The following is a 115343-nucleotide window of genomic DNA, read 5'->3' as shown; positions in this document are numbered from 1 at the left end:
GCGTCGTCAGCGGGTAGTTCGTCGTCCCGGTGATCTTGGAGACGCGTTCGGCGGCGTCGATGTCGGGCGCGTCCGGCAGGCGTCGGACGAAGTCCAGGTAGCTCGCCTCCAGGTCGTCCCGGAAGGCGGGCAGTTGCTTCTTGTCGGGGATGACCGCGACCACGGTGATCCCCTCGTCGTTCGGCATGGCGTAGGCCACGTCCGGATCGAGGAACCAGCCCCGCGTGACGTCGCCGTCCGACTTCAGCCCGCGGAAGTAGGCGAAGTAGCTGAACCTGTTGTTCCGGTGCGTCTTCCCCCGCAGGTGCGCGAGCTTGGCGACCGTCGAGTCCTTGCCGTCCGCGCCGACGACGAGCCGGCCGCGTATCTCCCGCTCACCGTCGCTCGTGCGCGCCCGTACCCCGTCGACTCGGCCGTCGCCGTCCCTGAGCAGCTCGGTGACGCTGTGCCCGGTGAGGAGGTCGACGCCGTCCGTCTCCGCGGCGTGCGCGCGCAGGAGCGGGTCCAGGGTGCTGCGGCGGAGGTTGAAGCCGTGCGGCAGCGGATCAGCGCCCGGCTTCGGCTGAGGCCGGATCCAGCCCCAACGGGTGTACCAGTGCGCCTCGTTCGCGACGGCGCCCGCCTCGCGCAGGGCGGGGATGACCCCCAGCCGGTCGAGGACCCGGTAGGAGCAGGGCTGTAGGTAGTGCGTACACAGCACCTTGTGGGCGGTGGGGGAATGGTGCCGCTCCAGCAGCGCCACGCGGGCGCCCGCGCGGGCGAGGAGCGTTGCGGCGGTACAGCCGGCGAGGCTGGCGCCGCTGATGACCGCGTCGTAGCGGGCCGGTCGGGCGGAGGCGCGGTGCTGCGTGGGGTGTGACGAGGTCAAGGTCCCGTCAACTCCTCTCTTGGAGTGGTCAGTTGCAGTTCCGCGAGGAACCGGAGGAGGTGTTCGGCGATCCGGGCGGCCTCTTCGACATGGCAGAAGTGCCCGAGGTCCGGCTGCCGCCTGACGCGCACGTCGGGGAGCCGGGCGCGCAGGTCCGCCACCTCGTTCTCGGGCGCGGAGGGGTCGTCGTCACCGCCGAGGATCAGCAGTGGTACCGAGATGTGCTCCGGGCGAAGTCGCGCCAGGCGGGCGAGCTCCAGGTAGAAGTGGAGGACGCCCTCGGCGCCGACGCGTTCGAGCACCGTGTCCACCATGCGATCGAGCACTCCGGGCAGCAGGCGTGCACTCCGCGGCCCCAGCCGGACGGTCAGCCCCTCCCTGATGACCCCGCGGAACCTTCCGACGGCCCCTTCGAAGAACTTCGGGTCCAAGAACGGGTCTTGGCGTCGGAGCACCGGTGCGACGAGGGCCGCCGGGGTACGAAAGCTCCCGTTGAGACAGGCGAGGAGTTGGACCAGCGCGCAGGCCCCGAAGGAGTGGGCGACCACGAGGTCGGGCGCCACACGCAGCGCTCGCAGCCCGTGCTCCAACCAGCTCGCGGCGTCCCCCGCCCGGGCCCACACGTGGTCGGAGTTGTTGTGCCAGGGCAACTCCAGGGAGGAGACCCGGCAGTCGGAGGGCAGGTGTGCGGCGAGCGGACCCCAACAGTCCCAGCTCTCCTCGAAGCCGTGCACGAAGACCAGGTGCGGTCCTGCGGCGGTGCCGTCCGGCACGGAGCGCTCCCAGACCTGGACCGGCTCGCCTCCGACCACCACCTCGACGGTGGGAAGCCACTGCTCCGGCGGGTCCGGAGCGGACGTCACCGGTGTCCACCGGCCGCGATGGGAGCCGCGGCGGAGCCGTCCGTGCCGGTGCGGCGCCGTCGACCACACAGACGGAAGCAGCTACCGGGCAATCGGGCATCGATCCTCTCGGCGTGCGGGACAGCGGACCCCTCGACGAGGGGTCGCCCAGCCCCGTCGACGAGCCGCTGAGTATCCGAGCACCGCGAATTCACATTCATTGGTCCACCGGCTCCCTCTCCTCGAGCAGAAAGGCGTACGGAACGCGTGGCTCACAGAGCGCCGCATTCGACGAGCCCATGGTGCGCCGCGGTCGTTATCGTTCGGCTTGCCGGCGAATATCCGCGGAATATGCGCGGAGCGATATTCCAGTGATATGTCGATGGTGCAGCATTTCCGCTGTGCGTGCGGCGGATTCCGATGAGACAGCGGACGGTGACCGGCCGACGGGAGCCCGCCGGCACGGAAATGGACGAGAGGCGCCAGGCGGTCCGTGGGAGGAACTACGCGTGCCGCTCGCCGAATTGGGGCGCCCGCGGCCGTGGGACGGGCGGCACCACGCGGCGGCACGGTCTCCTGCGGCACCTCGCCTTCCCGGTTTCGGTGCGCCGTCGGCCGCCCGCCCCCTTTCAGTCGCTCCCGGCTCGCGACGCGGCCGCGCGAGGGGCCGAACCCGCGCGAAGGGGCGGGCACGGTGCCGACTCGACGGCGGCCAGGAACGGCCCCGGTGCGGTGCCGGAGGCGGTCCTACCGTGTCCGGGCGTCGCGAGACACTGAACAGGCGGGAGCGTGGCCGGCGGTCCGCAGCGCCGGCATTCGGTGCGCGGTGACCGGGCCGCCACGGCAGGTGAGACGGCGAAGAGGGAGCCAGCCCGGCTCATCGGGCGATACGGGACCCGTGCGCCGCGGTGACCGCGACCCCGCCCCGCCCGGGGCGGGGCGCCTGCCGCCCCGTACTGCGCTACGGCCACCGGGGCGAGGAGGGCCGGCGCTCGCCCGCGGAGCTCGTCTCAGGCGCCGTGTAACACCAAGTCCTGGGCGAGAACCGCCCGTTCGAGCTGACGGAGCCGCAGGCTCGGCTCTATGCCGAGCTCCTCGGCGAACCGTCTGCGCACCTGGCGGAAGAGATCGAGGGCTTCGGCCTGCCGGTCGTCGCGGTACAGAGCGATCATGAACTGTGCTGCGAACCGTTCCCTGAACGGGTGCTCCATGACCAGGTGTCGTAGCTCGGCGACCACGTGTCGGTGTCTCCCGAGCTCCAGGTCGAGGTCGATGCGGTCCCCCAGAGCGGCGATCCGCTCCTCGTGGAGGCCGGCCGCGATGTTCTCCAACACCGCGCTCTCCAAACCGGACGCGGCCGGGCCGTACCAGAGGTCGAGCGCCGTCCGCAGCGCTCGGAGGGCGGCGAACCGGTCGCCCTGCTCGCGTAGTTGCTCCGCCGTCGAGACCGTGTCCCTGAACAGGTGGAGGTCGACGGCGTACCGGGGCGGGTTGATGAGATAGCCGCCGGGGACCGTGCGCAGGATGCCGGGGTCCCCGCACTCCTTGAGCGCCCGCCGGATGCGGGACACGCAGATCCTGACCTGGGCGACGGCCGAGTCGGGCGGAGCCTCCCCCCACACGGCGTCCACGATGCGGGGCAGGGGGACCGTGTTGCCGGACTCCAGGAGGAGGAGGGTCAGCAGGGTGCGCTGCCGCGTCCCTCCCAGATCCGGGCGGGCGCCGGCGGCCGACACTTCCAGCGGTCCGAGGACGCGAAAGCGCGGTAGCCCGACCGGAAATAACTTGTCCATCTTCAAGCCCCCAGTTCCCCCGCTGCCCGGTTTCGGCGAACCGTCGCACCTGAAGTGCTTCCGGATCCACACCCTGGACGCAGGAGAGTACGTCTGAATCCCGCGCCTTTCGGTGCGCGCGAGAGGCTACTCGCCGATCGCGCCCGCCGCAGTGAGCAAAAACACCAAGAATCGTGCGTACGCGCGTAAACCGTGGTGGGGGTGATCGCAACGGGGTTCGAGACGTTGTCGGGAAATGTGTGCCGCCGCGGTAGGGGACCGTGTGGCACGTTTCCATCGAATGTTGGCAATCATGCCATGGCGAGCCGCGCACCGGGGCGGCAGGCTGACAGCATGGGTGCACATTTTGATGTGGTGGTGGTGGGCGCGGGTCCCGGCGGGTATGTCGCGGCCGTCCGAGCGGCCCAACTGGGGCTGAGCGTGGCGGTGGTGGAGCAGCAGTACTGGGGAGGCGTCTGTCTGAACGTGGGGTGCATCCCCTCCAAGGCCCTGCTCCGCAACGCGGAACTCGCCCACGTGGTGACTTCCGAGGCCGAGACCTTCGGGATGACGGTGGAGGGCGGCCGGGTCGGTTTCGACTACGGCGTCGCCTTCGACCGCAGTCGGAGGGTCGCCGCGGGGCGGAACAAGGGCGTGCACTACCTGATAAAGAAGAACGGGATCACCGAGTACCAAGGGCGGGGCACCTTCACCGACCCCCATACGCTCCGCGTGGACGGAGGGTCCGGCGCCGAAACGGTCACTTTCAGGCACTGCGTCCTCGCCACCGGCGCCACGGCGAAGCCGCTTCCCGGTGTCCGGTTCAGTGAGCGCGTCGTGGCCTACGAGGAACAGATCCTCACGCGGGAGCTGCCCTCCGAGATCGTCATCGTCGGCGCGGGGGCGATCGGCGTCGAGTTCGCCTACGTCCTGCAGGCGTACGGGGTGAAGGTCGGCCTCGTCGAGTTCTGCGATCGGATGGTGCCGGGCGAGGACGTGGAGGTCTCCAGGGAACTGGCCCGGGCCTACGCGAAGTTGGGCATCACGGTGCGGACGTCGACGCGGGTGGAGGACGTCGACGACTCGGCCGACCGCGTCCGGGTGACGGTGCGCCGACAGGGCCGGCGGGAGGTCCTCGAAGCGGATCGGGTGCTCCTCGCGACGGGGTTCCAGCCGCGTACCGAGGGGTACGGCCTGGAGGCCACCGGCGTCCGGATCACCGCCGGCGGAGCGATCGAGGTGGACGGGCGGTGCCGGACGAGCGAGCCGCACCTCTTCGCCGTCGGCGACGTCACGGGCAAGCTCATGCTTGCGCACGTTGCGGAGGCGATGGGCATGGTCGCAGCGGAGACCATCGCGGGCGTGGAGACCTCGCAGTTGGACTACGCGATGATGCCCCGCGCGACGTACTGCAAGCCGCAGATCGCCAGCTTCGGGCACACCGAGGAGCAGGCGCATGCGCGCGGCTTCGACGTCCGGGTGGCGAAGTTCCCGTTCTCCGCCAACGGCAAGGCATGCGGGCTGGGGGAGACGTCGGGCTTTGCCAAGGTCCTCTGTGACGCCGGCAGCGGCGAGCTGCTGGGAGCCCACCTCGTCGGACCTGAAGTCACCGAGCTGCTACCGGAGTTGACGGCCGCACAGCGGTGGGAGGCGACGGCGAGCGAGCTGGCGCGCAACGTGCACGCACACCCGACGCTGGGCGAGGCGGTCAAGGAGGCGGTGCACGACCTGGCCGGCCACATGGTCAACATGTAGCGGAGAAGCCGGGCGGTCTTCATGGAGGGTGCGTGGGCGGCGTGGATACGGTTGCGCCATGCATCAGGTCGTCGTGCTAGCGCTCGATGGGGTGTATCCGTTCGAACTCGGCATCCCGCACCGGGTGTTCGGCACCACCAGTTCCCGGTACACGGTGCTCACCTGTACCGTCGACGGGCTTCCCGTACGCACCGACAGCGACTTCCTCGTCGCTGCACAGCGCGGACCCGAGGAGCTCCGGAACGCGGACACCGTGGTGGTGCCGCCCTTCGATCTGACACTGGTCGCCGGGGCCGTCCCCGACCCGGTGACCGAAGCCGTTGCTTTGATCCCGCCGGACGCCCGGATCGTGTCGATCTGCACGGGCGCCTTCCTGCTCGCCGCGGTGGGCCTGCTCGACGGCCGTCCGGCCACGACGCACTGGGAGTTCGCCGGCAGGTTCCGATGCCTCTTTCCGAAGGTGGACCTCGACGCGGACGTGTTGTTCATCGACGACGGCGACATTCTCACCTCGGCCGGAGCCGCGGCCGGCCTGGACGTGTGTCTGCACATCGTGCGCAAGGACCACGGCAGCGACGTCGCGAACAGTGTGGCACGGCGCTGTGTGACGCCTCCGTGGCGCGAGGGCGGACAGGCCCAGTACATCGACGCCCCCGTGCCCTCCCTTCCGGCGCAGAGCACGGGTGACATCCGTGAGTGGGTGCTGGAGAACCTCCACCTGCCGTTGCGGGTGACCGATCTCTCCGAGCGGGCCAGGATGAGTGTGCGCACCTTCTCTCGCCGGTTCCGCGAGGAGGTGGGCGTCAGTCCCGGTCAGTGGCTCATCCAGCAACGGGTCTCGCGGGCCCGCCACTTGCTGGAGACGAGCGACCTGGGGGTGGAGGAGGTCGCCCAGCGGGTCGGCTTCGCCACGGGAACCTCCCTGCGGCAACACCTGCGCGCCGCGCTCGGTACGTCGCCGCTGCGGTACCGCCGTACGTTCCGGGCGCGGAGCTGAACCCGACCGACGAACGGCCCCTTTTCGGCGGCCTGCCTGATCGGTCCGTCGAGAGGAGGCGGCTCGCACGGGCGCGGTGGTGCGGAACGCGCCGGGGTTCCGTTGCCTCACCCAGGAGGCGAACGCCCCGCCGCCCCGTGGTCGGGTGACACGGGGTGCGGACGCTCGTCCAGGGCGCTCGCGGGAGTCCGGCCGCTCCGGCCCCGAGGAAGTGGAGTGCGGGGAGCCTCGGCCCGCACACGGTTCTGGGGCGTCAGTTGTTCCGCGGTTCCACCGTGAGTCGAAGACCGTCGAGACGATGACCGCCTTGAACGGCACACCTCCGAACGGCAGGCTGCCGGCCTCATCGACGCGTTCCCGGCTGGCGCGTGCGAGATCGCCGAGCTTCCCGACGGACTACGGCGACGGATGTTCGAAGCCTTCCGGCTCCAGATCCACTACGACAAGCGCACCAACCGCGTGCGTTGCCGCGTGACACTGGCTGATGGCCCTCGTCGGGGGCGCGAGTCGCCGAAGAGGCGGTGCGGGCGAGCATCTCGAACGAGGAGTCGTTGCCCTCTGTGTGGTGCCCCCGGCAGGACTCGAACCTGCGGCCAAGTGCTTAGAAGGCACCTGCTCTATCCACTGAGCTACGGGGGCCAGTCTCCCGGCGGGGCGGTGGCCCTGCCCCCGCGGCGACCATGGCGGGGTCAAGGATAGGGGGCGCAGTGGCTCGTCCCGCTCCCTCCACGTCCGCGCTGCGGTGTGGAGGTTCCGTGAAGCGGTCCCGATAATCGCAGGCTGGTGCGATTAATGCAGCGCTTTTCGCGCCGCGTGGTGCGGGTGTTGCGCAGTCGTTATGGCGACGGTGTGGCTGATGTGTGGGGGAGCGCGCCGACTGGGGCACCGATGGGCGAATGGCGCCAGTTTCGTGGCGCTGGGCAGCGATTGCGCTTCAGAAATCTCCTGAAATTGGGCATTCTGCCCCTGTGGCGATCTTGGATGTACAGCCAGAACTGCTCACCGCCCTGAAAACGTTGCGGGACCGTATCGCCGCAGCGCGTCTCCCGCTGCCCTTGGCGGGTGCCGAGCGCGCACGCAGGTCCAGGGACGAGCTACTGGCCCAACTCGACGACTACCTCCTCCCGCGCCTCACCTCCCCAGAGGCTCCCCTCCTCGCGGTCGTGGGCGGTTCGACGGGAGCCGGCAAGTCCACCCTGGTCAACTCACTCGTCGGTCGACGTGTAAGCGAAGCCGGCGTTCTGCGCCCCACCACCCGCACCCCCGTACTCGTCTGCCACCCCGACGACCATCACTGGTTCGCGGGCGCACGGGTCCTTCCCGACCTCAGACGCACCTTCCCGGCTCCTCAGAACATCCCTCGGCAGGAGCCACCCGACAACGAGGAGCCGACCGTCGAGGAGATCGACTACGACCCGGAGAGCACCGGCAACGATCTCCGTATCGAGACGGATGTTGCGCTACCGGCCGGACTGGCCCTCCTCGATGCACCCGACATCGACTCATTGGTCGTCTCCAACAGGGACTTGGCCGCCGAACTCGTCAGCGCGGCAGACGTCTGGATTCTGGTCACCACCGCCTCCCGCTACGGGGACGCCGTCCCCTGGCACTTGCTGCGCACAGCGCGTGAGTACGACGTCACCCTCGCCACCGTCTTGGACCGAACCCCTCATCAGATCGCCACGGAGGTCTCCCACCAGTACGGCCTCCTTCTGGACCGCGAGGGGATGGAGGAGGTCCCGCGCTTCACCATCCCCGAACTGCCGGAATCGGCAGGCGGGTCGGGCCTCCTTCCCGCGACCGCCGTCGCCGGCCTTCGGCAGTGGCTTTCCAGGCAGGCGCAGGACCCGGCGGCTCGCGAGGTCGCCGCGGCTCGCACCGCCACCGGCACACTCGCCTCGCTGCGTCCCCGTGTCGTCGCGCTCGCCGGCGCCGTCGCTGCGCAGCACGGGGCGGTCCAACGGCTCTGCGACGTCGTGGAAGCGTCCTTCGCGGACTCCGGTCGCCGGGCTCGCCGACGGCTCGGCAACGGGGAGTTGCTCGCGGGGGAAGTCGCCGCACGCCTGCAGTCCTTCCCGGCGGACTGTGGCGGAGACGAACTGCTGGACGCCTTCGAGGAAGGACTCACGGCACTGCTGGGTGGTGCCGTCACAGTCGCGGACCAGAACGTGGCAGACGCCTGGAGACGTGAACCCGGTGGGGGTTGCTGCCTGCCGATGGAGGAGGACGAGGCGGGAGCACGCCCCGGATTCCTCGTACGGAGATGGCGCCGATGCATTGAGGAGTCCGTGGAGGAAGAGGTACTCACTGCCGAGCTCGGCGCACTCGTCGACGCCGAGGAGATGGCGGCTGTGCTGACGGCGGCGATTCTCGGCGGGCCGAAGACCGAGGAGCTGGCGCTCGGTGTCCTCGCCGACGCATTGGGGCGCACGGTTTCCGAGCGCCTGCGCGCAAACGGCGTGGAGCTGCTCGACGCCTGCGTGGAACGCGCGCTGGCGGCACGCAGGGACCACTGGCTGGCGCCGCTCGAGGAGCTGGCGACGACGCCCGACTCGCAGGTCGACCTGGTGGCCGCGTACTCCGCATTGAGCAAAGCCCGGGCGGTGCTGGCATTTCCGGCCGCCCGCACGCATCGAGAGGTCCAGAGGGAGAGGTGACCACGGTGTCGGCGACGACCCGGGAAGAAGGAACGGCAAGCGAGAAGGAAGCAGCCCCGCCCCGAGAGGACCTTGGAGCCGCGGGCGACCAGGTTCCGGCTTCTTCCGCGCCCGTCAGCGAGATGGAACCCCGCACGACGGATGCGGCTGACGAAGCGAGGGCGAATCATGCGCGCGCACACGAGTACGTCGGGGAGCCCTCGGACGTCGAGTGCCGTGAGCGGCCCGTCGAGGAGGTGGCAGGGGAGAACGTGGCTCCGCCGCCTTGGGGAGACGGGCTGATCGCTCGACGTGCCTCCTCCTCCGGAGCCGTAGGCGACTCGCGCGGCGAAAGAGCCGGTTTCCAACACGGCGCGGAGCGACTGCCGACGGCACGCTCCGGCGGCGGGCAAGTGTCCGGCACGGAACCGGTGATCGGGAAGGAGCGCCTCGCCGCGACCTCGGAAGCTGAGACAAGTAGCAACGATCCCCGGGAGCACGGGGAGACCACGAGGTATGCCGCGACGTTGCCCAGGGCGTCGGCCCTCGTTTCCCCGAGCACTCCGGACCGGACGGAGGAGCAGCAGACACTGGCCCGAAGGCTGGGAGCGCTCGGAGAGTTGCTCGGCCTCTCCCGCGGACGCGTCGACCCGGAGTTGCTCGCCGAAGCAGCGCGAGTGTCCGAGGAGGCGGGTGCACGCCGGCGGCTCCCTGACGCCTACTCGGTCGTCGCGCTCGCCGGTGCCACGGGCAGCGGAAAGTCCTCCCTTTTCAACACGTTGGCAGGAGCGCAACTCTCCGAGGTGGGGATCTGCCGGCCCACCACCGCGGCCCCTGTCTCCTGCACATGGGAGGCCGCTCAGGGCGAGGGGGGAGCCGACGGCCTGCTCGACCGACTCTCCATCGCACCGAGCGCTCGTCGCTACTCCTGGGACGAGAACCTCAACGGACTGGTCCTCATCGACCTTCCTGACCACGACTCGGTCGCCCCCGACCATCGTCCCCAAGTCGACCGGCTCCTCGGCTTGGTGGACGCGGTGGTCTGGGTCGTCGACCCGGAGAAGTACGCGGACGCGCTGCTTCACGAGCGGTACCTGCGGCGGATGCCGCACCACGCCGATGTCACCTTCGTCGTGCTCAACCAGATCGACAGGCTCGGACGGGAAGCCGTCGGCGCGGTCCTCGACGATTTGCGGCGGTTGCTCGACAGCGACGGCGTCGCTCTCGGTGATTACGGCGAGCCGGGGGCCGCGGTCCTGGCCACCTCCGCTCACACCGGTGAGGGGATCGGCGAGCTCAGGACGGAGCTCGCCTCGCTCGCGGCAGCGCGGCGTGCTGCGGCTCTCCGCATCGGTGCGGACCTGGACTCCGTACTTCGCCGCCTTCGCCCGCTCTATGTCAATGTCGAAGCCGGTGAGTTGGGGCTGACCGAGCTGGTCCGGGAGCGGTTCGACGAGCGCCTTGCCGTCGCTCTCGGTGCGCGCGCCGCAGGAGAGGCCGCGGAGCGGGCCTGGCTCCGCGGTGCCGAGGAGGCGTCCGCAACGGTGTGGGCGCGGCTGCTGAAGCGCCGGATCGAGAAGAGGCGCACGGAGGTTGTCGGCAACGTCGAACGTGGCCTTCCGGCGGAGCGGCCCGGTGGCGCCCTCTCGCCGGCCTCGCGACCGGCAGTGGCACAGGCCGTGAGGGAGCTCGGCGAGAGCGCCGCGGCGGGATTGCCGGAGGCGTGGTCGCGGCGCGTGCGTGACGCCGCTTTCCGGGGCGCGGCCGGTCTTCCGGAAGCGCTCGACGAGGCGGCCCGTCGTCGGTACGGCCCAGGCGAAGCCGAAGACGCGGCGGACTTCTCGGCCGAGGGACTCCCAGCAGAGCTGCACGCGTCCTCCTCCTATGCCCCGGAAGCTCGGGACGCCGTCGGAACTGCCCAGAACGGCGGAGCCGTTGAGGAAAGGGCGGACGCGCCTCTTCACAACGGAGCCGAGAAGAAGAAGCGAGGAACCGCTCGCTTCCGATCTCGGAGCCGGGCGGGTGGCGCTTCCCTCCACGAACCGGGACCCGGACGTCCTCGTTGGCGGAAGAAGTCGGATGCCGCCGTCTCGGTGCCGCGGCCGGCCTGGGCGCCCGTCGCGCTCGTCGGGCAGGTACTGATGATGCTCCTGCAACTCGTGGGCGCCGTGTGGATGTTGGTTGCTTCCACCGCGCTCGGCGGAGAGACGGCGCCTCTCGGCGCGACGCTCCTCGGGGCGGGGGCTGTCGGTGCTCCGCTGCTCTCGTGGACGTGCCGGAGGGTTTCCCAGGGGCCCGCACGCGTCCACGGCAGTACAGAAGAGGCCAGGCTGCGACGTCTCGCTGCCGGTTGTGGTCGCTCGCGCGTCCTGGAGCCCGTTGCCGCCGAACTCGTGCGTTACCGGGAGGCTCGGGAGCAGTACGTGGTCGCCACTGGGGAGGTGTAGGGCGCGCAGCCGCTTTGCGAACCGCCCCGGTCGGGTTGTGGAGCGTGTGGAGTCCGCTCGCCGACACCAGTTGTCGGAGAGCGCCGGCTTCGGGCGAGACAGGGGGCGGGGCGCAGAGGTTCCGGCGCCCCGTCCGGTGACACCGGTCCGCAGCGTGCCGGTGTCCTTGCCGTCGTGCGGGCACGGGGCGCGTACGTCTGCGGTGTGCCTTGCGGGCTCGGTGAGGTGGCCTCGCTCAGGTCGCCTGTCCGTTCCGGACACGAGTCTTGCGAGGGTGAGTAGAAGCCCTCGTAGTTCGAGCATTTCGATCCCCCGTCTGCCGGTCGCCTTTCTCCCAGGACTCGTACGCCGTCGCCGAGGCGGGCCACGTGGTCCTGGGAGAAGCCTGCGGCATGTGGAGTCGAAATCGGGAGAATGGCCGCGTACTGCACCCCTACGGGTGGCGGAGTTATCCACAACTACTCGGTACTCCACAGAAATTGAAGGTTTTGAGCGGTACTTCCGCACTTGCTGCACGGTGGGGTTCGTCGGCGGCCGCAAAGGCTGCCGGCGGAGTTCTGATCCTTGACAGAGCGCACTGCGGGACGGCGAGCGTCCCGCTGAAGCGCGGAGAGGCGGATGTCGTGCATGAGACGCACATCACCGTGGTGGGAAACGTTGCGACGCCGGTCGACTATCGGGAGACGGCCAACGGCGATCGCGTGGCGAGGTTCCGGTTGGCGAGTACGGTGCGCCGCTTCGACCAGCGGCTCGGCGTGTGGGTGGACGGCCACACGAGCTTCTACACGGTCTGGGCGCGCCGCGGTCTGGCGGCCAACGTCGCCTCGTCCGTGTCGATCGGTGAACCCGTCATCGTCCAGGGTCAGTTGCGGATCAGCGAGAAGGACGGTGATACGCGGAAGTTCGTCGCAGCCGATCTCAGCGCGCATGCCGTCGGACATGACCTCTCCAGGGGGACTTCTGCCTTTGTGCGCGTGTCCCAGGCCAAACAGGTGCCCGTCGCTCCAGGTGAGCGATCGTCGGCCGGGCGGAGCGAGGTGGCTGACGGGCCGGCTGCGGAGTATGCGGAGGTCTCGATTCCGGGTCGTCGCGGGGCGTCTTGAACGTCCCGGTCCGTCGGGTTCAGTGATAACGATTCTGAGTCGGAACTGCCGGTGAGGTGTGAATACGGGCGGGCCGGCTCCCGGTGATCTTTAGCATCCCTCGCGTACCGATGGGGGGTTGAGTTCTTTGCAGACGGGGTGTCGGACCCACATGCGTCCGTTCCGTCCGGAGGGGAAGACGATGACTTCTGCACGCAGGCGACCGCTCGATCGCCGTGCCGCCGTAGCCGTGGTCTCCGGGGCGTTGTTCGTCTCCGGTGTAGCCGCTGCCAGCCCGGCAGCCGCAGGACAGGGGGAGGGAAACCCACGCGGTGCGACGGCATCCCTCGACGGCCTGAACACGTACGGCAAAGCAGTCGTGCAGGAGGAGGGCGGTGGCCGCGACATCAGCGCCGGCCTTTCCGAGATGACTGTCGAGGACGGTGGCAGCCTCCAGAGCTACAGCGTCGACATGCTCAACCCGACCAGGGAGCAGGCGGGTTACGAGGAAGCTTCCTGGGGGACGTCCTCCCTGCACCACAACAAGGAAGCGGGCAAGATCCGTTGGATCGTCGAGAACTCCTTCCCGCAGGTTAACGACTTGCAGGCACTCGCCAGGCAGGCCAAGGTCAAGCGGCTCACACCTGAACTCGCCGCGGCGGGAACGCAGGTGGCGATCTGGCGCCTCTCCGAGGAAAGCACCGGCGACGGCGCAAAGGTGAAGGCTGCCGAACCGGCGGCGAGGAAGCTCACGGACTACCTGGTGAACGCGGCGAAGCCGATGCCGGAACCGCGGCCTTCCCTCCAACTCGGACCGGCGGAGACGGCGGGGATGAGCGGGGACCGGCTCGGACCTGTCACGGTCCGCACCACCGCGCCCGTGGTCTCGATCGAGGCCGATCCGGACGCCGTCGCACGCGGAGTGCGGCTCGTCGACAAAAAGGGCGACGACGTCGAGACGGCCTCGAACGGCACGAAGGTCTACTTCGAGGTCCCCGAGGGGTCGGAGGGCGGCACGGCCTCGCTGTTGGCGCAGGCGTCGGCGAAGGTCCCGGTGGGGCGCGTCTTCACCGGGACGGGAGAACACGCACGTACGCAGACCCAGATACTCGCGGGAGCCAGTAGCTCCACCGTCTCCGGCTCTGCCTCGGTGAGTTGGGCCGAGGAAGGGCCCGTTGCCGCGGTCTCCAGCGCGAAGAACTGCGACGAGAGCGGCGTGGACATCACCGTGGCCAACGGTGGCGACGAGGAGTTCGACTTCACCGTCGGCGAGCATGAGTACGTACGGGAGCCGGGGGAGTCCAGAACGGAGACCGTCCCGGTCGAGGAGGACCAGCCCTACCGGATCGCGGTGAACGCGCCGGACGGGGCCGACCGTGTCTTCACCGGAGTGCTGGACTGCGCGACGGCGAGTGCCGTGCGCGCACAGGAGGACAAGGGACTTGCCGCTTCCGCCGCCACTCCGAGTCCGGCGACGGTCGGCGGGGGTGGTCTCAGCCCGGACGGTGCCTCTTCCGACCTCGCGGAGACAGGAAGCAGCGACACACCGCTGTTGGTCAGTATCGCGGTGGGCCTTGTCGTGGTCGGTGGTACTGCGCTGATGATCGTGCGACGGGCAAGGCAATAGGGCCGTCGACGGCCTGGCCGTCCGGCGGCTGCCGGTTTCTGCCCATCTGTGTGGGCTGTGTCGGGCGCGACCGTCCGTGTCGGCGCCGCGTCGGGGCCGGGACCTACGGGGCGCGGGCGCCCGCGTCGGTGCGGTGTCGAAGACGGCACCGTTCGCATGGGGAGCTCCGAGTCGGAGGCCCGGTGGTTGACCCGGAACCGGGCTCGGACGGCGGCTCCGGGCGCGTCGAAGCTCAACGACATCGGCGACGTACGCGAGAAAGGGGAGCGGGCATGCTGGTGTGAGCTGCCCCGTTTCGGCGGAGACGCTGTTGTGCGGCAAGATGGGGGGAGCTGAACCCCCGTGGTGACACCGCGGGCCGCACAGCGGCGGAGCCGCTGACGGTCACCGCGGCGGCCAAGGCGTGCCGACCGTAAGGGGGGAGGCGCCAGACCGACTCGCGGCGCAAGCCGCACGCTGATTGGGCGGCGCGAGCCGTACAGATATCCGCGCGGTACCACTGACCGTGCGCAGACACTTACAGATTGCCGGACGGTTCCTCTTGGCTGAGTACATCTACACCATGCGCAAGGCGCGCAAGGCACACGGCGACAAGGTGATCCTCGACGACGTCACCCTGGCCTTCCTGCCCGGTGCGAAGATCGGCGTCGTGGGCCCCAACGGTGCTGGTAAGTCCACGGTTCTGAAGATCATGGCCGGTCTTGAGCAACCGTCCAACGGCGACGCGATGCTCTCGCCCGGTTACAGCGTGGGCATCCTGCTCCAGGAGCCGCCGTTGGACGAGTCCAAGACGGTCCTGGAGAACGTCCAGGACGGTGTAGCGGAGACGAAGCAGAAGCTCGACCGCTTCAACGAGATCGCCGAACAGATGGCGACGGACTACACCGACCAGCTCATGGAGGAGATGGGCAAGCTCCAGGAGCAGCTCGACCACCTCAACGCCTGGGACCTCGACTCCCAGCTCGAGCAGGCGATGGACGCCCTCGGCTGCCCGCCCGGCGACTGGAGCGTCACCAAGCTCTCCGGCGGTGAGCGGCGCCGAGTCGCTCTCTGCAAGCTGCTGCTCGAGCAGCCCGATCTCCTCCTCCTCGACGAGCCCACCAACCACCTCGACGCCGAGTCGGTGCAGTGGCTGGAGCAGCACCTCGCGAAGTACCCCGGCACCGTTGTGGCGATCACCCACGACAGGTACTTCCTGGACAACGTGGCCGGTTGGATCATGGAGCTCGACCGCGGCCGTGCCATCGGCTACGAGGGCAACTACTCCACCTACCTGGAGAAGAAGCAGTCCCGGCTGAAGGTCGAGGGCCAGAAGGACGCCAAGAGGCAGAAGCGCCTCAAGGACGAGCTGGAGTGGGTCCGCTCCAACTCCAAGGGTCGGCAGGCGAAATCGCGTGCCCGTCTGGCGCGGTACGAGGAGATGGCCGCCGAGGCGGAGAAGACGCGGAAGCTCGACTTCGAGGAGATCCAGATCCCGCCGGGCCCCCGCCTGGGCAATGTCGTCGTCGAGGTGGAGCACCTCCACAAGGCTTTCGGGGAGAAGGTGCTCATCGACGACCTCTCCTTCTCGCTTCCGCGGAACGGCATCGTCGGGGTCATCGGTCCGAACGGCGCCGGTAAGACGACGCTCTTCAAGATGCTCCAGGGACTCGAGGAGCCGGACGCCGGGACGATCAAGGTCGGCGACTCGGTGAAGATCTCCTACGTCGACCAGAACCGCGCGAACATCGACGGAAAGAAGACGCTCTGGGAGGTTGTCTCCGACGGCCTGGACTACATCAATGTCGGCCAGGTCGAGATGCCGTCGCGCGCGTACGTCAGCGCGTTCGGCTTCAAGGGCCCGGACCAGCAGAAGCCCGCAGGCGTGCTCTCCGGCGGTGAACGCAACCGGCTGAACCTGGCGCTCACCCTGAAGCAGGGCGGCAACCTGCTGCTCCTCGACGAGCCGACCAACGACCTCGATGTCGAGACTCTCTCCTCGCTGGAGAACGCGCTCCTCGACTTCCCCGGTTGCGCCGTGGTCGTCTCCCACGACCGCTGGTTCCTCGACCGTGTCGCCACTCACATCCTCGCGTACGAGGGTGAGAGCAAGTGGTTCTGGTTCGAGGGCAACTTCGAGTCGTACGAGAAGAACAAGATCGAGCGCCTCGGTCCGGACGCCGCTCGTCCCCACCGAGCGACCTACCGGAAGCTCACGCGGAGCTGAGCGTGCGCCACATGTACGAGTGCCCGGTGCGCTGGTCGGACATGGATGCGTTCGGACACGTCAACAACGTCGTGTTCCTCCGGTACTTGGAGGAAGCCCGTATCGATTTCATGTTCCGACTGGCGCGACGGGAGGAGCCGTCCTCGTTCACGGGCGGCTCCGTGGTCGCGCGGCACGAGATCGACTACGTCAGGCCGCTCGTTCACCGGCATGAGCCGGTGACCGTGCAAACCTGGGTGACGAAGCTCGGCGCGGCCTCGGTCGACCTCGCGTACGAGGTGGGCGAGAACGATCCGGCGGTGCGTCCCTACGTGCGGGCGAGCAGCGTCGTGGTGCCGTACGACCTGGAAAACGAGCGGCCGAGGCGGCTGACACCACACGAGAAGTCGTTCCTTGAGGGGTACTTCGATGACAGCCACCTCGGTTAGTCGTCTCCGGCTCGCGGAGCCGGAAGAGGGCGCTGGGCTCGCGGCGTTCCTCGAGCGTCTGCTGCGCTGGGAGAAGAGCGCGGCCGTGCGAGTGCAGGCGGCCGGCGGTGTCGTAGGTGTCTTCGCGAAGCCGGCGCGGTTCGAGGTGCTTGCCTTGCGGACGGCGCGGCTGCGCGAGCCGGTCGAGACCGATGTGACCGTTTCCGCAGGAGAGCTGTTGGAGCGGATCGACGAGGAGCGCGGTGGCGTTTCCTTGCCCGACGAGGTGACGGGCCCGGCGTGGGCGGGTGTGCTGCCGCCTGACAGCGGATGGACGAAGTTCGCCGAGGTGCCCGCGGACGCGGTGCGGTCGGTCGCCGTCGCAGCGGTGGGGGAGTTCAAGGAGCGGGCCGAAAAGCTGGGCGAGAAGGAGCGCACGCGGCAGGCCCTCGACGCGTTGGCCGAGGAGATCTGGTCGCGCCCGCTCGGTCGGACCGGATTCCCGCTGCGGGCGGTTCACGCGGGGCACGCTCTCGGTCTCTTGCAGGGCGGCGAGTCGGTCTCGCTGTTGCGAGCGCGGGGGTGGTTGCGGCTGAGCAGTGCGCACGGGTCCGTCGTCCTGCGTGACACCGCGGAGGCGGGCACCGGGCTCGGCTTGAGCGTCACACCGGTGTGACTCGGCGGGGTGGTGATCGGGACCAGCCGTTTGATGCTCCCCGGTGGCGTGCGGGTGACGGGGCAGCGCTCGCCGCGACCAACTCCGGTGCTGAAGTGATGCGTTGGCTCGGAGACGGCACCGTTCGGGACGTGGTGCAGACGCAGCGGTCCGTCACGGCGATGGAACGCCAGTGGTAGGAGCACGGGTGCCGGCTTTTTGCCCTGGAGGTGCGCCCTAGCGGGACTTGTCGGCTTTACGGAGCTTCGTTCCCGAGGTCCTGGCGCGCTCCTGCTGGGGTCGGGTCGCCACGGAGGCCGCGCGGGCGGCTCTGCAATTCGCCTCCGCCAACCGCAGGACGACCGAGACCGTGGGCATCGCCCGGGCGGGGAACAAGCGCGTCATGACGAAGCTCGGCAGGCGACTGGTCGCCCGCACGGTGCAGCCGGCAGCGGACGCCCTGTATGTGTCCACGCGTTGTCGGGTACTGAGCAACGGGCCGTGTGACCGCGCGGAGGTGGGCTTCGCCGGGTCGGCGTGTCAGTCCGGTGAGTTGACCATGGACGCGGCCGCGTAGACCAGGTAGTCCCAGAGTTGCTGCTCCAGTTCGGCGGGGAGTTCCAGCTCCTCGACGGCGGTACGCATGTGGTGCAGCCAGGCGTCGTGCGCGGCGCGGTCGACCTTGAACGGGGCGTGCCGCATGCGCAGCCGCGGATGGCCGCGCTGGTCGCTGTATGTCCGGGGACCGCCCCAGTACTGCATGAGGAAGAGAACGAGCCGCTCCTCCGCGGGGCCGAGGTCCTCCTCCGGGTACATCGGCCTCAGCACAGGGTCTTCGGCGACGCCTGCGTAGAAGCGGCGTACGAGCCGACGGAAGGTCTCCTCTCCGCCGACCTGTTCGTAGAACGTCTGTGACTGCAGGCTCCCGCGCCGGATCTCCATACCTCCATGGTCGCAGACGAGGGACCGAGGACCAGAGTCCTCGGTCCCTCCGGCACCGGGAGGGCCGGACCCGTGCAGAGGGCGGGGGTTGGCTGCGTCGGGCCTCAACTCCGCTGCAAGGGTCCGTAGTCGGTCGCGGTCGAGTGGCTGTTGCCCGGCGGTGCATACTCTCGGGAATAGGCCGACGACTCATTGTGACCGCATCGTTGCCAGGAGCCGGCACGCTCCGCTCCGCCCTCGCGTCCGTGGCGTGGAGGGCGCACATTGGAAGGGTGAACGAGGCGTCCGAGCTGGTCCGCCGCATCGAAGCGGGCGGCGGACTCACCGACCCTGCCTGGCGTGCCGCCTTCGAGGCCGTACCCAGGGAACTCTTCGTGCCCTACTACTACCTGCCGGCGATCGGCGGGTACCGCAGACTGTGGCGGAACGACCCCGACCCGGGCGAGCGCCGCCGATGGCGTGAAGGCGTCTACGAGGACGCACCGCTCGCGATCCGTGTTCGCGACGGGGAACTCGTCTCTTCCAGCAGCCAGCCCTCCCTGATGGCACTCATGCTGGAGGCCCTCGACGTCCCCGACGGAGCGGACGTGCTGGAGATCGGCACCGGTTCGGGCTACAACGCGGGGCTGCTCAGTGAGAGGCTCGGCGATTCCCACGTCACCACTGTCGACCTCGACCCGGCGCTCACGGAGACGGCGGCGACGCACCTTGCGGAGGCGGGCTACCGGCCGCACGTCGTCACGGGCGACGGCGCGCAAGGCTGCACCACGTACGCGCCGTACGACCGCATCATCGCCACCTGCGCGGTGCAGACGGTGCCGTCCGCCTGGCTGAAGCAGTCCGCCGACGGGGCGCTCGTTCTCACCCCCTTCGCGACGGGCCTGCTCTCGCTGCGGATCGAGCGGGGCGACCAGGGTGAAGTCCGCGGCGAGGGACGGTTCTTGCAGACCCCTGCCTTTTTCGTCCCGCTGCGCGGGGGGCCTCCTCCGTGGGAGACGGGTCTGGAACGTCCGAAGGGGGTACCGCGCGGGGCCTGGGTGGACGACTCGTTCCGCTTCGCGCTCGCCCTCCTCGGCGGGGCTGCCGAGCCGGTCGAGATCTTCGACGTCTGGCGGCGTGCGGGACGGCCCGAACGGGAGCGGTACGGGGTGACGGTCAGTGGCGCACGGCAGTGGGCGTGGCTCGATTCGCCTACGGGAGGTCATGCGTGGGAGCTGCACTCGGAGGAGGCGTAACCGCGGCGCATCGACCGGCTCTTGCCGCGTGAACGGGGAAGCGGTGGCTCCGACTCCGTTGCTTGCGGGGGTAGTTGACACGATCGGGTGACGCACTTTCAGGCACGCTCGGTGCGAAGGGGAACCGGAGGTGTGGCCCAAGCGTGATGAAAGAACGGGAAGGGGCGCGCTAGTGTGCCCCTCCTGGCCGCGGTTCCGGGGCTTCGGCCGTCTCCGCGGGGAAGCGGGGGGCTGTCGGATTGCCTCTTACCGTCGGGCAGGGGTGCCGTACGCGAGTTGGAGCAGTGCTGTGCGGGTGTCGGTCCCTGCGGCCATACTGCGGGTTGTGTGCTCGTACCGAACGTTGGGGACGGGAACGCCGCCAGTGACCAAGGGGGAGGTCTCCAAGCCGTGACGCAACCGACCGCAGCGCCGCCTGCACCGCCCGCCCGACCCGCCGTTGCGGCTCCGGAACCGAGGGAAGCCGAGCCACGCGGCGGCCCTTCCTGGCGAGGTGCGAGCAGAAGGCTGCGCGCCGAGGCCACGACGGAGCCCGGCCGCCTCCGGCTGATCGGTGCCGTACTCGCCGCGCTTCTCGTCGTCTTCGGCGGGATCACTGCCCTGCAGGTCTCGGAGCGTACGAGCGCGGCCGGCGATGTCGTGGAGCGGAGCCAACCCCTCAGCGCCGACGCGGCGAAGATCTATCGTTCCCTCGCCGACGCCGACACCTCGGCCTCCAGCGGCTTCCTCGCCGGGGGCGACGAGCCGCGTAGCGTGCGCGCAAGGTACGAGAAGGACATCCGGGAGGCGTCGGAGCTGCTCGCGGGCGCCGCTTCCAGCAGCGACGGCTCCCGCCCGGCGGACCGTCAGATCGAGGTCCTCAACAAGGGGCTCCCTGTCTACACCGGTCTCGTCGAGTCGGCGCGTGCCAACAATCGGCAGGGACTTCCACTCGGCGGTGCTTACCTGCGGTACGCCAACGAGAAGATGCGCGGCGAACTCCTCCCCGCGGCAGAGACGTTGTACAAGGCGGAGACGTCCGAGCTGCGGAGGGACTACGACGCGGCGAAAGGCTGGCCGTGGGCGGCGGTCGGGCTCGGTGTGGTGACGCTGGTCGTGCTCGTCTGGGCGCAGCGCCGCAACTACCGCCGCACCAACCGGGTCTTCAACCCCGGCCTTCTCTCGGCGACCGCCGCCGCCGTGGTTCTCCTCCTCTGGCTCGGTGTCGGCCACACGCTTGCGCGTAGCAGCCTCACCGACTCGGACGAGCAGGGCGCCCGCTCCCTCCAGGCGCTCAACGAGGTGTGGATCGGCTCTCTGCAGGCGCGAGGCGACGAGAACATGACGCTCGTCGCGCGGGGTGCCGGCGCCGAGTACGAGAAGAGCTACAAGAAGCAGATGGGCGAACTCTTCGGCCGGCCCGACTCACCCGGCGGCCTCCAGCGCGCGCAGGCGCTCGCCGACGACAGCACAGGACGCCAATCGGTCCGGAACGCAACCAACTCGCTGAAACGCTGGCAGGAACGGCACGCCAACGCCCGTGCGAAGGACGACGACGGCGCCTACGACGACGCCGTCGAGATGGTCATCGGCAAGGAGAACAGTACGGGCGAGGCGTTCGACCGCGTCGATCGCAACCTCGCCAAGGCCAGCGCCCATGAGCAGCAGCAGTTCGAGGAAGCCGCCGACCGGGGCCGCGGATGGCTGGGTGGCCTCGGTATAGGGGCCGTAGTGCTCGCGGTGCTCGGGGCCGCGGCCGTGGTGTGGGGCCAGATGCGCCGGCTCGCGGAGTACCGGTGAGGGGGAGTACGGCTATGGGACGTGAAGTGACGGCAGCCCGGGGAATGTTGGGCATGGCGTGCCCTGGTTCCGGCCGGAGGGTGTCGGCCGTCGGCGACGTGGGCGAACCGGCAGGGCGCGACGGTGGCACACGTGCAAGGCGTCGGAGGGTCGGGGTCGTCGGTGCAGTGTCCGCTGTCCTCCTGGCGGTGCTCACCGGATGCGCCGCACCTTCCGGGAGCGGGGGCGGAACGGGCGAGCGTGGACGCGTCGGCTCTGTCGCGGCTCCGGCCGACGACCCCGTGCGGCCCTTTGCGGCGCCGGGAGAGGACCCCGAACCGGAGAAGTGCGAGGACGGTTCGGACCCGGCCGAAAGCCTCAAACCGAGCGGAGAAGCCGGCGAGGCCGTCGAACGCATCCAGGACCGCGGGCGCCTGGTCGTCGGTGTCGACCAGAACAGCTTCCTGTGGGGCTATCGGGACCCCACCACCGGCAAGTTGGGCGGATTCGACATCGATCTCGCCAAGGAGATCGGGAAGGACATCCTCGGCACCGACCCGGACATCACCTTCAAGACGATCCCGACCGATCAGCGCATCCGCGCGCTCGAGAAGGGCGACGTCGACATGGTCGTCCGGACGATGACGATCAGTTGCGAACGCATCGAGGAAGTCGCCTTCTCCACGGCGTACTTCGAGGCCGGGCAGCAGATGCTGGTGCCGAAGGACCACGCCCGGGTGAAGGGCTTCGACAAGTCTCTCGAAGGCCGCAGACTCTGCTACGCCTCCGGCTCGACGGCGGAAACCCTGATGAAGGAGGACGACTACCAGCAGCTCGGCGCCCGCACCCTCCGTGTGCCCAACCAACTCGACTGCCTGGTGCGCATGCAGCTCGGCGAGGCCGACGCCATCGTCACCGACAGCGCATTGGGAGCGGGCCAGGCGGCGCAGGACCCGTCGGTGCGGTTGATCGGCGAGCCCGTCACCGTCGAACCGTACGGCGTGGCGATGAACCTCGAGGACGAGGACCTCGTCCGTCGCGTCAACAAGGTGCTCGACGATTACCGCAAGGGTGGAGCGGGGAGCAAGTGGCGGGCTGCGTACGACGAGTGGCTCGCCGACGACATGAAAGGCACCGGGGAAGGCGGAGCCCCCAAACCACCCGAGCCCAAGTACCGCGACTGACGCGGGCGGTGGCCCCGGAGGCGGGCGACCGGGAGCGGTGACGAGGCAGCGACGAGAGCAGCGAGGTGATCGATGGGGCCCGCGGGACCCGCCGGAGCGGTGATGAGCCGGGAAGAGGTCGATCGTGCCTTGGAGCGGTTCGACGCCGAGCACGAGGCCGTCGAGTCGTCGCTCCTGGCGCTGCAAGACCACGCAGGGCGCCGCCTGTTGGAGGGGGCGGAGCTCACCGGCGTCACTGCGGACAGGTGGGCGCGGGCCGAACAGGCCGTCACGCTGCTGTGGAACGGTTTCGAGACCTACACCAGTCGGCTGGAGCTCGCCCGCGAGCTGCGGAGCAAACGTCGATGGCCCAGCCGGGACGACCTGACGGAGCTCACCCGGCTCCTCCGGGGGACGCTGACGGTCTCCGGGGCCGACCTCGCCGGCGCGGCGCCGGGTGCCGGGGGAACGCACCAGTTGGTCGAGGAGTTGACGCTCCCGCAGCTCGTCTCCCGCATGAACGATTGGTATGCGCAGGCCCTCGACGTCGTCGCCGCCGCCGACTCGGTCTGGTCCGCCCTTCCTGCGCGGATTGACATGCTCTCGGCCGAGCTCCGGCGTATCCGCTCGCTCGCCCACTCGGTCGGCGTCCGCCCCGGCGAGCATCCGGCAGGAGACGACCTGGAGCGGACGACGCAAGACCTCACCGACCTGCGTGCCGAGGTTCTCACCGACCCGCTCGCCTTCTGGTCCCGCACCGGCGGGAGCAGCGCCCCCGGCGGAGGCCGTCCCGACACGACGCGATACGACACCTCAGCTCGCGCATTGGAGGACGTGCGGCGGGAGATCGAGGCGGTGTTGACCGTCCGCCAGGACGCCGAGCAGCGCCTGATGAGGCTCCGCGACGTCCTCTCGCGCGCCGATCGCACCCTCGCCGAGGCGAGGTCGGCCCGAGGCGAGGTGCTCGCCAAGATCGCGGCCTCCGAGGTGCCGGCCGTGAGCGGCCCCCCGGCCGCCCTCCACGAGCAGTTGACCACGGCGGCCGAGCACCGCAGGCACTCGCGCTGGCACCTCCTCTCACCGCTCCTGGAGAACCTGGAACAGCGCTCGGAGGAGGAGTTGGAACGCGCCCGCGCCGAACTCACCGCGGTGACGGCCCCGTTGGCGGTGCGTGCCGAGCTCCGAGGCAGGCTCGACGCGTACAAGGCCAAGGCCGCGCAGCACGGCTTCGCCGAGGACCGCTTCCTCGCCGAGCGGTACGACGTGGCCCGGCGCCTGCTGTGGAGTGCGCCCTGCGACCTGCGGGCGGCGGACCACGCCGTCCAGCGGTACCAGCAGGCGGTGCAGGACTCCCTCGCGGCACGTCGCAGCGAGGGCACGCCCCTCGCCGAGGGCAGGGGAGAGAGATGAACGCGACGGGGGCACCCCGCGCGGGGAACGAAGCGCCGCGGTGGGGCGAAGCGGAGCCGGGCAGGGCGGCGGTGCGCCGCAGGGCCCGGTGCGGAAGCAGTACGGTACGGCGCTGCCGTACCGTGTCCGGCACGTCTGCGCCTGCCGGAGTGACGGGTGAGGGCACGGTCCGCGCCGAGCGCAGCGGGGGCACGGAACAGGGGGAGCGGTGAGCGAGCAGTCGACGGGACCGAACGAGTCCTGCCAGCGACCCGGCTGCGAGGGCAGCTACGAGGACATGGGCGGCGGCGAACTCTACTGCGACACCTGCGGTCTCGCTCCGGTCGTCGCCCCCGGGGGCGCGCTCGGCTCGGCACCGACGGGGATCACCAGCGCGCGCCGCGGCAGCAGTTCGGACTCCTCCTCGCGGTCGTCGCGTGCGTCGGCACGGTCGCAGTCCTCGCGCCGCTCGGTCTCCGGCCGCCTCTCCCGGTCGCTCTCGCAGCGGAGCTCCTCACGCTCCGTCTCGGTACGCAGCGCGCGCTCCGCGGCCTCCTCCTCGGGGCGCGGTCGACTCGGCGCGGGACTCGTGCACATGCCGCAGGTCCCGAGGGCCGATCCGTCGAGCGTGGTCCTGGAGAACCCGGAGGTCCCCGAGCGCAAGCGGTTCTGCAGCAGCAGCGACTGCGGAGCCCCCGTCGGCCGCGCCCGGGGCGAAAGACCGGGCCGCACCGAGGGGTTCTGCACCAAGTGCGGGCACCCCTACTCCTTCGTGCCCAAGCTCCGCCAGGGCGACATCGTGCACGGGCAGTACGAGGTGGCAGGCTGCCTCGCCCACGGCGGCCTGGGCTGGATCTACCTCGCCGTCGACCGGGCGGTCTCCGACCGCTGGGTGGTACTCAAGGGCCTCCTCGACACGGGGGACCAGGACGCCATGGACGCCGCCATCGCGGAGCGCCGGTTCCTCGCCGAGATCGAGCACTCCAACATCGTCCGCATCTACAACTTCGTTGAGCACCTCGACCAGCGGACGGGCAGCCTCGACGGGTACATCGTCATGGAGTACGTCGGAGGCAAGTCCCTCAAGGAGATCGCCAACGAGCGCCGCACACCGGAGGGCAAGCGCGACCCGCTCCCCGTCGAGCAGGCGTGCGCGTACGGCATCGAGGCGCTCGAGGCGCTCGGCCACCTCCACAGCCGCAATCTTCTCTACTGCGACTTCAAGGTCGACAACGCGATCCAGCAGCACGACCAGTTGAAGCTCATCGACATGGGCGCGGTCCGGCGGATGGACGACGACGACAGCGCCATCTACGGCACCGTCGGCTACCAGGCGCCCGAGGTGGCGGAGGAGGGCGCCTCCGTCGCCTCCGACCTCTACACGGTGGCGCGCACCCTCGCCGTCCTCACCTTCGACTTCCAGGGCTACACCAACGTCTTCGCCGACAGTCTTCCCGAGCCGTCGAGCATCGAGGTCTTCCAGCGGTACGAGTCCTTCTACCGCTTCCTCGTCCGCGCGACCGACCCGGACCCGCAGCGCCGGTTCGCCACGGCAGAGGAGATGTCCGAGCAACTGCTGGGCGTGCTGCGCGAGGTCGTGGCGCTCCAGAGCGGGCGGCCGCGGCCCTCGCTCTCCACCCTCTTCGGCTCCGAACTACGCGTTGTGGACACCGAGTTGCTGCCCCAGCTCAGCGGTGACACCTCCGCCCTCGGCGGAAGGGACACGAGTCGGCGCCGCCGGCGCGAAGGGCCCGCCGCACCGACCGCGCTCCCCAACGGGAGCGGCCCGCCGCACCCCGCCGTCGCAGGAGCCGCTTCGCTCCCGGCGCAGCAGGGGACGGCAGCCCCGGCGACGCTCATGGCGCAGAGCACGTCCGCCGGCGAGTACGGCATGACAGGTAGCACGCCGGCGCACGTCCGGCTGCCGGGACAGCCCGAACCGGCGCCGCAGCAGCGGGCGTCGGCAGCCGCCGCACCCGGTGGTCCGGTGGCCCTCGTACCGCTCCAGGCGCGTCCGACGGCGCTCGCGCTCCCCGTGCCGCGCGTCGACCCGGGGGATCCCAGCGCGGGCTTCCTCGCCGGACTGATGGCTGCCGCCCCGACGGAGATCCTCACGGCGCTCCAGGCCGCCCCCGCCGACTCCCTCGAGCTGCGCCTCCGGGAGCTGCGCGCCTGGTCGGAGATGCCGCCGGGGGAGCAGCCGCCGCCGACGCGCCGGAGCGCTCCGCCGTCGAGAGCGGCGGCCGAGGTGCTCGCCGAGCTGGAGGCGGAGCACGCCGACGACTGGCGGGTGGTGTGGTATCGCGGGCTCTCGGCGCTGGTCGAGGGGGATCGCGAGACGGCGGCGCTCTCCTTCGACGCGGTGTACGACGCCTTTCCCGGCGAACCCGCGCCGAAGCTGGCCCTGGCGATCTGCGCCGAGGTGCTCGGTCAGCTCGACAACGCCGCCGACTACTACCACCTCGTCTGGGCGACAGACCCCGCGTACGTCAGCGCCGCCTTCGGGCTGGCGCGTGTGCGGCTCGCCGCGGGCGACCGTCGCGGGGCCGTCGGGGCGCTGGAGTCGGTGCCCGAGTCGTCGATCCACTTCACGGCTGCGCGGGTGGCGGCCGTGCGGGCCCGGCTGCGCCAGCGCGCTGCGCACGAACCGCTGCTCGACGATCTCCAAGCCGCGGCAGGCCAGTTGGAGCGGCTGTCCGACGTCGGTCTCGACTCCCTGCGCCACGAGGCGCTCACCAACGAGGTGCTGGGTTGCGCCCTCGACTGGTTCCTCGCGGGAGCGAGAGGCGCTTCAAGAGGGGCCGACGGCGCGGTGCAGGGAGCCCCTCCGGGACCTGGTACCGCTACGCTGCTCGGCGTCCGGTTGGACGAGGAGGGGCTGCGCTTCGGTCTGGAGCGTTCCTACCGCCGCCTCGCCCGGCTGGCACAGACCGGTACCGAGAGGATTGAACTGGTGGAGCGGGCGAACCGTTTCCGCCCCAGGACGTGGGTGTGACCATGCCACAGCTCGACCAACTCTCCTGCCCTAGCTGCGCGGAGCCCCTGGAAGAGGAGGACCGCTTCTGCCAGGCCTGCGGCACGGACCTCAAGGCGGCCCTTGAGCACGCAGGCCGCCCGCAGGACTCAGCAGCCGGGGGCGCCGCTCCGCCGGCCGACTCGGCGCCGTGGTCCTCCGCGCCCGTGCCGGGCCCGGCTGCCGAAACGCCGGGGCACGCACGCAGCTCCGCGTCCGAAGAGGCGTCCGACTCCGCCGACTTCACGCTTCCGCCCGCCCGCGGAACCGCGGCGGCGGCCTCCTTCCCCGAGGCGGAAGCGACCCGCCCGCCCGGCCCCGACCCGCGTACGTCTGACCCGCGTACGGTCCCCGACCCGCGGGAGGGAGCCCCGTCCGGCGGGCTCCAGGCGCTCGTCGACCAGGCAGGGCCACCGCCCGCGGACGAGGAAACCGGCAGTGGCCCGGAGGCGCTGGGCCCGCGGTGCGTCGCCTGCGGCACGGGAGCCATCGACGCCGACGGTTACTGCGAGCACTGCGGCCACAAGCAGCCCCTCGAACGCGACCACATGGAGCAGGAGTTGCCGGCGCTCGCGGCGGCGAGCGACCGCGGCCTGCGCCACCACCGCAACGAGGACTTCTTCCACATCTCCGAGTCCTCGACCCCCGACGGCGGACGCGCCGCGATCGCCGTCGTCTGCGACGGTGTCTCCTCCGCCACGCGCCCCGACGAGGCGTCCGCCGCCGCAGCGCGCGCCGCGGGGAGCGCCCTGGAGGAGGCCGTCTCCGTCGGAACCCACCCGCAGCAGGCCATGCACGAGGCGCTCGTCACCGCGGCCGAGGCGGTGAACGTCCTCGCCGAGGACGGCCCGTTGGAGCCGTCGAAGAACGCGCCGGCGTGCACGATCGTCGCCGCGCTCACGCTCGACGGCATCCTCACCGTCGGCTGGGTCGGCGACAGCCGCGCGTACTGGGTCCCGGACGACCGTTCCGCGCCCGCAGCCCGGTTGACGGAGGACGACTCCTGGGCCGCGCAGATGGTCGCGGCCGGCCTCATGGCCGAGGCGGACGCGTACGCCGACCCGCGTGCGCACGCCATCACGGGTTGGCTCGGTGCCGATGCGTACGAACTCGACCCGCACACCGCAGCGTTCCGCCCGGAGACCGCGGGCGCCGTCGTCGTCTGCACCGACGGCCTGTGGAACTACGCCGAGTCCGCAGAGGAGCTGACCGCTGCCGTCCCCGCGGACGCCGTCGACAGACCGCTCCACTCGGCGCAGCACCTCGTCGGTTACGCCCTGGACGGCGGCGGGCACGACAACGTAACGGTGGCCGTGGTCCCGTTCCCGCCGGAGGAGGTCGGGGCAGGATCAGCCTGACCGGCCAACCCGTCGGCAGCGGAGGCGCGTTCGACGCCCCGCGTCGACGACGCCCGAGCCGAGAGCCACGGGGGGACGAGGGCGCTCGCTGCCGTCCACTCCCTTGCCCACTCGTCGTCAACATGCCGCCGCAGAGCGAGCAGGAGCGGAAGAGATGGCCAACTTCGCGAAGTCCAACGCGCCGAGCTTCTCCGTCGACGTCTACCAGAACGAGTTCCTGCCCGAGGGGGCCCGCGAGGTCAACGCCATCGTGACGGTGACGTCGACCGGTGGCGGAACCACGGGCGGTATGCCGCTCCCCACGGCCGACCCCCAGGTTGCCGTGAGTTCCCAAGGAGCCGACGCCGGCGTCGTGGTGATGGTCGACTGCTCCGGCTCGATGGACTACCCGCCGACGAAGATGCGGAACGCACGCGACGCCACCGCGGCCGCGATCGACACCCTGCGGGACGGCGTCGCCTTCGCCGTCGTCGCGGGCAACCACGAGGCGCAGGAGGTCTACCCGGGCGGCGGGACGCTCGCCGTCGCGGACGAGACCACGAGACAGGCGGCCAAGCGGGAGCTGCGCCGCATCACGGCGGGCGGGGGCACCGCGATCGGGACCTGGCTCCGCCTCGCCGACCGCCTCCTCGCCTCGGCCGACGTCGGCATCAGGCACGGCATCCTCCTCACGGACGGGCGCAACGAGCACGAGCGCCCCGAACAGTTGGCCGCCGCGCTCGAGGCGTGTGCCGGCAGGTTCACCTGCGACGCGCGTGGCGTCGGCACCGACTGGGAGGTGAAGGAGGTCACGGGCATCGCCTCAGCGCTGCTCGGCTCGGCCGACATCGTCGCCGACCCGGACGGACTCACCGACGACTTCCGGCAGATGATGGAGAGCGCCATGGGCAAGGAGGTCGCCGACGTGGCGCTCCGCCTGTGGACGCCGCAGGGCGCCGAGATCGGGTTCGTCAAGCAGGTCGCCCCGACCGTCGAGGAGCTCACCGACCGCCGCACCGAGGCGGGGCCGCGCGCGGGCGACTATCCCACGGGCTCCTGGGGCGACGAGTCCCGCGATTACCACGTCTGCGTCGAGGTCCCGGCGGCCGGCATCGGGCAGGAGATGCTCGCGGCCCGGGTCTCGTTGATCCTCCCCGCCCCCGGCGGCGGAGCCCCGCAGACCCTTGCGCAGGGCCTCGTCCGCGCGGTGTGGACGGACGACATGGCGGCGACGACGTCGATCAACGCCCAGGTCGCCCACTACACGGGGCAGGCCGAGCTGGCGCAGGCGATCCAACAGGGCCTGGATCTGCGGAAGTCGGGGGACGAAGCGGGTGCAACCGCGCGATTGGGGCGTGCAGTGCAACTGGCGAACACCTCGGGGAACGCGGATACTGCGAAGCTGCTTTCGAAGGTGGTCGACGTCGTGGACGCGGCGGCGGGTACTGTTCGACTCAAGGCAAAGGTTGCCGAAGCCGACGAGATGACGTTGGAGACCCGGTCCACCAAGACGGTCCGGGTGAAGAAGTAACGTCGCCCCGGACCCGTGGTCGGGTAGTCCGGGTTCAGGTAACAACAGCGAGCGACAGCGCAGGAGTACGGAGGGGGAGGCATCCACCATGCCGACATGCCCGAACGGCCACCAGTCGGCCGCTGACGACTGGTGCGAGGTCTGCGGACACCGCATGACCGGTGCGCCGGCCGCCCCTCCCGTGTCGAACGGCTTCGCGGGCCCGCCACCGCCGCCGCCCCCTCCGGGCGGCCAGGGCTACGCGGGCCAGGCGCCCGGCTCCGGGTACGGCTACCCGGGTCCGCAGTCCGCCGGGGGTGAACTCTGTCCGCAGTGCGGCACGCCGCGCGAGGCCCAGGCGCCGTTCTGCGAGGAGTGCAGATACAACTTCCTCACCCACTCCCCGACGACCTACGCCCCGCCCAACCCCCCTCAGCAGAGCGGCTTTCCGCCCGCGGGCGTGCAGCAGCCGTACCCGGGCCAGGCGCAGCCCCTCGGGTACGAGAGCTCCCGCCCGTCCCAGATGAACCGCCCCGCTGAGCCCCTCGCCCCGGATCAGCAGAACCCGTACCCGCAGCCCGCACAGCCCAGCGGGGACTGGGTGCTGCCCCCGCCGAGCTCCCCCGCTCAACAGCCCCCTCAGCAGCCGGGCGAGCACCCGTTGCAGGGGTACGGCGGACCGGGCCAGGGCGTGGAGCAGCCGCAGGGGCCCGGGATGGTGCCGCAGCAGCCGGGCGCTCCGCAGCCGGCGGCGTGGATGGCGGTGATCGCGCCGGACCGCGAGTACTTCACGGCGATGATGGGACGCAGCGGCCCCGAGGCCGCGGCGCTCAACCTGCCCGCGTACTCGCCCGAGCAGCAACTCCCTCTCACCGGCCACCAGGTGACGATCGGCCGCCGCCGCCAGTCGACGGGCGAGGCCCCCGACATCGACCTCGGGCGCCCCCCGGAGGACCCGGGCGTCTCGCACCAGCACGCCGTCCTCGTCCAACAGCCCGACGGTAGCTGGTCCGTCGTCGATCAGGACTCCACCAACGGTACGACGATCAACGGTTCGGAAGACCCCATCCAGCCGTTCATCCCCGTCCCGCTCACGGAGGGCGACCGCGTCCACGTGGGTGCCTGGACGACGATCACCCTCCACCGCACCTGACCGCCGCCCGCGTCCGGACGACGCCGGCTAGCGGACGGTGTCGGACGGCGCCCCGCGCCCGTGCCCCGGATCGTGCGTCGTCGCCTGCACGTAGAGGAGCAGCCCGAGGAAGAGGAGCACGCTCACCACGATCAGCGTGCACCCCACCGGGTTGCGGTGGTTGTAGATCCATCGGTTGGTGCCCCATTTGCTGCGGATCAGCACCGGTTCGCGGTCGCGTTCCATGGGGAAAGGTTATCCGCCGGTGGGCGCCTTTCGAGGTTGTCCGTCGTCAACTGCCTTTTAGTGGCGGCATCTTGGATGGTAACGGGGTGCCTTGCCCGGTTCCTCGGCTCCGTGTGGTGTGTCCGGCTATGGAGGGTGTCGCGCCTGGTCGCGTTCTTCGTGCACTCATCGGTTGCGGCGGTGTACGCCCACGGGTTGGTCGCTGCCGGCGATCGGTGCCGGTCCGCGGTTGCGTTCCCTGGGGTTGACGGGGCCGTTTTGCTGCCGTCTGCTCCTTGCTGCTGCGTCGGGGCGATTTGTGTGGGTACGGGACGGCTTCGTGAGTGCGGTGTGGCTGCTCGCGGAGGGCGCCGCATCCGGCTGCGGTCTGCGCACCTCACCGGGTTGCGGCGGTTGCGGGCCGGTCGATTGGTGCCCCCATCTGCCGTGGGTGGGCACCGGTCCGCGGTCGCGTCCCAGGGAGCGAGGTGTGACCGAGGGGTCCGCCCCGGTCCTGTCCGTCGTCGACCGCGGAGGGGACTTTGTGCGGAAGCGGGATGCCCTGCGCGACGCACGCGCGCCGCCTCCGCCCGCGCTCGTGGCCGGTGTTCAGAAAGCGGTCCGTCGCACCGGCAGTTCTGTACGAGTCGAGCGACCCGCCGTCACACCCCGCTCCCGTACTCGTCCCGCACTCGCGCGTAAGCGCGCGGGTCGCCGTCCGTGGCGTCGAGGGCGAGCAACGCGGCACCCAACACCGGAGGCACGGAGACCAGTTGGGGTGCGGCGTGCGGTGCGCGGTGTGCGAACTGCTCGCGGAGGCGGTCGTGGAGGAGCGGATGGTCGGCCGTGACGACACTTCCGCCGAGTACGACGGGCACGGGGCTGTCGAGGAGGCCGAGGTGGTCGAGGGCGGTCGTGGCGAGGGTGACGATCTCGTCCGCCTGCCGGTGGACGAGGGAGCGTGCGACGGAGTCGCCCTCGGCGGCGGTGCGGAAGAGGACGGGCGTCAACTCGTGCTTGCGCGCCGGCGCGAGTGCGCCCAGGTGGAACGCCTCGATCAGTGCGTACATCGACGGGAGCGCGAAGTGGGCAGGGAGGGTGTCGGCGAGCCGGGTGCGCTCGCCGCGGCCGTCGGCCGCGCGTGCTGCGTGCCACAGGGCGGCGTCGGCGAGGCCCCCGCCCCCGCCCCAGTCGCCGGAGAGCGCGCCGACCGCGGGGAAGCGGTGGGTTCGGCCCTCGGCCGTCCGGCCGGCGCAGTTGATGCCGGCGCCGCAGACGACGGCGACGCCCGCGGCGTGCGGGTCGGTGTCGGAGAGGCCGGCGCGGAGGAGCGCGAAGGTGTCGTTGGCCACCTCGGCCGTCCGCGCCCAGCCGGCGGCCCTGACCGCCTGCGTCAACTCCCGTTCCTCGGCCGGCAGATCGGCGTTGGCGAGGCAGGCGGCGACGTGCGCGGGGGGCGTCGAGGCGTCGAGCGCGCAGGCGACGGCACGGCGTACCGCGGAGTCGAGGGTGCGCATCGCCGCCTCGACACCCACGGCCGGAGGCCGGAACCCGCCGCCGCGCGCCGTGCCGAGCACCCGGCCGTCGTCGCCCACCACGGCGACGTCGGTCTTGGTGTTCCCCGCATCGATCGCCAGCACCGCCCGCTCCGACCGACGCGGCGGAGCGGACGGGCCGCCCTCGCGGGCTTCGTGCGGGCCTTCGTGCTCCCGCGGCGGCGCGGCGCCGTCCGTCGTCACGCCCACGGCAGGTGCTCCTTGTTCTCGGCGAGGAGCAGGTCCGTGAGCCGGTCGGCCCGGTCGAACTGTCCCACGAGCGGGTGCGCGAGGAGCGCTCGGAAGACGCGGTCCCGGCCGCCGTGCAGGGCCGCCTCCAGGGCGAGTTGCTCGTACGCGGTCGCATGGGCGAGGAGCCCGGTGTGGACGGGACCGAGCGCCGGCGCGGGCAGCGGCACGGCGCCCTCGGGCGTCACTTCGGCCGGCACCTCGACCACGGCGTCGTCGGGGAGGAAGGGGAGCGTTCCCGCGTTGCGCACGTTGACGACCTGCACCCGCTCGCCGCCCCCGGAACCGAGGAGCCGGGCGGCGAGGGCGACGGCCGCCTCCGAGTAGAAGGCGCCCCCGCGCTCGCCGAGGAGCGCGGGCTTCTCCGTCAGCGTCGGGTCGCGGTACATCTCCAGCAGCGCGCGCTCCATCTCCGCGACCCGCTCGGCGCGCGAGGGCGCCCTCCGCGACTCCTCCACGACGAGGTCGTGCGCGTAGTAGTAGCGCAGGTAATAGGAAGGGACGACGCCGAGCCGGCGGAGCACCTCGGGCGGAAGGTGCAGCTCGTGCGCGATCCGCTCGCCGTGCTCCTCGATGAGCTGCGGCAACACCTCGCGCCCGCCGAGCGAGACGCCGAACTCCCAGGTGAGGTGGTTGAGTCCGTAGTGCTGGAGACGCACCTCGGCGGGTTCGGCGCCGAGCAGTCCGGCGAACTTCCGCTGGAGGTGGATCGCGACGTTGCAGAGCCCGACGGCCCGGTGGCCGTGCTGGAGCAGGGCGCGGGTGACGATGCCGACGGGGTTGGTGAAGTCGATGATCCAGGCGTGCGGGTTGCTGCGCCGCACGCGGTCGGCGATGTCGAGGACGACGGGCACGGTGCGCAGCGCCTTGGCGAGGCCGCCGGCCCCCGTCGTCTCCTGGCCGATGCAGCCGCACTCCAGCGGCCACGCCTCGTCCCGCATCCGCGCCGCCTGCCCGCCGACGCGGAGCTGGAGCAGGACGGCGTCCGCACCGTCCACGGCGGCGTCGAGGTCGTCGGTGGTGGTGACGCGGCCGGGGTGCCCCTGCGCGGCGAGGATGCGGCGGGCGAGCCCCCCGACGGGGCCGAGGCGGTCCGCCGCCGGGTCGACGAGGACCAGTTCGTCCACGGGAAGCGTGTCGCGCAACCTGGCGAAGCCGTCGACCAGTTCGGGCGTGTAGGTGGAACCGCCCCCTACGACTGCGAGTTTCATCGGATCGGCCTTTCGTCTCGTCGAGCTGCGTCCCGTGCGGGCGGCGTCCCGCCCCTCACCCCGAGGTGTCGAAGACCTCGTCCCTCGTCGCCGCCAGCGCGCTCTGCACGGCCCCGTTCAGCACCGGGTGCTCCGCGACGCCGGCGAGCGCCAACCGCGGCCGGGGTACGGCGAGTTCCGCCAGCTCCGCCTCGACGAGCCGGCGCAGCGGCTCGCCTCCGGCGGTGAGCAGCCCCCCGGCGAGGACGACGAGCGCCGGATCGACCACCGCGACGAGCGAGCAGAGTCCCACGGCGACACCGGTGGCGAACTCCCGTGCAAGCGCCCCGGACCGCCCCTCCGAGCCGGCCGCGACCTCCGCGCTCCCCGCGGCGAGCAGCCGTGCGGCGGACTCGGCGGCTCCCCGGGCCCGCCCCGCGGGCAGACCGAGCCGCTCGGCCGTCGCGAGCACCGCGTCCGGACCGGCCAGGTGCTGGAACCCGCCCGCGTTCGCCCGCCCAGGGCGGCGCACGAGCGGGGCACCCGGGACGGGGAGGAACCCGAGCTCGCCTGCTCCGCCCGTCCACCCGCGGTGCAGCCGTCCGCCGAGTACGAGCGCGGCGCCGATGCCCTGCTCGATCCAGAGGAGCGCGAAGTCGTCGTGTCCGCACGCGGAGCCGAGGCGGTGCTCGGCGACGGCGACGAGGTTGACGTCGTTGTCGAACGTGAGCGGCATCGGCAGCAGCGCAGCGAGCCGGTCGAGGAGCGCGGGGTCGTGCCAGCCCGGCAGGTGCCGGGCGTACCGCAGGCGTCCGGTGTGCGGGTCGAAGGCTCCGGGCGTGCCCAGGACGACGCGGTGGAGCGCGCCGCGTTCCAACCCCGCGGCGCCGGCCGCCTCGTCGAGCGCTCGGACGACGAGCGTCTCCGGCGGCTCGCCGGGAACTGCGGGCACCTCGCTCGTGGCGACCGTGCGGCCTGTGACGTCGGCGATGCCGGCGAGCAGCCGCCCGGGGCGCACGTCGACCCCGGCCACGTGCGCGGTGGCCGGATTCACCTCGTACAACTGGGCGTTGGGGCCCGGGCGGCCTTCGCTGCGTCCCGTCGCGAGGACGAGTCCTGCTGCCTCCAGGCGGGCGAGGAGCTGGGAGACGGTGGGTTTGGAGAGGCCGGTGAGGCGGCCGATGCGGGTCCGCGAGAGCGGCCCGTGCGCGAGGAGGAGGTCGAGCGCCGCGCGGTCGTTCATGGCGCGGAGCACCCGCGGTGTGCCGGGCGTCGCCCTCTGTCCCACCCCAACCCCCTTGCGACGGTCGGGCGTTCGGCGGCTGGCCGACTGTTAGGAACCCTTCCGGTCGCTTTCGGGCGAGCCTAGATGCGGCCCCGCGCGTGGTCAATGGCCGGTGGTCGGGACCCGGTTCAGAAGGGGATCTCCTCGTTCCCCGACTCGGCGCTCGCCCGGTGGCGCTCGATCGTCAGGGAGTGCTCGTCGACGATCTCGACGCCTGCCCTGTCGAGCGCCCGCTTGATCCGGAACCGCAACTCGCGGCCGACGGAGCCGGCCTGCCCCGGCATCGTCCGCACCGAGACCCGGATGATCATGCTCTCCAGCGTCACCTCGTCGAGTCCGAGGACTTCGACCGGCTCCCAGAGCCGCTCGTCCCACGGGGACTCGGCGCTCATCTCCACGCCCGCCGCCGTGATCGCGGAGCGCACCTTCTCGAAGTCCTCCTCGGCGCGCACCTGCACGTCGATCTCGGCCGTCGACCAACCCTGGCTGAGGTTGCCCACCCGCTTGATCTCGCCGTTGCGTACGTACCAGATCTCGCCCGACTCGCCGCGAAGCTGCGTCACCCGCAGCCCGATCTCCAGCACCGTCCCCTCGGCCTCGCCGACGTCCACGCGGTCGCCGACGCCGTACTGGTCCTCCAGCAGGATGAACATCCCCGTCAGCAGGTCGGTGACGAGATTGCGCGCGCCGAAGCCGAGCGCGACGCCCGCGACGCCGGCGCTCGCCAGCAGCGGTGCGAGGTTGATGCCGAGCCCCGAGAGGACCGTCAACGCGGCGGTACCGAGGATCACGAACGAGGCGAGGCTGCGCAGGATCGAGCCGATCGCCTCGGACCGCTGCCGCCTGCGCTCCCTGTTGACGATGAGGCCGCGCAGCGCGTTGCCGCTCTCGGCCGCCTCAGAGCGGCGGTTCATCCGGGTTATGAGTTTCGTGAGCGCCCGCCGCACGAGGTACCGCAGCACGACGGCGATCACGACGACGAGGACTATCCGCAGCCCGGCGGCGAGCCAGCCCTGCCAGTTCTCCTCCACCCAGCTCGCCGCCGTGCTCGCCGAGTCCTGCGCATCCCGGAGCCCCGGCGGCGGTGTGCCCGCCTCGGCGCGGGCAGCGGTGAGGTACAGCCAGTTCACGGGCCCTCCGGTGGGACGTGTCCGTCTGCGCCGCGGTCACGGAACCTCCGGCGTCCGACCACACTATCGGCGCACCTGCTGCCGCGGTGCCGGCAGCAGGCAGTATCAGCCGAACTCTGTACGGCCCGCGCTCCGTCGGCAGTCCGCGGCTTCGCGGGCGGACAGCGCCGGCTGTGGTGCAAAACACGCCAGGTGCGTTCCGCGGTCGTGGTGGCGAAGTCGCCGGGAGCGGGGACACACTGAGGGGAGATCGTCCCGGCGCGAGCCACGCGCCGCAGACGTACAAGGAGGCACCGTGCCGCATGTCCTGGTCCTCAACGCGTCGTACGAGCCGCTCGGCGTCGTACCGCTCCGCCGCGCGCTCATCCTCGTACTCAACGGCAAAGCCGTGAGCCTTGAGGACTCCGGCGCCCTGATGCACAGCGCAACCACCGTCATACCCGCGCCCAGCGTGGTCCGTCTCAAGCGCTTCGTCCGAGTCCCTTTCCGGGGCGCCGTCCCGCTCACCCGCCGGGCGCTCTTCGCCCGCGACGGCGGCCGGTGCGCCTACTGCGGTGGCGTCGCAACCAGCGTCGACCACGTCATCCCGCGCAGTCGGGGCGGCGTCCACGCCTGGGAGAACGTCGTCGCCGCCTGCCGCCGCTGCAACCACGTCAAAGCGGACCGCCATGTCGGGGAGCTCGGCTGGCGGCTGCGCCACCAACCCGCGCCACCCTCCGGCCTGGCCTGGCGGATCATCGGCACGGGCCATCGCGATCCGCAGTGGCTGCCGTACCTCCAGCCGTACGGCGCCGACGACGACCTGGCCCGGATCGAGGGCAGATCCTCTGTCTGAGACCCGGGCTTCGTCGTGTTCGGGCCGGCTGCGCGCACCGCGGCCGGCCCGAACCGGGCCGCGGGTCACCGAGGTTGGGCTCTCGGGTCAGTCCCTCCGCTCCGGAGCAGCCGCCGCGTAGAGCCTCAGCGACCAGAGCGAGTAGCCGAACTCCGTGGCCCGCTCGTCGCCCTGGATGCGGACGTAGCGGGTGTCGGCGGGCGCGTCCATGCGGACCTGCTCCTTGCCGCCCTCGCTGCCGCGGACCGTCGCGGCCGTGTGCCAGCGCTTGCCGTCGGGGGAGACCCGTACGCGGTACCGCTCGGCGTGCGCGTCCTGCCAGTGGAGCACGGCTCGGGCGATCCGCGCCGGCTTCTCGAGCGTCACCTGGACCCAGGCGCCGTCCTCGGCCGGGGAGGACCACCGGGTCCCGCGCTTGCCGTCGGTGAGCGCGGAGGCGGGGAAGCCGTCGGTCTCGTTCGCCGAGGAGCGGGCCTCGGCGCCGGCGGCGAGGTCGGGGCCCGCCGACTCGGGGAAGGTGCGGAGCGTCAGCGTGCGGCGCTCCCGGCCGAAGGCGAGCGGGATGCGGTGGGTGCCCGTGCCGACGGAGGCGTCGGCGGAGATCTCCAGCGGGACCTCGATCGTGCTGCCCCGGCGTACCGTCGATTCCTTCGGGGTCCGCACCGCGATCCCCTTCGGCGCCTCGGCGCGGAGCTTGCCCGTGACGTCGCCCGGCCTGTTGCCCGTGAGCTCTGCCGAGACGCGGGTGGCGCCGCCTCCGGCTGCCGCGTCGGCCTCGCTGCGCGGGAGCGAGAGCGAGGCGCCGGGCGCGTCCGCGTACCACGGCGTGATGTCGTGGACGACGGGTGCCGACGACTCGCGGGACCAGACGAGCCGGAGCGCGTCGGCCCGAACGCCCCGGCCCCGTAGCTGCGTCCAGCCGCTGTCGGCGAGGGTGCCGAGCCGCTTCCATCCCTCGCCCACGACCCTCGCCTGCGCCTCGGCGCGGGTCCCCGAGCGCGGTCCCGTCTGCACGGTGACGGCGGAGAGGGCGCGCGCCTTCGGCAGCTCCACCATGAGGGCCTCGCGCTCCGCGCCGTCCTGCCGATCGGAAGGCGGGACGAGCGTCGGCGGGACGCGGGTGGTGAAGTACGCGGTGGTGGGGGCGCCCGAGGCGCGGTAGGCGGTGGCCGGGTCGCCGTCGACGGCGGCGGAGAGCGGGGAGCCGGGGCGTGCGGCCGGGCCGCCGTGCGCGGAGAGCCCCTCCGGGGCGCGCTTCTTCCCGGCGGCACCCGCCCACTCCTCGCCGAGGACGAGCACCTCGTCGAGGAGCTCCTTCAGCACGCCCTTGCCGACGGTGACCTCGCTGCCGGCCGTCCCGTCGCGGAGCCTGCGCAGCTCCAACTGCGCCTGCCAGGCACGCTCGCCGTCCCCCGCCGCCTGCGCCCGCAGTATCCGCACGGCCGCCTCGCCCGCCTCCCCGTACCGCGCGAGCTGGCGCAGCCAGGGCGCGACCTCGTCGGCGAGCTTCTCGGGGACGTGGCCGGGGGCCGCGTGCATCGTGCCGAACTCCTGGCGCAGGCGGGTCCCCGTCTTCTCGAGCGCGTGCTGATCGCCGTGGCGGTACGCGCGCTTCAGCTCGGCGACGAGCGGCGCGAGGTGCGCCGACTCGGGGGTACCGAGCTCGGACGAGGCGTCGTTGCGCGCGAGGGAGCGCACCGCGGCGCGGGCGCGCGTGTCGGCGCCCGGGCCCCCGGCGGCGGCGTCGATCGCGGCCCGCCAGGAGTCGTCCGCGCGGTAGGCGCGGGGGTTCCAGGCGAAGTCGGCGGCGGTGAAGAGGGGGATGCGGGAGGCGCGGGGCTGCTCCATCGCGTTGCTGAGCAGTGCGGCCGAACCGGAGGCGACGGCCGGGTCCCTGCCGGTGTAGGGGCCGAGGAAGATGCGGTCCCTCGCCCAGTCGTTCACCGGGTAGTCGTCCATCGTCACGACGGGATGGCGGCCCAGCGCCGCGCGTGTGGTGGCGAGTTGGGACCCGGTGATGGTGCGGGGGACGACGCCGACGCCGGTCCAGGCGATCTCGACGCTCCGGTCGAGCTTGTCGGCGAGCTCGGTGCGGTACGCCGTCGCGCCCTCCTGGTAGTACTCGGTCGGCATCACCGAGAGCGCGGGCGCCTCGGGGCGGCGTTGGCGAAGGTGCTCCGCCACGTCGTCGGCTAGTTCTGCCTGCGCCCTGGCCGCCGCTTCGGGGCCCGAGCCGTACGCGTCCGCGTCGTCGTCGCAGTGCCACTCGCTGTAGCTGACGTCCTCGAACCGAAGTTGGAAGGCTTCGACTCCCAGTGCGCGCATCGCGTCCAGCTTTTTCAGGAGCGCTTTGCGGTCGTCGTCGGAGGAGAAGCAGAGGCTTTGCCCGGGCGAGACCGCCCAGCCGAGGACGACGTGGTTGCGTCGGGCCCGGTCGGCGAGCCGGCGGAACTCGGCGCGCCGGGCCTGCGGGTAGGGGGCGCGCCACTGGGCGGCCTTGCGGTACGGGTCGTCGCCCGAGGCGTAGAGGAAGCGGTTCTGTTTGGTGCGGCCGAGGAAGTCGACGTGGTCGAGGCGTTCCTCGTGCGTCCACGGGTTGCCGTAGAACGCCTCGGCTGAACCGCGGACCGCGGTCGTCGGCCAGTCCCGCGCGACGGCGCCGGGGAAGCCGCGTGCGTCGTCGGGGCCGCTGGTGAGGAGCTGCCGGAGGGTCTGCGCACCGTGGAAGAGGCCGTCGGCTCCTGCCCCGTCGAGCGCGACGGTCGGACGTTCTCCGACTTCGCCGACGGCGAGGCGGTAACCGCCCGAAGGGAGGGCGCGGGTGTCCGGCGCGCGCAGGGAGGCGAGCGCCTTGCGTGCGGAGTCGGCGCCGAGTCGCACCACGGTGCCGCTGGTCGGCAGTGCGTCGTCCGGCGCCAGTTCGACGAGCGTCTCGGCGCCGGCCTCGCGGAGCACCTTGCGCACCGCGTCGACGGCGTGGGGATCGGCGTCCTCGTCGGCGACGAGGAGCGCGGTGCCGCTGACGGGCACGAAGCCGTCCTGCGCGCGGATGCTCTGGGGCCGGGGGAAGACGTCGGGGAGCTCGTCCCTTGCCGCCTGCTTCTCCTCGCCGCCCGTCGGGGGCGACTGCGGCTGAGGAGAGGGTGCCGCGTGCACGGTCTGGCCGAGAAGGCCGCAGAGGAAGACGGCGGAGAGCACGGCGGCAGCCGCCCTCTGCCGGCCGCCGCGGTACGGCGCGTTGCGTGCCGCATGCGCCGCGGCCGCGCGGGTGCGTACGCGCGGTGCGCTGCGAATGCGCCGGTTGCGTCCGGCGGGAACGCGCTCGGGCGCCTCGTCCTCCGTTGCTGCGCTCACCGCGTCCTCCCCTCTCTTTCCGCACCACCGCGCCCCCGCCGGATCGGGCGGTGAGCCCACCACCGCGCGCGAGTCGGGTGTCAACGCGGGTGGCCGAACTACCCGTTGTTGTGGCGGACCGGAGATGCGCGGCACAGCCCGTGTCCACCCGCAGGGTGTCACGATGGGTGTCCAGTCGTGTACGCAGGGTCGATAAGCCTCGTGCCCACGGCAAATTGTGAGGAAGCAGGCCGCCGTGGGGCTCCGTTGTCCGCCGGTCTCCCGTGCTTCACCGGCAAATCGCCGGTGAGCCATGCGTGACCTGGGCCACGTTCCGCCGCCGATCACGTCTGCTCTCGACGCGACTGGGTAAGGCACCCCCTGACCATCCGAAAACGAGATCCGACGCTCCCGACGGAGCCGTCGCAACGAACGGAGGCCCCGCGTGGCCGCGTCCGCCGAACTCCTCGTCTCCACCGCCCCGCTCCCGCAGCAGCGTGCCCTCTCCAAACCGGTGCACGAGCCGGTAGACCTCTCCGCCGTCGCCGACCTCGACGCCGGACTGGACGGCTCGTGCACGTGCGACTACCTCGACGCCCCCCTCACCAGTGAACCGCCGCTCGCCGACGCCACCCCGCTGACCAGCGAACCGCCGCTCGCCGAGCCGCCCCTCACCAGCGAGCCGACCGGCGCGGCTTTCGCCACGGAGCCCGCTGACATCTGACGCCCCGCCGCGACGACTTCACCCACGCGCACACAGGCCGCCCGCCCCGCAGGTGACGTGGCCCGTGTGGTGCGCACCGCCCGGGTGCTGGGGGTGGCCCGCCGCTGCCCGCGAGCGCGGCAGGCTCCCCGGCCCGGCGGGCAACGTCGGCCCTGCGCTTGCCGGTTCGGGGCGACCCGCGGCGTGCCGTGCGGGTACGGGCCGCCGGGCGGCGCCGACCCCGCCGCGCAGCGCCCGAAAGCGTCGGTTAGATTGGCTCCCGTGAGCAACAAGGTCAAGAAGAACGCCCTGCGCGCCGGTACCGTCACCGCGGGCACAGCGCTGATGACGCTGCTGTCGTCCCCCGCGTTCGCGCTTGTTCGCGACGACGGAGACGACCCCGGCAGCGGCCTCAGCGTGGCCCAGACCCTCGGTCTCTACGTCGGTCTGCCCGTCCTCCTCTTCCTCGTGATCTCCGGGCTCGTCGTCGCCGGTGAGAAGACGGGCAAGAAGGACAACTGATCCCGCGCGCGTGACGGTGCCGTCGAGAACGGTGCCGTCGCGGTAGTGCGACAGCCTTGTCACAGCCGCGGCAAGGCAGTTCGGCGGCGCCACTGCGGGGAATCGCCGGTGCATGACGCCTCACGCCCCGCTCACGCCGCGCCTGCCCGGGCAACTGCCGCCGATGCGCCGGGTGATGACAACCGAGGACCTCCGTGTCCACGGCGTCACCCCTGCCGAGGCAGAAGCGCGCTGCCGCCCCGGCGGCGGCTGGCGCACCTTGCTCCCCGGCGTCCATCTGCTGCACAACGGGGAGCCCACCAGTGAGGACCGGCTCCGTGCCGCCCTCCTCTACGCCGCAGGACCCGCCGGCGAACACGCCGCCGCGCCAAGACCGATGATCACCGGCCTCGCCGCGCTCGCCGTGTACGGCTTCTCCTCCTCGCCCACCCTGCGCGCCCTCGACTCCGTCGACGTCCTCGTCCACGGGGCCCCCGCAGTCCGCTCGACGTCGGGAGCGCGGGTCGTCCGCTGCCCGCAGCCCCCGGAGCCCGTGCTCCTCGCCGGGCTCCCGCTCGCGCCTGTCGCCAGGGCGCTCGCGGACGCCGTCGGGCAGCTCGCCGATCGGGCCGTGGTGCGGCGGCTCCTCGTCGAGGCGGTGCGGGGCGGGCACTGCGACGAGCGGGAACTGGTGCGGGAGTTGGGGGCCGTGCGGGCGCTGGCGTTGCCGCGGGTGGCGGAGGCGGTCGGCGCGTTCCTCGCGGAGGGGCGGGCGCTCGCCGAAGGGAGGCTCTACGCCCTCGTCCGGGAGGAGGGCCTGCCCGACCCGTGTTGGAACGTCGAGCTCCGGCTGCCCGGCGGTGCGTTGCTCGGCGGGGTCGATGCGTACTGGCCGGACCACGCCGTCGCCTTCGAGGTCGAGTCCGGGCTGCCGCACGGAGTTGCGGGGCCCGTGGTCCGCGTCGAACCGTTGGGCAAGCGGGAGCTGCTGGAGCGGATCGGCGTGGCGCTGCTCCGCGTGACACCGAAGGAGCTGCGCGAGCAAGGGGAGCAGCAAGTCGCGGCGATACGTGCGGCGTTGGCGTCGGCACTGGAGCGGGAGCCGACCGTGCGGCTCACGGTGGTGCCGCGTTAAGAGTGCGAGGCGTCGGGTGCGGACTCCCGGACGGTGAGTCTCGTGCGGCGACGGCCTTTACGGTGTGCGGACCGCTCCCCCCGTGAGGAACAGCCATGCCCGACCACACCGAGAAGCACACTCCCGGGCTCGCAGACGTCGCGGGGCGCCCGGGACGCGTACGACGAGCGCCGGGCCGGTTTCCAGCTCGCGCGTCCGTACCGGCCCGAGTTGAGCGCGCTGCCCTCCGACCCCCGGCAGGTCGCCGCCGTGGTGGAGTACGCGCGCCGCACCGGACTGCCGCTCGCCGTGCAGCGCACAGGGCACGGCGCGGTGGAGGGTGCCGACCGAGGCGGTCCGCGCCCGACGGGCCTCCTCGTCAGCCGGTCGGAGTCGCCTCCCGTTCCGCTCTGCTCGCGTACCAGACGCCGAGGAGCACCAGTGCGCTTCCCGCCCACTGCGTCCAGGTGGGCCGTTCGTCGAGGAAGAGGCCGAAGACGATTGCGGCGACCGGCTGGAGGACGAGGAGCGCGGAGCCCGTGGCTGCCGAGAGGCGGGGCAGAGCCTGGCCGATGAGCATCCAGGCGAGCACCTGGCCGAGGAGCGCAGCCCCCGCCAGCCAGCCCAACGGGCCCCAGCCGGGAGCCGGTTCGACCCCCGTCCACGCCGCGCCGAGGACGGCGGAGGTGAGCAGCGCACCCGTCGTCGAGGTGCAGACGGGGTGCACGGCGTGCGGGGTGCGGCCGCCTGCGAGCCGGGTGAGGAAGAGGTACCCGGCGAAGGCGCACCCGGCGAGGGTGCCGTAGACGGCGCCGCGGACCGGGTCGCTCCCCGGCTCGGAGCTGCCGAGCGCGCCGCCGGCGAGTGCCACGCCGAGGAGCAGCACGGGGACGGTGCGCCAGTACCGGCCGCTCGGTCTCGTACGGGTGAACACCAGCGCCAGCAGCGGGAAGACGACGACCTGCATGTTGAGGAGCACGCTCGTGATGGAGGCGCCGACCCGGGATATCGCCTCGCCCCAGAGGACGAAGTCGACCCCGAGCAGCCCGCCGGCCGCGAGGTCGAGGAGGCGCAGCCGGCGCGGGCGCGGACCGTGGCGGCGGCGTTCCAGCAGCGTCAGCGGCAGGAGGACGAGCAGCGCGAGCGCGCAGCGCAGCACGGCCGCGGTGCCGCCGTCGACACCCGAGAGCTTGACGAAGCCCGCGGGCGCCGCGATGCAGAGCGAGCCGGCGACGGCGAGGGGTACGGGGTTGCGCCGGGCGAGGAACCCGGGTCGGGGGATGGTTGCGTCGCCGTCGAGCTCGTCAACTGCCATGGCCTTCACTCTGCATGGGGCCAACCGAAAGCAACAGCGATGATTTCTGCGGTGAATTGGTTAGCATCGCTCAGGTGTACGGAACCGAGAGACTGCGGGCGCTCGACGCCGTCGCCACCCACGGCACGCTCGCGCTGGCCGCACGGATACTCCACGTCACGCCCTCCGGTGTCTCCCAGCAACTCGCCAGGCTGGAGCGGGAGTCGGGCCGCAAGCTGCTGGAGCCGGCGGGGCGCGGGGTGCGGCTCACCCAGGCGGGGCGCGTCCTCGCGGTGCACGCGCGGCGCGTCGTCGCGCAGCTCGCCGCCGCCGAGTCCGACCTCGCCGACCTCGACGGCGAGGTCGTCGGCCCGTTGCGGATCGGCGGCATCGGCAGTTCGCTGCGCGCCCTGCTGCCCGACGTGCTCTCGGCGCTCACCGAGCGCCACCCGCGGCTCGCGCCCTCGGTCGTCGACGGCGAGGCGGCCGACCTCGTCCCCATGCTCCTCGGCGGCGAACTCGACCTGCTCCTCGCCGAGAGCTGGACGAGCCGGCCGATGCCGCTGCCCGAGGGCCTGGCGCTGCGGCGGATCGCCGTCGAGCGGGTGGACGTCGCGCTCTCGGCCGCGCACCCGTGCGCGGGGCGCGACATCGTCGATCTCGCCGAGCTCGACGACGAGGTCTGGGCCAGTTGCCCGCCGGGGAGCGACCCGTACGAGTCGCTCGTCCAGGCGTTGCGCGGCCGCGGGATCGAGCCGCGGGTGCCGTACCGGCTGGGGGAGTTCGGCACCCAGCTCGCGCTCGTCGCCAATGGGCTCGCGGTGGCGCTCGTGCCGGAGATGGGGCAGCGGCCCTCGCCGGCGGGGGTGAGTTTCGTCCCGGTCCGTCCCGAGTTGCGGCGCGAGGTGCTGGCGGTCTGGCGTGCGCAGACGGAGACACCCTCGATCAGGGCGTGCGTCGACGGGCTTGCGGGGCGGGCGAGTTGAGACGGGCGGCCGCGGGCGTCGCGACGGGGGGATCGAAGCCCGTCTGCGCCGTGCAAGTATGACGTCGAGGACGTACGAAGCCCGTGACCGCGAAAGTGGGGAAACACAAGTGCCAGGCACCAATCTGACGCGCGACGAGGCCCGGCAGCGGGCAGAGCTGCTCGCCGTGGACTCCTACGACATCGAGCTGGACCTGAGCACCGCGCCCGCGGGCGGCACCTTCCGCTCGGTCACCACCGTGGCCTTCGACGCGGCGCGGTCCGGGTCCACCTTCATCGACCTCGTCGCCCCCGCCGTCCTCCAGGTCACCCTCAACGGTGAGGAGCGCGACCCCGCCGAGGTCTTCGCCGACTCCCGGATCGCGCTCGACGGGCTCCTCGCCGGACGCAACGAGCTCCGCGTCGTCGCCGACTGCGCCTACACCAACACCGGTGAGGGGCTCCACCGGTTCGTCGACCCGGTGGACGACCAGGTGTACCTCTACACCCAGTTCGAGGTGCCCGACGCGCGCCGGGTCTTCGCCAGCTTCGAGCAGCCCGACCTGAAGGCGAGCTTCCGGTTCACCGTCACGGCGCCCGAGGGCTGGACCGTCGTCTCCAACTCGCCCACGCCCCGGCCGGAGCGGAACGTCTGGAGCTTCGAGCCGACCGAGCGGATCTCCACCTACATCACCGCGCTCATCGCCGGTCCCTACCACTCGGTCCACAGCCGCTGGGAGGCGCCCGACGGCCGCGTCGTCCCGCTCGGCCTCTACTGCCGCCCCTCGCTCGCCGAGTTCCTCGACGCCGACGCGCTCTTCGAGACCACCCGGCTCGGATTCGACTGGTTCCACGAGAAGTTCGCCTACCCGTACCCGTTCGCCAAGTACGACCAGCTCTTCGTCCCCGAGTTCAACGCGGGCGCGATGGAGAACGCGGGCGCCGTCACCATCCGGGACCAGTACGTCTTCCGGTCGAAGACGACCGACGCCGCGTACGAGGGCAGGGCCGAGACGATCCTCCACGAGCTCGCCCACATGTGGTTCGGCGACCTCGTCACCATGGAGTGGTGGAACGACCTCTGGCTCAACGAGTCGTTCGCCACCTACACCTCGATGGCCTGCCTCGCGCACGCCCCCGGCAGCCGCTGGCCGAGCGCCTGGACGAGCTTCGCCAACCAGATGAAGACCTGGGCGTACCGCCAGGATCAACTCCCGTCCACCCACCCGATCATGGCGGACATCGGCGACCTCGACGACGTGCTCGTCAACTTCGACGGCATCACCTACGCCAAGGGCGCCTCCGTCCTCAAGCAGCTCGTCGCCTACGTCGGCATGGACGAGTTCTTCCGCGGCGTGCAGGCGTACTTCCGCCGCCACGAGTGGGGCAACACCCGCCTCGGCGACCTCCTCGACGCGCTGGAGGAGTCCTCGGGACGGGACCTCGCCTCCTGGTCGAAGGCGTGGCTCCAGACGGCGGGGATCAACGTCCTGCGCCCCGAGATCACCACCGCGGACGACGGCACGGTCACCTCCTTCGCCGTCCGCCAGGAGGCGCCCGCTCTCCCGGCGGGCGCGCGCGGCGAGCCGACGCTCCGTCCGCACCGCATCGCGATCGGCGAATACACCTTGCGCGACGGCGCGTTGGTACGCACGGGCCGCACCGAGCTCGACGTCGACGGGCCGCTCACCGAGGTGCCGCAGCTCGTCGGGCGGCAGCGCGCCGACGTCGTCCTCCTCAACGACGACGACCTCACTTACGCCAAGGTGCGCCTCGACGACCTCTCCCTCGCGACGGTCACCGAACACCTCGGCGACTTCAGCGGCGGCGAAGCGGGCGACGGCACCCCGCCCGCCAACCCCTCGCTCACGCGCGGCCTGTGCTGGGCGACCGCCTGGGACATGACGAGGGACGCCGAACTCCCCGCACGTGACTACCTCGCGCTCGTCCTCAGCGGCATCGGCAAGGAGAGCGACATCGGCGTCGTCCAGTCGCTCCAGCGCCAGGTGAAGCTCGCGCTCGACCAGTACGCGGACCCCGAGTGGCGGGCGACGGGCCTCGCGCGTTGGACGGAGGCGACGCTGGCGGAGCTGCGGGCCGCCGAGCCGGGCAGCGACCACCAGCTCGCATGGGCGCGCGCCTTCGCTGCGACGGCGCGCACCCCTGACCAACTCGACCTTCTCGCAGGGCTGCTGGACGGCAGCGAGACGATCCCCGGCCTCGTCGTCGACACCGAGCTGCGGTGGGCGTTCCTCACCCGGCTCGCTGCCACGGGCCGTGCCGACGAGCCGGAGATCGCCGCCGAGCTGGAGCGCGACGCCACGTCGGCGGGCGAGCGGTACGCCGCCTCGGCGCGCGCCGCCCGGCCGACACCGGAGGCGAAGGCCGAGGCGTGGGAGGCGACCGTGGACAGCGACGAGCTGCCCAACGCCGTGCAGGAGGCGGTGATCGGCGGCTTCCTCCAGGTCGACCAGCGCGAGCTGCTCGCGCCTTACGCGGAGCGGTACTTCGACATCGTCGCCGACGTCTGGGAGAAGCGCAGCCACGAGATGGCGCAGCAGATCGCCCTCGGCTACTACCCGGCGCTCCAGGTCTCGCAGGCCACGCTCGACGCGACGGACGCCTGGCTCGCCCGCACCGAGCCGAACGCCGCGCTGCGGCGGCTCGTCACGGAGTCACGGGCCGGCGTGGAGCGCGCTCTGAAGGCGCAGCAGGCCGACGCGGAAGCGGGGGCGCGGCAGAGCTGACTCCGCGCCCCGGGCGCACGAGGGCCCCGGACGGGCGAGCCGTCCGGGGCCGCGCCGGGGAGGCGGGGACGCCGGTGGGGGGTGTGCGGGCGCGTTGTGGGGACGCGCCCGCCTCCGGCCGTACGGCCGGACGGCGCCCGCCGCGGGGCGGCTCCCCGCGGCGCGACCGCACCGTGTGCGGTCCCCGTGCCGGGTCCCGTGAGAACGAACGGGACGGGACCCGGAGCCCGGCCGAGGAGCGTCGGCCGGGAGCCCTTCCCGAGAGGGCCGAGGCCCGCGTGCGGGCCGTGCTCTCCGGCTCAGAAGGCCGCGGCCTCGAAGAGCGCGCTCGTCACCCCGTTCGCCCAGAGCTGCTCGACCTGGGAGCGCTCGGCGGAGTTCGGCTGGTCGTTGGTGCAGGAGGGACCAGGCCCGCCGCCCGACATCAACTCTTCGCACGGGCCCGAGTAGTTGTCGGGGAGCCCCAGCACGTGGCCGGTCTCGTGCGCCACGACGCGGTTGGAGGAGTACTCCTCGTTCTGCGCGTAGTCGAGGAAGATGTACCCGCCGCCATGGCCGTCGGTGTACGCGTACGAGCCGCGCGAGTCGTTGCCCTCCCGGTAGTCGAAGCTGGCGTTGCTGCCCTCCTGCAACTGCACGTTGCTGACGGCGGAGTTCCACACCGCCGCGCTGTTGGCTATCTCGCTGCTGAAGGTGGGCGCCGCGCTCGCGTCGTAGACGACGGTCACCTGCTTGGCGCTCGGATCGGCCGCCTGCTTCTGCAGGGCGTCCTTGACGACGGCCTTGAAGAACGCCTCGTTGGCCTTGTTCTGTTCGCCGGTGTAGCTCTGCACCGAGGCGGACTCGCCGCTGGAGGCGGGGGCCGGTGCCGGCGCGGCCGAGGCGGGTACGGCGCCGAGGCCGAGCCCGGCGGCGAGGCCGACGCCGAGAGCAGCCGAGAGCGCGGTGCGCCGGAAGGTGTGCTGGGACATGTGGGGGGTCTCCTTCTCGTCCGAACTCGCTCGGAAGGCCGCGGCCGACTTCTGTCGGAGTGGGGAGACAGCCGTGGCCGGACCGGATGGACTCCTGCCGAGAGAGAGTCTGCGATGCACGCTCCCGCGGCGGATGATGGCAACTGGCGATAGCCTTGCCCAATCACCTGATACCCACGGGACGTTCGGGCTCAACGCCTTCTGGTGCGCGACTTGCGGTCGCCGTTATGCTCCGGGCCGTGGAGCTCGAAGTGAGGCACCTTCGTGCGCTGTTGGCGATAGCCGACACCGGCAGTGTGCACAAGGCCGCCCGTCAACTGGGCATGAGCCAGCCTTCGCTCACCACCCAACTCCGCCGCATCGAGCAGGCGGTGGGCGGTCAGCTCTTCTCCCGTGAGCGCACCGGGAGCCGTCCGACGACGCTGGGCAGGTCCGTGCTGATCAGGGCGCGGCCCCTCGTCGCCGAGATGAACGCGCTCGTCGAGGAGGCGCGGGACGCGGCGGGCCGCCAGGGCGGCAGGCGGCTGCGGATAGGCAGCAACAACAGCCGTGCCGTGCCCGGTTGGCTGCGGCGCCTCCATGCGCGCCTCCCGGAGACCGACATCACCTTCCAGTCCGACGTCTCGGCCAACGCGCTGCTGCGGATGGTCGCCGACAACCAGCTCGACGCCGCCTACGTCCACGAGGTCGAGGGGGCTCCGCTCACCTACCCGCGCGGCGTGGAGGTGCGCGAACTCATCCGCCGCGAACCGCAGTTCATGGCGATCCCGTCGAGCCACCCACGGGCGGCCGCGCCGCGCGTGCGCCTCGCCGACTTCGCGGACGCGCAGTGGATGGTCGACCCGTCGGTCGACGGCGACTGGGACGGCCTCCACCGCGTCCTCGCCGCCGAGGGCCTCGCCCCGCGCGTCGTCTGCGGCGACTACCTCACCGCCGCCGACCTCGTGACCGCAGGCGTTGTCGTGATGCCCTGCCAGCCGACGGCCAGGCCGCGCGCCGGCATGGTGATCAAACCGCTCGACGGCGACCCGCTCGGCGTCCGCCTCCTCCTCGCCTGCCGCACGGGCAACGCGGCGGAGCCGTCGACGGAGGCGCTCCTCGCCGACCTGAAGTCCGCCTACGAGGAGATCGCCTGGGGAAGCGAGGCGTACCGCCGCTGGCTCCGCGAGAACGGCAGCTCCCCGACGCGGGAGCCGGCGGCGGCGTGAACGCCCTGGCGTCGTACGCCGGTTGACGGTCGGGGCGTGCGGCTCGCGTCGGGCGCCGGCAGGGGAGGGGTGCGCCCGGCCGACGGGACGCCCCCGAGTGTCAGCCCGGGCGAGTGACCTGACTCACAAGGCGTCACACCTGCCGGTCGCGCGGTGTCCTGTGCCCGAACCCCTTGAAGGCGGAGGAGACACCATGATCGAGAACACCGAGGTGGTCGTCGTCGGCGGCGGCTACGCGGGCGTGATGGCGGCGAACCGGCTGACCCGCCGCGACGACGTGACCGTGACCCTGATCAACCCGCGCCCGACCTTCGTCCACCGGGTCCGCCTGCACCAACTGGTGGGCGGGTCCGACGAAGCGGTCGTCGACTACGGGGAAGTCCTTGGCGAGCGCGTCCGGCTGCTGGTCGACGCCGTGGCACGGATCGACGCGACGGAGCGGGGCGTGACGTTGGCGTCGGGGGGCACGGTCGGCTACGACTACCTGGTCTACGCGGTGGGCAGCCACAGCGCCGCGCCGAGTGTGCCGGGGGTGGCCGAACTCGCCTACCTCGTCGCCACGTTGGAGGAGGCACGGCAACTGCGGCCCGTACTCGCGGACGCGCCCGCGGCGGCTGCGGTGACGGTGGTCGGCGCAGGCCCCACCGGCATCGAGATCGCCGCCGAGCTGGCGGAGGGCGGCCGCACCGTGACGTTGGTCTGCGGCGGCGTGCTCGGTCCGTACCTGCACCCCCGGGGCCGGCGCGCGGTCGCCGGGCGGCTGGCCCGGCTCGGCGTGACCGTGCTCGACGGTCCCGGCGCCTCGGTGACGACCGTCGCACCGGACGCCGTGCACCTCGCCGACGCCCGTGAGCTGCCGAGTGCGGTGACCGTCTGGACCGTCGGCTTCGGCGTCCCTGACCTCGCCGTGCGCAGCGGGCTGAGCGTCGACGACCTGGGCCGCCTGCGTACGGATGAGACCCTGACCAGCGTGGACGACGACCGTATCGTCGCGGCGGGGGACTCGGCGGCGCCCTCGGACCAGCCGCTGCGGATGAGCTGCCAGGCCGCGATGCCGCTCGGCGCGCGGGCCGCCGACACCGTGCTCAGCCGCCTCGCGGGCGAGCAACCCGGGGCGCTCCGCCTGTCGTTCGCCGCGCAGTGCCTCAGCCTGGGGCGGGACGCCGGCGTCTTCCAGTTCGCCGACAGGTCGGACGTCGCGGTGCCGTTCCACGTCGGCGGCCGTCTGGGGGCCCGGCTCAAGGAGTCCGTCTGCCAGGGCATCCCCAAGCTCCTGGCGGACGAGGCGCGCAAGCCCGGCACGTACCGCCTGCACCGCGTGGCAGGCGGAGCCGCCAGGCGCCGGCACCTGGTGCGGGCGGCGCCCGGCCAGGCGCGGAGCACCTGAACGGGCGGCCCGGGCGGTCGGCCGGCGGCCTCGGGCCCTCGCGCCGGTCGCGGGGGCCCACGTCCGAACTCCGCCCGTACGAGGGCCGATCGGTAAGGAGAGGGACCGCACGATGAGCGAGCACACCACCGACCCGGCGACCGAGAGGTTCATCGCCCACCGCAACCTGCTCTTCACCGTCGCCTACGAGATGCTCGGCTCGGCCGCCGACGCGGAGGACGTCCTCCAGGAGACCTGGCTCCGGTGGGTGGAGGTCGACCTGGGGCGGGTGGGCGACGCGCGCGCCTACCTCGTCAGGATCACGACGCGCCAGGCGCTCAACCGGCTGCGCGCCACCAGCCGCCGCAAGGAGACGTACATCGGCCAGTGGCTGCCCGAACCGCTGCTCACCACACCGGACGTGGCCGAGGACGTCGAACTCGCCGAGAGCGTGTCGATGGCGCTCATGGTGGTACTGGAGACGCTGGCACCGACGGAGCGGGCCGTCTTCGTCCTGCGCGAGGTCTTCGACGTCGCCTACGGTGAGATCGCAGCCGCCGTCGGCAAGAGCCCAGCGGCCGTCCGTCAGATCGCCCACCGCGCCCGCAGGCACGTCGAAGCGCGCCGCCCCCGCAAGCCGGTCTCGTCGAGCGAGGCCCGGGCGGCCGCCGAATCCTTCCGGCGCGCGGTCGAGTCGCGGAACCCGCAGGACTTCCTCGACGTGCTCGCCCCCGAGGTCGTCCTGCTCGGCGACGGCGGTGGCGCCAAGGTGGCGGCGCTGCGACCGGTCGTCGGCGCCGAGAAGGTGACCCGCCTCTACCTCCGAGGCTCCGAGCGGGTCGACGCCACGATCACCTGCGAGTCCACCGTGGCCAACGGCAACCCGGCACTCGCTGTCCGCCTTGACGGCGCGCTCGACGGCATCATGGCGCTCACCGTGGAGAACGCCCGCATCACCGGCATCTACTACGTCCGCAACCCCGAGAAGCTGACCCGCGCCGAAGTGGAGACCCCGCTCACCCTGCGCTGAGCAGGCGGGGTGCGGGGGCGAACGGACCCGCCGGCACGCCGGTCGCCCCCGTCTTCCTCACTCCGGCTCGTCCGCCTCCGCGTCCGTCTCCTGGGCCCGCAGCGAGCGCGCGAGGTCGTCGCGGCCCTCCAGGACGAGGCGGCGCAGCGCGGGCGCCGCGCCCTCGTGCGCCGTCAGCCATGCGTCGGCGGCGGCGAGCGTGGCCGGCTCCGTCTGGTACGCCGGGAAGAGCCCGCGCACCACGGACATGGCGCTCTCGATCGAGCGCTCGGCCCAGACGCGCTCCAGCACCTCGAAGTAGGGTCGGACGTACGGTGCGGTCAACTCCCGCTGGCCCGGCTGCTGAAAGCCCGCGAGCGTCGCCTCCACGAGGGCGTTGGAGAGGGTGTCGGCCTCGACGACCCGGCCCCAGGCGTCGGCCTTCACCTCGGCCGAGGGCCGCGCCGCCAGGCACCGCACCTGGTGGCGCTTGCCCGAAGCGGTGTCGTCGCGGGCGAGTTCGCGCTCCAGCTCGGCCGCGTCGGCCTCACCTGCGGCGGCGAGCGAGCCCAGCAGCGTCCACCGCATCTCCTGATCGATGTCGAGTCCGTCGATGCCGCCGCGCCCGTCGAGCAGCCCGCGCAGCACCCGCAGGTCGCGCTCGGCGGTCGCGAGTGAGGCGAAGTACCGTGCCCAGGCGAGCTGATGGCCGCTGCCGGGCGGGGCGAGGCGCAACTGCGAGACGGCGCCCTCGGCGAGTCGCCGCTCCGTCTCCTCGCGGAAGGCGGGCGCGGTGTAGAGCTCCACGGCGGTGCGCGCCTGGGACTGGAGCATCTGGAGCACCCCGATGTCGCTCTCCTCACCGGCGAACCTCAGCACCATGCCGACGAAGTCGCGCGCCGGGACCAGCCCGTCCCTCGTGAGGTTCCACAGCGCGGACCAGCAGATCGCCCGGGACATCGAGGGGTTGTACGAGGCGGGCCCGGGCGTCGCGCCGGGGACCGCGGCAGGGCCCGCGAGGTCGCCGAGGTGGTCGCGGAGGGTTTGCAGGGAGACCTCGTCGAATCTGACCTTGGCGTAGGTGAGGTCCTCGTCGTTGACGAGGACGAGGTCGGGCCGCTCGGCGCCGACGAGTTGGGGGACCGGCGTGTGCGGCCCCGCCACGTCGATCTCGGCGCGCGCGTACCGCTCCAGGGTCCCCTCGGCGGCGTCCCTGCGGTAAAGCCCGACGGCGATGCGGTGCGGGCGCAGCACGCCCTCCTGCCCCGCGCCTGGAAGCGGCGCCGCTTCCTGGAGCACCCCGAGTTCGGTGAGGCGGCCGTGCGAGTCGTAGGTCAACTGCGGGGTGAGGACGTTGACTCCGGGCGTCTGGAGCCAGGCGCGCGACCACTCCGTCATGTCGCGGCCCGAGGTCTCCGCGAGGACGGAGAGGAGGTCGTCGAGGCGGGTGTTGCCCCACGCGTGCCGCTTGAAGTAGCGGCGCGCGCCCTCCAGGAAGGCGTCCCTTCCGACATAGGCGACGAGCTGCTTGAGGACGGAAGCGCCCTTGGCGTAGGTGATGCCGTCGAAGTTGAGCTTGGCGTCCTGGAGGTCGCGGATGTCGGCGGTGATCGGGTGCGTGGAGGGGAGCTGGTCCGCGCGGTAGGCCCAGGACTTGCGGCCGTTGGCGAAGGTGATCCATGCGTCGGTGAAGCGGGTCGCCTCCACGAGTGCGAGCGCGCCCATGAAGTCGGCGAAGGACTCCTTCAGCCACAGGTCGTCCCACCACTCCATGGTGACGAGGTCGCCGAACCACATGTGGGCCATCTCGTGGAGGATCGTGTTGGCGCGGCGCTCGTAGGAGGCCGCGGTGACCTTCCCGCGGAAGATGTACTCCTCGCGGAAGGTGACGCAACCGGGGTTCTCCATGGCGCCGAGGTTGTACTCGGGGACGAACGCCTGGTCGTACTTGCCGAACGGGTACGGGTAGTCGAAGTGTTCGTGGAAGAAGTCGAGGCCCTGCTTGGTGACGGTGAAGATGTCGTCGGAGTCGAAGTACGGGGCGAGGCCCTTGCGGCAGAGCGCGCCGAGCGGGATCTCCAGGGTGCGTCCGCCGTCGAGGGGGCGCCGGTAGACGTCGGAGACGTAGTGGTACGGGCCGGCGACGACGGTCGTGATGTAGGTGGAGATCGGCTGTGTCCGCGCGAACCGCCAGACCGCGGAGGCGCCGTCGTCGAGGGGGCGCGGTTCGCCCTCCTGGGCGCCGTTGCTGAGCACCGTCCAACCGGCGGGTGCCGTGACGGTGAAGTCGTAGGGGGCCTTGAGGTCGGGCTGCTCGAAGTTGGCGAAGACGCGGCGTGCATCGGCGGGTTCGTACTGGGTGTAGAGGTAGGTCTCGCCGTCCTCCGGGTCGACGAAGTGGTGCATGCCCTCGCCGGTGCGGCTGAAGGCGCACTGTGCGTCGACGGTGAGTTCGTTGGTGCCGCAGCGCAGCCCCGTGAGGGCGATGCGGCTGCCGTCGAAGATCCGGTCGACGGGCTGGGACTCGCCGTTGAGCTGCACCGAATGGACGTGCGGGGCGAGCAGGTCGGCGAAGGTCTCGGCGCCTTCGTGTGCGCAGTCGAACCTGATCGTCGTCGTGGAGCGGAACGTCCGGGGGCCTGCGGCCGGTGGCGGGGAGAGGGCGGAGCGCAGGTCGAGGGAGATCTCGTACTCGCGCACGTCGAGCAACCCGGCCCGCTCGCGGGCCTCCTCGCGCGTCAGGTTCTCTCCGGGCACGGCACGGCTCCTCATCTCGCGCGCACGCCCGGCCGCTGTGGTGGTCGGCGGCGCGCGTCTCGCTGGGTGGACGACCGGATCAGGATCGCACGCGGTCACACGCCCGGAACCGGCAGCCGCGGCGCAGCGGAGGAATGCCCTCGCCGCGCCGTCGGTTGTCACCCGTGACGCATACCCTTGCCTCCGGCGGCCCGGCTCCCCGCGCCGCCGAACGCCACCGCACTGAGACGGCCGCAAAGGAGAACCCGTGTCGGAGAAGACACCCGTCGACTTCTGGTTCGACCCACTCTGCCCCTGGGCCTGGATGACGTCCCGCTGGATGCTGGAGGTCGAGAAGGTACGGGACGTGCAGGTGCGCTGGCACGTGATGAGCCTCTCCGTGCTCAATGAGCCCCGGCTCGACGAACTCCCTGAGCACTACCGTGAGTTGATGGCGTCCGGATGGGCCCCTGTGCGGGTCTGCATCGCGGCCGAGGAGAAGTTCGGGAGCGAGGTGCTCGGCCCGCTCTACACGGCGCTCGGCGTCCGCTTCCACAACCGCGCAGAGGGCAGGGGCCGCGAGGTGATCGAGGCGGCGCTCGTCGAGGCAGGGCTGCCTGCCGACCTCGCCGAGGCGGCCGACACCGACGCCTACGACGAGCGGCTCCGCGCCTCGCACAAGGCCGGCATCGACCTCGTCGGCCAGGAGGTCGGTACACCGGTGATCGCGGTGCCGGGCGCCGCGGGCGAGCAGATCGCCTTCTTCGGCCCCGTCGTCACGCCGGCCCCGAAGGGCGAGGCTGCGGCGAAGCTGTGGGACGGGACGCTCCTCGTCGCTTCCACGCCCGGCTTCTTCGAGCTCAAGCGCACCCGCGACGTCGAGCCCATCTTCGACTGACGCCTGCGCAGCAGGCGGCGGAGGCGGGGTCCGGATCTGCCGGGGCCCGCCCCCGCCTGTACCTGTCCGCGCGAAGGGTGAGAAGACGATCACGAGGACAGGGAACACGGCGCCCTGACCGGGCGCGGGGAACAGCGCCCGGTCAGGGCGCCAGGATCAGCGAGCCGGCGCGCTCCTTCGCCACGCGGTAACGCTCGGCGACGTCCTGCCAGTTGACGACGCGCCACATCGCCTCGACGAAGTCCACCTTCTGGTTCCGGTACTGGAGGTAGAAGGCGTGCTCCCAGGCGTCGAAGACGAGGATCGGCACCGAGCCCTGACCCACGTTGCCCTGGTGGTCGTAGACCTGCTCGACGATGAGCCGGCCGGTGACGGGCTCGTAGGCGAGGACGCCCCACCCCGAACCCTGCGTGGTCGCCGCCGCCTTGGTGAGCTGCGCCTTGAACTTGGCGAAACTGCCGAAGGACTCGGCGACGGCGTCGGCGAGCTCCCCCGTCCCGTCCTTCTCCAACGGTTCGCCGCCGCCGTCTCCCGTCATGTTCTGCCAGTAGATCGAGTGCAGGATGTGGCCCGAGAGATGGAAGGCCAGGTTCTTCTCCAGGCCGTTGATCGCGGCCCACTGGTCCTTGTCCCGAGCTTCGGCGAGCTGCTCCAGGGCGTCGTTGGCGCCCTTGACGTAGGTGGCGTGGTGCTTGTCGTGGTGGAGCTCGATGATCTCGCCGGTGATCACGGGTTCCAAGGCCGAGTAGTCGTAGGGGAGTTCAGGAAGCGTGTAGACAGACATGTGCGCGCCCTCCGCTCTTGCACATTACTTGCAAAAAGAAGGTAGCAGCAAGAACGAGAAACGGAGCGGAGCGCCCCTCACTCGGGGCGCTCCGCTCCGTTGCCGCGCGCTGCTGTCGGTGGGCCGGACTGCTACTCGCGCCGGACGTCCTCCACGGGGGCGCGTCGCCGCCCGGCGAGGAACTGCCGCACGAGGCCGCCGCAGGCGAGGGCGACCGTCAGCCCTGCGGTGAAGGCGAGTTGGGTCCGCGTCTCGCCCTCGCGGAGCATCAGGAGCAGGACGGCGACGATCCCCAGCAGCGCCGCCACGGTGAGCCCGGGGAAGAGCCACATCCGCACCACCAGCTTCTCCGGCGCCGTCCGCTCCAGCCGGTGACGGGTGATGAGCTGCGAGACGGCGATGAACCCCCAGACGACGAGCGTCGCCGCGCCGACCATGTTCAGCAGCCAGCGGAAGACCGTGTCCGGCCACCAGAAGTTGAAGAGCACGGCCACGAACCCGAAGAGCGACGAGCCCACCACCGCGTACCGCGGAACCCCCTGCCGACTGAGGCGGTTGAGGAACTGCGGCCCCTCGCCCCGCTCCACGAGCGAGTAGGACATCCGCGAGGCGCCGTAGATGTTGGCGTTCATCGCGGAGAGCAGCGCGACCAGCACCACCACGTTCATCACCTCGGCCGCCGCCGGCACCCCGAGGTGCCCGAGGACCGCTGCGTACGGACCGCCGAGCACCTCGCGGTCGTGCCAAGGGATGAGCGTGACGATCACCAGCATCGAGCCGACGTAGAAGATCGCGATCCGCCACACGGCGGTGCGCACTGCCTTCGCGACCCCCGAGACCGGCCTCTCCGACTCGGCCGCCGCGATCGTCACCGTCTCCAGACCGCCGTACGCGAAGACGGAGGCGAGCAGCCCGACGATCAACCCGTCCGTGCCCATGGGGAAGAAGCCGCCCTGCCCGAACAGGTTGCCGCCGCCCGGGGATTCGGTCCCAGGCAGCACGCCGAGGACGGCGAGCACACCGAGGAGGAGGAAGGCGGAGATCGCGAACACCTTCAGCGCGGCGAACCAGAACTCGTACTCGCCGAAGTTCCGCACCGCTGCGAGGTTGCTCCCGCAGAAGAGGAGCATGAAGAGCGCGACCCACATCCAGGGCTCGGTCCCCGGCAGCCACTTCACGACGATCGCGGCAGCCGCCGTCGCCTCGGTGGCGATCGCGACGCACAGCAGCGTCCAGTAGATCCAGCCGGCGGTGAACCCGGCCCACGGGCCGAGCGAGCGCTCGGCGTGCACGGAGAAGGAGCCGGACGCCGGGTTCGCGGCCGACATCTCGCCGAGCATCCGCATCACGAGCATCACCAGCAACCCGGAGCCCGCGTAGGCGAGGACGATCGAGGGCCCGGCGGCGGCGATGCCCGCACCGGAGCCGACGAAGAGCCCGGCGCCGATGACGCCGCCGAGGGCGATCATCGACAGGTGACGCTGCTTGAGGCCGTGCGAGAGCGACCGCTGTGCTGAGGGGGCCGCGGGCTCCGCGTTCTGGGGTGCCGACATGTGGGGGGCCGTTCATGAGTGCGGGTGGTTCGGGGACCGGCGCCCGGGGGCGGCGACGCCGCGGGCAGTGTGGGTGCACCGCTGTCGGCCGGTCCAGTAATCGAGTACACCATCCCGTCATCCGGACGCATTCGGCAGAGCGTGACGCATGGACAACAGAGCGTGCATATCCGGGTGTTGCGCCGGGTCGGTGTCACCAACGTCACGGAACGTACGGGCGTGCGGTCCGCTAGCATCGACGGGTCCACCGTGTTCCGGACGTGCGGAGCACCCACGACGACAGACTCGGAGACGCCCGATGAGTGCCCTCACCCCAGTCGCCGCGACGCGCCCCGGTGCCGTTCTCGCCGACCTCGTTCCCGCCTCGACCGCGGCCCGCGCCCGCGTCCGCGACGTCGCGCTCGTCCTCGGCGGGGCCGCGCTGACCGGCGCCGCCGCCCAACTCGTCGTGCCCGTACCGGGATCGCCCGTGCCGGTGACCGGGCAGACCTTCGCGGCGCTCCTCGTCGGCGCGGGGCTCGGTGCGCATCGGGGCCTGCTCGCGCTGCTCGTCTACACGCTCGCCGGAGCGGCCGGCGTGCCGTGGCTCCAGGGCGGCACCTCCGGTGCCGGGGGCGCCACCTTCGGCTACCTCTTCGGGATGATGCTCGCCGCCGTCGTGGTCGGCTCGCTCGCCCGCCGCGGCGGTGACCGAAGCGTCCTGCGCACCGCAGGCACCATGGCCGCGGGCAACCTCGCGATCTACGCGATCGGCGTCCCGTACCTCGCGTTCGCCACGGACATCCCGCTCGTCGAGGCGCTCGCCGTCGGCTTCGTCCCGTTCATCGTCGGCGACGCACTGAAGATGGCCCTGGCGATGGGCGCGCTCCCCACCGCCTGGAAGCTCGCCGGCCGCCGCTGACCGGCGTCCCTCCCGCACGCGGCCCCGCCCTCCCGCCTGCCGGGAGGGCGGGGCCGCGCTCTTCCCGCCGAAGGCATGCGCCTAGACTCCACGCCATGCGCGTGTACCTCGGCTCCGACCATGCCGGCTACGAACTCAAGAACGCCCTCGCCGACTGGCTGAAGTCCGAGGGCCATGAGCCCGTCGACTGCGGCCCCCACCTCTACGACGCCGAGGACGACTACCCGCCCTTCTGCCTCCGCGCCGCCGAGCGCACCGCCGCGGACGCCGAGGCGCTCGGCGTCGTCGTCGGCGGCTCGGGCAACGGCGAGCAGATCGCCGCCAACAAGGTCAAGGGCGTGCGCTGCGCCCTCGCCTGGAGCGAGGAGACGGCCTCCCTCGCCCGCGAGCACAACGACGCCAACGTGATCGGCATCGGCGCCCGGATGCACACGACCGCCGAGGCGATCGGCTTCGTCCGCACCTTCCTCGCCACCCCGTTCTCCGACGGCGAGCGCCACGTCCGCCGCATCGGCATGCTCTCCGCCTACGAGCACGACGGCGAACTCCCCCCGGTCCCGGCCCACCACCCGCAGGACTGACGCGGGCGCACGCGGAGAGCGAGGGGGCGCGTTGCCCGAAGGCCACACCATCCACCGGCTCGCGGGGGAGTGCCGCGACCGGTTCGGCGGACGCCCCGTGCACGCCGACAGCCCGCAGGGAAAGTTCTCCGACGGTGCCGCCCTCGTCGACGGTGCCGTGCTCACCGAGGCGACGGCCCACGGCAAGCACCTCTTCCTCGGCTTCTCGCGCGCCGAGACCGTCCACATCCACCTGGGGCTCTACGGCACCTTCAAGTTCGGCACCGGTCCCCTTCCCCCGCCCGTCGGGCAGATACGGCTCCGGCTCGTCGGCCCGCAGCGGGAGGGCGCGGACCAACCCGAGGTCGAGTACGGGGAGTTGCGCGGGCCCACCCGCTGCGAACTGCTCACCCCCGAGGAGACGGAGGCGGTCCGCGCACGGCTCGGCCCCGACCCGCTCCGCGACGACGCCGCACCAGAGGTCGCCTGGCGGCGCATCTCGCGCAGCCGCACCACCGTCGCCGCGCTGCTCATGGAGCAGTCGACGGTGGCAGGCGTCGGCAACGTCTACCGCGCCGAGGTCCTCTTCCGCCACGGCATCGACCCCTACCTCCCCGGACGGGCCCTGACGCGCGAGGAGTTCGACGCCGTCTGGGCCGACCTCGCCGCGCTGATGCGGGACGGCGTGCGCAGCGGCCGGATCGACACCGTGCGCCCCGAGCACACGCCGGAGGCGATGGGCCGCCCGCCGCGCGTCGACGACCACGGCGGGGAGGTCTACGTCTACCGCAGGGCCGGGCAGCCGTGCCTGCTCTGCGGCACCGAGGTGCGCACCGCGCAACTCGCCGCGCGGAACCTCTTCTGGTGCCCGCGCTGCCAACCGGCTTCGCAGCGCGGTTAGTCGGACGCCTCAGAACCGGTGCGGCACCCAGGGCGCCGGCTCGGTGCGGAACGCCGCCGAGGCCACGCGGAGCGCGCCGGGACGGATCTCCTCGACCCGCCCCGCCCGCTCCAGCGAGAGCAGCGACGTGCCGCCCAGGTAGGCAGCACCCAACTCCCTGACGGTGAGCGACAGTTCGGCTGCGTCCCGGGTCGGCTCGCAAGCAGCACCCGACTCGTCGCCACTGAGCCGCCAACGCCCGGAGTTCCACGGGCAGAAGGCGTCCTCGACCTCCAGCACGACGTCCACCCCCTGCGCGTAGGCACGGGAGGCGAGGGCGCGGCCGACCTCGACGGGGCGGCAGAAGAGGTCGTCGCGCAGGACGGGGGAGCAGCGGCGGAGGTCGTCGGCCATCTCCAGGAGCGGGTCGTCGACGGGAAGGCTGCCCGTGTGCACCGTTGACATCAGGTCGAGGTCGAGGAGGTACTGCCACAGGGCGCCGGCCGAGCCGGGGTCGAGCGCCATCAAGTCCCGCACGAGGACGGTGCCCGCGTGGACGCCGCGCTCGTCGCGGCCCCGCTTGAGGCCGTAGCGGGCGTAGCCCGTGGTGCGGCCCTCCGACTCCGCGAGGACGCACGCGAGCGCCGTCGCGCCGTGGCGCTGCTCCGCCGTGTCGAGGAGGGCGAGGTTCTCCCAGCCGGGGAGCCGCTCCAGCATCCCCGCGCGCCCCGGCACGCAGGCGGCGTAGACCTCCTCGCACTCCTCGCGTACGAGGGCCGGCTCGTCGACGAGACGCAGCCGCACCTTCTCGGCGGACGGGGGGAGTTGCAGCCGCACCCCGCCCGCTTCGAGCCGTGCGTCCACCTTGCGCGACGCCATGCCGTACCCGAACCGACCGTAGATCGCCGGCTCCGTGGCCGTGAGCACGGCGAGCGGTTCCTCGCCCGCCTCGTGGAGGTCGTCCAACTGCCGTCGCATCAGGGAGCGGAGAACGCCCCGCCTGCGGTGCGTGGGCGCGGTGGAGACCGAGGTGACGCCTGCGGCGCGGACCGGGCTGCCGCCGGGCACGGTCATCCGGAACGGCAAGGAAGCGGCCGTGCCGACGATTTCGGACCCGTCCCGCACCACGAGGCCGCGCTCCCACCGGGAGAGGTCGCGCATCACCTCGCGTTCCTCCGGCGGCTCCTCGGCCCCGAAGGAACGGAGGATATGTGCCGACCACGCGTCCCACTCGGCCGCTTGGAGAACTTCCGGCTCACACGTCATGTCCCCCTGCATACCAGGCAGTTCGAGGTGCTACCAATGAGTTTCGGGCGCCGCGCAGCGGCCTGCACGTGCCGATGCACGGCCTCCTGACCCGAGTTGGCCGACAGCGGCGCGCCGGGAATCGACGCGCCGCCGAACGGGTGGATAGGGTCCCGGAACATGGCGGCAGGCCGCGCGGGCAGCAACCCTCCGACGGCCCGGGCGAACAGGGCGCGCAAGGCCCTGCACCGGGCCCGCATCGGCCTGCGCCGCTCCGCCGTCGACTACTTCCGCGGTGGCGGCTCCGACTGGCTGCCGCTCGTCGGCCTGCTCCTGACCGTGCCCGCGCTCGCCGTCGGCACGCTCCTCGTCCCCGTCTGGTTCGCGCCCGAGGCGCTCGTACTCCCCATCATCGCGGGCGGGCTGCTGCTGCGGCCCGCCTCGCTGCTCCTGCTCTACGCGGGTTCGGCGGCCGCCATGATCGTCGAGTCGGCGTCGCTCGGCCCGTACGAGGACGGCGCGGGCCGAGTCACGCCTGGCACGGTGCTCGTCGTGGCGATCGCCGGTCTCTCCGGGCTCATCGTCGCGCAGTTCCGCAGCCGCGTCGGGGTGCCCTGGCGGCGCGGCGGCACGATGCTCTTCGACCTGCGCGAGCGGCTCAGGGTGCAGAGCAAGTTGCCAAAGCTGCCCGCCGGTTGGCACCGCGAGATGGCACTGCGTCCCGCGGGCGGCCAGTCGTTCTCCGGCGACTTCGTCGTCGCCGCCCGCACCGGCCGCCGCAACCGCACGCTGGAGGTCGTCCTCACCGACGTCTCGGGAAAGGGGATGGACGCCGCCTCGCGCGCGCTCCTCCTCTCCGGCGCCTTCGGCGGCCTCCTCGGCTCCCTCCCGCCGCACGCCTTCCTGCCGGGGGCCAACGCCTACCTTCTCCGCCAGGACTGGCAGGAGGGGTTCGCCACCTCCGTCCACCTCGTCCTCGACCTCGACAGCGGCGACTACGAACTCTTCTCGGCCGGACACGTCCCCGCGCTCCAGCTCCACGCCGGCTCGGGGAAGTGGGAGGAGCAGGCGGCGCAGGGGCCGCTCCTCGGCGTCTACGGCGGTGCCCACTTCGACCCGCTCAAGGGGCGGCTGCGCGCGGGGGACGTCCTGATGCTCTTCACCGACGGCCTCGTCGAGGCGCCCGAACGAGAACTCGACGACGGCCTCGACCGCCTCATGGGCGAGGCCGACCGCTACGTCGCCTCCAGCTTCCACGGCGCCGCCTGGCACCTCATCGAGACCGTCGCCCGCGACGTCAACGACGACCGCGCGCTCCTGCTGATCTGCCGCGATTGAGCCGCCGCCGTGGGCGAGCGGTGCCCGCGGCGCTGCCGGCCGCGCGGGGCGCGTATCCTTGGCTGCGGCCCGGTGCGGCCCAAGGGCGCGATGCGAAGCGGTCCCCGCGCGCGGAACGCGCCGTCCCGAACGGTCCTGTCAGGTGAGGAGGTGGTCACGCCATGCGCGGTGAGCCTCCCAGTCGACCACCCGGCACCGCCGTCGCGAGCCCCGTCATCCCGTAAGCCTTCCGGCCGCACTCAGTGCGCCGCGTGCGGGGCAGGGTGTGCGCGACGCAGTGCGGTGTTCGCGCGCCAGCTTTCTCACCACCGACCGAGGTCAGCCCTGCCATGACGCACTCCCAGCTGCCCGATGAACTGCCCACCGACCTCCAGAACGCCCTGGAGAACCAAGACCTGCGCGGCGCCCAGTACTGGCTCGACGACCGCCCCCCGCACCTCATCGCCGACGAGCTCGCGCGGATGGACGACGTCGACGCCGTCGTCGCCTTCCGCCTCCTCGACAAGGACAAGGCCGTCTCGGTCTTCGAGGAGCTGGAACCCGTCGACCAGCAGGCCATCCTCATGGGGCTCCGCGACAGCGCCTTCCGCGACGTCGTCGACGGAATGGACCCGGACGACCGGGTGCGGATGCTCCGCGAAGCCCCCGCGAAAGTCGTCCAACGCGTACTCGCCGGACTGAGCCCGCGCGACCGCCGGGTCACCGCCGCGCTCCTCGGCTACCCCGAGGGCTCGGTCGGCCGGTACATGACGCCGCAGACGGTCCCGCTCAACCAGCACCTCACGGTCGGCGAGGCGCTGGAGCGCGTCCGGGCCCGAGGCAGCGAGGCCGAGACCGTCTACACACTGCCCGTCGTCGACTCGGGCAGGCGGCTCACCGGCGTCGTCGAACTCCGCGAACTGGTGCTCACCTCGCCGGAGCAGGAAGTCGCCGACCTCGTACGCACGGAGGCCCCCCGCGCGTACGCCACCGACCCGGCCGAGGACGCCGCCCGCCTGATGCGCGAGACCAACGTCCTCGACCTCCCCGTCGTCGACAGCGAGGACCGCCTCGTCGGCCTCCTCACCATCGACGACGCCGTCGAGGTGATCGAGGCGGCGGACACCGAGGACGTCGCCCGCCAGTCCGGCTCGGCGCCGTGGTCGGGGCACTACATGGCGGCCTCGGTCTGGCAGCTCGCGCGGTACCGCGTGGTGTGGCTGCTGCTTCTGCTCGTCGCTGCGACGTTCACCGTCGGGGTGACGCAGATCTTCGAGGGGACGCTGGAGCAGGTCACCCAGCTCGCCATGTTCATCCCGCTGCTCATCGGGACCGGCGGGAACGCGGGCGCACAGGCGGCGACGACCGCTGTCCGTGCGCTCGCGGTCGGCGAGGTGCGCGGCAGCGACCTCTTCGCGGTGATCTGGCGGGAGTGCCGGGTCGGGCTGCTCCTCGGGCTGCTCCTCGCGGTGCTGGCGCTCGGCCTGGGTGCCCTCTTCGTCGGGCCGCGGATCGCCTCCGTCGTGGCGCTCGCGCTGGTGATCATCTGCGCCTGGGCGGCGACGGTCGGCGGCACGATGCCGCTGCTCGCCAAGCGGCTGCGGATCGACCCGGCGGTCGTCTCGGCGCCGATGGTCACCACGCTCGTCGACGCCACGGGGCTGGTGATCTACTTCCTCACCGCGAGGGTGGTCCTCGGCATCTGACGCCGGGCGCGACGCGTGAGGGGCCCGCCGATCCCGGCGGGCCCCTCACGTCTGTCCTTTACGGTCGCGGTGTCAGCCCCCGTGCGCGCCGCGTCCGCTCGCGGAAGAGGAGCCTCCCGCCGCGCCGGACTCGGCGGGCCGACCGCCCGCGTCGCTCCCGGCCTGCTGGCCGACGGAGGCGGGCTGGGGCGCCTGCTGCGGCGGAGCCTGGGTCTGGCGCTTGCGGGCCTCGGCTGCCGCGTCGTGCTTGAAGAACCACTCCATCTTCGGCTCGATGAGCCACTTGAAGCACTTCACCACGGGCGGTGTGCACAGCACCGTCATCATCACGGCGGCCATCACCGTGATCGCCACCCGGCTCAGCGGGTGGTCGACCCAGGCCATGTCGTACCAGTCGAACTGGCGCGAGAGCTGGATCGGGAAGATGTGCAGCAGGTACGCGTACAGGGTGCCGGCGCCGAGCGCGGTGAACCAGGTGTGCCGCTGCGGCACCAGGGCGAGGAAGCAGACGGTGAGGACGAGCGCGCAGCCGAAGAGTGCGAGATACATCACGGCGCCGACCCAGGAGGGGACGCCCATGTCGGCGGCTGCCTTGTTGTGGAGGAACCAGGTCTTCGACATCCGCGGCACGGCCCAGTAGGCGAAGACCAGGACGCAGGCCCAGATCGGCAGCGCCGCGAGCCGCAGCGACCGGCGCTTCACCAACTCGAAGTGCTCCGGCTTGAGCTGGAGGCCGAGCACGAAGAACGGCAGGTACTGGAGGACCCGCATCAGGTTGAGGTCGTTGCCGATCGACGGCGTGGCCGAGGCGGCGACGGCGATCGCCAGCGCGACCGGGAGCGGCCACCGCAGGTTGTTCCAGATCGGCGTAGTGATCCGCCAGACGAAGAGCGCCATCAGGAACCAGAGCGCGAACCCCGGTTCCTGGAGGTGGAATTCGCGGTCCGGGTTGGACCCGGCCCAGCGCTGGAAGTAGGTGTAGATGACCTGGATGGCGAGGTACGGCACCGCGACGCCCGTGATGAGGCGCTTGATGTGCCGTGCCGAGCCGTTGAAGCTCCGCGAGAGGTAGCCGGAGACGATGATGAACGCCGGCATGTGGAAGGCGTACAGCACGAAGTAGAGACCTTCGGCCGCACGGCTGTCGGCACGCAGCGGCTCCCAGATGTGCCCGATGCCGACGAGCACGATCGTGAGGTACTTGGCATTGTCGAGGAAGGGGTCCCGCTGCTTGGCAGCTGGCTTCTTCTTCGTCGCAGGCACCTCGGCCGACGCGGGGGGCGTCGTCGACGACGAGTCCTGCCGGACCGGGGGGAGCGGCGCCCGCTCATAACCAGCGTGCAACATCTGCCGCACAATAGCGCTCAAACCTGTGGCACGTAAATTCTCGTCCTCGGGCTCCTGCCCGCCTCTGCGCCGGGTATTCCCCCTCTTAACCGAGTCGTAAGTGATCACGACATTCCTCGGCGGAGGGCGCTCCCGCGCCTCCCACGGAGGGAAGGTACCGCCTCAAATCGCGCGTAGGCGCAGGGTGTTGGCGGTGTGCGCCCGTCCCTATCCGGTGCGCGCGCGGGGCAACCGCTGTCCGTCGGGACGGAGTTAGCGGCGCCGCGGGTCCGGCCGGATGAGAACTTCATTAAAGGCACCGGGTGTCGGCGAGATGCATTCGGTGCACGGACGGGGTGATAACCGCGTGTGGGGCAGGTGGGAGCGGAGAGGGGTGGAAGAAGCGTGCGTTCCAGCGGCACGGTCCGACCGGAGCGATCAAGCCGAATCCCGTGCGTGTTCAAGGAGTTGCGTTGCGTGTGGACGTCGGCTCGCGGGCCGACTACGCGGCGTGCGCGGTCCGGGGTGGCGCGTGGGGCACACGAGTCGCCCGGTGTCCAGGGGGCCGTGCGTCGGCTTGAGTGGCTGTCACCCGGCTGCTGTACGCAGCGGGTTGGTGGCACGATGGGGGCCGCGGGGGTGTGGCGGCGCAGGCGGACCCCCGGGCCGGAGAAGTGTTTCGGACATGAGCCGACCATGAGGGTGTGAGCAATTGTGGCCATTTCACTGTCTGTAGTGGTGTTGTTGGCGGTAGTCCTGGTCGTGCTGATCCGGGGGAAATCGATCAAGCCGGGCCCGGCGATCGTGGCGATACTCTTCGGCTTCTTTCTCGCCTCGACGGGGATGGCCCCGTCGATCAACCGCTTCCTCAACTCCATTGCGGAGACCATCAATCAGATCTCCTTCTGATGGTCGGCCGCCGGTGCGCGCGGACAACACGCGCTGCGCGCACCGGCGTTCGGGCCGAGCGCCGCCCCGACCCCCATGCACGACGAAGGCCCCGACCGCGGGACGGTCGGGGCCTTGCGAGAGCGGGCGACGGGAATCGAACCCGCGTAGCTGGTTTGGAAGACCAGGGCTCTACCATTGAGCTACGCCCGCAGGTACGGCAGTTGTCGGTGAAGCCCCGTGGGGCTGCTCACCGCCGTGGTGCTTGTGCCGTGTGCAACAACCGGAAGACTACCGGATCTTCAGCGGCCGGTGCGGTGGGCCCCCGCGGCGGCAACCTGGGAGGTCAACCGGTGCTGTCGACTGGGTTGCCGCAGGACGTCGACGGCGCCGCGCGCCCGGTGGTCCCGCCGGATACGACACAGAGTGCATCGTACGGCATGTACTCTACGTGTCGCACCAACGGGGTGTGGCGCAGCTTGGTAGCGCGTCCGCTTTGGGAGCGGAAGGTCGTCGGTTCGAATCCGGCCACCCCGACCACGTACTATGGGCTACGCGCATGCCTGTGATGTGTCCGCGGCTCCCGGGCCCGCTCCCGGAACTGTGGGGGCGCCCCCGCATACGGGCCCCGTGCACACGGAGCAGTCGAATCCCCCGTGCACACGGGGAGGAACGACGTCGCCCCGGGCACACGGGGCAACATCAAGATCAATCCCAGAAGTCAGCCCCAAGGAGACCGACCGTGAAGAGCGCCGTGGAGACCCTGAACCCGACCCGGGTTCGGCTCACTGTCGAGGTGCCCTTCGAGGAGCTCAAGGACAGCCTCGACGCGGCGTACAAGAAGATCAACCAGCAGGTCACGGTGCCTGGCTTCCGCAAGGGCAAGATCCCTGCGCGCCTCATCGACCAGCGGTTCGGTCGCGGCGCCGTCCTCGAAGAGGCGGTCAACGAGGCGCTCCCGAAGCTCTACCAGGACGCCGTCGAGGAGGGCGAGCTCAACGTACTGGGCCAGCCCGAGGTCGACATCACCGACCTGAAGGACAACGAGCAGCTCACCTTCACCGCCGAGGTGGACGTCCGCCCCGAGATCGAGATCCCGGACTACTCGGCCGTCGAGGTCGAGGTGGACGCCGTCGAGGTCTCCGACGAGGACGTCGACCAGGCCGTCGAGCAGCTCCGCGAGCGCTTCGCCTCCACCACCGTCGTGGAGCGCGCCGCAGGCGAGGGCGATGTCGTCAAGGTCGACCTCACGGCGAAGGTCGACGGCGAGACCCTGGAGGACGGCGTCGCCAACGGCGTCGACTACACCATCGGCTCCGGCGAGCTCCTCGACGGCATCGACGACGCCGTCACGGGCCTGAGCGCGGGCGAGACCGCCACCTTCACCTCCGAGCTCAAGGGCGGCTCGGCCGCCGGGCGCGAGGCGGAGATCGAGGTCCGGGTCGAGACCGTCTCCGAGCGCGAACTCCCCGAGCTCGACGACGATTTCGCGCAGATGGCCAGCGAGTTCGACACGCTGGAGGAGGTCCGCGAGGACAGCCGCAAGCGCCTGGAGGAGCAGAAGAAGTACGACCAGGCCACCGCGGCGCAGGAGAAGGTCCTCGACGCGCTGCTGGAGCTCGTCGAGGTGCCGATCCCGGAGAAGCTCCTCGCCGACGAGGTCGAGTCGCGCAAGCACCAGCTCGTCAACCACCAGCTCGGGCAGCTCGGTCTGGACCTCGAGGGCTACCTCAAGATGCAGGACAAGTCCGAGGAAGAGTTCGAGGAAGAGCTCAAGGAGCAGGCGGAGAAGGGCATCCGGACCCAGTTCGTTCTCGACCAGCTCGTCAGCACCGAGAAGCTCAACGTCAGCCAGGAGGAGCTCACCGAGCACCTCATGCGCCGTGCGCAGTCCTCCGGCATGAGCCCCGACCAGTTCGCGCAGGCGGTCGTCGAGGGCGGCCAGGTGCCGATGCTCGTCGGCGAGGTCGCCCGCGGCAAGGCGCTCGCGGCGGTCGTCGAGGGCGTCACGGTCAAGGACACCAACGGCGAGGTCGTCGACCTCAGCGACGAGGACGAGACCGCCGAGACGGTCGCCGCCGAGACGACCGAGGCGGAGACCCCGGCCGAGGCCGCCGAGGACGCGGGGGCCGCCGAGGGCGCCAAGTCCGAGGCCGAGCAGGACGAGAAGAAGTCCGAGTGACCCGGGCGCCCTCGCGGAGGGCGCCGCACAGGCAGACCGCCGGCAAGCGTATGTGCGCTCCCGGCGGTCTGCCGCATCGCGACCCTGCGTCGCCGGCGGCCCTGTCCGCCGTGCCCCGGGAGCGCACCGGACGAGCGGGTGCGGACCGCTGCGGCCGCACCACCCGCCGCCCCCTATGACCTGCGCTCACAGCGAACAGTTCGCGGACCGGGATGGCGCTCGCCGACCGGCGCGTTAGGGTCCCAAGTAGACGAAGACCCCAGTGACGGACCGCTGTCGGCGGCCGTCCGGACACGAGCAGGTGGACACGTGACGCTTCCGATGCCTTCCGCCGCCGCTGAGCCCAACTTCGGTGGTGGCCTCGGCGACCAGGTCTACAACCGACTGCTCAACGAGCGGATCATCTTCCTCGGTCAGCCGGTCGACGATGAGATCGCCAACCGGATCACCGCGCAGCTTCTGCTGCTCGCCGCCGACCCGGACAAGGACATCTTCCTTTACATCAACAGCCCCGGCGGCTCGATCCAGGCCGGCATGGCGATCTACGACACCATGCAGTACATCAAGAACGACGTGGTCACCATCGCGATGGGCCTCGCCGCCTCGATGGGCCAGTTCCTGCTGACGGCCGGCACCCCGGGCAAGCGCTTCGCGCTCCCGAACGCCGACATCCTGATCCACCAGCCGTCGGCCGGACTCGCGGGCTCGGCCACGGACATCAAGATCCACGCCGAGCAACTGCTGCGCACCAAGCGGAAGATGGCCGAGCTCTCCGCCCAGCACTCCGGCCAGACCATTGAGCAGTGGACGCGCGACGCCGACCGCGACCGCTGGTTCACGGCGCAGGAGGCCAAGGAGTACGGCCTCATCGATGAGGTCTACGGTTCGGCCGCCCAACTGCCCGGTGGCGGCGGCACGGGCGCCTGAGCCCGTCGAACCGATCGGCCCCGTTCGAAGACCGCAGCCACCTCATCACCAGGAGAACGCCCCGATGACCAACACCTCCGGCCCGTCGCCCGCCGGCTTCCCGGGCTCCGGCCTCTACACCCGGCCCTCAGGCGAGTTCGAGGGCATCGCCCCCGAGTCCCGCTACATCGTCCCGCGCTTCGTCGAGCGCACCTCGCAGGGCGTGCGTGAGTACGACCCGTACGCGAAGCTCTTCGAGGAGCGCGTGATCTTCCTCGGCGTGCAGATCGACGACGCCTCGGCGAACGACGTCATGGCGCAACTCCTCTGCCTCGAGTCGATCGACCCCGACCGGGACATCTCGATCTACATCAACAGCCCCGGCGGCTCGTTCACCGCGCTCACCGCGATCTACGACACCATGCAGTTCGTGAAGCCGGACATCCAGACGGTGTGCATGGGCCAGGCGGCCTCGGCCGCCGCGGTGCTGCTCGCGGCCGGCGCCCCCGGCAAGCGGATGGCGCTGCCCAACGCCCGCATCCTGATCCACCAGCCGTACAGCGAGACCGGCCGCGGCCAGGTCTCCGACCTGGAGATCGCGGCGAAGGAGATCCAGCGGATGCGCGAGCAGTTGGAGGAGATGCTGGCGCAGCACTCCACCAAGGACATCGAGACGATCAGGGACGACATCGAGCGGGACAAGATCCTCACCGCCGAGGAGGCCTTGGAGTACGGGCTGGTGGATCAGATCACCTCCAGTCGCAAGTCCTCCGTCGGCGTCTGAGACAGCAGTCGGGTCCGCCCCGCGGCGGCCCCGGTTCGGCCCGAGCTGCTTTCGATCCGGTCTCGATACCCTGCGTATCGCGCCGAATCGAGCGGTTTGGACCGGACTGAGGTCGCCAAGGGGGGCCCATGACGACGGTGCGGCAAGGTACCGTCGAAGAGCATGTACCTCGGTCCGTCTGCGACGGATTACAGGCGAAGGGGAAGCTCCTCGTGGCACGCATCGGTGACGGCGGCGATCTGCTCAAGTGCTCGTTCTGCGGAAAGAGCCAGAAGCAGGTGAAGAAGCTCATCGCGGGACCAGGTGTGTACATCTGCGACGAGTGCATCGATCTCTGCAACGAGATCATCGAGGAGGAGCTCGCCGAGTCCTCCGAGTCGGGTTGGGACGAACTCCCCAAGCCCCGTGAGATCTCCGAGTTCCTCGAGGGCTACGTCGTCGGTCAGGAGGCGGCGAAGAAGGCGCTCTCGGTCGCCGTCTACAACCACTACAAGCGCGTGCAGGCCGGAGAGAACGGCGGCCCGCAGGGCAAGGACGACGGCATCGAACTCGCCAAGTCCAACATCCTGCTCCTCGGCCCCACGGGCTCCGGCAAGACCCTCCTCGCGCAGACGCTCGCGCGGATGCTCAACGTCCCGTTCGCCATCGCCGACGCGACCGCCCTCACCGAGGCCGGATACGTCGGCGAGGACGTCGAGAACATCCTGCTCAAGCTGATCCAGGCCGCCGACTACGACGTCAAGAAGGCGGAGACGGGGATCATCTACATCGACGAGATCGACAAGGTCGCGCGGAAGAGCGAGAACCCGTCGATCACGCGTGACGTCTCGGGCGAGGGCGTCCAGCAGGCCCTGCTGAAGATCCTGGAGGGGACCACCGCGTCGGTGCCGCCCCAGGGCGGGCGGAAGCACCCGCACCAGGAGTTCATCCAGATCGACACCACCAACGTCCTGTTCATCGTGGGCGGGGCGTTCGCCGGTCTGGAGAAGATCATCGAGTCGCGCGCGGGTGCGAAGGGCATCGGCTTCGGTGCCGACATCCGCTCCAAGCGCGAGCTCCAGGACACCAACCAGTTCGAGGAGGTCATGCCGGAGGACCTGGTGAAGTTCGGCATGATCCCGGAGTTCATCGGCCGCCTCCCGGTCCTCACCAGTGTCCACAACCTCGACCGCGAGGCGCTCCTCCAGATCCTTCTGGAGCCGCGGAACGCGCTCGTCAAGCAGTACCAGCGCCTCTTCGAACTCGACGGCGTGGAGCTGGACTTCGACAGGCCCGCGCTGGAGGCCATCGCCGACCAGGCGATCCTCCGCGGCACCGGCGCCCGCGGCCTGCGGGCGATCCTGGAGGAGGTCCTCCAGTCGGTGATGTACGAGGTCCCCTCGCGCAAGGACGTCGAGCGCGTGGTGATCACCGAGGAGGTCGTCCACTCCAACGTCAACCCGACGCTCGTCCCCAGGGCGCGCGGCGGCGAGCAGCAGCGGCACGAGAAGAGCGCCTGAACGGCGCCGAGTGCGGCCCGCGAGGCCCGGTCCCGGTGTTGCGGGGCCGGGCCTTCGTCGTCCCCGACGTGGCAGGCGATGGGAGTACGGCACGCGGGTGCCCCGAAAACCCTGCTGCGACGGCTGACGGCAGGTTGCAGCCGGGCGCGGCCAAGTCCCGCTCAACGGAGGCGAAGGCGGCCCTCGTCAGTCGGTCCGCGCCGTCCACACGAGGGTGCTGCCGCCGCCCTCCGGCCGTCCCAACTCCAGGGAGCCGCCCAGCTTTCGGGCACGAGCCGCCAGGTTCTCCAGTCCGCTGCGCCGGCCGTCCTCCGGTATCCCCACGCCGTCGTCGGTGACCGTGAGCACCACGCGGCCGGCGGCTGCCTGCAGGGTCACCTCCACCCGGTCCGCCTCCGCGTGGCGTGCCGCGTTGCTCAACGCCTCGCCGAGCGCGGCGAGTACGTGCTGTGCCACGTCGGCCGGCACGTCGGTGTCGAGGAGGCCCTCCATGCTGAGCCGCGGCGGGAAGCCGAGCACGGCGGCGCTCTCCTCGACGGCGCGGACCACACGCGAGCGCAGTCCAGGGCCCGCCTCCTGCTCGGCGGCGCGGAGCCCGAAGATCGTGGAGCGAATGATCTTGATGGTCTCGTCGAGGTCGCCGACGGCCCGCAGGACGCGTTCGGCGGCTGCGGGCTCCTCGATCGTGCGCGAGGCGCCCTGGAGGGTCATGCCCGTGGCGAAGAGGCGCTGGATCGCGAGGTCGTGGAGGTCCCGTGCGATCCGGTCGCGGTCCTCCAGGAGCGCCAACTGCTCGGCGTCCCTGCGGCGTTCGGCGAGTTCCAGGGCGAGTGCCGCCTGCCCGGCGAAGCCGCCGAGCGGGCTCGTCTCCTCCCGTGTGAGCGCGGGCGCCCCCGAGCGGCGGGCGAGGAGCAGCACGCCCTTGACCGACGCGGGCGTCTCGCCCGACTCGATGCCGAGCGGTACGGCGACGGCAGGCCCGAACCCCTCGGCGGCGTACGGGGGCTCGTCACGCGCGAGGTCGACACAGGTCGCAGGCTCGCCCGTGCGGTAGGCGTGACCGGGGAGCGTCCCGTCGAGCGGGACGGTGCTGCCGTGCCGCTCGTCGGCGCCCGCGCCCGTGGCGAGTTCGACGACGAGCTCCTCGCGCTCCGGTACCCGGACGGAGACGTCGGCGAGGTCGGCACCGAGGATCTCCCGCGCCCGGTCCGCGATGAGTTCGAGGACGTGGGCACGGGTGCTGCCGGAGAGCAGGCTGCGGGTGATCTCGGCGCCCGCCTGCGTCCACCGCTGCTGGCGCTGTGACGCCTCGTAGAGGCGGGCGTTGTCGACGGCGACACCGGCGGCGACGGAGAGCGTCGTGAGGACCGCCTCGTCGTCCTCGTCGAAGTCGGCGCCGCCCTTCTTGTCGGTGAGGTAGAGGTTGCCGAAGACCTCGTCGCGCACCCTGATCGGGACGCCGAGGAAGGTGTGCATCGGCGGGTGGTTGGGCGGGAAGCCGTAGCTCGACGGGTGGTCGCCCAGCTCGGTGAGGCGCAACGGCTCGGGGTGGCGGATGAGTTCGCCGAGGATGCCGTGGCCCTCCGGGGGGTGGCCGATCCGCGCCGTCTGCTCGTCGTCGAGGCCGATGGTGAGGAACTGGGAGAGCCGCTCGCCGTCCGGGCCTATCACGCCGAGGGCCGCGTACCGCGCGTCGACGAGGTGCGCGGCGGCCTCGGTGATCTCGCGCAGCACCTGCGCGAGATCGAGTTGGCGGCCGACGCTCAGTACCGCATCCAGCAGGCTGTGCACCCGGTCGCGGGTGCCCCGCGCCGAGTCGATGCGCGTCTGGAGTTCGTCGAGGAGCTGGTCCATGCGCAGTTGCCGCAGGTGCGGCATCTGCAAGCGCGGCTCCTCCCCGCCGACCGTCGTCACCCGCTTCCTCCTCCGTCTGCCGGGTGCTGCACCGGGCTCCGAGAGACACCGGCAGTTCACCGTAGCGGGCGCACCGACGGCGGTGCGGAAGGGGCCCCGGCGGGGAGGCCGCGGGGTCAGCCGGCGGGGCGCCGTCCGGCGACCGCCGAGCCGACGTCGGCGCGTACGGCCTCGGCAGCCTTCCGGTCGGCGGCGTCGAGGGTGGTGAGGGCGGCGGGGAAGAGGCCGTCCTGCTCCTTGAGGACGTGCTCGCGGAGCAGCGCGAGCGCGGCGAGCAGGCGGCGGGGCCAACTCGGATCGGTGGGTGTGCCGTTGCGAGCCTCGTCGAGCACGGCGTCGATCCGCCGGTGCTCGTCGACGAGCCCGTCGACGTGCTCGGGGAATTCGGCGTGCAGCGCGGGGCACGCGGGGAACGCGGAGACGCGAAGAAGAGGCCGCGCTCCTCGACCGTGGTGTGCGGGCCGAGGACGGCGGCGATGCGCCGTGCCGCGGCGGCCATCCCGGCCGTGGTGTCGGCGCGCAGGGCTGCGCGGACCTCGCCGGTGAGGTTCACGAGGCCCTCGTGTTCGCGGGAGAGCTCGTCGATCACGGCGATCTCCTGGCAGCCGCAGTACTCGCACACGGGATGCACCTCTCCGGGTCTCCGGTCAGGCGGCGGCGCGGCGTACCCGCGTCGCCGTGAAGGCGAGGGCCGTCGCGGCGACGACGGCGAGGAGGGCGAGGCCGGCCCCGTAGGAGCCGAACGCGTCGTAGCAGGCGCCCATCACCAGCGGCGGCGCGAAGCCGCCGAGCCCGCCGGCGGCACCCACGACGCCCGTCACCGAGCCGACGGAGGCCGCCGGTGCCAGCCGTGCGACGAGCGCGAACGTCGCCCCGCTGCCGGCGCCGAGAGCGACCCCGAGCAGCAGGCACGCGAGGGTGCCGAGCGGGGCGAGCGGCGGCGTCGTCGCCTGCACCGCGGCGCCTGCGACGGCGACGAGCAGCGCCGCGTCGAGCACCCGCACGGGACCGTAGCGGTCGGAGAGCCAGCCGCCGACCGGGCGCAGTGCCACGGCGAGCAGCACGAAGCCGGCCATCCGCGCGGCGGCGTCGGCCTCGTCGAGCCCGTACGCGGTGCGCAGGTAGGTGGGAAGGTAGACGGAGAGGGCGACGTAGCCGCCGAAGGTGACGGCGTAGAGCGCGGAGGCCTGCCAGGTGACGGCGAGGCGCACCGTGGCCGCGAGGCGCGCCGTGAACGGTTCGGCGGGCGCGCGCCGCGTCGGCGACTCGCGCAGCAGCAGCCAGGAGGCGACGGCGTAGCAGGCGAGGACGCCCGCGGTGAGCAGGAAAGGCGCCGACGTACCGAACGCGTCGGCGAGTTGGACGGTGGTGAGCGCGCTGAGCGCCGTGCCGCCCATGCCGGCGCCGAAGACGCCGAGCGCGAAACCGCGCCGCTCGGGCGGGAACCACGCGTTGACCAACGGCACCCCGACGGCGAAGGCAGTACCGGCGATGCCGAGGAACACCCCGCCGACGAGCAGCGCCCCCAGCGAGCGGTGCCCGAAAGCCCCGAGAAAGAGCAGCGGCAGCAGGCTCGCGGCGGAGACGAGCGGGAAGATCGCCCGCCCGCCGTACCGGTCGGTGAGCGCGCCGACGGGGATGCGCCCGAGCGAGCCGACGATCACGGGGACGGCGACGAGGAGCGACTGCTGGAAGGAGCTGAGCCCCAACTCGTCGGCGTACTGCGGCGCCAGGGGGCTGAGCAGGGCCCAGGCCCAGAAGTTCAGCGCGAAGCCGAGCGTGGCGAGGGCGAGCATCCACCCGGGGCGCGCTCCGGCAGGGAAGCGCGCGGGCGGGTAGGAACGCGCCGTCGCGGCGCGGGTGTCGGCGGGTTCCTCATCCGGTCGGGTCACCATGCGGACTCCGTCCCTTCCGTGTGCGTCGGCCGAAGGCCACCGCGGTGGCCCTCGCTCCTCACCCTGCGGTGCTGTGGCCTGCGCGGACTGCGGTCCTGGGGCCCGCGGAAGGCGTCCGAAGGTCACGGAGGCGCGGCGTGGGCCGTGGCCGGGATTCCGGCCGGGGCGGGACGTACGGCCCACGGCCTGCGCCCGTCGCGTTGCCTAGCGTCGCCGGTATGAGCGACGACTTCGCGGGCACCGCGCACGACTGGCCGCTGCCCGCCCGGCGGTTGCTGACCCGACGTGAGGTGTCGGCCGACGGCAGGGCGGTGTTCGGGACAGGGGACCCGAGATGGGAGAGGTTCTACCGGGAGCGCTGGGCGCACGACCGGGTGGTGCGCTCGACGCACGGCGTCAACTGCACCGGCTCGTGCTCCTGGCTGGTGTACGTCAAGGACGGCCTCATCACCTGGGAGCACCAGGCGACCGACTATCCCTCGACGCCGCCGGGCTGCCCCGAGTACGAGCCGCGCGGATGCCCGCGTGGGGCGTCGTTCTCCTGGTACACGTACTCGCCGAGCCGCGTGCGGTACCCGTACGTGCGGGGCGAGTTGCTCACCCGCTGGCGGGCCGCGCGCAGGCGCCACGAGGACCCCGTCGCGGCGTGGCGGGAGATCCAGCAGGACGCCGAGACCGTGCGCTCCTACCGCGCAGCGCGCGGCAAGGGCGGCCTGATGCGGGCGAGTTGGGAGGAGGCGACGGAGCTCGTCGCCGCTGCCCAGGTGCACACGGTCGACCGGTGGGGCCCGGACCGCGTCGTGGGCTTCTCCCCGATCCCCGCGATGTCGATGGCCTCCTACACGGCGGGCGCCCGCTACCACTCGCTCCTCGGCGGGACGCTGCTCTCCTTCTACGACTGGTACGCCGACCTGCCCGTCGCCTCGCCGCAGGTCTTCGGCGACCAGACCGACGTCCCCGAGTCCGCCGACTGGTGGTCGGCCGGGTACCTCGTGATGTGGGGCGCCAACATCCCGGTCACCCGCACCCCCGACGCGCACTTCCTCACCGAGGTCCGCTACAACGGCACCAAGGTCGTCGCCGTCAGCCCGGACTTCGCGGACAACGTCAAGCTCTCCGACGAGTGGCTCGCACCGCATCCGGGGACCGACGGGGCGCTGGCGATGGCGATGGGCCATGTCGTGCTCCGGGAGTTCCTCGTCGACCGCGAAGTTTCGTACTTCGCCGACTACCTGCGCAAGTACACCGATGCGCCGTTCCTCGTCACGCTCGGCGAGCGGGCCGACGGCACGTACGCGCCCGAGCACTTCCTCACCGCGGCCGACCTCGGCGGGACGGCGGCGGAAGAGGAGCACGCCGAGTCGAAGACGGTGCTGCTCGACTCCCGGACCGGCGAGGCCGTCGTCCCGGACGGCTCGCTCGGGTTCCGCTGGGGGGCCGAGGAGGGACGGTGGAACCTGCGGCTCGGCGACACCGTGCCCGAACTCACCCTGGTGCAGCGGGCGGAGGAGCACGCCGAGGTCTCGCTGCCCTGCTTCGACAGCCCCGACGGCGCCGGCAGGGTCCTGCGGCGCGGCGTACCGGCGCTCCGGGTCGGCGGGCGGTTGGTGACGACCGTCTTCGACCTGCTGCTCGCGCAGTACGGCGTGGCACGCGCGGGCCTGCCGGGCGAATGGCCGTCCGGCTACGACGACGCCACGCAGCCGTACACGCCGGCCTGGCAGGAGCACCGCACCTCGGTCCCCGCCGGTCAGGCGGCGCGCATAGCAAGGGAGTTCGCGCGGAACGCGGAGCGCACCCGCGGGCGGTCGATGATCCTGCTCGGCGCAGGCACCAACCACTGGTTCCACTCGGACACCGTCTACCGCGCCTTCCTCGCGCTGGTGACGATGACCGGCTGCCAGGGCGTCAACGGCGGCGGCTGGGCGCACTACGTCGGGCAGGAGAAAGTGCGGCCGCTCACCGGTTTCCAGCACCTCGCTTTCGGCCTCGACTGGGCGAGGCCACCGCGGCACATGGCCGGCACCTCGTACTGGTACCTCCACACCGACCAGTGGCGGTACGAGAGCCGCAGCCCGCAGGAGCTGGCCTCGCCGCTGGGCGACGGGCGGTTCGCCGGGCGCACCGTCGCCGACTGCCTGGCGCAGGCGGTCCGGCTCGGCTGGACGCCCGGGCACCCGGGCTTCGACCGCAACCCGCTCGACCTCGCGGACGAGGCGGCAGCCGCCGGACGCCCGGTCGCCGACCACGTCGTCGACGAACTGGCCGCCGGCAGGCTGCGGTTCGCCGCGGAGGACCCGGACGCGCCGGCGAACTATCCCCGGGTCCTCACCGTCTGGCGGGCGAACCTGCTCGGGTCCTCCGCGAAGGGGAACGAGTACTTCCTCCGCCATCTGCTCGGCACCGACGCACAGGTGCGCTCCGCTGAGGCCGCCCCCGAGGAACGTCCGCGCGAGGTCGTCTGGCACGAGCAGGCCCCCGAGGGGAAGTTGGACCTCCTCGTCACGCTCGATTTCCGGATGACCTCCACCGGGCTCTACTCCGACGTCGTCCTCCCCGCGGCCACCTGGTACGAGAAGGACGACCTCTCCAGCACCGACATGCACCCCTTCGTGCACGCCTTCGCGCCGGCGATCCCGCCGCCGTGGCAGGCGCGCACCGACCACGACGCGTTCCAGGCTCTCGCCGACCGGTTCTCGGCGCTCGCCCGCGATCGGCTCGGCACCCGGACCGACGTCGTACCGGTGCCGCTCCAGCACGACACCCCGGACGAACTCGCCCAGCCCGGCGGCCGGGTGGACGACTGGAAGACCGCCGGCCGCCGGCCCGTGCCGGGGCGCACGATGCCGCGGCTCGTCGCCGTCGAGCGCGATTACGCCGCCGTCGGCGCGCGGATGCGTGCCGTCGGGCCGCTCCTGGAGCGCCTCGGTACCACCACGAAGGGCGTCACCGTCCACCCGGAGCGCGCGCTCGCCGAACTCGCCGAGCGCAGCGGCAGGATCGCCGACGGGCCCGCGGCGGGCGCCGTCTCGCTCGACCGCGCCGACCAGGTCTGCGATGCGATCCTCGCGCTCTCCGGCGCGACCAACGGCCGGCTCGCCACTGAGGGGCTGCGGGCGCTGGAGCGGCGAACCGGAACGCCCCTCGCCGACCTCGCCTCCGACCGCACGGGGGAGCGCGTCACCTTCGAGGACACCCGCCGCGGGCCGAAGTCGGTGCTCACCTCCTACGAGTGGTCGGGGAGCGAGACGGAAGGGCGCCGCTACTCGCCGTTCGTCGTCAACGTCGAGCGGGAGAAGCCCTGGCACACGCTCACCGGGCGGCAGCACTTCTTCGTCGACCACGAGTGGCTCACCGAGTTCGGCGAGCAACTGCCCGTCTTCCGCCCGCCGCTCGACCCACCGGGACGGGAAGAGCCGGGGCCCTCGGACCGTCCCGAGGTCCGGGTGCGCTACCTCACGCCGCACTCGAAGTGGTCGATCCACTCGGAGTACGCGGACAACGCGTTCATGCTGGCGCTCTCGCGCGGCGGCCCCGTGCTGTGGATGTCGACGGCCGACGCTGAGCGCATCGGCGCCCGGGACAACGACTGGGTGGAGACGTACAACCGGAACGGAGTCGTCGTCGCCCGCGCCGTCGTCACCCACCGCATGCCGGAGGGGACGGTGTACATGTACCACGCCAAGGACCGCACGGTGAACGTCCCCAAGACCGAACTCACCGGCGCACGCGGCGGTTCGCACAACTCCGTCACCCGCATCCAGCTCAAGCCGACCCATCTCGCGGGCGGCCACGCGCAGTTCACCTACGCGTTCAACTACCTCGGTCCGACGGGCAACCAGCGCGACGAGACCACGATCGTCAGGCGGCGCAGCCAGGAGGTGACGTACTGATGCGAGTCCTCGCACAGATCGCCATGGTGATGAACCTCGACAAGTGCATCGGCTGCCACACCTGCTCGGTCACCTGCAAGCAGACGTGGACCAACAGGGCCGGAGTCGAGTACGCCTGGTTCAACAACGTCGAGAGCCGCCCCGGGTTGGGTTTCCCGCGCCGCTGGGAGGACCAGGACAGGCACCGCGGAGGGTGGGCGCTCGACCGGCGCGGCCGCCTCGTGCTGCGCGGCGGCGGCCGGCTCCGCCGGCTCCTCGGCCTCTTCGCCAACCCCGACCTGCCCGCGCTCGACGACTACTACGAGCCCCTCACCTACGACTACGACACCCTCGTCACGGCCCCGGCGGGCACCGACACCCCGGTCGCCCGGCCGCGCTCCCAGCTCACCGGCGAGCCCACGTCGGTACGTTGGGGCGCCAACTGGGAGGACGGCCTCGGCGGCGCACCCGAGCACGCCGCCGCCGACCCCAACCTGCAAGGCGGGCTGGGAGAGCAGGTGCGGTTCGAGTTCGAGGAGGCGTTCCTCCTCCACCTCCCGCGCATCTGCGAGCACTGCCTCAACCCCGCCTGCGTCGCCGCCTGCCCGTCGGGCGCGCTCTACAAGCGGGTGGAGGACGGCGTCGTCCTCGTCGACCAGGACCGGTGCAGGGGCTGGCGGATGTGCGTCTCCGCGTGTCCGTACAAGAAGGTCTACGTCAACCACCGCACCGGCAAGGCCGAGAAGTGCACGTTCTGCTTCCCGCGGCTGGAGGCCGGGCAGCCGACGGTCTGCGCGGAGACCTGCGTGGGACGGCTGCGCTACCTCGGCGTCGTCCTCTACGACGCCGACCGCGTCGGCGAGGCCGCGGCGGTCCCCGAACCGGAGCTGCTCGACGCGCAGCGGGACCTCCTGCTCGACCCCGAGGACCCCGAAGTGCGCGCGGCGGCAAGGGAGTCGGGCATCCCCGAGGACTGGCTCGACGCCGCGCGCCGCTCGCCCGTCCACGCCCTCATCTCCCGGCACCGCGTCGCGCTGCCGCTGCACCCGGAGTACCGGACGCTGCCCATGGTCTGGTACGTCCCGCCGCTCTCGCCCGTGCTCGACGCCACGGCCGCCGCCGGCGGCGACCCCGGCGACCCCGACCACGTCTTCGCCGCCGTCACCCAGCTCCGTACCCCGCTGGAGTACCTCGCGCAGCTCTTCACCGCGGGCGACACGGACGTCGTCGCCGGAACCCTGATGAAGCTCACCGCGCTCCGCAGCTACATGCGCCAACGCAGCCTGAACACCCCCGAATCGGCGGACCCGGAGGAGGACGAGGGCCTCGCCGCGGTCGGGCTCTCGCCCGTGCAGGCGCGCGAGCTGCACCGGTTGCTGGCGCTCGCCGAGTACCGGGACCGCTTCGTCGTCCCTGCCGCCCATCAGGAGGACGCGGCCGTCCTCGCGGAGACGGGCTGCCCCGTCGCCGAGGAGGAACAGCCGCAGCACGGAGGGGGACGGGTGCACCTGGGGATGCCCCGGGTGCGGTGCCGCGACGACGCCGGCGGGCGGCGATGACCGCCCGCCCCACCGTCCCCGCCCGTGCCACCGCGGACGCCGCTTCGGTGCGTCCGCGCCGTGGGGGCAACCCCCGTACCGCTGGAGGTCGTTGATGTCACCGCTGCCCGTCCGTGTACGCCGGGCCGCCGGCCGGGTCCCGCAGCTCAGTCCCGTGCAGGCGGCCGAGCGGTCGCTGCAACTGCGGCTGCTCTCCCTGCTGCTGGGCTACCCGGACACGGAACTCGTCGGCGCACGCGCGGAGTTGACCGAGGTCGTACGGGGGTTGCGCGCCGGTGCGGTGCGCGGTGCACTCCAGGAGTTCGTCGAGTGGTTCGCCGACCGCCCGCCCGAGGAGCTGGAGCGGCACTACGTCGACCTCTTCGACCTGCGCCGCAAGAGCAGCCTCCACCTCACCTACTACCTGCACGGCGACACCCGCCGCCGGGGCGCGGCGCTGCTCGCCGTCGCCCAGCGGTACCGCGCGCACGGCTGGGAGCCGCCCGCCGACGAACTCCCCGATCACCTGCCCGTCGCGTTGGAGTTCGCCGCGCTCGCCGGGCCGCGGGCGGGGGAGGCCCCGCTGCGTGCGCACCGCCGCGGGATCGACCTGATCCACCAGGCCCTCGACGACGCGGACTCGCCCTACCGGCACGTCCTCGCCGCCCTCCGCACGCTGCTGCCCCCGCAGAGCGAGGCCGACCGCCGCGCCGTCGCGGCCCTCGTCGCCGAGGGGCCGCCCGTCGAGGAGGTCGGATACGCGCCGGACGCCGAGGACGAGGCGCCCGACGCCGCCCGACTCGCCGCCGCGGCAGCCGGGTTCGACCCCGAGGTGCCGGCCGCGTTCGGGGGGCCGACATGGCGCTGAGCCGGACCCTCGACCTCGCCGCCGCGCACGGAGCGCCGGACCTGCTGCTGTGGGTCGTCGTGCCCTACCTGTGCCTCGCCGTCTGCCTCGGCGGGCACCTCTGGCGGTACCGCCACGACCAGTTCGGGTGGACCTCGCGCACCAGCCAGCTCCTCGAACACCGATGGCTGAGGTGGGCGGGTCCGCTCTTCCACCTCGGCGCCTTCGCGGTGATCGGCGGGCACGTCGTCGGACTGCTCGTACCCGCCGCCTGGACGGCGGCGGCCGGCATCGACGAGGAGACGTACCACCTGCTCTCCGTCGGACTCGGCGCGCTCGCCGGCGGGGCGATGGTGCTGGGCCTCGGCATGCTCTGCGCCAGGCGGCTGCTGACGCCGCGGGTGCGGCGCACCACCGACACCTCCGACCGTGTCCTCTTCCCGCTGCTCTCCCTCGTGGTCGTCCTCGGCCTCACCGCCACCGCCGCGCACAACGTGGCGGGCGGCGGGTACGACTACCGCTCCACCGTCTCCGTCTGGTTCCGTGGCCTCTTCGGGCTCCAGCCGCACCCCGAGGCGATGGCCGGCGCCCCGCTCCTCTTCCAACTCCACGCCCTCACCGCCGTGCTGCTCTTCGCGGCCTGGCCGTTCACCCGGCTCGTCCACGTGTGGAGCGTCCCGCTCGGCTACCTGACGCGTCCCTACCTCGTCTACCGGCGCCGTGCACCGCGCCGAGAGGCCCGCCGATCGACGTCCGTCTGAAGGACGTTGGGCCCAAGCCGCACCCGCCGCGCACGGCGTTTGCTGCCGGGCACCCATCAACGGCTGCGGCGACCGTCGTCCCTGCACCTGGCCGCGTGACACTGGGAGCGTGCGTCGGATGGGGGCGGGAAGGCTCGGCCCTGCGGTGCCACGCCTGTGGCCGGGCCGACTCGCTGGAAGGGGGGCACACCAGTCACCGGAACGGGCCGGGAGGCCCAACGCCCGGCCTGCCCAAGCGGGTTACCGTCGTGCGCGTCGAGGCGGGGGCGGGAGGTACGGACGCCGCCCGGGAGTGAGAAAGCGGAGGGAGACCGATGAGTGCTAGTGAGGTCCTGGTGCGGCCGTATCTGGTCTCGCGCAGGTGCGCGGCCCGCGCGGTCGCCCGGATCGCCCGTGCCGAACGGCCCGGCACGCCGCCTCCCGTCTCCGCCGAGGCCGGCGCACCGGCGTCGGGCAGGCGTCCGCGAGGCCGCTGAACTCCGTCGGCCGATGCCCGTGGAGCGGCAATGCGGCCCCGGTTGGGTACCGTCGCCCCCGGGTCCAACGGCCCTTTTTGCACGGCGTTCCGCGGCCCGCACTGGACACGGTCCGGGACGGAGGCGCCCGCGTGGCGCTACTAGGAGGCGCAGGGTGATCGGTGTCGTCGGGCACACGGACCTCACCGCGCGGACGCTGCGGCGGCTCGCGCGGGAGCTGCCGGTGCTGCTCAGGGAATCGGCGGGGGAGTGCGCGGGGGCCGTCGTACGGGCGGGTGCCGGGCTGCCGCTGCTCGCGGCGCGGGCGGCGCGGCGGGTGGGGCTGCCCGTCGTCGTGGCGCTTCCGTGGCTCGGCGGCCGTCCGGCGGGGCTCGCCGGCCAGGACGCCGTCGCCGCCGGCGAGTTGCTGATGCTCGCGGCCTTCGCCCGTCCCCTCTCCTACGACCCGCACGACCGTGCCGCGTGCATCGCGGCCGACGAGGGCCTCGTCCGCAACTGCGCCCGGCTGGTGGCCGTCTGGGACGGCTCCCACAGCGACGGGCAGGACGCCACGGCCCACCTCGTCGCCTACGCACGAGCGCACAGGGTGCGTGTCGATGTCCACTGGCCGCGGTACGCACGCCGCGCGGTTTCGCTTCCCGGGGTAGGGGACTGAGACGGTTGTCCTGGTCCGTGACCGAGGCGACTGCCCCGCGTCTGTGACCGAGGCGACTGCCCCGCGTCTGTGACTGAGACGGCTCTCCGGAGTCCATGGCTGCGACGGCTTCCCCGAATCCGGACCGGGTCTCCCCTCTCCCGAGCCTGCGACCGAGCCGGCCCACTCCACGCACTCCCACGCCCCGTCCGTCCCCCGGACCACGGCCGGACGGCCCGGCGACACGTCCCGAAGCTCGTGGCGTCGGCGGGACGTCGGCTCGGGACCTTGGGCCCTGGCCGCACCACGGTGCCAGGCATTGACTGGAGGGAGGACGACCGCCGGGCCGGCCTCGTGGCGCAGCCACCGCCTCGCACGGCGCCCGGGCCAGCCGTACCGAAGGTCCGCGTCCGGCGCACCTGCCACACGAGCGGCCGCACGCAGCGGCGTTGATGGGGAGTGAGACCGATGACCGAGACCACCGGCCGGCGGACAGCCCCGCAGTCCGGCCTCGTACGGAAGCCGTCCCCCAGCGAGCTGCCGCGGCCCGAGGCGCTCGCGCTCCTGGACAGCGTGCCGATCGGGCGCGTCCTCTTCAGTCACCAGGCCCTGCCCGCCGTCCGGTTGGTGAACCACGTCGTCGTCGACGAGGACGTGGTGATCCGCACCCACGCCGGCGCCGCGCTTCTCGGCTCGGCACAGGACGGCGCGGTCGTCGCCTACCAAGCCGACGAGGTCGACCTGGTGCGCCGCTGCGGCTGGAGCGTGACGGTCACGGGCGTCGCGACACTCGTGCGGGACGCCGAGGCACAGCGGCGCTACGGCGAGATGCTGCACCCGTGGGTGGGCGGCCGGATGGACCAGGTCGTCCGCATCAGCATCGACTACCTCACCGGGCTCCGCTTCGGCTGACGTGCCACCCGGCCTCCTCGACCCGGGCCGAACGGCCCTGTCGACCCCGGGGACGCGCGAGGAGAATGATGGTACGCACTCGACGTACCAGGCAGGAGGGCAGCGATGTCGGCCCAGCAGGAGCAGCCCCGGCAGCGGCCGGACAGGGAAGGGCCCGTCGGCGTCTTCCTCCTCGACGACCACGAGGTGGTGCGCCGGGGCGTCCGCGACCTGCTGGAGGCCGAGGACGGACTCACCGTCGTCGGCGAGGCGGCCACCGCGGACGAGGCCCTCGTCCGCGTGCCCGCGCTCCGCCCCGACGTCGCCGTCCTCGACGTGCGGCTCCCCGACGGCGACGGCGTCCAGGTCTGCCGCCAACTCCGCTCCCGCTGCCCCGAGTTGGCCTGCCTGATGCTCACCTCGTTCGACGAGGAGGAGGCGCTCCTCGACGCCATCATGGCCGGCGCCTCCGGCTACGTACTCAAGCAGATCAGCGGCACCGACCTCGTCACCGCCGTCCACACGCTCGCCTCGGGCCAGTCGATGCTCGACCCGGGGGCGACGACGCGGCTGATGGAGCGGCTCAGGGGCGGCGGGGCCGCCGAGGAGGAGACGCTGCCCGGACTCACCGAGCGCGAACGGGAGATCCTCCAGCTCATCGGCGACGGCCTCACCAACCGGGAGATCGGCGCCCGCCTCTACCTGGCGGAGAAGACGGTCAAGAACCACATCTCGCGGCTCCTCGCCAAGCTCGGCGTGGAGCGCCGGGTGCAGGCGGCGGTGATCGCCACGCAGGCCCTCTCGGCCAAGGACACCCCGCGGACCGAGCGCCGCCCGGGCGCCCGGCTCGGCGGCTGACGGCGCCCGCGCCCTCGCAGCGGAGCGGTCCGCCGCAACCTCCCCGCCCGTAAGGCGGTTCGGTCGCGGCGGACCGCTCCCTGTCGCGCGTCACTTTTCGACGCGCGACTCCTTCCACGCCTTGGCGGCGAGGTCGGCCATCTCGTCCTCGGAGAGCGCGTCGGCGGACATGCCCTTCTGCTCCGTGTACAAGACCGTTCCGATGGTGCTGGAGTCGGCCCAGGCGCACACGGACATCTGCATCCTCCCGCTCGCACCGGTGAACTTGGTGCACTTGAGGAGGTCCCCGTCGAAACCGGAGGGGCTCATCTCCTTCCACTCCGAGTCCTCGGGCTTGACGCCGAGCTTGGAGACGGACTGCGTCTGCTCCTCGATGAGGAAGTCGAGGGACGCCTCCGGGTCGGAGAGCGCGCCGAACGCGCCGGCGAGCTGCACCTTCTTCTGCCCCGAGGAGTACTGCGCCGAGACGTCGCCGTCCGCGTCGAGGTCGGGGATCTTCTTCGTCTTGCCGCCGCTGCTCTTCAACTCGCCCGTCTCGCCGCGCTTCACGTCGCCCTGGCGGTCGTACTCGCCGGCGAGCTTCTGCGGCGGCTCCAGCTTGTACGAGGCGCCGTCGCCGCCGACGACACCGGCGGCGAAGAGCCCGCCCACGATCGCGGCGACGACGACCACGGCGCCGACGACGATGCCGACCGTCTTCCCCTTGCCGCCCCCGCCCTGCGGCGGTACAGGCATCCCCGGCTGCTGCGGCGGGCCGTACGGCGGCTGCCCGGGCGGCTGTTGCCCATAGGGGCCGGGCTGCCCGGGCTGCCCGTAGGGACCCGGCTGTCCAGGCTGCCCCTGCTCCCCGTAAGGCCCCGGCTGTCCCGGCTGGCCGGGCTGCCCCGGCTGCTGCGGGTATCCGTACCCCTGCTGGGGCGGCACTCCGCCCGGTTGCCCCGGCTGCTGCGGGTATCCGTATCCGGGCTGCTGCGGCTGGCCGCCGTACGGGCCGGGCTGGTTGGTGCTCATGATCGGGTGCTCCCCCTTGCAGGCGTGTACATGAACAGGCGGGGCCATCCTGGCGGACCGGCTCCCGACCGCACCCCCGAGCACCGACTCCGTTCCCAAACGGAGACGCTCCGCTGACAAAGCTGCTGCCTGCGGTCCGAGCCGCCCTCTCGCTCGAAAGCCGAGATCCCCCGGGGGCGTTCGGGCAGTACACCCGAAGTGAGCCGCATACCGCAACACTTGGCGGGATCGCCGGCACCTGCGCGTACGCCGTCCCGCGGGGCGGCGGCCCGCCCCGCGGAACGCCGCCCTTGTCCAGGTCGTCCAACTCGCGCCGCCTGCCCGCGCGTTGGCCCGTCAGCTCACCTCTACGCGGGTGTCCTTGCGCACCTTCGCAGCCGTCTCCGCCGCCTCGTCGAGCGGTGTCGACCGGCCGGTGAGCGCGGCAGCCGGATCGATGGTGGTGACGAGCGCGACGGTGCTGTGGTCGGCCCACATGCAGAGCGGGACACGTACGCTGTCCACCTTGGCGCCGGCGCCCTCGGGCGCGGTGACCTTGATGCTCTGGCACTTCATCACCGCGTCGTCGCCGAGGCTTTCGGGCTGCTGCTCCTCCGGCTCGCCCTCCAGGTCGACCTTGGCGTCGCCCCCCGCACGGCCGGCCTGCTTCGCCGACTCCTGCGCCATCAGCCCGAAGGCGAGGTCGAGCACCCGCTGCGGGTCTTCGATCTCGCCCCAGACGCCGCCGAACTGGAGCTGCGTCGCGGTCTGTTCCGTGCCGGTCGCGTACTCGGCGCCGACCGACTCCGGGTCCTTGACGCCGAACTCCTCGAACTTGTCGGCGTCCTTCGGCTTCACGCCGCCGTCGCCCGAGGAGGTGGGGCTCCGCTGGTACTCGTCCGCGACGGTCTGCGGCGCCGTGAGCTTGTACTGCTTGCCGTCGTCCGCGATGTCGTCCCCGTCGCCTGCGCCCCCGTTGACGACGAGGAACCCGGCGACCACCGCGCCGACGACGGCGAGCGCGCCGACGACGATCGCGATCATCTTCCCCTTGTTCTTCCCGCCCTGCGGCGGGACGGGCATCCCCGGCTGCTGCGGGGGGCCGTACGGCGGCTGGCCGGGAGGCTGCTGCCCGTAGGGGCCCGGCTGCCCCGGATACCCGTACCCCTGCTGGGGCGGCACACCTGGCTGGCCCGGTGCCTGCGGAGGCTGCTGGCCGTAACCGGGCTGGGACGAACCGTCGCCCTGCGCATAGGGGTTGGGCCCCGGCTGCGGCTGGCCGTACGGCCCCGGCTGGTAAGGCCCCTGGCCGCCGGGCTGTCCCGGCTGCTGCCCGTAGGGACCGGGCTGGTTGCTGCTCATACGGCGCTTCCCCTCCGCTTTGCTCGCCTCGAACGCGCTGGAGAACATCCTCTACGACGGCACCGACAAGCGCTTCCCCGGTGGGGAAACCGATTCGAGACTGCGACATCCCCGCCCGTACACTGGCGCCCGTGACCGAGAACACCCAGCAGGCCCCGGAGCACCGCGGCCCCCACTCAGCAGCCCCTGCAGACCTGCCGACGCAGTACGCGCCGGCCGAGGTAGAGGAGGAGCTGTACGAGCGCTGGGTAGAGCGGGGCTATTTCGAGGCCCACGCCAAGAGCGAGAAGCCTCCCTACACGATCGTCATCCCCCCGCCGAACGTCACGGGCTCCCTCCACCTGGGCCACGCCTTCCAGCACACGCTCATGGACGCCCTCACCCGCCGCAAGCGCATGCAGGGGTACGAGTCGCTCTGGCTCCCCGGCATGGACCACGCCGGTATCGCCACCCAGAACAAGGTCGAGCAGCAGCTCGCCGAAGAGGGCAAGTCCCGCCAGGACCTGGGGCGTGAGGAGTTCGTCGACCGCGTCTGGCAGTGGAAGGAGGAGTACGGCGGCAGGATCCTCGGCCAGATGCGCCGCCTCGGCGACGGCGTCGACTGGTCCCGCGAGCGCTTCACCATGGACGAGGGCCTCTCGCGCGCCGTGCAGACCGTCTTCAAGCGGATGTACGACGACGGTCTCATCTACCGCGCCGAGCGCATCATCAACTGGTGCCCGCGCTGCCTCACCGCCATCTCCGACATCGAGGTCGAGTACCAGGACGACGACGGCGAACTCGTCTCCGTCCGCTACGGCGAGGGCGAGGAGTCGGTCGTCGTCGCCACCACCCGCGCCGAGACGATGCTCGGCGACACCGCCATCGCCGTCCACCCCGAGGACGAGCGGTACGCGCACCTCGTCGGCCGCGAGATCAAGCTCCCGCTCACCGACCGCTCCATCCCCGTCGTCGCCGACGAGCACGTCGACCCGGAGTTCGGCACCGGCGCCGTCAAGGTCACCCCCGCGCACGACCCGAACGACTTCGAGATCGGCCGCCGCCACGACCTCCCCGCGCTCCAGATGATGGACGAGCGCGGCACCCTCACGGTCCACGGCCCCTTCCAGGGCCTCGACCGTTTCGAGGCGCGCTCCGCGATCGTCGCCGCCCTGCGCGAGCAGGGCCGGATCGTCTCGGAGAAGCGCCCCTACGTCCACAGCGTCGGCCACTGCTCGCGGTGCAAGACCACGATCGAGCCGCGGCTCTCCATGCAGTGGTGGGTCAAGGTCGGCCCGCTGGCGCAGGCTTCGGGCGACGCGGTGCGCGACGGCCGGGTCGCCATCCACCCGCCCGAGCTGGCCTCGCGGTACTTCGACTGGGTCGACAACATGCACGACTGGTGCATCTCGCGCCAGCTCTGGTGGGGCCACCGCATCCCCGTCTGGTACGGCCCGGACGGCGAGACACGCTGCGTCGGCCCGGACGAGGAGCCCCCGAGCGGCGAGGGCTGGCACCAGGACCCGGACGTCCTCGACACCTGGTTCTCCTCGGGCCTGTGGCCCTTCTCCACTCTGGGCTGGCCCGAGGAGACCCCGGACCTCGAGAAGTTCTATTCCACCGACGTCCTGCTCACCGGCTACGACATCATCTTCTTCTGGGTGGCGAGGATGATGATGTTCGGCCTCTACGCCAGGGACGGCGTCCCGCCGTTCCGCACCATCGTCCTCACCGGTCTCGTCCGCGACGAGCACGGCAAGAAGATGTCGAAGTCCTTCGGCAACGTCGTCGACCCGCTCGACTGGATGGACGCCTACGGCTCCGACGCCCTCCGCTTCACCCTCGCCAGCGGCGCCAACCCCGGCACCGACGTCCCGATCGGCGAGGACTGGGTCAAGGCGTCCCGGAACTTCGCCAACAAGATCTGGAACGCCACCCGCTTCGCGCTCCTCAACGGCGCCACCGTGGAGGGGCCGCTCCCCGAGCCCGCCGAGATGTCGGCGGCCGACCGCTGGATTCTCTCCCGCCTCGGCGCCGTCGTCGCCGAAGTCGATACGCACTACGACGACTTCGAGTTCGCGCGCCTCTCGGACACCCTGCGCCACTTCGCCTGGGACGAGGTCTTCGACTGGTACGTCGAGCTCTCCAAGTCCACCTTCGCCGCGGGCGGACGCCCGGCCGAGGTCTCCCGCCGCGTCCTCGGCGAGGTCCTCGACACCACCCTGCGGCTGCTCCACCCCGTCGTCCCCTTCGTCACCGAGACGCTCTGGACGACGCTCACCGGCGGCGAGTCCCTCGTCGTCGCGGAGTGGCCAAAGGACCCCGGCTTCCGGGACGCCGCGGCGGAGGCGGAGATCGCCGCCGTCCAGCGGGCGGTCACCGAGGTCCGCCGCTTCCGCGCCGACCAGGGGCTCCAGCCGGGCCAGCGGGTCCCGGCCCGGCTCGTGCCGGACGCCGAGGGCTCCCCGCTCGCCGCGCACGAGGAGGCGATCCGCCAACTCCTGCGCCTCCAGCGGCCCGACGACGGCTTCCGCGAGACGGCGTCGCTCCCGGTCGAGGGCGCGGTCGTCGCCCTCGACCTCTCGGGCGCGATCGACGTCGAGGCCGAGCGCAAGCGACTCGCCAAGGACCTCGCCGCGGCCGAGAAGGAGCTCCAGCAGACGACGGGCAAGCTCGGCAACGACGCTTTCCTCGCCAAGGCTCCCGAGCCGGTGGTGGCGAAGATCCGCGTGCGCAAGGCGAAGGCCGAGGAGGACATCGCGCGCCTCAAGGAGCAGCTCGACCGCCTCCCTTCGGCCTGACCTGCGGACGTCCGGGGCGGCCCCTTCCAACGCGCCGCCCGGGCGTCCGCACGTCCGGCCCCTGCCCGGGGCACCGGTCCGCGGCGGCTTCCGTAGACTGGGCGCCGTGAGTGACGAGCGCCCCGACCCGGACCCGGACGAGCCGGACGAGCGGAACACCCGCCCCGGTGAACTCCTGCCCCCGACCGATCCCGACGAGTCCGCCGAGTCAGGTGAGGACACCGTGCCGCCCGAGCCGGGCTCCTTCGAGGAGATCGTCGGCGAGGCCGCCGACCGCGACCCCGACCTCGCTGTCATCGAGGCCGGCAGCCGCACCCTGCGGGCCCAGGCCGGCCAGCAGAGCACGGAGATCCCGGCCCGTCCGGAGGACCCCGAGGTGGACCGGCAGCTCCACGAGGTGGAGGCCGAACTCGCCACCCGCTGGGGCGAGACCAAGCTCGTCCCGTCGGTCACGCGCATCCAGACGCTGATGGACGTCCTCGGCGACCCGCAGCGCGCCTACCCGTCGATCCACGTGACCGGCACCAACGGCAAGACGAGCACGGCGCGCATGATCGAGGCGCTCCTCCTCGCCTTCGACCTCCGCCCGGGCCGCTACAGCTCCCCGCACGTCCAGTCGATCACCGAGCGGATCAGCGTGGACGGCGCACCGCTGAGCGCCGAGCGTTTCATCGAGACCTACCGCGACGTCCAGCCGTACGTCGACCTCGTGGACGCACGCGGCGAGTACCGCCTCTCCTTCTTCGAGGTGCTGACGGCGATGGCGTACGCGGCCTTCGCCGACGCCCCCGTCGACGTCGGGGTCGTCGAGGTCGGCATGGGCGGCACCTGGGACGCCACCAACGTCATCGACGCGGACGTCGCCGTCGTCACGCCGATAGCGCTCGACCACACCGACCGCCTCGGCGGCACCACGGCCGAGATCGCGGGCGAGAAGTCCGGCATCGTCAAGCAGGACGCCACGGTGGTCCTCGCCCAGCAGCCGGTGGACGCGGCGAGCGTGGTCCTCAAGCGCGCCGTCGAGGTCGACGCGACGGTCGCCAGGGAGGGCATGGAGTTCGGCGTGGTCTCCCGTGAACTCGCGGTCGGCGGGCAGCTGTTGACGCTGCGCGGCCTCGGCGGCGAGTACGCGGACGTCTTTCTGCCGCTGCACGGCGCGCACATGGCGCACAACGCGTCGGTCGCGCTCGCCGCCGTGGAGGCGTTCTTCGGAATCGGCGCCGGCGGCGCGGGCCAGGAGGCACGCACGCTCGACATCGAGGCCGTCAAGCAGGCGTTCGCCGGCGCGACCTCGCCGGGCCGTCTCGAACTCGTCAGATCGAGCCCCTCGGTGGTGCTCGACGCGGCGCACAACCCCGCGGGCGCGCGTGCCACCGCGGAGGCGGTGAGCGAGGCGTTCGGGTTCAGCAAGCTCGTGGGCGTCGTGGCGCCCAGTGGGGACAAGGACGTGCGCGGCCTCCTCGAAGCCTTCGAACCGATCTTCGCCGAGGTCGTCCTCACCCGGAACTCCACGCCGCGCTCGATGGACGTGGATGCGCTCGCCGCGCTCGCCGTCGAGGTCTTCGGCGAGGAGCGGGTGCAGGTGGAGCCGCAGTTGGACAGCGCTCTGGAGGAGGCGATCACCCTCGCCGAGTCCGAGGACGAGTACGCGGGCGCCGGGGTCCTCGTCACCGGCTCGGTGATCACGGTCGGTGAGGCGAGGCTCCTGCTCGGCGGAAGGAGCCGCTGATGCGCACCCTGTGTGCCTCGACCCTGATCGGTGAGTTCTTCGTCATCGGCTTCGCCGGTCTCGTGGCGATGCAGCTCGGCGCCGCTTCGACGGGCACGGTCTGGCTCGTCTCCGGGGTCGGCATGGCGTTCTGCGTCGTGCTCTGCGGCATGCTCGGGCGGCCGGGGGCGGTCCCCGCGGGCTGGGTGCTCCAAGCCGTGCTCGTGGCGGCCGGGTTCGTCCTCCCGACGATGTTCTTCCTCGGCGCGTGCTTCGCGGGGCTCTGGTGGGCGTCCGTCCACTTCGGACAGAAGATCGACGAGGCCAAGGCGCGGTATGCGGCGGAACCTGACGTGGCGTAGCTGCCGGCCGGCAGGCGTCCGGCCGCGCGCCGGTGGTGACTTGGCGGGGGCCGGATGAGGTGCGGCGTGCGAGGAGCTCGGATGCGCCCCGGCGTACGGGGCGTGCGCCGCGTCGTGCTGGGAGCCAGGTGCTGCGTGAAGCCGCCGCGCCTGCGCCGTGTAGCCTCTCTCCAACCCCCTTGCGTATCGCCTGCACGGGCCGCGGTCCGCTGTCCGACCGCGCCCGGGTGCGGACGCCCCCTCGCCTTCCCCGGTAGCCGGCGTCTCGCGGAGCGGGCCAAGCGGGGCCCGTAGCCCTCGCGCGGCGGGCCGGTGCCACTCACCGGACGTCGGCGTCAGCCAAGGAAGCCAAGGAGCCCACTGTGAGCCAGCCGAGCCAGCGAACCCTCGTCCTGCTCAAGCCCGACACCGTCCGCCGCGGCCTCGTCGGCGAGGTCATCGGTCGTATCGAGGCGAAGGCCGGCTGGCGGATCGTCGAGATGGACCTGCGCACCATCGAACGCCCCGTGCTGGAACAGCACTACGCGGAGCACGAGGGCCGCCCGTTCTACGAGCCGCTCGTGGAGTTCATGGCCTCGGGGCCTTCCGTGGCGATGATCGTCGAAGGGGAACGGGTGATCGAGGGCATCCGTGCGCTCGCCGGACCCACCGACCCGATCGCCGCCGCCCCCGGCTCGATCCGCGGCGACCACGCCACCATCGTCAGGGAGAACCTCATCCACGCTTCGGACTCCGAGGAGTCGGCCGAGCGGGAGATCAAGCTCTTCTTTCCCGAGGTGAGTTGAGCCGTCGGCCTGCCGCCTCCGCGGCCTGCGGCACGCCAACTGGCCGAGCGCCCGCGGTGGAACCCGTCTCGCCGACACGACGTCCTCATTACGAGGGACGCTCGCGGTTCCACTCACAATGACGGAGGAACCGTCTCTACGCGTTCGGGAAACCGCGTCTACGATGGAACCCTTGCGCAGCGCGACGCCAAGCGGGCGCTTTCACTCCCTGCCGTCGTCCCACACACAACCCTCCACTTCCGGAAGGCCAGACGCATCCTATGGCGAACAACATGTCGTTCATCGGCCGTGATATGGCTGTCGACCTCGGGACCGCCAACACGCTGGTGTACGTCAGGGGTCGCGGGATCGTCCTCAACGAGCCGTCCGTCGTCGCCATCAACACCAACACCGGTGGCATCCTCGCGGTCGGAGCCGAGGCGAAGAAGATGATCGGCCGGACCCCCGGCAACATCGTGGCCGTCAGGCCGCTGAAGGACGGCGTCATCGCCGACTTCGAGATCACGGAGCGGATGCTCCGCTACTTCATCCTCAAGATCCACAAGCGCCGCTACCTTGCCAGGCCGCGCGTGGTGGTCTGCGTGCCCTCGGGTATCACCGGGGTCGAACGCCGTGCCGTCATCGAGGCGTCGACGCAGGCTGGCGCGCGTCAGGTGCACATCATCGAGGAGCCGATGGCGGCGGCGATCGGCTCGGGGCTGCCGGTCCACGAGGCCACGGGCAACATGGTCGTCGACATCGGCGGCGGCACCACGGAGGTCGCCGTGATCTCCCTCGGCGGAATCGTGACGGCGCAGTCGATCCGTGTCGCGGGCGACGAGTTGGACAACGCGATCATTCAGCACATCAAGAAGGAGTACAACCTGCTTCTTGGTGAGCGCACCGCCGAGAGCATCAAGATCACCATCGGTTCCGCGCACCATCTGGAGAAGGACGAGCACACCGAGATCCGCGGTCGCGACCTCGTGAGCGGCCTCCCCAAGACGGTCGTCATCTCGGCGGGTGAGGTGCGCAGGGCGATCGAGGAGCCGGTCAACGCCATTGTCGACGCGGTCAAGACCACCCTCGACAAGTGCCCGCCCGAGCTCTCGGGCGACGTCATGGACCGCGGCATCGTCCTCACCGGCGGCGGCGCCCTGCTCCGCGGCCTCGACGAGCGGCTCAGAAGCGAGACGGGCATGCCGATCCACATCGCGGAGGACCCGCTCGACTCGGTCGCGCTCGGCTCCGGTAAGTGCGTCGAGGAGTTCGAGGCGCTGCAGCAGGTGCTCGACGCCCAGCCGAGGCGCTGACCCGGCCACGGACCGGCCCGCAGTACGGGGACGATCCGCCGCACGGACGAGGAACCAACCGCGCGGCGGATCGTTGCAGTTGGAGCGGACGCCGCCGAACTGCCCGTTGGAGAAACGGTCTTCGACAGCAAAATGAACACAACTGAGTACGACCCGAGCATGTCCTGAAACAGCACGACCAAAAGAAGACCCGGTCCGACTGAGAAAGGCACGGCCGCCGCACGTGAGGGATTCCCGAGAAAGCCGGCTGCTGCTCGTCCTGCTGGTCGCCATCGCGTTCGCGTTGATCACGGTGGACCTCAGGGGCGGCGAGCAGTCTCCGCTCGACGGCGCAAGGGGGGCGGCCGCGTCAGCGCTCGGCCCGGTGGAGAAGGGGGTGGCCTCCGCCGTCGACCCGGTCGGCAACGCCATCGGAGCGGTACGCGACTCCGGGGCCCGGCACGACCGGATCAGCCGGCTGGAGCAGGAGAACGCCGCGCTGCGCCAGAAGCTCGGTTCCGACGACCGCAACCGCTCCCGCGCCCACGAACTCGACAGACTCCTCAAGACGGCGGGCGCCGGCAGCTACGGCGTCAAGGGCGCGCAGGTCATCGCGATCGGCCCGGCCCAGGGCTTCTCCTGGACGGTCACGATCGACGCAGGCAGCAAGGACGGCCTCGCCAAGGACATGACGGTCCTCAACGGCGACGGGTTGGTCGGCCGCATCACCACGGTCGGCTCCTCCACCTCGACCGTGCTCCTCGCCAACGACCCCGACTTCACCGTCGGCACCCGCATGGAGAAGAGCAGCGAACTCGGCTTCGCGACCGGGGGCGGGGACCGCGCCCTCAGCGTCCAACTCCTCAACGGCAAGGCGAAGGTGAAGAAGGGCGACCGGCTCGTCACCTTCGGCTCCAACGCCGACAAGCCTTTCGTGCCCGGCGTCCCCGTCGGCGAGGTCACCAAGGTGGACCGGCACAGGGGCGACCTGACGCGGGCCGTCAGCGTCCGCCCGTACGTCGGCTTCAGCAAGCTCGACATCGTCGGCGTCGTCGTCAAGCCACCGCGCAGCGACCCGCGGGACGCCGTCCTGGAGGCGAAGAAGCCGGAGAAGGCGAAGCCGACGCCGACCGTCACCGTCACGGCGACCCCCGGCGCACCGCAGGAGGGCGAGGAGGACGCGGGTGAGGCGCCCGAGTCCGGCAGTCCGCCGGGCGACGCCGCACCGCCCGCCGAGGAGCAAGGCACGACGCCCCCACCGGAAGGCCAGTGACGATGCACGTGTACCGAGTCCTCCTGTCGGCCTTCCTTGTGGTGGTCGCTCTCATCGTCCAGGTCAGCGTGCTCGCCCGGCTGCAACTCCCGGGCGCCGTACCCGACTTGCTCCTCCTCACCGTCCTTGGCCTCGCCATGGTCTACGGTCACACGGCCGGCGCCGTGATCGGCTTCTTCGCCGGCCTCCTCGCCGACCTGGCACCCCCCGCCGACCACGCCGTGGGGCGGTACGCCCTCGTCCTCTGCCTCATCGGCTACGCCGCCGGGCTCACCCGCCCCGAGAAGGGCGGCCACCGCTCGGCGACGGTGCCCATGCTCGTCGTGGCGTGCACGGCGGTCGCCTCGACGCTCCTCTACGCGGGCGTCGGCGCCCTCGTCGGCGACACCGCGGCACGCTCGGCCGGGCTGGGCACGCTGGTGCTCACCGCGACCATCTACGACCTGCTCCTCGCACCCTTCACCGTTCCGTGGATCATGTGGCTCGCCCGGCGCACCGAGAAGAAGGACCCCATGGCGGAGACGTCGGGCGCCAGCGACCGGCTCTTCGGCCTCACCGGAGGCACGGGGCTCGGGCTCGGCGGAGGGACGGGCCTGCTCGGCAAGGGGCGGTCCGGCAGGTCGGGTATGGGCGGCGGCAGGAGCGTCATCCGGCGGTCCTCGCGCGGCAAGGCCGGAAAGATCAAGGGGGTCAAGAAGCTGTGAGCGACGCCTCGGTCGGCCAGCAGGCCCGCAAGCGCCACGGCAGGGGGTAGGCAGTGTCCAACATTCCGGAGACGGGGCGGACTTCGCGCGTCACCGTCCGGCTCATCGCCATCCAGATCCTCGTGCTCTCGCTGCTGCTCACGCTCGGCGGGCGGCTGTGGTACCTCCAGGTGCGCAACGGCGACGAGTACGAGAAGGAGGCGGCGGGCAACCACGTCCAGCAGGTCGTCGACCCGGCCGTCCGCGGCTCCATCCTCGACTCGCGCGGCGTGCCGATCGCCGACAACGAGACGCGGCTCGTCGTCTCCGTCTCGCGCACCGAGCTGACGAAGATGGACGACGAGGGCAAGTCGGTCCTCGAGCGGCTCGCCAAGGTGCTCGGCACCAGCTCGAAGGAGCTCGCCCTGAAGGTACGGCTCTGCGACGCGGAGACCCCGCAGCCGTGCTGGAACGGTTCCCCGTACCAGCCCATCCCCGTCTCCGACGAGGCGACGTCCCAGCAGGTCCTCCAGATCCGCGAGCGCGCCGAGGACTTCCCCGGCGTGACGGCCGAGCCCACCGCCGTACGCCGCTACCCGGCCCCCAACGGCGCCAACACGTCGCAGGTCCTCGGCTACCTCTCGCCCGTCACCGACGAGGAGATCGAGGAGGCGAAGGACAGCGACTCGCCCTTCCTCCCCGCCGACGAGATCGGACGCTCGGGCCTGGAGCGCGCCTACGACAGCAAGCTGCGCGGCAGCGCCGGCGTCACCCGCTACGAGGTGGACAACCTCGGCCGGGTGATGGGACGTGCGGAGAGCGATGCGTCCACCGCCGGGGCCAACCTCGTCACCAGCATCGACTCGCGCGTACAGGCCGTCGCTGAGAAGGAGTTGGACCGCGCGATGAAGGACGCGCGCACCGAGTTCGACAAGAACACGGGGCGCAACTACGAGGCCGACGCCGGCTCGGTCATCGTCATGGAGAACGACACGGGCCGCGTCGTCTCGATGGCCTCCAACCCCGAGTACGACCCCAACTCCTGGGTCGGCGGTATCTCGGGGAAGGAGTACAAGTCCCTGACGAGCAAGAAGTCCAACTACCCGTTGCTCAACCGCGGAATCCAGGCGCTCGCGGCGCCCGGCTCCATCTTCAAGGTCGTCCCGACCACGGCGGCGGTCAACGCCGGCTACCCGTTCGACGGGAACTACGACTGCCCCGGCTCGTACAGCATCGGCGGACAGACCTTCACCAACATGGAGTCGGAGAGCTACGGCACCATCGACCTCGGGCGCGCGCTCGAGGTCTCCTGCGACACCGTCTTCTACGACCTCGCCTACAAGCAGTGGCGTAAGGACGGCGGCCACACGCCGAAGAAGAACGCGAAGGACTGGTTCTACAAGACCGCCCACCAGTTCGGCCTCGGCGACAAGACCGGCATCGACCTCCCCAACGAGGTCGAGGGCCGCGTCCCCGACCGCCAGTGGAAAAAGGACTACTACGAGGCCAACAAGGACGTCTGGTGCCAGCAGGGCGACGACCCGCAGAGCTACGCCGACAAGATCGCCAAGGAGAACTGCGTCTCCGGCATGAAGATGCGCGCCGGTGACAGCGTCAACTACTCGATCGGCCAGGGCGACACCCTCGTCACGCCGATCCAGATGGCGACCGCCTACGCCGCGCTCGGCAACGGCGGCACCCTCTACGACCCCACCCTCGGCAAGGCGATCGTCAGCGCCGACGGGAAGCACGTCAAGGAGATCAAGCCGACGTCGCACGGCAAACTCCCCACCAAAAAGGCCACGTTGAAGGACATCGACGGAGCCCTCCAGGGCGTCGCCACCCGCGGTACGGCCGCGACCAACTTCGGCACCGGCTGGCCCCAGGAAAAGATCCCGATGCGCGCCAAGACCGGCACGGCCGAGGTCGCGGGGAAGCAGACCACCTCCTGGTTCGCCACCTACACCGACGACTACACGGTCCTGATGACGATCTCCCAGGGCGGCACCGGCTCCGGCGCCTCGGGACCCGCGGTCCGCCGGATCTACGACGCCCTCTACGGGGTCGGCCAGAAGGCACTCCTTCCCAAGCCGGAGAAGGCCCTGCCCAAGATCTCCAAGGACGGCAGCATCCAGGCCAGGCGCGACAAGGAGGACGAGCCGAAGAAGGACGCCGACGCCCCGCCGCCCGCCGGCGAGACGGACCAACCCGGCGAGCAGCCCCGGTCCCCGCAGCAGCAGACGGGCCAGACCGGGGAGCAGCCCGCGAGGGAACCGGAAGCCGGCGGAACGGGTGGTGACCAGCGATGAGCACCCACTCCTACCCCCTCACCGGCTACGGCCCGAAAGCCCAGACGACCTGGGCGAAGCTCACCGCGCGCGACTCCGCGCTCTGGCGCCTCGACTGGATCATGCTCCTCGCGGCGCTCGCCCTCTCGGTCGTCGGCACGCTGCTCGTGTACTCCGCGACCCGGAGCCACAGCGACCTCAACCAGGGCGACCCGTACTACTTCGTCGTCCGCCAGGTCATCGGCATCCTCGTCGGGCTCGCGCTCATGGTCGGCATCGTCTGGCTCGGCCACCGCAAGCTGCGGGGCGCGGTACCGATCCTCTACGGGATCAGCGTCTTCCTCGCGGTGCTCGTCCTCACGCCGCTCGGCGCAACCATCAACGGCTCCCGCGCCTGGCTCAACCTCGGCGGCGGATTCACCGTCCAGCCGGCGGAGTTCATCAAGATCACCATGATCCTCGGCATGGCGATGCTCCTCGCCGCCAAGGTCGACGCCGGCGACCACGCCCACCCCGACCACCGCACGGTGCTCCACGCGCTCGGCGTCGCCGCACTGCCGATCCTGGTGATCATGATGATGCCGGACCTCGGTTCGGCCATGGTCCTGGTGGTGATCGTGCTCGGGGTGCTCCTCGCCTCGGGCGCCTCGAACCGGTGGATCGCAGGGCTCGGCCTCGTCGGCGTCCTGGGCTCCGTGCTCGTCTGGGCGCTCGGGCTCCTCGACGAGTACCAGATCAACCGCTTCGCCGCCTTCGCCAACCCCGCGCTCGACCCGTCCGGCGTCGGCTACAACACCAACCAGGCCCGGATCGCCATCGGTTCGGGGGGCCTCACGGGCAAGGGCCTCTTCGAGGGGTCGCAGACGACCGGGCAGTTCGTCCCCGAGCAGCAGACCGACTTCGTCTTCACCGTCGCGGGGGAGGAGTTGGGGTTCATCGGCGCCGGGCTCATCATTGTGCTCCTCGGCGTCGTCATCTGGCGTGCCTGCCGCATCGCGCACGAGTCGACGGAGCTGTACGGCACCATCGTCGCCGCCGGGATCGTCGCCTGGTTCGCGTTCCAGTCCTTCGAGAACATCGGGATGACCCTCGGCATCATGCCGGTCGCCGGGCTGCCGCTGCCGTTCGTCTCCTACGGCGGTACCGCGATGTTCGCCGTCTGGATCGGCATCGGCCTCCTCCAGTCGATCCGGACGCAGAGACCGGTCGCCGCCTGAGCCGTCGACCGCGGTTCCCGCGCGACCCATTGCGGGCGGCCGGGACCGCGGTTACTTTCCGGATATGCCGGACGTCATACGGGAGATCGAGCGGAAGTACGACGCAGCGGCCGACACCGGCCTCCCCGACCTGCACGCGCTCCCCGGCGTGCACACCGTCGCGCCCACCGGGCCCCGCACGCTCAGCGCCGTCTACTGGGACACGGCCGACCTGCGCCTCGCCGCCGAAAGCATCACCCTGCGCCGCCGCACCGGCGGCAGCGACGAGGGCTGGCACCTCAAACTCCCCGTCGCCACACCGCAGTCGACGCCCGGTACCACCGTGCGCGACGAGCACCACCACCCCTTGGGCGAAGAACCGGCGGCGCCGCCCGAGCCCCTCGCCGCCCTCGTCCGTTCCCGTACCCGGCACCGCCCGCTGCTCCCGCAGCTCCGCCTGGTCCAGGAGCGGACCGCCCTCGCCCTCTTCGACGCCGACGGACGCCCCCTCGCCGAGGTCGGCCTCGACCGCGTCCACGCCGCGCGCCTGCCGGACGACGGTACGGGAACCCCGGCCGACTGGACCGAACTCGAAGCGGAACTCGGCGAGTTCGGGGACCTCACGCTCCTCGACGCCGTCGACGACGCCCTCCGCGCGGCCGGTGCCCGCCGCTCCGCGGCCCGCTCGAAGCTCCACCGCGCCCTCGCGGAGACCGGAACCCCCGCACCCGAGCCCGAGGACCCGCCCCACCCCCGCACCGCAGGCGACGTCGCCCTCCGCTACGCCCGCCGCCAGGTCGAGGCGCTCGTCCGCCTCGACCCCCAAGTCCGCTGCGACGTCCACGACTCGGTCCACCGCATGCGCGTCGCCACCCGCCGGCTCCGTAGCTGCTTCCGCACCTGCGACCGCCTCCTCGACCGCGCCGCCACCGACCCGCTGCGCGACGAACTCAAATGGCTCGCCGCCGAGTTGGGCGTCGACCGGGACCGCGAGGTGCTCACCGCCAGACTCGCGGACGGACTCTCGGCGCTCCCGCCCCAGCAGCTCCTCGGCCCCGTCGCCGAGCGCCTCGACGCGTTCTCGGCACACCGCCGCAGCGGCTCCAGGGCCCGCCTCGGCGACGTCCTCGACAGCGACCGCTACCTCGGCCTGCTGGAGAGCCTGGCGGCCCTGCTCGACCAACCCCCGCTCCTGGAGCGGGCCGTGCGGGCCCCCGGGAAGCCGTTCCGCAGAGCGCTCGCCCGCGACTTCGACCGCGTCGCGGCACACGTCGGCGAGGCGCTCGCCGCCGACGAGGGCGACGAGCGGGACCGTGCCCTCCACGACGCACGCAAGGCGGCGAAGCGCCTCCGGTACGCGGCGGAGACGGCCCGTCCCGTGCTCGGCGCCCCCGCGAAGGAGTACGCCGCCCACGTCGCGGAGCTCCAGCAGCTCCTCGGCGACCACCAGGACAGCGTCCTCGCCCGCGAAGCCCTGCTCGAACTCGCCGCCGAGGCAGCCGCGTCGGGCGAGCCGTCGTTCACGTACGGCGTGCTCCACGAGCGCGAGCGGGAGCTCGCCCGCGGATACGAGGCACGGGTGCCGGAGGCGTGGCGGGCCGTCGCGCCGGGCGGGCGGTGCCCGCTCGTCTGAGGAGTCCGCGGGAGCGGGACGTACGGCCCTTCCGCCCGGCGGCGGAAGGCCGTTGGCACCCGCGTTAGTCTTGAGGGCTGACCCTGCCCACTCGCTCGAAAGAACGCCTAGATGACTGTCGAGTCGGTCTTCCCGCAGCTCGAGGCCCTCCTGCCGCACGTACAGAAGCCGATCCAGTACGTCGGTGGCGAGCTCAACTCCACGGTCAAGCCGTGGGACGAGACCGAGGTCCGCTGGGCGCTGATGTACCCGGACGCCTACGAGGTCGGGCTCCCCAACCAGGGCGTCATGATCCTCTACGAGGTGCTCAACGAGCGCGAGGGCGTCCTCGCCGAGCGCACCTACAGCGTCTGGCCGGACCTGGAGAAGCTGATGCGGGAGCACTCCGTCCCGCAGTTCACGGTCGACGCGCACCGCCCCGTCGGCGCCTTCGACGTCCTCGGCGTCTCCTTCTCCACCGAGTTGGGGTACACCAACCTCCTCACCGCGCTCGAACTCTCCGGCATCCCGCTGGAGTCCGAGGACCGCACCGAGGACCACCCGATCGTGATGGCCGGCGGCCACGCCGCCTTCAACCCCGAGCCGATCGCCGACTACCTCGACGTGGCGGTCATCGGCGACGGCGAGCAGGCGGTCCTGGAGGTCAGCGAGATCATCCGGGCGTGGAAGCGCGAGGGCCGCCCCGGCGGCAGGGACGAGCTGCTCCTCCGCCTCGCCAAGACCGGCGGCGTCTACGTGCCCCGCTTCTACGACGTCGAGTACCTGCCGGACGGCCGGATCTCGCGCACCGTCCCGAACCGCTCCGGCGTTCCGTGGCGCGTCTCCAAGCACACCGTCATGGACCTCGACGAGTGGCCCTACCCGAAGCAGCCGCTCGTGCCGCTCGCCGAGACGGTCCACGAGCGGATGTCGGTGGAGATCTTCCGCGGCTGCACCCGCGGTTGCCGCTTCTGCCAGGCCGGCATGATCACTCGGCCCGTGCGGGAGCGGTCGATCACCGGCATCGGCGAGATGGTCGACAAGGGGCTGAAGAACACCGGCTTCGAGGAGGTCGGGCTCCTCTCCCTCTCCTCCGCCGACCACAGCGAGATCGGCGACGTCGCCAAGGGCCTCGCCGACCGCTACGAGGAGGACAAGGTCGGCCTCTCCCTCCCCTCCACCCGTGTCGACGCGTTCAACATCGACCTCGCCAACGAGCTGACCCGGAACGGCAGGCGCTCAGGGCTCACCTTCGCGCCCGAGGGCGGGAGCGAGCGCATCCGCAAGGTGATCAACAAGATGGTCTCGGAGGAGGACCTGACCCGCACCGTCGCCACCGCCTACGGCAACGGCTGGCGCCAGGTGAAGCTGTACTTCATGTGCGGCCTCCCCACCGAGACCGACGAGGACGTCCTCCAGATCGGCGACATGGCCGTCAACGTCATCGCCAAGGGCCGCGAGGTTGCCGGGTCCAACGACATCCGCTGCACGGTCTCCATCGGCGGTTTCGTCCCGAAGCCGCACACACCCTTCCAGTGGGCGCCCCAACTCAGCGCCGAGGCGACGGACGCGCGGCTCGGCAAGCTCCGCGACAAGATCCGCGGCGACAAGAAGTACGGCCGCTCGATCGGCTTCCGCTACCACGACGGCAAGCCCGGCATCGTCGAGGGCCTCCTCTCCCGCGGCGACCGCCGCGTCGGCGCCGTGATCCGCGAGGTCTACGAGCGCGGCGGCCGCTTCGACGGCTGGCGCGAGTACTTCTCCTACAACCTGTGGATGGAGTCGGCCGCCAAGGCGCTCCCCGCGTACGGCGTCGACGTCGACTGGTACACCACCCGCGAGCGCACCTACGAGGAGGTCCTTCCCTGGGACCACCTCGACTCCGGCCTCGACAAGGACTGGCTCTGGGAGGACTGGCAGGACGCCCTCGACGAGACGGAGGTCGAGGACTGCCGCTGGACACCCTGCTACGACTGCGGCGTGTGCCCGCAGATGGACACCGAGATCCAGATCGGCCCGACGGGGAAGAAGCTGCTGCCGCTGTCCGTCGTCAACAAGTAGCAGGTCCGGCCCTGTGCGCGGGGACGCGCACGGGGCCTGTCGCGGGGTGACGGGCGGCAGGCGTCGACGGGGAGGTCCCGCCGCCCGGCCGTGCGTTGCCGAGGGGGTCCGCACGGTAATTCCGTGGCCCGGCCCGCCGCCGGCTGCCACGCTGGGCCGCATGCCGGAGCTGATCCCACCCGTGGTACGGGTGCACCGTTCCTTCCTCGCGGCGATGGGCGAGCTCCGCGCCGAAGGGCGCGGCACCGCGGAGGACGCCTCGATGACCGGGCGCGATCTGTACAGCTACGGCGGCCGTTGGGCGGACCCCGAGGTCTTCGCGGGGTACGTGCACGCGCTCCGTCGCGGTGCCGCGGAGGACGCGCCCCGCCCGTCCGGCTTCGTGCCCTGCACGACACTCTGGTACGTCGAGAAAGGGGAGTTCCTCGGCCGCCTGGACCTGCGCCACCGCCTCACCCCCTTCCTCCTCGACCAGGGCGGCCACATCGGCTACGACGTGCGTCCCGGCGCACGCGGCCACGGGCACGCCACGGCGATGCTGCGTCGAATCGCGCCTTATGCACGGGTGTTGGGCCTCGCCCGAACCCTCGTCACCTGCGAGGAGACCAACGTGGCCTCGCGGCGCGTGATCGAGAAGAGCGGCGCCGTCTACGAGGACCGCAGGGGCAGCAAGCTGCGGTACTGGCTGACGACCACCGACGGACCGACGACCCGTGCCGCCCGTCCGCGCACCGACGCCGCGCTCGCTCCCGCACGCCCGCGCCTGCCCTGACGTCGGTGTTCCGGCAGCCCAGGCGCGCGGACCGACGGGCCCGCCGTCGGCACCCGCGGTGTCCACTCGGGGACAGCGCCGGTGAGTGCCCCGGGCATGCGACGTACCCTGGGTCACAGGATCACTTGTCGCACCGTCGCGCGCCGTGCGCCGACGCCGACGCAGATCCGTCTTCGTGACAACAGACGTACAGGCGGCCGCCGACCGCGTGCCGCCGGGCAGCGAGGAGAGAACCACTGGGCAAGCGACAGCCCGAAGGCCCGCCGCCGGCACCCGCGGTGCAGCGCATCCGCCTGCGCTACACCAAGCGCGGCCGCCTCCGATTCACCAGCCACCGCGATTTCCAGCGCGCCTTCGAGCGCGCCCTCCGCCGTGCCGAAGTGCCCATGGCCTACTCGGCCGGGTTCACACCGCATCCGAAGGTGTCCTACGCCAACGCGGCACCGACCGGCACCGGCAGCGAGGCCGAGTACCTGGAGATCGCCCTTTCCGACCGACGCGACCCCGAGGCGCTCCGCACGGTGCTGGACGCCTCGATGCCCGAAGGGCTCGACCTCGTCGACGCCGTCGAGGCCCGCACCACGGAGTTCACCGAACGTCTCCAGGCATCGACGTGGCAGCTCGCGCTCGACGGCGTCGCCCCCGCGGCTGCCGAACAGGCGGTGCGGGGCTTCCTCGCCGCCGACTCCGTCGAGGTGCAGCGGCAGACCAAGAAGGGCCTCCGCACCTTCGACGCCAGGGCCGCCGTCGCCTCCCTCGACCTGGGACAGGAGTCCGAGCCTCCCGGCCTGGATGGGACGGCCGACGCACCCTGTGCGATACTGCGCCTGGTAGTACGGCATGTGACACCCGCCGTGCGACCCGACGACGTCCTGTCCGGTCTTCGCGTTGCGGCCGACCTGGCGCCGCCGGTCCCGGCAACGGTGACAAGGCTGGCGCAGGGGCCGCTCGATGAGGAGAGCGGCACGGTGACCGATCCGTTCGCGCCTGACCGCGACGCACCTTCCGGGGCCGAGGCTCTCGGGACACCCAGCGTCGCGTCGGCGCCCGGCGGCGCCGCGTAGGAGCGCCGCCGATGCCAGCGCCGCCGCCGACGACGCCAGGGAAGCCACCCGGGTACGCAGGACGGCAGGCGAGCGCACTGCCCACAAGACTTTCGCCGTAGCCGCCTCGCACAGCGAAGCGGAACCGGCGAGCGACAACAGCTCCCGCGCGGCGCCCGCGCCGGGTCGCGGTCCGCCTCATCAGCGGACGGCCCCGGAGAGGACGAGGCGCGCAGGGAGCGTGACGGGAGAACCGCCCGCATGCTCGAACCAACTGAATCCACAACAGGAGAACCCCTCGAAGGAGGCTCCGCGCCCGAGTCGGGCGCAGAGACCACACCGAGCGACACCCTGCCGCCGCGCCGCAGGCGCCGTGCCGCCTCCCGGCCCGCCGGTCCGCCCGGCTCCGACGCCGCCGCCGACCCGGCCGCCGTCGTCGAGCCGAAGCCGACGGCCGAGGCGTCGCCCGCGGAACCCTCGCCCGCCGAGGCACCGGCTGCCGAGCAGGCGCCGCAGCCGGAGGAGAAGCCCGCGCGCACTCGGCGCCGGGCGACGCGCAAGGTCTCTGCACCGGCCGGCGCACCGCAGACCAACGAGGCCGAACCGTCGGCCACCGCGCCGGAGTCCGAGCGGCAGGAGCCCGCAGCCGCCGCGAAAGCCGAGCCCGCCGAGAAGCCCGCGTCCGACGCCGAGGCCGAGCAGGCCCCCGCGCGCCAGCGCCGCAGGTCGAGTCGGAAGGCGTCGGCGCCGGCCGGCGCGCCCCAGGGCGAGCCTGAGCAGCAGCCCGAGCCGGCCGCCGACGACCAGCCGAAGAGCGCACCGGCGAAGGCCGCGAAATCGAAGCGCGGGTCGGCGAAGAGCGAGCAGCCGGAGGCCGACCAGCCCAAGGACGACCAGGCCAAGGCCGACCAGCCGAAGCGCAAGCCGGCCAAGAGCAAGCAGGCGCAGCCCGAGCCGTCCCAGTCCGAGCAGCCCGAGCCCGAGCAGCCGGCCGCCGAGGAGGAGCCCGCACCGAAGCGCACCCGGCGGCGTACGGCGAAGAGCGCGGCCGAGCCGGCGGCCGAGGCTGCCGCGGAGCAGCCGGAGGAGCCTGCGCGTACCGCGCGGAAGCCGAAGGCCGAGAAGCGCGCGAAGGCGTCCGCGGAGTCGGGCTCGGAGAAGAAGGAGACCGAGGCGCCGAAGCGGGGCCGTGCAGGTACCCCGCCCGTCGCGATGTTCCAGGCCCCGGTCTTCACCGAGCCGGCGTTCCAGACGCCGCAGCGTGCGGCGGCTGCGGCTGCCGCGGCTGCCGAGCAGGGCGACGCGGAGGAAGAGGAACCGCAGGCCGGTACGCGGCGCCGTCGACGGGTGGAGTCCCCCGGGGGTTCGGCGGACGCGGGGAGCGCCGAGGTCGTGGCCGAGGAGGAGCCGGAGGAGACCGACGAGTCCGAGGAGTCGGAGCAGGAGTCGTCGGAGCGTCCGGCTAGGCGTCGCCGCAGGGGCGGCCGTCGGCGTCGCAAGGGCGACGGCGGCGAGGGCGCGTCCGAGGAGGAGTCGCCGGAGCCGCCGCACGACGAGGACGAGCAGGAGGCTCCCGAGGACGCGGAGGCCGGTGAGTCCGACGAGGGCGACGAGCAGCCGCTCTCCGGCTCGTCGTCGAGCAGCTCCCGCCGGCGGCGCAGGCGCAGGCGCCGCACAGGCGAACAGGAGCCCGCGGCCGAGCAGCAGCCGTCGACGGAGGGCGACCCGGAGCGCACCGTCGTCAAGGTGCGTGAGCCGCGGAAGAAGAACGGCAAGGAGGGCGAGCCGAGCGACGAGGTCCAGGCGATCAAGGGCTCGACCCGCCTGGAGGCGAAGAAGCAGCGCCGGCGCGAGGGTCGCGAGCAGGGCCGCAGGCGCGTGCCGATCATCACGGAGGCCGAGTTCCTCGCGCGCCGCGAGGCGGTGAAGCGGGAGATGATCGTCCGCCAGAGCGGGGAGCGGACGCAGATCGGCATCCTCGAGGACGACATCCTCGTCGAGCACTTCGTCAACAAGGAGCAGGCGACCTCCTACGTCGGCAACGTCTACCTGGGCAAGGTGCAGAACGTTCTGCCGTCGATGGAGGCTGCCTTCGTCGACATCGGCAAGGGCCGCAACGCGGTGCTCTACGCGGGCGAGGTCAACTTCGAGGCGCTCGGCATGGGCGGCGGCCCGCGGCGGATCGAAGCGGCGCTCAAGTCGGGCCAGTCGGTGCTGGTGCAGGTCACCAAGGACCCCATCGGGCACAAGGGCGCACGCCTGACGAGCCAGGTCTCGCTGCCGGGCCGCTACCTCGTCTACGTCCCCGAAGGGTCGATGACGGGCATCAGCCGGAAGCTCCCCGACACCGAGCGGTCGCGGTTGAAGCAGATCCTCAAGAAGGTCGTCCCCGAGGACGCGGGCGTGATCGTGCGCACGGCGGCCGAGGGCGCGAGCGAGGACGAGCTGCGCCGGGATGTCGAGCGGCTCCAGGGGCAGTGGGAGGAGATCAAGAAGAAGTCCGGGAAGGGCACCGCGCCGACGCTGCTCTACGGAGAGCCGGACATGACGGTCCGGGTCGTCCGCGACATCTTCAACGAGGACTTCTCCAAGGTGATCGTCAGCGGCGAGGAGGCGTGGCAGACGGTCCACGGCTACGTCGAGCAGGTCGCCCCCGATCTCGTCGACCGGCTCCAGAAGTGGACGTCGGACGTCGACGTCTTCGCCACGTACCGGGTCGACGAGCAGTTGACGAAGGCGCTCGACCGGAAGGTGTGGCTGCCCAGCGGCGGCTCCCTCGTGATCGACAGGACCGAGGCGATGATCGTCGTCGACGTCAACACGGGGAAGTTCACGGGCCAGGGCGGCAACCTGGAGGAGACGGTCACCAGGAACAACCTGGAGGCGGCCGAGGAGATCGTGCGCCAGCTCAGGCTGCGCGACCTCGGCGGCATCATCGTCATCGACTTCATCGACATGGTGCTGGAGTCCAACCGGGACCTGGTCCTGCGGCGGCTCCTGGAGTGCCTGGGCAGGGACCGGACCAAGCACCAGGTCGCCGAGGTGACCTCGCTCGGGCTCGTGCAGATGACGCGGAAGCGGGTCGGGCAGGGCCTGTTGGAGTCGTTCTCCGAGACCTGCCCGCAGTGCAACGGCCGTGGCGTCCTCGTCCACATGGAGCTCGGACAGCCGGCAGGCGGCAAGAAGGGCAAGAAGAAGAAGGGCGGCGGCCACCAGCACGACCACGTCCACGAGGAGACCGCCGGCCAGAAGCCCGAGACGAAGCAGAAGCCGGAGGCCGAGCCGCAGCAGCCCGAGGGCGGTCGGCAGGTCGAGGAGCCCGTCCCCTTCGTGCCGGACGAGGAGCTCTACGGCAGCGCCGCCGAGGCGGAGGCAGCGGCGTCCGGACGCCAGCGCACCCGTAAGCGCGGCGGACGCCGGGCCTCGGCACCGCAGGGCGCGCCCGGGGGCGAGGGCGAGCAGGCCGAGCCGCAGCCGCAGCCGGAGCCGGAACAGCCGCAGGCGGAAGCGGAGTCGGCGGCCGCCGAGCCGCGCGAGCAGGGCACGGCGAAGGCCCGCACCCGGCGCCGCGCGGTGCGCCGTGCGACGGCCCCCGCCGGTGCGCCGGAACAGGCGAGCCGGGTGGAGGGCGCCGAGCCGGAGCCGTCCGCGACCCCGGCCGTGCCGGAACCGGCATCGGAGCCGGCGCTGCCCGTCGAGGCGACGCCGGTGCCGGAGCCCGAGCCGCGTCCGCGGCGTCGCGCGGCGCGCAAGGCGAGCGCGCCCGCGGGGTCGCCGCATGCCGCGGACGATGCCGCGGTCACGGTGATCCCGGCAGGGGAGCAGGAGTCGGCCGCCGGGCCGCAGTCCCCCGAGCCGGCGCAGCAGCCGGTCTCGGACGCGGCGCCCGCGCGCAGGCGTCGTCGGGTCGTCAGGGAGTTCTCCGCGCCCGAGGAGCAGCCGGTTTCCCAGTCGGCGGCTGAGCCGGAGGTGCCGGCGAAGAAGACGGCGCGGAAGGCGGCGGCGAAGAAGGCCACGGCCAAGAAGGCGGCGGCGAAGAAGACCGCGAAGTCGGCTTCCCCCTCTCCTGAGAAGCCGGAAGCGGAGTCGGAGGCGGCGGCGAAGAAGTCGGCGCGGAAGGCGGCGGCGAAGAAGTCGGCGGCGAAGAAGACGACGGCCAAGAAGGCTGCCGTGAAGAAGACGGCCGCGAAGAAGACGGCGGCGGCCGACGAGCAGTCGCCCTCCTCGGTGACGGTCCAGGCCGGCGACGAGCCGACGGCCGCGGAGTGAGCGCGCGCCGGCGGTCGCCCTCTCCGCGGGGGCGACCGCCGGTTGCTCGTTTGACCAGCGAGGTCGGGGAGCCGTAACCTTGCCCATCGGCGTGTCAGAGATGCGCCGCACCCTTGAGCAACTCCCTTTCGGAGAGCCGCTGGCAACGGCCAGGCTCGTCCCGGAAGAGGCCGCTCACTCCTCGAAGTTTCCGGGACACCGCGCCCGGTGGGAGCGGCTGGCGTCAGGGGTTCCGAGCCGAGTGAGAGAGAGCTAAGCGTGTACGCGATCGTGCGCACAGGCGGCCGCCAGCAGAAGGTGTCCGTGGGCGACGTCATTGAGGTTGACCGTCTTTCCGAGAGCAAGGTCGGCGACACCGTCGAGCTCTCGACCCTGCTCGTCGTCGACGGCGAGGCCGTCACCAGCGACCCGTGGGTGCTGGCGGGCGTGAAGGTCCAGACCGAGGTTGTCGACCACCACAAGGGCGACAAGATCCGGATTCAGAAGTACAAGAACAAGACGGGCTACAAGAAGCGGATCGGCCACCGCCAGCTCCACACCGCTCTGAAGATCACCGGCATCCCCGCCCCGGCTGCGAAGTAAGGGACTGAGAACACATGGCACACAAGAAGGGCGCATCGTCCACTCGGAACGGTCGCGACTCCAACCCGCAGTTCCTGGGCGTCAAGCGCTTCGGCGGCCAGGTCGTCAACGCGGGTGAGATCCTCGTCCGCCAGCGCGGCACCCACTTCCACCCGGGCAAGGGCGTCGGCCGCGGCGGCGACGACACCCTCTTCGCGCTCGACGCCGGCGCGGTGGAGTTCGGCAGGGCGCGCGGCCGCAAGGTCGTGAACATCGTCCCGGCCGGCGAGTGACACCGGCCGCATAGCCACGGGTCCGGCGCCCGGCGCCGGACCTCCTCCGAGGGCGGACCTCCGCTTCCCGCGGTAAGGGAAGCGGGGCCGCCCTCGGTGCGTTCGCACAGGACGGGCACCCGTCCCGTCCGCCTGACCCCCGTTCTGGAGGCCCCTGATGACCACCTTCGTGGACCGCGTCGAGCTCCATGTCGCCGCGGGTAACGGAGGCCACGGCTGCGCCTCCGTCCACCGTGAGAAGTTCAAGCCGCTCGGCGGCCCGGACGGCGGCAACGGCGGACGCGGGGGCGACGTCGTCCTCGTCGTCGACCCGGATGTGACGACGCTCCTCGACTATCACCACAGCCCGCACCGCAAGGCCACCAACGGCAAGCCGGGCGAGGGCGGCCACCGCAGCGGAGCCGACGGCGGCGACCTGGTGCTCCCCGTTCCCGACGGCACGGTCGTGCTCGACCGGAACGGCGGCGTCCTCGCGGACATGGTCGGCAAGGGCACCACCTTCGTCGCAGGGCAGGGCGGCCGCGGCGGGCTCGGCAACGCCGCGCTCGCGTCGGCCCGGCGCAAGGCGCCCGGCTTCGCGCTGCTCGGCGAGCCGGGCGAGACGCGGGACATCGTCCTGGAGCTGAAGACGGTCGCCGACGTGGCGCTCGTCGGTTACCCGAGCGCGGGGAAGTCCTCGCTGATCTCGGTGCTCTCTGCGGCGAAGCCGAAGATCGCCGACTATCCGTTCACGACGCTCGTGCCCAACCTCGGTGTGGTGACGGCGGGACGCAGCGTCTTCACCGTCGCCGACGTGCCGGGGCTCATCGAGGGTGCCAGTGAGGGCCGGGGCCTCGGCCTCGACTTCCTGCGGCACGTCGAGCGCTGCTCCGTCCTCGTCCACGTGCTCGACTGCGCGACGCTGGAATCGGATCGCGACCCGGTCTCCGACCTCGACGTGATCGAGGCCGAACTCGCCCGTTACGGCGGGCTGGAGGACCGTCCGCGCCTCGTCGTCCTCAACAAGGTCGACATCCCCGACGGCAGGGAGCTCGCCGAGATGGTCCGCCCGGACCTGGAGGAGCGCGGCTTCCGCGTCTTCGAGGTCTCGGCCGTCGCGCACCGGGGTCTCGACGCGCTTGCGTACGCGCTCGCCGGCATCGTCGACGAGGCGCGTGCCGCCGCTCCGGCGCAGGAGGCGACCCGCGTCGTCATCCGTCCGAAGGCCGTCGACGACACCGGGTTCACCGTCACTCGTGAGGGCGATCTCTTCCGGGTCCGCGGGGAGAAGCCCGAACGCTGGGTCCACCAGACGGACTTCAACAACGACGAGGCCGTCGGCTACCTCGCCGACCGCCTCAACCGCCTCGGGGTCGAGGACGAGCTGCTCAAGGCCGGCGCCCGCGAGGGGGACGGCGTCGCCATCGGGGACGAGGAGAACGCCGTCGTCTTCGACTGGGAGCCGACGCTCTCGGCAGGCGCCGAGATGCTCGGGCGCCGCGGCGAGGACCACCGCATGGAGGAGCAGCGCCCGGCAGCGCAGCGCCGCCTGGAGCGGGAGGCGGAGCGGGACGAAACGCTCGGTGCATACCGGGAGTTCGACCCGTTCGAGCAGTGAACGCGGAGAGCGCGGGGCTCCTCGACGCGATGGAGCGCAACCTCGCCGACCACGCCTGCCACCTCCATCGCGACCTGCCGGGCGCGACGGTGGAGAACCCCGGCGACCTGCTCCTCGCGGACAGCGGTATCGACGACGACACCTTCAACATCGTTGCCCTCGCCCGCTTCACACCGGCCACGGCGGGGCAGCGCGTCGACGAGACCGTCCGCCGGCTCCGGGCGAGCGGACGCTCCTTCTCCTGGTGGGTCGGCCCCACGTCGACGCCGGGGGACCTGGCGCTCCGGCTCGCCGGCGCCGGCCTGCCCGTGGCGGAGGAGGAGACGGCGATGTGGCGCCTGCTCGACGAACTGCCTCCGCATCCCCGCCCGTTCGACCTCGACGTGCGCCCCGTCACCGACGAGAGCCGCTTCGCCGACTATGCGGCAGTGCTCTCCGCCAACTGGGACCCGCCCTCGCACACCGTCCCGCAGGTCCTCTCGGCGGCGGCCCCCGCTGCGCTCGCGCGCGAAGCCCGCTACCTCGTCGGGTACGTGGGGGAGCGCCCCGTCGCCTCTGCCGAGGTCTTCCTCTCCGCCGGCGTCGCGGGCGTCTACAACATCTCCACGCTTTCAGGGGAGCGCAGGCGCGGCTTCGGCGGGGCGCTCACCATTGCGGCACTGCACGCGGCGCGCGAGGCCGGCGCCCGGGTCGCGGTTCTCCAGGCTTCGGAGGACGGCGAGCCCGTCTACCGCCGGCTCGGCTTCCACACGTGCGGACGGTTCACCGAGCACGCGTTGCTGTGATGCCAGGGCAAGTACCGAACACGGTTTGTGACGCCATCTGTCGTCGCATGGATGAGAGCGACGGGGCTGGTATCCAGGCTGCTTCCCGCTCGTTCCGTTGCGGACGGGCAATGCAGAACTCTGTCTCGGGAGGAGGTTCGGCCCCGAAACCGCAGTGACCGCCGCACTCCAGTAGCTCCACAAGTCTTGGGCAATCCCCTGCCCGGCTCCCACGGCGAGGCACAACCCTGCTCCCGAACGCTGCTCGAAGAGGCGAAGGCGTCGTTCCGGCACTCGCCGTCGTGGCGCCGAAGGACGGCGCGTTCCCCTGCCGCGCCCATCACTCCGCGAAATCGTCGAAAGCTTCCTGAATCTTGTCGCCGCTCGGAGGAATTCTGCGCACGAAGAAGACGATCGGGGCGGAGCCAGGCATCGCAAATTCTCCGAGGGGGCACGGAAAACCAACAGCACAAAGGGCCGGCGCATCGATGCCGGACGCCCGCCCCAGCCGCACGGAGAAATCCGGCGACCCCGCCCGCCGTCGTCCGCACGGGCGTCACTGCCGCCGCGACGTGACGAGCGGCCGGGCAGAACCCCGAGGGGCTCCACCCGGCCGCTCGCCGGTGTGGACCGTCAGGCGGTTACCGGGTCCTCCGACTCGGCTGCCTCCGCAAGCTCCGCGTCACGGGGCGTAGGAAGCTCCGAAGTCCTGCGCGCCACACGGAGGTTGCGGGCCTCGGCGTCGGAAACCAGGCGCTGCGCCGCCTCGTTGAAGCGAACCATCGACGGCGGGTCGCTCGGACCGAGGAGGTGCTTCTTCAACTCGGCGCGCGCTTCGACGAGCGTGTCCTTCTCCGGGTTGCGGACGCTCTCCAGCAGCGCGGGAACGCCGGACGCGTCGGGGGTGAGGACGGTCGCCGCGCGCACCGTGGGGAACTGCTCGCGGTAGCGGTCCTCCGGCATCCCCGTGGTGTTGGCGACGGCGTACGGCTTCTCGCTCGCCAGGTAGTCGGAGACGACGCTGGAGACGTCGGAGATGAGCAGGTCCGCCTCGTTGAAGCAGGAGTAGAGCCCCGGGCGGGGTCCGGTGACGATCTGGTGCTCCCACTCGGGCAGCGAAGCCCAGTACGCCTCGTGCCAGGCGTCCGTCGCGGCCTCGACGTGCTGGGCACGGTCGGTGTCCGGCTTGGACTGGTGAAGCATCCGCTCTATCTCATCGGCGCTCTCGCGGAAGTCGACGCTGGTGAGGGTGTCGAGCTCGGCGGTGCGGCGACGCAGCAACTCCGTTGCCTCGGCGCTGGGTCGGGGTCCGGTGCGTTGGGTGTTGGCGTGGCGGATGAGGGTTTGGATGCGGTGGTCGGCTTCGGCGGCGCGGGGGTCGACGGTGCCG

86 protein-coding genes, 3 tRNA genes and 1 pseudogene (1 of these 90 running past the window's edge) are annotated in these 115343 nt (G+C 71.8%); 64 read left to right on the top strand and 26 right to left on the bottom strand.

Annotated elements, in window-relative coordinates; all coding sequences use genetic code 11:
• The 3 genes from F603_RS0123035 to F603_RS0123025 all read right to left on the bottom strand — a co-directional run.
• Window positions 1–868: the 5' portion of an NAD(P)/FAD-dependent oxidoreductase gene (locus F603_RS0123035; protein ID WP_019548302.1), read on the bottom strand. 404 nt of this gene lie to the left of the window's left edge; the window shows 868 of its 1272 coding nt (coding positions 1–868); its start codon is at window positions 866–868; its stop codon lies off the left edge, out of view.
• A complete protein-coding gene (locus tag F603_RS0123030) occupies window positions 865–1731 on the bottom strand; it encodes an alpha/beta fold hydrolase (RefSeq protein ID WP_019548301.1) in 867 nt (288 codons plus the stop codon). The genes F603_RS0123035 and F603_RS0123030 overlap by 4 nt, the downstream gene beginning before the upstream one ends.
• A gap of 989 nt (window positions 1732–2720) precedes the next feature.
• A complete protein-coding gene (locus tag F603_RS0123025) occupies window positions 2721–3503 on the bottom strand; it encodes an AfsR/SARP family transcriptional regulator (RefSeq protein ID WP_026328658.1) in 783 nt (260 codons plus the stop codon).
• Between the two features lie 333 nt (window positions 3504–3836).
• On the opposite strand from F603_RS0123025, the gene lpdA reads away from it, so the two are divergent.
• Both lpdA and F603_RS0123015 read left to right on the top strand, forming a co-directional pair.
• Entirely contained in the window at window positions 3837–5237 is a 1401-nt protein-coding gene (gene lpdA / locus F603_RS0123020) for a dihydrolipoyl dehydrogenase (RefSeq protein WP_026328657.1), read from the top strand.
• A gap of 58 nt (window positions 5238–5295) precedes the next feature.
• Window positions 5296–6234, top strand: a complete 939-nt coding sequence (locus F603_RS0123015) for a GlxA family transcriptional regulator (protein WP_019548298.1) — start codon at window positions 5296–5298, stop codon at window positions 6232–6234.
• 563 nt (window positions 6235–6797) lie between these two features.
• On the opposite strand, the gene F603_RS0123010 is transcribed toward F603_RS0123015, so the two are convergent.
• Window positions 6798–6873: transfer RNA gene (locus tag F603_RS0123010), tRNA-Arg, on the bottom strand.
• 329 nt (window positions 6874–7202) lie between these two features.
• On the opposite strand from F603_RS0123010, the gene F603_RS0123005 reads away from it, so the two are divergent.
• The 7 genes from F603_RS0123005 to F603_RS0122975 all read left to right on the top strand — a co-directional run bounded on the left by F603_RS0123005 (window position 7203) and on the right by F603_RS0122975 (window position 17315).
• A complete protein-coding gene (locus tag F603_RS0123005) occupies window positions 7203–8891 on the top strand; it encodes a dynamin family protein (RefSeq protein WP_051096326.1) in 1689 nt (562 codons plus the stop codon).
• Between the two features lie 506 nt (window positions 8892–9397).
• Window positions 9398–11317: a GTPase gene (locus F603_RS0123000; protein WP_342665932.1), complete on the top strand. Its 1920-nt coding sequence runs from the start codon at window positions 9398–9400 to the stop codon at window positions 11315–11317.
• A 623-nt stretch (window positions 11318–11940) separates the two neighbouring features.
• Window positions 11941–12420, top strand: a complete 480-nt coding sequence (locus F603_RS0122995; RefSeq protein ID WP_019548295.1) for a single-stranded DNA-binding protein — start codon at window positions 11941–11943, stop codon at window positions 12418–12420.
• A 181-nt stretch (window positions 12421–12601) separates the two neighbouring features.
• Complete coding sequence (locus F603_RS0122990; protein ID WP_245600881.1) at window positions 12602–14026, top strand: thioester domain-containing protein; 1425 nt, start codon at window positions 12602–12604, stop codon at window positions 14024–14026.
• A 541-nt stretch (window positions 14027–14567) separates the two neighbouring features.
• Entirely contained in the window at window positions 14568–16232 is a 1665-nt protein-coding gene (ettA, locus tag F603_RS0122985; RefSeq protein WP_019548293.1) for an energy-dependent translational throttle protein EttA, read from the top strand.
• Between the two features lie 11 nt (window positions 16233–16243).
• On the top strand, window positions 16244–16660 hold the full coding sequence (locus F603_RS0122980; protein ID WP_019548292.1) for an acyl-CoA thioesterase: 417 nt from the start codon (window positions 16244–16246) through the stop codon (window positions 16658–16660).
• Entirely contained in the window at window positions 16641–17315 is a 675-nt protein-coding gene (locus tag F603_RS0122975) for a DUF8010 domain-containing protein (protein ID WP_019548291.1), read from the top strand. Before F603_RS0122980 ends, F603_RS0122975 begins: the two co-directional genes overlap by 20 nt.
• A 519-nt stretch (window positions 17316–17834) precedes the next feature.
• Here the strand turns inward: F603_RS0122975 and F603_RS0122965 are convergent.
• Window positions 17835–18236 carry a globin gene (locus tag F603_RS0122965; protein WP_019548289.1) on the bottom strand — a complete coding sequence of 134 codons (402 nt, stop codon included), beginning with the start codon at window positions 18234–18236 and terminating at the stop codon, window positions 17835–17837.
• A 272-nt stretch (window positions 18237–18508) separates the two neighbouring features.
• Between F603_RS0122965 and F603_RS0122960 the strand changes: the two genes are divergently transcribed.
• The 4 genes from F603_RS0122960 to F603_RS0122945 all read left to right on the top strand — a co-directional run bounded on the left by F603_RS0122960 (window position 18509) and on the right by F603_RS0122945 (window position 23802).
• Window positions 18509–19471, top strand: coding sequence for a methyltransferase domain-containing protein (locus F603_RS0122960; RefSeq protein ID WP_019548288.1), 963 nt, complete (start codon window positions 18509–18511; stop codon window positions 19469–19471).
• Window positions 19472–19861: 390 nt separating this feature from the next.
• Window positions 19862–21250 carry a hypothetical protein gene (locus F603_RS0122955; protein WP_019548287.1) on the top strand — a complete coding sequence of 463 codons (1389 nt, stop codon included), beginning with the start codon at window positions 19862–19864 and terminating at the stop codon, window positions 21248–21250.
• Between the two features lie 167 nt (window positions 21251–21417).
• Window positions 21418–22413 (top strand): glutamate ABC transporter substrate-binding protein, encoded by a 996-nt coding sequence (locus F603_RS0122950; RefSeq protein WP_019548286.1) that lies wholly within the window; start codon window positions 21418–21420, stop codon window positions 22411–22413.
• 102 nt (window positions 22414–22515) lie between these two features.
• The gene (locus F603_RS0122945) at window positions 22516–23802 is read left to right on the top strand and encodes a hypothetical protein (RefSeq protein WP_019548285.1); all 1287 of its coding nucleotides are present in this window, start codon (window positions 22516–22518) and stop codon (window positions 23800–23802) included.
• Window positions 23803–24096: 294 nt separating this feature from the next.
• On the opposite strand, the gene F603_RS36590 is transcribed toward F603_RS0122945, so the two are convergent.
• Window positions 24097–24378 carry a hypothetical protein gene (locus F603_RS36590; protein ID WP_425427007.1) on the bottom strand — a complete coding sequence of 94 codons (282 nt, stop codon included), beginning with the start codon at window positions 24376–24378 and terminating at the stop codon, window positions 24097–24099.
• Here F603_RS36590 and F603_RS0122940 point away from each other — a divergent pair.
• From F603_RS0122940 to F603_RS0122925, 4 genes are all read left to right on the top strand, one after another.
• Window positions 24377–26776: a serine/threonine-protein kinase gene (locus tag F603_RS0122940; protein ID WP_425427006.1), complete on the top strand. Its 2400-nt coding sequence runs from the start codon at window positions 24377–24379 to the stop codon at window positions 26774–26776. The genes F603_RS36590 and F603_RS0122940 overlap by 2 nt on opposite strands.
• Before the next feature lie 2 nt (window positions 26777–26778).
• Window positions 26779–28152 (top strand): PP2C family protein-serine/threonine phosphatase, encoded by a 1374-nt coding sequence (locus F603_RS0122935; protein ID WP_026328649.1) that lies wholly within the window; start codon window positions 26779–26781, stop codon window positions 28150–28152.
• Between the two features lie 154 nt (window positions 28153–28306).
• A complete protein-coding gene (locus F603_RS0122930) occupies window positions 28307–29662 on the top strand; it encodes a vWA domain-containing protein (protein ID WP_019548282.1) in 1356 nt (451 codons plus the stop codon).
• Between the two features lie 88 nt (window positions 29663–29750).
• Window positions 29751–30794, top strand: a complete 1044-nt coding sequence (locus tag F603_RS0122925; protein WP_019548281.1) for an FHA domain-containing protein — start codon at window positions 29751–29753, stop codon at window positions 30792–30794.
• A gap of 27 nt (window positions 30795–30821) precedes the next feature.
• Here the strand turns inward: F603_RS0122925 and F603_RS0122920 are convergent, their stop codons facing one another.
• The 5 genes from F603_RS0122920 to F603_RS0122900 all read right to left on the bottom strand — a co-directional run bounded on the left by F603_RS0122920 (window position 30822) and on the right by F603_RS0122900 (window position 36387).
• The gene (locus F603_RS0122920; RefSeq protein WP_019548280.1) at window positions 30822–31019 is read right to left on the bottom strand and encodes a hypothetical protein; all 198 of its coding nucleotides are present in this window, start codon (window positions 31017–31019) and stop codon (window positions 30822–30824) included.
• A gap of 641 nt (window positions 31020–31660) precedes the next feature.
• Window positions 31661–32743 carry an N-acetylglucosamine kinase gene (locus F603_RS0122915; RefSeq protein WP_019548279.1) on the bottom strand — a complete coding sequence of 361 codons (1083 nt, stop codon included), beginning with the start codon at window positions 32741–32743 and terminating at the stop codon, window positions 31661–31663.
• A complete protein-coding gene (locus tag F603_RS0122910; RefSeq protein WP_019548278.1) occupies window positions 32734–33993 on the bottom strand; it encodes a 6-phospho-beta-glucosidase in 1260 nt (419 codons plus the stop codon). The genes F603_RS0122915 and F603_RS0122910 overlap by 10 nt, the downstream gene beginning before the upstream one ends.
• 55 nt (window positions 33994–34048) lie before the next feature.
• On the bottom strand, window positions 34049–35215 hold the full coding sequence (locus tag F603_RS0122905; RefSeq protein ID WP_019548277.1) for an ROK family transcriptional regulator: 1167 nt from the start codon (window positions 35213–35215) through the stop codon (window positions 34049–34051).
• A gap of 170 nt (window positions 35216–35385) precedes the next feature.
• Window positions 35386–36387 carry a mechanosensitive ion channel family protein gene (locus F603_RS0122900; RefSeq protein WP_019548276.1) on the bottom strand — a complete coding sequence of 334 codons (1002 nt, stop codon included), beginning with the start codon at window positions 36385–36387 and terminating at the stop codon, window positions 35386–35388.
• A gap of 295 nt (window positions 36388–36682) precedes the next feature.
• On the opposite strand from F603_RS0122900, the gene F603_RS0122895 reads away from it, so the two are divergent.
• A complete protein-coding gene (locus tag F603_RS0122895) occupies window positions 36683–37222 on the top strand; it encodes an HNH endonuclease (protein WP_019548275.1) in 540 nt (179 codons plus the stop codon).
• An 87-nt stretch (window positions 37223–37309) separates the two neighbouring features.
• On the opposite strand, the gene F603_RS0122890 is transcribed toward F603_RS0122895, so the two are convergent.
• Window positions 37310–40576, bottom strand: a complete 3267-nt coding sequence (locus F603_RS0122890) for a glycoside hydrolase family 84 protein (RefSeq protein WP_019548274.1) — start codon at window positions 40574–40576, stop codon at window positions 37310–37312.
• 424 nt (window positions 40577–41000) lie between these two features.
• Between F603_RS0122890 and F603_RS0122885 the strand changes: the two genes are divergently transcribed.
• The 3 genes from F603_RS0122885 to F603_RS0122875 all read left to right on the top strand — a co-directional run bounded on the left by F603_RS0122885 (window position 41001) and on the right by F603_RS0122875 (window position 42894).
• Entirely contained in the window at window positions 41001–41279 is a 279-nt protein-coding gene (locus F603_RS0122885; protein WP_019548273.1) for a hypothetical protein, read from the top strand.
• Between the two features lie 261 nt (window positions 41280–41540).
• Window positions 41541–41780: a hypothetical protein gene (locus tag F603_RS0122880; protein ID WP_019548272.1), complete on the top strand. Its 240-nt coding sequence runs from the start codon at window positions 41541–41543 to the stop codon at window positions 41778–41780.
• A 112-nt stretch (window positions 41781–41892) separates the two neighbouring features.
• On the top strand, window positions 41893–42894 hold the full coding sequence (locus F603_RS0122875) for a hypothetical protein (RefSeq protein ID WP_019548271.1): 1002 nt from the start codon (window positions 41893–41895) through the stop codon (window positions 42892–42894).
• A gap of 358 nt (window positions 42895–43252) precedes the next feature.
• Here F603_RS0122875 and F603_RS0122870 read toward each other — a convergent pair whose 3' ends face one another.
• The gene (locus F603_RS0122870) at window positions 43253–44188 is read right to left on the bottom strand and encodes a DMT family transporter (RefSeq protein ID WP_019548270.1); all 936 of its coding nucleotides are present in this window, start codon (window positions 44186–44188) and stop codon (window positions 43253–43255) included.
• A gap of 74 nt (window positions 44189–44262) precedes the next feature.
• Between F603_RS0122870 and F603_RS0122865 the strand changes: the two genes are divergently transcribed.
• Both F603_RS0122865 and pepN (F603_RS0122860) read left to right on the top strand, forming a co-directional pair.
• Complete coding sequence (locus F603_RS0122865) at window positions 44263–45153, top strand: LysR family transcriptional regulator (RefSeq protein WP_019548269.1); 891 nt, start codon at window positions 44263–44265, stop codon at window positions 45151–45153.
• A gap of 109 nt (window positions 45154–45262) precedes the next feature.
• Window positions 45263–47878 carry an aminopeptidase N gene (pepN, locus tag F603_RS0122860; RefSeq protein WP_019548268.1) on the top strand — a complete coding sequence of 872 codons (2616 nt, stop codon included), beginning with the start codon at window positions 45263–45265 and terminating at the stop codon, window positions 47876–47878.
• Between the two features lie 299 nt (window positions 47879–48177).
• Here the strand turns inward: pepN (F603_RS0122860) and snpA are convergent, their stop codons facing one another.
• Window positions 48178–48849 (bottom strand): snapalysin, encoded by a 672-nt coding sequence (snpA, locus tag F603_RS0122855; RefSeq protein ID WP_019548267.1) that lies wholly within the window; start codon window positions 48847–48849, stop codon window positions 48178–48180.
• Window positions 48850–49076: 227 nt separating this feature from the next.
• On the opposite strand from snpA, the gene F603_RS0122850 reads away from it, so the two are divergent.
• The 3 genes from F603_RS0122850 to F603_RS0122840 all read left to right on the top strand — a co-directional run bounded on the left by F603_RS0122850 (window position 49077) and on the right by F603_RS0122840 (window position 52453).
• The gene (locus F603_RS0122850) at window positions 49077–50057 is read left to right on the top strand and encodes a LysR family transcriptional regulator (RefSeq protein WP_019548266.1); all 981 of its coding nucleotides are present in this window, start codon (window positions 49077–49079) and stop codon (window positions 50055–50057) included.
• Window positions 50058–50250: 193 nt separating this feature from the next.
• Entirely contained in the window at window positions 50251–51444 is a 1194-nt protein-coding gene (locus F603_RS0122845) for an NAD(P)/FAD-dependent oxidoreductase (RefSeq protein WP_019548265.1), read from the top strand.
• A 112-nt stretch (window positions 51445–51556) separates the two neighbouring features.
• Entirely contained in the window at window positions 51557–52453 is an 897-nt protein-coding gene (locus F603_RS0122840) for an RNA polymerase sigma-70 factor (protein WP_019548264.1), read from the top strand.
• Window positions 52454–52510: 57 nt separating this feature from the next.
• On the opposite strand, the gene pepN (F603_RS0122835) is transcribed toward F603_RS0122840, so the two are convergent.
• Window positions 52511–55189: an aminopeptidase N gene (pepN, locus tag F603_RS0122835; RefSeq protein ID WP_019548263.1), complete on the bottom strand. Its 2679-nt coding sequence runs from the start codon at window positions 55187–55189 to the stop codon at window positions 52511–52513.
• Window positions 55190–55436: 247 nt separating this feature from the next.
• On the opposite strand from pepN (F603_RS0122835), the gene F603_RS0122830 reads away from it, so the two are divergent.
• The gene (locus F603_RS0122830) at window positions 55437–56066 is read left to right on the top strand and encodes a mycothiol-dependent nitroreductase Rv2466c family protein (RefSeq protein WP_019548262.1); all 630 of its coding nucleotides are present in this window, start codon (window positions 55437–55439) and stop codon (window positions 56064–56066) included.
• 142 nt (window positions 56067–56208) lie between these two features.
• On the opposite strand, the gene F603_RS0122825 is transcribed toward F603_RS0122830, so the two are convergent.
• Window positions 56209–56850: a superoxide dismutase gene (locus F603_RS0122825; RefSeq protein ID WP_019548261.1), complete on the bottom strand. Its 642-nt coding sequence runs from the start codon at window positions 56848–56850 to the stop codon at window positions 56209–56211.
• Window positions 56851–56981: 131 nt separating this feature from the next.
• Entirely contained in the window at window positions 56982–58403 is a 1422-nt protein-coding gene (locus tag F603_RS0122820; protein ID WP_019548260.1) for an amino acid permease, read from the bottom strand.
• Between the two features lie 298 nt (window positions 58404–58701).
• Between F603_RS0122820 and F603_RS0122815 the strand changes: the two genes are divergently transcribed.
• The 3 genes from F603_RS0122815 to F603_RS0122805 all read left to right on the top strand — a co-directional run bounded on the left by F603_RS0122815 (window position 58702) and on the right by F603_RS0122805 (window position 60765).
• Window positions 58702–59304, top strand: coding sequence for a biotin transporter BioY (locus F603_RS0122815; RefSeq protein WP_019548259.1), 603 nt, complete (start codon window positions 58702–58704; stop codon window positions 59302–59304).
• 95 nt (window positions 59305–59399) lie between these two features.
• Window positions 59400–59885: a ribose-5-phosphate isomerase gene (locus tag F603_RS0122810; RefSeq protein ID WP_019548258.1), complete on the top strand. Its 486-nt coding sequence runs from the start codon at window positions 59400–59402 to the stop codon at window positions 59883–59885.
• 31 nt (window positions 59886–59916) lie between these two features.
• On the top strand, window positions 59917–60765 hold the full coding sequence (locus F603_RS0122805; protein WP_019548257.1) for an Fpg/Nei family DNA glycosylase: 849 nt from the start codon (window positions 59917–59919) through the stop codon (window positions 60763–60765).
• Between the two features lie 9 nt (window positions 60766–60774).
• Here F603_RS0122805 and F603_RS0122800 read toward each other — a convergent pair whose 3' ends face one another.
• Complete coding sequence (locus tag F603_RS0122800) at window positions 60775–62010, bottom strand: GNAT family N-acetyltransferase (protein ID WP_026328648.1); 1236 nt, start codon at window positions 62008–62010, stop codon at window positions 60775–60777.
• Window positions 62011–62169: 159 nt separating this feature from the next.
• Here F603_RS0122800 and F603_RS0122795 point away from each other — a divergent pair, with 159 nt between their 5' ends.
• Both F603_RS0122795 and mgtE read left to right on the top strand, forming a co-directional pair.
• Complete coding sequence (locus tag F603_RS0122795) at window positions 62170–63327, top strand: PP2C family protein-serine/threonine phosphatase (RefSeq protein ID WP_019548255.1); 1158 nt, start codon at window positions 62170–62172, stop codon at window positions 63325–63327.
• A gap of 329 nt (window positions 63328–63656) precedes the next feature.
• Entirely contained in the window at window positions 63657–65012 is a 1356-nt protein-coding gene (mgtE, locus tag F603_RS0122790; RefSeq protein WP_019548254.1) for a magnesium transporter, read from the top strand.
• Window positions 65013–65084: 72 nt separating this feature from the next.
• Here the strand turns inward: mgtE and F603_RS0122785 are convergent, their stop codons facing one another.
• Window positions 65085–66371: an acyltransferase family protein gene (locus F603_RS0122785; protein ID WP_026328647.1), complete on the bottom strand. Its 1287-nt coding sequence runs from the start codon at window positions 66369–66371 to the stop codon at window positions 65085–65087.
• A 681-nt stretch (window positions 66372–67052) separates the two neighbouring features.
• Here F603_RS0122785 and F603_RS0122780 point away from each other — a divergent pair.
• Window positions 67053–67247, top strand: coding sequence for a hypothetical protein (locus F603_RS0122780; protein WP_026328646.1), 195 nt, complete (start codon window positions 67053–67055; stop codon window positions 67245–67247).
• 121 nt (window positions 67248–67368) lie between these two features.
• On the opposite strand, the gene F603_RS0122775 is transcribed toward F603_RS0122780, so the two are convergent.
• A tRNA-Gly gene (locus F603_RS0122775) sits at window positions 67369–67439 on the bottom strand.
• A 250-nt stretch (window positions 67440–67689) separates the two neighbouring features.
• Here F603_RS0122775 and F603_RS0122770 point away from each other — a divergent pair.
• The 5 genes from F603_RS0122770 to clpX all read left to right on the top strand — a co-directional run bounded on the left by F603_RS0122770 (window position 67690) and on the right by clpX (window position 72597).
• A tRNA-Pro gene (locus F603_RS0122770) sits at window positions 67690–67766 on the top strand.
• 202 nt (window positions 67767–67968) lie between these two features.
• The gene (gene tig / locus F603_RS0122765) at window positions 67969–69408 is read left to right on the top strand and encodes a trigger factor (RefSeq protein WP_019548252.1); all 1440 of its coding nucleotides are present in this window, start codon (window positions 67969–67971) and stop codon (window positions 69406–69408) included.
• A gap of 321 nt (window positions 69409–69729) precedes the next feature.
• Complete coding sequence (locus F603_RS0122760) at window positions 69730–70335, top strand: ATP-dependent Clp protease proteolytic subunit (protein WP_106431380.1); 606 nt, start codon at window positions 69730–69732, stop codon at window positions 70333–70335.
• Between the two features lie 64 nt (window positions 70336–70399).
• Window positions 70400–71098, top strand: coding sequence for an ATP-dependent Clp protease proteolytic subunit (locus tag F603_RS0122755; protein ID WP_016908762.1), 699 nt, complete (start codon window positions 70400–70402; stop codon window positions 71096–71098).
• Between the two features lie 212 nt (window positions 71099–71310).
• Window positions 71311–72597 carry an ATP-dependent Clp protease ATP-binding subunit ClpX gene (gene clpX, locus F603_RS0122750; RefSeq protein WP_016908763.1) on the top strand — a complete coding sequence of 429 codons (1287 nt, stop codon included), beginning with the start codon at window positions 71311–71313 and terminating at the stop codon, window positions 72595–72597.
• A 186-nt stretch (window positions 72598–72783) separates the two neighbouring features.
• On the opposite strand, the gene F603_RS0122745 is transcribed toward clpX, so the two are convergent.
• From F603_RS0122745 to F603_RS0122735, 3 genes are all read right to left on the bottom strand, one after another.
• The gene (locus tag F603_RS0122745; RefSeq protein ID WP_037956759.1) at window positions 72784–74475 is read right to left on the bottom strand and encodes a sensor histidine kinase; all 1692 of its coding nucleotides are present in this window, start codon (window positions 74473–74475) and stop codon (window positions 72784–72786) included.
• A gap of 152 nt (window positions 74476–74627) precedes the next feature.
• Window positions 74628–75131, bottom strand: coding sequence for a hemerythrin domain-containing protein (locus tag F603_RS32630; protein ID WP_245600880.1), 504 nt, complete (start codon window positions 75129–75131; stop codon window positions 74628–74630).
• Between the two features lie 27 nt (window positions 75132–75158).
• A complete protein-coding gene (locus tag F603_RS0122735; RefSeq protein WP_019548247.1) occupies window positions 75159–76406 on the bottom strand; it encodes a nitrate/nitrite transporter in 1248 nt (415 codons plus the stop codon).
• A 218-nt stretch (window positions 76407–76624) separates the two neighbouring features.
• Here F603_RS0122735 and F603_RS0122730 point away from each other — a divergent pair, with 218 nt between their 5' ends.
• The 8 genes from F603_RS0122730 to F603_RS0122700 all read left to right on the top strand — a co-directional run bounded on the left by F603_RS0122730 (window position 76625) and on the right by F603_RS0122700 (window position 86283).
• A complete protein-coding gene (locus F603_RS0122730; protein WP_019548246.1) occupies window positions 76625–80299 on the top strand; it encodes a nitrate reductase subunit alpha in 3675 nt (1224 codons plus the stop codon).
• Window positions 80299–81837 carry a nitrate reductase subunit beta gene (gene narH, locus F603_RS0122725; protein ID WP_019548245.1) on the top strand — a complete coding sequence of 513 codons (1539 nt, stop codon included), beginning with the start codon at window positions 80299–80301 and terminating at the stop codon, window positions 81835–81837. Before F603_RS0122730 ends, narH begins: the two co-directional genes overlap by 1 nt.
• A gap of 94 nt (window positions 81838–81931) precedes the next feature.
• Entirely contained in the window at window positions 81932–82684 is a 753-nt protein-coding gene (gene narJ, locus F603_RS0122720) for a nitrate reductase molybdenum cofactor assembly chaperone (RefSeq protein ID WP_019548244.1), read from the top strand.
• Window positions 82675–83424 carry a respiratory nitrate reductase subunit gamma gene (gene narI, locus F603_RS0122715; RefSeq protein ID WP_019548243.1) on the top strand — a complete coding sequence of 250 codons (750 nt, stop codon included), beginning with the start codon at window positions 82675–82677 and terminating at the stop codon, window positions 83422–83424. The genes narJ and narI overlap by 10 nt, the downstream gene beginning before the upstream one ends.
• A 314-nt stretch (window positions 83425–83738) precedes the next feature.
• On the top strand, window positions 83739–83900 hold the full coding sequence (locus tag F603_RS35165) for a hypothetical protein (protein ID WP_158678672.1): 162 nt from the start codon (window positions 83739–83741) through the stop codon (window positions 83898–83900).
• Between the two features lie 154 nt (window positions 83901–84054).
• The gene (locus tag F603_RS0122710) at window positions 84055–84555 is read left to right on the top strand and encodes a hypothetical protein (RefSeq protein WP_019548242.1); all 501 of its coding nucleotides are present in this window, start codon (window positions 84055–84057) and stop codon (window positions 84553–84555) included.
• A 447-nt stretch (window positions 84556–85002) separates the two neighbouring features.
• On the top strand, window positions 85003–85446 hold the full coding sequence (locus F603_RS0122705) for a pyridoxamine 5'-phosphate oxidase family protein (protein WP_019548241.1): 444 nt from the start codon (window positions 85003–85005) through the stop codon (window positions 85444–85446).
• Window positions 85447–85551: 105 nt separating this feature from the next.
• The gene (locus tag F603_RS0122700; protein ID WP_019548240.1) at window positions 85552–86283 is read left to right on the top strand and encodes a response regulator; all 732 of its coding nucleotides are present in this window, start codon (window positions 85552–85554) and stop codon (window positions 86281–86283) included.
• A 90-nt stretch (window positions 86284–86373) separates the two neighbouring features.
• On the opposite strand, the gene F603_RS0122695 is transcribed toward F603_RS0122700, so the two are convergent.
• Window positions 86374–87294: a hypothetical protein gene (locus F603_RS0122695; protein WP_245600879.1), complete on the bottom strand. Its 921-nt coding sequence runs from the start codon at window positions 87292–87294 to the stop codon at window positions 86374–86376.
• Window positions 87295–87630: 336 nt separating this feature from the next.
• Window positions 87631–88635 (bottom strand): hypothetical protein, encoded by a 1005-nt coding sequence (locus F603_RS0122690; RefSeq protein ID WP_026328645.1) that lies wholly within the window; start codon window positions 88633–88635, stop codon window positions 87631–87633.
• 131 nt (window positions 88636–88766) lie between these two features.
• Between F603_RS0122690 and F603_RS0122685 the strand changes: the two genes are divergently transcribed.
• The 18 genes from F603_RS0122685 (at window position 88767) to F603_RS0122600 (ending at window position 113974) form a co-directional block, all read left to right on the top strand.
• Entirely contained in the window at window positions 88767–91415 is a 2649-nt protein-coding gene (locus F603_RS0122685) for a valine--tRNA ligase (protein ID WP_019548237.1), read from the top strand.
• A 106-nt stretch (window positions 91416–91521) separates the two neighbouring features.
• On the top strand, window positions 91522–93144 hold the full coding sequence (gene folC / locus F603_RS0122680; protein ID WP_019548236.1) for a bifunctional tetrahydrofolate synthase/dihydrofolate synthase: 1623 nt from the start codon (window positions 91522–91524) through the stop codon (window positions 93142–93144).
• Window positions 93144–93485, top strand: coding sequence for a DUF4233 domain-containing protein (locus F603_RS0122675; protein ID WP_019548235.1), 342 nt, complete (start codon window positions 93144–93146; stop codon window positions 93483–93485). Before folC ends, F603_RS0122675 begins: the two co-directional genes overlap by 1 nt.
• 362 nt (window positions 93486–93847) lie before the next feature.
• Entirely contained in the window at window positions 93848–94270 is a 423-nt protein-coding gene (ndk, locus tag F603_RS0122670) for a nucleoside-diphosphate kinase (protein ID WP_019548234.1), read from the top strand.
• A 272-nt stretch (window positions 94271–94542) separates the two neighbouring features.
• The gene (locus tag F603_RS0122665; protein ID WP_026328643.1) at window positions 94543–95562 is read left to right on the top strand and encodes a rod shape-determining protein; all 1020 of its coding nucleotides are present in this window, start codon (window positions 94543–94545) and stop codon (window positions 95560–95562) included.
• Window positions 95563–95785: 223 nt separating this feature from the next.
• Entirely contained in the window at window positions 95786–96814 is a 1029-nt protein-coding gene (gene mreC, locus F603_RS0122660; RefSeq protein WP_019548233.1) for a rod shape-determining protein MreC, read from the top strand.
• Between the two features lie 2 nt (window positions 96815–96816).
• Window positions 96817–97518 (top strand): rod shape-determining protein MreD, encoded by a 702-nt coding sequence (mreD, locus tag F603_RS0122655; protein ID WP_026328642.1) that lies wholly within the window; start codon window positions 96817–96819, stop codon window positions 97516–97518.
• 53 nt (window positions 97519–97571) lie between these two features.
• Complete coding sequence (gene mrdA / locus F603_RS0122650; protein ID WP_019548231.1) at window positions 97572–99806, top strand: penicillin-binding protein 2; 2235 nt, start codon at window positions 97572–97574, stop codon at window positions 99804–99806.
• Complete coding sequence (gene rodA, locus F603_RS0122645) at window positions 99803–101002, top strand: rod shape-determining protein RodA (protein WP_019548230.1); 1200 nt, start codon at window positions 99803–99805, stop codon at window positions 101000–101002. Before mrdA ends, rodA begins: the two co-directional genes overlap by 4 nt.
• A gap of 64 nt (window positions 101003–101066) precedes the next feature.
• Window positions 101067–102614: a CYTH and CHAD domain-containing protein gene (locus F603_RS0122640; protein ID WP_019548229.1), complete on the top strand. Its 1548-nt coding sequence runs from the start codon at window positions 101067–101069 to the stop codon at window positions 102612–102614.
• 111 nt (window positions 102615–102725) lie between these two features.
• Window positions 102726–104654: a TIGR03960 family B12-binding radical SAM protein gene (locus tag F603_RS0122635; protein WP_019548228.1), complete on the top strand. Its 1929-nt coding sequence runs from the start codon at window positions 102726–102728 to the stop codon at window positions 104652–104654.
• A gap of 160 nt (window positions 104655–104814) precedes the next feature.
• Window positions 104815–105426 carry a GNAT family N-acetyltransferase gene (locus F603_RS32625; protein ID WP_037956712.1) on the top strand — a complete coding sequence of 204 codons (612 nt, stop codon included), beginning with the start codon at window positions 104815–104817 and terminating at the stop codon, window positions 105424–105426.
• A 278-nt stretch (window positions 105427–105704) separates the two neighbouring features.
• A complete protein-coding gene (locus F603_RS0122625) occupies window positions 105705–106490 on the top strand; it encodes a TIGR03936 family radical SAM-associated protein (RefSeq protein ID WP_019548226.1) in 786 nt (261 codons plus the stop codon).
• Between the two features lie 240 nt (window positions 106491–106730).
• Window positions 106731–110738: an Rne/Rng family ribonuclease gene (locus tag F603_RS0122620; protein ID WP_019548225.1), complete on the top strand. Its 4008-nt coding sequence runs from the start codon at window positions 106731–106733 to the stop codon at window positions 110736–110738.
• 258 nt (window positions 110739–110996) lie between these two features.
• Window positions 110997–111320 (top strand): 50S ribosomal protein L21, encoded by a 324-nt coding sequence (rplU, locus tag F603_RS0122615; RefSeq protein ID WP_016908785.1) that lies wholly within the window; start codon window positions 110997–110999, stop codon window positions 111318–111320.
• 14 nt (window positions 111321–111334) lie between these two features.
• Window positions 111335–111592: a 50S ribosomal protein L27 gene (gene rpmA / locus F603_RS0122610; RefSeq protein ID WP_020700613.1), complete on the top strand. Its 258-nt coding sequence runs from the start codon at window positions 111335–111337 to the stop codon at window positions 111590–111592.
• 157 nt (window positions 111593–111749) lie between these two features.
• Window positions 111750–113189 (top strand): GTPase ObgE, encoded by a 1440-nt coding sequence (obgE, locus tag F603_RS0122605; protein WP_019548223.1) that lies wholly within the window; start codon window positions 111750–111752, stop codon window positions 113187–113189.
• Window positions 113190–113218: 29 nt separating this feature from the next.
• Complete coding sequence (locus tag F603_RS0122600) at window positions 113219–113974, top strand: GNAT family N-acetyltransferase (protein ID WP_026328641.1); 756 nt, start codon at window positions 113219–113221, stop codon at window positions 113972–113974.
• Window positions 113975–114586: 612 nt separating this feature from the next.
• Here F603_RS0122600 and F603_RS32620 read toward each other — a convergent pair.
• Window positions 114587–115343 (bottom strand): annotated as a pseudogene (locus tag F603_RS32620) (hypothetical protein); the annotation flags it as partial.

Source organism: Streptomyces sulphureus DSM 40104 (assembly GCF_000381025.1).
Taxonomy (GTDB): Bacteria; Actinomycetota; Actinomycetes; order Streptomycetales; family Streptomycetaceae; genus Streptomyces; species Streptomyces sulphureus.
This window is presented reverse-complemented; position numbering and strand designations above follow the sequence as displayed.

Bases quoted from the DNA above. Each gene is read 5' to 3' on its own strand.
- F603_RS0122910 (WP_019548278.1), bottom strand. From the start codon at position 33,993: ATGAAACTCGCAGTCGTAGGGGGCGGTTCCACCTACACGCCCGAACTG.
- F603_RS0122965 (WP_019548289.1), bottom strand. From the start codon at position 18,236: ATGGAGATCCGGCGCGGGAGCCTGCAGTCACAGACGTTCTACGAACAG.
- F603_RS0122690 (WP_026328645.1), bottom strand. From the start codon at position 88,635: ATGAGCAGCAACCAGCCCGGTCCCTACGGGCAGCAGCCGGGACAGCCC.
- narH (WP_019548245.1), top strand. From the start codon at position 80,299: ATGCGAGTCCTCGCACAGATCGCCATGGTGATGAACCTCGACAAGTGC.
- F603_RS0122980 (WP_019548292.1), top strand. From the start codon at position 16,244: ATGTACGAGTGCCCGGTGCGCTGGTCGGACATGGATGCGTTCGGACAC.
- narI (WP_019548243.1), top strand. From the start codon at position 82,675: ATGGCGCTGAGCCGGACCCTCGACCTCGCCGCCGCGCACGGAGCGCCG.
- F603_RS0123015 (WP_019548298.1), top strand. From the start codon at position 5,296: ATGCATCAGGTCGTCGTGCTAGCGCTCGATGGGGTGTATCCGTTCGAA.
- F603_RS0122640 (WP_019548229.1), top strand. From the start codon at position 101,067: ATGCCGGACGTCATACGGGAGATCGAGCGGAAGTACGACGCAGCGGCC.
- F603_RS0122800 (WP_026328648.1), bottom strand. From the start codon at position 62,010: ATGACGTGTGAGCCGGAAGTTCTCCAAGCGGCCGAGTGGGACGCGTGG.
- rpmA (WP_020700613.1), top strand. From the start codon at position 111,335: ATGGCACACAAGAAGGGCGCATCGTCCACTCGGAACGGTCGCGACTCC.
- F603_RS0122840 (WP_019548264.1), top strand. From the start codon at position 51,557: ATGAGCGAGCACACCACCGACCCGGCGACCGAGAGGTTCATCGCCCAC.
- F603_RS0122905 (WP_019548277.1), bottom strand. From the start codon at position 35,215: ATGAACGACCGCGCGGCGCTCGACCTCCTCCTCGCGCACGGGCCGCTC.
- mreD (WP_026328642.1), top strand. From the start codon at position 96,817: ATGCACGTGTACCGAGTCCTCCTGTCGGCCTTCCTTGTGGTGGTCGCT.
- rodA (WP_019548230.1), top strand. From the start codon at position 99,803: ATGAGCACCCACTCCTACCCCCTCACCGGCTACGGCCCGAAAGCCCAG.
- F603_RS36590 (WP_425427007.1), bottom strand. From the start codon at position 24,378: ATGTGCACGAGTCCCGCGCCGAGTCGACCGCGCCCCGAGGAGGAGGCC.
- F603_RS0122820 (WP_019548260.1), bottom strand. From the start codon at position 58,403: ATGTCGGCACCCCAGAACGCGGAGCCCGCGGCCCCCTCAGCACAGCGG.
- F603_RS0122945 (WP_019548285.1), top strand. From the start codon at position 22,516: ATGAGCCGGGAAGAGGTCGATCGTGCCTTGGAGCGGTTCGACGCCGAG.
- F603_RS0122935 (WP_026328649.1), top strand. From the start codon at position 26,779: ATGCCACAGCTCGACCAACTCTCCTGCCCTAGCTGCGCGGAGCCCCTG.
- snpA (WP_019548267.1), bottom strand. From the start codon at position 48,849: ATGTCCCAGCACACCTTCCGGCGCACCGCGCTCTCGGCTGCTCTCGGC.
- F603_RS0122635 (WP_019548228.1), top strand. From the start codon at position 102,726: ATGACTGTCGAGTCGGTCTTCCCGCAGCTCGAGGCCCTCCTGCCGCAC.
- obgE (WP_019548223.1), top strand. From the start codon at position 111,750: ATGACCACCTTCGTGGACCGCGTCGAGCTCCATGTCGCCGCGGGTAAC.
- F603_RS0122920 (WP_019548280.1), bottom strand. From the start codon at position 31,019: ATGGAACGCGACCGCGAACCGGTGCTGATCCGCAGCAAATGGGGCACC.
- F603_RS0122930 (WP_019548282.1), top strand. From the start codon at position 28,307: ATGGCCAACTTCGCGAAGTCCAACGCGCCGAGCTTCTCCGTCGACGTC.
- F603_RS0122825 (WP_019548261.1), bottom strand. From the start codon at position 56,850: ATGTCTGTCTACACGCTTCCTGAACTCCCCTACGACTACTCGGCCTTG.
- F603_RS0122755 (WP_016908762.1), top strand. From the start codon at position 70,400: ATGACCAACACCTCCGGCCCGTCGCCCGCCGGCTTCCCGGGCTCCGGC.
- F603_RS0122990 (WP_245600881.1), top strand. From the start codon at position 12,602: ATGACTTCTGCACGCAGGCGACCGCTCGATCGCCGTGCCGCCGTAGCC.
- F603_RS0122675 (WP_019548235.1), top strand. From the start codon at position 93,144: ATGCGCACCCTGTGTGCCTCGACCCTGATCGGTGAGTTCTTCGTCATC.
- F603_RS0122810 (WP_019548258.1), top strand. From the start codon at position 59,400: ATGCGCGTGTACCTCGGCTCCGACCATGCCGGCTACGAACTCAAGAAC.
- narJ (WP_019548244.1), top strand. From the start codon at position 81,932: ATGTCACCGCTGCCCGTCCGTGTACGCCGGGCCGCCGGCCGGGTCCCG.
- F603_RS0123025 (WP_026328658.1), bottom strand. From the start codon at position 3,503: ATGGACAAGTTATTTCCGGTCGGGCTACCGCGCTTTCGCGTCCTCGGA.
- F603_RS32625 (WP_037956712.1), top strand. From the start codon at position 104,815: ATGCCGGAGCTGATCCCACCCGTGGTACGGGTGCACCGTTCCTTCCTC.
- F603_RS0122745 (WP_037956759.1), bottom strand. From the start codon at position 74,475: ATGCCGCACCTGCGGCAACTGCGCATGGACCAGCTCCTCGACGAACTC.
- F603_RS0122975 (WP_019548291.1), top strand. From the start codon at position 16,641: ATGACAGCCACCTCGGTTAGTCGTCTCCGGCTCGCGGAGCCGGAAGAG.
- F603_RS35165 (WP_158678672.1), top strand. From the start codon at position 83,739: ATGAGTGCTAGTGAGGTCCTGGTGCGGCCGTATCTGGTCTCGCGCAGG.
- F603_RS0122665 (WP_026328643.1), top strand. From the start codon at position 94,543: ATGTCGTTCATCGGCCGTGATATGGCTGTCGACCTCGGGACCGCCAAC.
- F603_RS0122815 (WP_019548259.1), top strand. From the start codon at position 58,702: ATGAGTGCCCTCACCCCAGTCGCCGCGACGCGCCCCGGTGCCGTTCTC.
- F603_RS0122600 (WP_026328641.1), top strand. From the start codon at position 113,219: ATGGAGCGCAACCTCGCCGACCACGCCTGCCACCTCCATCGCGACCTG.
- F603_RS0122620 (WP_019548225.1), top strand. From the start codon at position 106,731: ATGCTCGAACCAACTGAATCCACAACAGGAGAACCCCTCGAAGGAGGC.
- F603_RS0122695 (WP_245600879.1), bottom strand. From the start codon at position 87,294: ATGAGCACCAACCAGCCCGGCCCGTACGGCGGCCAGCCGCAGCAGCCC.
- F603_RS0122705 (WP_019548241.1), top strand. From the start codon at position 85,003: ATGACCGAGACCACCGGCCGGCGGACAGCCCCGCAGTCCGGCCTCGTA.
- F603_RS0122730 (WP_019548246.1), top strand. From the start codon at position 76,625: ATGAGCGACGACTTCGCGGGCACCGCGCACGACTGGCCGCTGCCCGCC.
- F603_RS0122845 (WP_019548265.1), top strand. From the start codon at position 50,251: ATGATCGAGAACACCGAGGTGGTCGTCGTCGGCGGCGGCTACGCGGGC.
- F603_RS0122940 (WP_425427006.1), top strand. From the start codon at position 24,377: ATGCCGCAGGTCCCGAGGGCCGATCCGTCGAGCGTGGTCCTGGAGAAC.
- F603_RS0122850 (WP_019548266.1), top strand. From the start codon at position 49,077: ATGCTCCGGGCCGTGGAGCTCGAAGTGAGGCACCTTCGTGCGCTGTTG.
- F603_RS0122735 (WP_019548247.1), bottom strand. From the start codon at position 76,406: ATGGTGACCCGACCGGATGAGGAACCCGCCGACACCCGCGCCGCGACG.
- F603_RS0122700 (WP_019548240.1), top strand. From the start codon at position 85,552: ATGTCGGCCCAGCAGGAGCAGCCCCGGCAGCGGCCGGACAGGGAAGGG.
- F603_RS0122870 (WP_019548270.1), bottom strand. From the start codon at position 44,188: ATGGCAGTTGACGAGCTCGACGGCGACGCAACCATCCCCCGACCCGGG.
- F603_RS0122795 (WP_019548255.1), top strand. From the start codon at position 62,170: ATGGCGGCAGGCCGCGCGGGCAGCAACCCTCCGACGGCCCGGGCGAAC.
- F603_RS0122760 (WP_106431380.1), top strand. From the start codon at position 69,730: ATGCCTTCCGCCGCCGCTGAGCCCAACTTCGGTGGTGGCCTCGGCGAC.
- mgtE (WP_019548254.1), top strand. From the start codon at position 63,657: ATGACGCACTCCCAGCTGCCCGATGAACTGCCCACCGACCTCCAGAAC.
- lpdA (WP_026328657.1), top strand. From the start codon at position 3,837: ATGGGTGCACATTTTGATGTGGTGGTGGTGGGCGCGGGTCCCGGCGGG.
- F603_RS0122925 (WP_019548281.1), top strand. From the start codon at position 29,751: ATGCCGACATGCCCGAACGGCCACCAGTCGGCCGCTGACGACTGGTGC.
- F603_RS0122875 (WP_019548271.1), top strand. From the start codon at position 41,893: ATGACGCCTCACGCCCCGCTCACGCCGCGCCTGCCCGGGCAACTGCCG.